General features: G+C 62.5%; 108 protein-coding genes, 1 pseudogene and 1 riboswitch. Of the genes and pseudogenes, 59 read left to right on the forward strand and 50 right to left on the reverse strand.

The features are described 5' to 3' along the window. Positions 1–295: 295 nt before the first annotated feature. Entirely contained in the window at positions 296–481 is a 186-nt protein-coding gene (locus NKH60_RS00005; RefSeq protein ID WP_352816954.1) for a hypothetical protein, read from the reverse strand. Further along, positions 478–747 carry a ribbon-helix-helix domain-containing protein gene (locus NKH60_RS00010; RefSeq protein WP_352831022.1) on the reverse strand — a complete coding sequence of 90 codons (270 nt, stop codon included), beginning with the start codon at positions 745–747 and terminating at the stop codon, positions 478–480. Before NKH60_RS00010 ends, NKH60_RS00005 begins: the two co-directional genes overlap by 4 nt. 198 nt (positions 748–945) lie before the next feature. Between NKH60_RS00010 and NKH60_RS00015 the strand changes: the two genes are divergently transcribed. The 5 genes from NKH60_RS00015 to NKH60_RS00035 all read left to right on the forward strand — a co-directional run bounded on the left by NKH60_RS00015 (position 946) and on the right by NKH60_RS00035 (position 5,879). Further along, a complete protein-coding gene (locus tag NKH60_RS00015; protein WP_023719977.1) occupies positions 946–1,230 on the forward strand; it encodes an acyl carrier protein in 285 nt (94 codons plus the stop codon). Between the two features lie 38 nt (positions 1,231–1,268). After that, the gene (locus NKH60_RS00020) at positions 1,269–2,456 is read left to right on the forward strand and encodes a beta-ketoacyl-ACP synthase (protein ID WP_352816959.1); all 1,188 of its coding nucleotides are present in this window, start codon (positions 1,269–1,271) and stop codon (positions 2,454–2,456) included. A 74-nt stretch (positions 2,457–2,530) separates the two neighbouring features. Then, the gene (locus NKH60_RS00025) at positions 2,531–3,820 is read left to right on the forward strand and encodes a beta-ketoacyl-ACP synthase (RefSeq protein ID WP_352816962.1); all 1,290 of its coding nucleotides are present in this window, start codon (positions 2,531–2,533) and stop codon (positions 3,818–3,820) included. A gap of 36 nt (positions 3,821–3,856) precedes the next feature. Next, positions 3,857–4,885 (forward strand): zinc-binding dehydrogenase, encoded by a 1,029-nt coding sequence (locus tag NKH60_RS00030; RefSeq protein ID WP_352831024.1) that lies wholly within the window; start codon positions 3,857–3,859, stop codon positions 4,883–4,885. A 1-nt stretch (position 4,886) separates the two neighbouring features. Beyond that, entirely contained in the window at positions 4,887–5,879 is a 993-nt protein-coding gene (locus NKH60_RS00035; protein WP_352831026.1) for a lipid A biosynthesis lauroyl acyltransferase, read from the forward strand. A 143-nt stretch (positions 5,880–6,022) separates the two neighbouring features. Here the strand turns inward: NKH60_RS00035 and NKH60_RS00040 are convergent, their stop codons facing one another. After that, entirely contained in the window at positions 6,023–6,451 is a 429-nt protein-coding gene (locus tag NKH60_RS00040; RefSeq protein WP_352831028.1) for a L,D-transpeptidase, read from the reverse strand. Positions 6,452–6,673: 222 nt separating this feature from the next. Here NKH60_RS00040 and NKH60_RS00045 point away from each other — a divergent pair, with 222 nt between their 5' ends. The 10 genes from NKH60_RS00045 to NKH60_RS00090 all read left to right on the forward strand — a co-directional run bounded on the left by NKH60_RS00045 (position 6,674) and on the right by NKH60_RS00090 (position 17,707). Further along, positions 6,674–7,963 carry an acetylornithine deacetylase/succinyl-diaminopimelate desuccinylase family protein gene (locus NKH60_RS00045; RefSeq protein ID WP_352831030.1) on the forward strand — a complete coding sequence of 430 codons (1,290 nt, stop codon included), beginning with the start codon at positions 6,674–6,676 and terminating at the stop codon, positions 7,961–7,963. Between the two features lie 130 nt (positions 7,964–8,093). Next, a complete protein-coding gene (locus tag NKH60_RS00050) occupies positions 8,094–9,572 on the forward strand; it encodes an ABC transporter substrate-binding protein (RefSeq protein ID WP_352831032.1) in 1,479 nt (492 codons plus the stop codon). A gap of 241 nt (positions 9,573–9,813) precedes the next feature. Further along, a complete protein-coding gene (locus NKH60_RS00055) occupies positions 9,814–10,761 on the forward strand; it encodes an ABC transporter permease (protein WP_352816973.1) in 948 nt (315 codons plus the stop codon). Further along, positions 10,758–11,627: an ABC transporter permease gene (locus NKH60_RS00060; RefSeq protein ID WP_352870810.1), complete on the forward strand. Its 870-nt coding sequence runs from the start codon at positions 10,758–10,760 to the stop codon at positions 11,625–11,627. The genes NKH60_RS00055 and NKH60_RS00060 overlap by 4 nt, the downstream gene beginning before the upstream one ends. Then, entirely contained in the window at positions 11,624–13,246 is a 1,623-nt protein-coding gene (locus NKH60_RS00065) for an ABC transporter ATP-binding protein (RefSeq protein WP_352831035.1), read from the forward strand. Before NKH60_RS00060 ends, NKH60_RS00065 begins: the two co-directional genes overlap by 4 nt. 151 nt (positions 13,247–13,397) lie before the next feature. After that, entirely contained in the window at positions 13,398–14,150 is a 753-nt protein-coding gene (locus tag NKH60_RS00070) for a CPBP family intramembrane glutamic endopeptidase (protein ID WP_352831037.1), read from the forward strand. Between the two features lie 325 nt (positions 14,151–14,475). Next, positions 14,476–14,781: a hypothetical protein gene (locus tag NKH60_RS00075; protein WP_352719647.1), complete on the forward strand. Its 306-nt coding sequence runs from the start codon at positions 14,476–14,478 to the stop codon at positions 14,779–14,781. A gap of 395 nt (positions 14,782–15,176) precedes the next feature. After that, on the forward strand, positions 15,177–16,220 hold the full coding sequence (locus NKH60_RS00080; protein WP_352831039.1) for an RHS repeat-associated core domain-containing protein: 1,044 nt from the start codon (positions 15,177–15,179) through the stop codon (positions 16,218–16,220). Positions 16,221–16,675: 455 nt separating this feature from the next. Then, positions 16,676–17,314 (forward strand): hypothetical protein, encoded by a 639-nt coding sequence (locus NKH60_RS00085; RefSeq protein ID WP_352831041.1) that lies wholly within the window; start codon positions 16,676–16,678, stop codon positions 17,312–17,314. 153 nt (positions 17,315–17,467) lie between these two features. Continuing rightward, on the forward strand, positions 17,468–17,707 hold the full coding sequence (locus tag NKH60_RS00090; RefSeq protein WP_352831043.1) for a hypothetical protein: 240 nt from the start codon (positions 17,468–17,470) through the stop codon (positions 17,705–17,707). Positions 17,708–17,797: 90 nt separating this feature from the next. Here NKH60_RS00090 and NKH60_RS00095 read toward each other — a convergent pair whose 3' ends face one another. Further along, on the reverse strand, positions 17,798–18,229 hold the full coding sequence (locus tag NKH60_RS00095; protein ID WP_352831045.1) for a TerB family tellurite resistance protein: 432 nt from the start codon (positions 18,227–18,229) through the stop codon (positions 17,798–17,800). Positions 18,230–18,382: 153 nt separating this feature from the next. Here NKH60_RS00095 and NKH60_RS00100 point away from each other — a divergent pair, with 153 nt between their 5' ends. The 3 genes from NKH60_RS00100 (at position 18,383) to NKH60_RS00110 (ending at position 19,985) form a co-directional block, all read left to right on the forward strand. Beyond that, positions 18,383–18,553, forward strand: coding sequence for a hypothetical protein (locus tag NKH60_RS00100; protein WP_352451984.1), 171 nt, complete (start codon positions 18,383–18,385; stop codon positions 18,551–18,553). A gap of 111 nt (positions 18,554–18,664) precedes the next feature. Next, the gene (locus NKH60_RS00105; RefSeq protein ID WP_352490695.1) at positions 18,665–19,492 is read left to right on the forward strand and encodes a helix-turn-helix domain-containing protein; all 828 of its coding nucleotides are present in this window, start codon (positions 18,665–18,667) and stop codon (positions 19,490–19,492) included. A gap of 73 nt (positions 19,493–19,565) precedes the next feature. Further along, entirely contained in the window at positions 19,566–19,985 is a 420-nt protein-coding gene (locus tag NKH60_RS00110; protein WP_352613989.1) for a VOC family protein, read from the forward strand. A gap of 52 nt (positions 19,986–20,037) precedes the next feature. Here the strand turns inward: NKH60_RS00110 and NKH60_RS00115 are convergent, their stop codons facing one another. Beyond that, positions 20,038–21,507, reverse strand: coding sequence for a cobyric acid synthase (locus NKH60_RS00115; protein WP_352870815.1), 1,470 nt, complete (start codon positions 21,505–21,507; stop codon positions 20,038–20,040). 1 nt (position 21,508) lies between these two features. Then, positions 21,509–22,123: a dimethylsulfonioproprionate lyase family protein gene (locus NKH60_RS00120; RefSeq protein ID WP_352539675.1), complete on the reverse strand. Its 615-nt coding sequence runs from the start codon at positions 22,121–22,123 to the stop codon at positions 21,509–21,511. 152 nt (positions 22,124–22,275) lie between these two features. Here NKH60_RS00120 and NKH60_RS00125 point away from each other — a divergent pair, with 152 nt between their 5' ends. Genes NKH60_RS00125 through mmsB form a run of 3 tightly spaced genes read left to right on the forward strand, consistent with a single transcriptional unit; the run spans position 22,276 to position 24,797 of the window. Next, positions 22,276–23,442, forward strand: a complete 1,167-nt coding sequence (locus tag NKH60_RS00125) for an isobutyryl-CoA dehydrogenase (RefSeq protein ID WP_352613986.1) — start codon at positions 22,276–22,278, stop codon at positions 23,440–23,442. Between the two features lie 58 nt (positions 23,443–23,500). Then, positions 23,501–23,869: a four helix bundle protein gene (locus NKH60_RS00130; protein WP_352613985.1), complete on the forward strand. Its 369-nt coding sequence runs from the start codon at positions 23,501–23,503 to the stop codon at positions 23,867–23,869. Between the two features lie 43 nt (positions 23,870–23,912). Continuing rightward, a complete protein-coding gene (gene mmsB, locus NKH60_RS00135) occupies positions 23,913–24,797 on the forward strand; it encodes a 3-hydroxyisobutyrate dehydrogenase (protein ID WP_352831047.1) in 885 nt (294 codons plus the stop codon). A gap of 406 nt (positions 24,798–25,203) precedes the next feature. On the opposite strand, the gene NKH60_RS00140 is transcribed toward mmsB, so the two are convergent. The 6 genes from NKH60_RS00140 to NKH60_RS00165 all read right to left on the reverse strand — a co-directional run bounded on the left by NKH60_RS00140 (position 25,204) and on the right by NKH60_RS00165 (position 32,213). Continuing rightward, the gene (locus NKH60_RS00140; RefSeq protein WP_352831049.1) at positions 25,204–26,028 is read right to left on the reverse strand and encodes a class I SAM-dependent methyltransferase; all 825 of its coding nucleotides are present in this window, start codon (positions 26,026–26,028) and stop codon (positions 25,204–25,206) included. 112 nt (positions 26,029–26,140) lie between these two features. Next, the gene (locus NKH60_RS00145) at positions 26,141–26,440 is read right to left on the reverse strand and encodes a hypothetical protein (protein WP_352831051.1); all 300 of its coding nucleotides are present in this window, start codon (positions 26,438–26,440) and stop codon (positions 26,141–26,143) included. A 19-nt stretch (positions 26,441–26,459) separates the two neighbouring features. Beyond that, entirely contained in the window at positions 26,460–26,768 is a 309-nt protein-coding gene (locus tag NKH60_RS00150) for a DUF6422 family protein (RefSeq protein ID WP_352831052.1), read from the reverse strand. Between the two features lie 485 nt (positions 26,769–27,253). Then, complete coding sequence (locus NKH60_RS00155; protein WP_352539670.1) at positions 27,254–28,633, reverse strand: aspartate aminotransferase family protein; 1,380 nt, start codon at positions 28,631–28,633, stop codon at positions 27,254–27,256. A 254-nt stretch (positions 28,634–28,887) separates the two neighbouring features. Continuing rightward, complete coding sequence (locus NKH60_RS00160; protein WP_352831053.1) at positions 28,888–30,957, reverse strand: prolyl oligopeptidase family serine peptidase; 2,070 nt, start codon at positions 30,955–30,957, stop codon at positions 28,888–28,890. Between the two features lie 95 nt (positions 30,958–31,052). Further along, positions 31,053–32,213, reverse strand: a complete 1,161-nt coding sequence (locus tag NKH60_RS00165) for an MFS transporter (protein ID WP_352870819.1) — start codon at positions 32,211–32,213, stop codon at positions 31,053–31,055. Between the two features lie 209 nt (positions 32,214–32,422). Here NKH60_RS00165 and NKH60_RS00170 point away from each other — a divergent pair, with 209 nt between their 5' ends. The 4 genes from NKH60_RS00170 to NKH60_RS00185 all read left to right on the forward strand — a co-directional run bounded on the left by NKH60_RS00170 (position 32,423) and on the right by NKH60_RS00185 (position 39,723). Continuing rightward, positions 32,423–34,000 (forward strand): trimethylamine methyltransferase family protein, encoded by a 1,578-nt coding sequence (locus NKH60_RS00170; protein ID WP_352470303.1) that lies wholly within the window; start codon positions 32,423–32,425, stop codon positions 33,998–34,000. 132 nt (positions 34,001–34,132) lie between these two features. Beyond that, positions 34,133–36,718, forward strand: coding sequence for a GcvT family protein (locus NKH60_RS00175; protein ID WP_352470302.1), 2,586 nt, complete (start codon positions 34,133–34,135; stop codon positions 36,716–36,718). A gap of 88 nt (positions 36,719–36,806) precedes the next feature. Continuing rightward, positions 36,807–38,384, forward strand: coding sequence for an ArnT family glycosyltransferase (locus tag NKH60_RS00180; RefSeq protein WP_352831057.1), 1,578 nt, complete (start codon positions 36,807–36,809; stop codon positions 38,382–38,384). 25 nt (positions 38,385–38,409) lie between these two features. Beyond that, complete coding sequence (locus NKH60_RS00185; RefSeq protein ID WP_352831278.1) at positions 38,410–39,723, forward strand: M24 family metallopeptidase; 1,314 nt, start codon at positions 38,410–38,412, stop codon at positions 39,721–39,723. Positions 39,724–39,832: 109 nt separating this feature from the next. Here NKH60_RS00185 and NKH60_RS00190 read toward each other — a convergent pair whose 3' ends face one another. Both NKH60_RS00190 and NKH60_RS00195 read right to left on the reverse strand, forming a co-directional pair. After that, positions 39,833–40,633, reverse strand: a complete 801-nt coding sequence (locus NKH60_RS00190; protein ID WP_352539667.1) for a phosphate/phosphite/phosphonate ABC transporter substrate-binding protein — start codon at positions 40,631–40,633, stop codon at positions 39,833–39,835. 83 nt (positions 40,634–40,716) lie between these two features. Further along, positions 40,717–41,727, reverse strand: a complete 1,011-nt coding sequence (locus NKH60_RS00195) for a fatty acid desaturase (protein ID WP_352539666.1) — start codon at positions 41,725–41,727, stop codon at positions 40,717–40,719. 228 nt (positions 41,728–41,955) lie between these two features. Between NKH60_RS00195 and NKH60_RS00200 the strand changes: the two genes are divergently transcribed. Both NKH60_RS00200 and bmt read left to right on the forward strand, forming a co-directional pair. Continuing rightward, positions 41,956–42,798, forward strand: a complete 843-nt coding sequence (locus NKH60_RS00200) for a helix-turn-helix domain-containing protein (RefSeq protein WP_352452091.1) — start codon at positions 41,956–41,958, stop codon at positions 42,796–42,798. An 88-nt stretch (positions 42,799–42,886) separates the two neighbouring features. Next, positions 42,887–43,903 carry a betaine--homocysteine S-methyltransferase gene (gene bmt / locus NKH60_RS00205; protein ID WP_352831061.1) on the forward strand — a complete coding sequence of 339 codons (1,017 nt, stop codon included), beginning with the start codon at positions 42,887–42,889 and terminating at the stop codon, positions 43,901–43,903. Between the two features lie 149 nt (positions 43,904–44,052). On the opposite strand, the gene NKH60_RS00210 is transcribed toward bmt, so the two are convergent. The 5 genes and pseudogenes from NKH60_RS00210 to NKH60_RS00230 all read right to left on the reverse strand — a co-directional run bounded on the left by NKH60_RS00210 (position 44,053) and on the right by NKH60_RS00230 (position 50,014). Beyond that, a complete protein-coding gene (locus NKH60_RS00210; protein WP_352831063.1) occupies positions 44,053–46,170 on the reverse strand; it encodes a vWA domain-containing protein in 2,118 nt (705 codons plus the stop codon). Positions 46,171–46,172: 2 nt separating this feature from the next. Beyond that, positions 46,173–46,733 carry an RNA polymerase sigma factor gene (locus NKH60_RS00215; RefSeq protein WP_352539663.1) on the reverse strand — a complete coding sequence of 187 codons (561 nt, stop codon included), beginning with the start codon at positions 46,731–46,733 and terminating at the stop codon, positions 46,173–46,175. 68 nt (positions 46,734–46,801) lie between these two features. Continuing rightward, positions 46,802–47,557 (reverse strand): annotated as a pseudogene (locus NKH60_RS00220) (dienelactone hydrolase family protein). A gap of 104 nt (positions 47,558–47,661) precedes the next feature. Further along, positions 47,662–48,291, reverse strand: coding sequence for a hypothetical protein (locus NKH60_RS00225; RefSeq protein ID WP_352539661.1), 630 nt, complete (start codon positions 48,289–48,291; stop codon positions 47,662–47,664). Positions 48,292–48,439: 148 nt separating this feature from the next. After that, the gene (locus NKH60_RS00230; protein ID WP_292654762.1) at positions 48,440–50,014 is read right to left on the reverse strand and encodes a trimethylamine methyltransferase family protein; all 1,575 of its coding nucleotides are present in this window, start codon (positions 50,012–50,014) and stop codon (positions 48,440–48,442) included. A gap of 308 nt (positions 50,015–50,322) precedes the next feature. On the opposite strand from NKH60_RS00230, the gene NKH60_RS00235 reads away from it, so the two are divergent. Continuing rightward, on the forward strand, positions 50,323–51,021 hold the full coding sequence (locus NKH60_RS00235; protein ID WP_023676506.1) for a cobalamin B12-binding domain-containing protein: 699 nt from the start codon (positions 50,323–50,325) through the stop codon (positions 51,019–51,021). Between the two features lie 81 nt (positions 51,022–51,102). On the opposite strand, the gene NKH60_RS00240 is transcribed toward NKH60_RS00235, so the two are convergent. Beyond that, a complete protein-coding gene (locus NKH60_RS00240) occupies positions 51,103–51,243 on the reverse strand; it encodes an entericidin A/B family lipoprotein (RefSeq protein WP_023676507.1) in 141 nt (46 codons plus the stop codon). A gap of 64 nt (positions 51,244–51,307) precedes the next feature. Here NKH60_RS00240 and NKH60_RS00245 point away from each other — a divergent pair, with 64 nt between their 5' ends. Next, on the forward strand, positions 51,308–51,937 hold the full coding sequence (locus tag NKH60_RS00245; protein ID WP_352539660.1) for a DUF1638 domain-containing protein: 630 nt from the start codon (positions 51,308–51,310) through the stop codon (positions 51,935–51,937). Between the two features lie 58 nt (positions 51,938–51,995). Here the strand turns inward: NKH60_RS00245 and NKH60_RS00250 are convergent, their stop codons facing one another. Then, positions 51,996–52,511: a hypothetical protein gene (locus tag NKH60_RS00250; protein WP_352539659.1), complete on the reverse strand. Its 516-nt coding sequence runs from the start codon at positions 52,509–52,511 to the stop codon at positions 51,996–51,998. Continuing rightward, on the reverse strand, positions 52,512–53,468 hold the full coding sequence (locus tag NKH60_RS00255; RefSeq protein ID WP_352539658.1) for an NAD-dependent epimerase/dehydratase family protein: 957 nt from the start codon (positions 53,466–53,468) through the stop codon (positions 52,512–52,514). Positions 53,469–53,589: 121 nt separating this feature from the next. Here NKH60_RS00255 and NKH60_RS00260 point away from each other — a divergent pair, with 121 nt between their 5' ends. The 10 genes from NKH60_RS00260 to NKH60_RS00305 all read left to right on the forward strand — a co-directional run bounded on the left by NKH60_RS00260 (position 53,590) and on the right by NKH60_RS00305 (position 63,081). Further along, positions 53,590–54,165, forward strand: coding sequence for a DUF4893 domain-containing protein (locus NKH60_RS00260; RefSeq protein WP_352470292.1), 576 nt, complete (start codon positions 53,590–53,592; stop codon positions 54,163–54,165). 78 nt (positions 54,166–54,243) lie between these two features. Beyond that, complete coding sequence (locus NKH60_RS00265; protein ID WP_352679962.1) at positions 54,244–55,026, forward strand: formyl transferase; 783 nt, start codon at positions 54,244–54,246, stop codon at positions 55,024–55,026. Positions 55,027–55,069: 43 nt separating this feature from the next. Then, entirely contained in the window at positions 55,070–55,981 is a 912-nt protein-coding gene (locus tag NKH60_RS00270) for a fatty acid desaturase (RefSeq protein WP_352679959.1), read from the forward strand. 234 nt (positions 55,982–56,215) lie between these two features. Next, a complete protein-coding gene (locus NKH60_RS00275; protein ID WP_352539655.1) occupies positions 56,216–56,518 on the forward strand; it encodes a virulence factor in 303 nt (100 codons plus the stop codon). Further along, entirely contained in the window at positions 56,511–57,134 is a 624-nt protein-coding gene (locus NKH60_RS00280; RefSeq protein ID WP_352454616.1) for a methylenetetrahydrofolate reductase C-terminal domain-containing protein, read from the forward strand. Before NKH60_RS00275 ends, NKH60_RS00280 begins: the two co-directional genes overlap by 8 nt. Then, positions 57,131–58,222, forward strand: coding sequence for a methylenetetrahydrofolate reductase (locus NKH60_RS00285; protein WP_023676515.1), 1,092 nt, complete (start codon positions 57,131–57,133; stop codon positions 58,220–58,222). The genes NKH60_RS00280 and NKH60_RS00285 overlap by 4 nt, the downstream gene beginning before the upstream one ends. 80 nt (positions 58,223–58,302) lie before the next feature. Beyond that, positions 58,303–59,277: a methyltetrahydrofolate cobalamin methyltransferase gene (locus NKH60_RS00290; protein WP_023676516.1), complete on the forward strand. Its 975-nt coding sequence runs from the start codon at positions 58,303–58,305 to the stop codon at positions 59,275–59,277. A gap of 113 nt (positions 59,278–59,390) precedes the next feature. Further along, positions 59,391–61,460 carry an ASKHA domain-containing protein gene (locus NKH60_RS00295; protein ID WP_023676517.1) on the forward strand — a complete coding sequence of 690 codons (2,070 nt, stop codon included), beginning with the start codon at positions 59,391–59,393 and terminating at the stop codon, positions 61,458–61,460. Between the two features lie 186 nt (positions 61,461–61,646). After that, positions 61,647–61,829: a hypothetical protein gene (locus tag NKH60_RS00300; RefSeq protein WP_352470285.1), complete on the forward strand. Its 183-nt coding sequence runs from the start codon at positions 61,647–61,649 to the stop codon at positions 61,827–61,829. 268 nt (positions 61,830–62,097) lie between these two features. Continuing rightward, entirely contained in the window at positions 62,098–63,081 is a 984-nt protein-coding gene (locus NKH60_RS00305; protein ID WP_352539654.1) for an alpha/beta hydrolase, read from the forward strand. 5 nt (positions 63,082–63,086) lie between these two features. Here the strand turns inward: NKH60_RS00305 and NKH60_RS00310 are convergent, their stop codons facing one another. Continuing rightward, positions 63,087–63,986 carry a LysR substrate-binding domain-containing protein gene (locus NKH60_RS00310; RefSeq protein ID WP_023676521.1) on the reverse strand — a complete coding sequence of 300 codons (900 nt, stop codon included), beginning with the start codon at positions 63,984–63,986 and terminating at the stop codon, positions 63,087–63,089. 229 nt (positions 63,987–64,215) lie between these two features. Between NKH60_RS00310 and NKH60_RS00315 the strand changes: the two genes are divergently transcribed. The 4 genes from NKH60_RS00315 (at position 64,216) to NKH60_RS00330 (ending at position 66,393) form a co-directional block, all read left to right on the forward strand. Continuing rightward, on the forward strand, positions 64,216–64,401 hold the full coding sequence (locus NKH60_RS00315) for a hypothetical protein (RefSeq protein ID WP_352452109.1): 186 nt from the start codon (positions 64,216–64,218) through the stop codon (positions 64,399–64,401). 335 nt (positions 64,402–64,736) lie between these two features. Further along, entirely contained in the window at positions 64,737–64,871 is a 135-nt protein-coding gene (locus NKH60_RS00320; RefSeq protein WP_013894968.1) for a hypothetical protein, read from the forward strand. 351 nt (positions 64,872–65,222) lie between these two features. Then, positions 65,223–66,161, forward strand: a complete 939-nt coding sequence (locus tag NKH60_RS00325; RefSeq protein ID WP_352501106.1) for a GlxA family transcriptional regulator — start codon at positions 65,223–65,225, stop codon at positions 66,159–66,161. A 58-nt stretch (positions 66,162–66,219) separates the two neighbouring features. Continuing rightward, positions 66,220–66,393 (forward strand): type II toxin -antitoxin system TacA 1-like antitoxin, encoded by a 174-nt coding sequence (locus NKH60_RS00330; protein ID WP_352500959.1) that lies wholly within the window; start codon positions 66,220–66,222, stop codon positions 66,391–66,393. Positions 66,394–66,403: 10 nt separating this feature from the next. Here the strand turns inward: NKH60_RS00330 and NKH60_RS00335 are convergent, their stop codons facing one another. The 8 genes from NKH60_RS00335 to NKH60_RS00370 form a co-directional block, all read right to left on the reverse strand. Continuing rightward, positions 66,404–67,186 carry an ABC transporter ATP-binding protein gene (locus NKH60_RS00335; RefSeq protein ID WP_352500960.1) on the reverse strand — a complete coding sequence of 261 codons (783 nt, stop codon included), beginning with the start codon at positions 67,184–67,186 and terminating at the stop codon, positions 66,404–66,406. After that, positions 67,183–67,959, reverse strand: a complete 777-nt coding sequence (locus NKH60_RS00340; RefSeq protein WP_352539653.1) for an ABC transporter permease — start codon at positions 67,957–67,959, stop codon at positions 67,183–67,185. The genes NKH60_RS00335 and NKH60_RS00340 overlap by 4 nt, the downstream gene beginning before the upstream one ends. 71 nt (positions 67,960–68,030) lie before the next feature. Continuing rightward, on the reverse strand, positions 68,031–68,981 hold the full coding sequence (locus tag NKH60_RS00345; protein ID WP_352452114.1) for an ABC transporter substrate-binding protein: 951 nt from the start codon (positions 68,979–68,981) through the stop codon (positions 68,031–68,033). Positions 68,982–69,095: 114 nt separating this feature from the next. Next, on the reverse strand, positions 69,096–69,944 hold the full coding sequence (locus tag NKH60_RS00350) for a DUF1194 domain-containing protein (protein ID WP_352831067.1): 849 nt from the start codon (positions 69,942–69,944) through the stop codon (positions 69,096–69,098). A 100-nt stretch (positions 69,945–70,044) separates the two neighbouring features. Further along, positions 70,045–70,869, reverse strand: coding sequence for a site-2 protease family protein (locus NKH60_RS00355; protein ID WP_352831069.1), 825 nt, complete (start codon positions 70,867–70,869; stop codon positions 70,045–70,047). 146 nt (positions 70,870–71,015) lie between these two features. After that, positions 71,016–73,577: a GcvT family protein gene (locus tag NKH60_RS00360; protein ID WP_352850040.1), complete on the reverse strand. Its 2,562-nt coding sequence runs from the start codon at positions 73,575–73,577 to the stop codon at positions 71,016–71,018. A gap of 267 nt (positions 73,578–73,844) precedes the next feature. Further along, positions 73,845–74,108 (reverse strand): hypothetical protein, encoded by a 264-nt coding sequence (locus NKH60_RS00365; protein ID WP_352452117.1) that lies wholly within the window; start codon positions 74,106–74,108, stop codon positions 73,845–73,847. Between the two features lie 156 nt (positions 74,109–74,264). Beyond that, the gene (locus tag NKH60_RS00370) at positions 74,265–76,754 is read right to left on the reverse strand and encodes a mechanosensitive ion channel family protein (protein WP_352831072.1); all 2,490 of its coding nucleotides are present in this window, start codon (positions 76,752–76,754) and stop codon (positions 74,265–74,267) included. A gap of 231 nt (positions 76,755–76,985) precedes the next feature. Here NKH60_RS00370 and NKH60_RS00375 point away from each other — a divergent pair, with 231 nt between their 5' ends. The 4 genes from NKH60_RS00375 to NKH60_RS00390 all read left to right on the forward strand — a co-directional run bounded on the left by NKH60_RS00375 (position 76,986) and on the right by NKH60_RS00390 (position 82,185). Beyond that, positions 76,986–78,245, forward strand: coding sequence for a sarcosine oxidase subunit beta (locus NKH60_RS00375; RefSeq protein WP_352831280.1), 1,260 nt, complete (start codon positions 76,986–76,988; stop codon positions 78,243–78,245). A gap of 70 nt (positions 78,246–78,315) precedes the next feature. After that, a complete protein-coding gene (locus NKH60_RS00380) occupies positions 78,316–78,612 on the forward strand; it encodes a sarcosine oxidase subunit delta (RefSeq protein ID WP_023676536.1) in 297 nt (98 codons plus the stop codon). Next, positions 78,609–81,605, forward strand: a complete 2,997-nt coding sequence (locus tag NKH60_RS00385) for a sarcosine oxidase subunit alpha (RefSeq protein WP_352831074.1) — start codon at positions 78,609–78,611, stop codon at positions 81,603–81,605. The genes NKH60_RS00380 and NKH60_RS00385 overlap by 4 nt, the downstream gene beginning before the upstream one ends. Beyond that, a complete protein-coding gene (locus tag NKH60_RS00390) occupies positions 81,598–82,185 on the forward strand; it encodes a sarcosine oxidase subunit gamma (protein WP_352452120.1) in 588 nt (195 codons plus the stop codon). The genes NKH60_RS00385 and NKH60_RS00390 overlap by 8 nt, the downstream gene beginning before the upstream one ends. Positions 82,186–82,204: 19 nt before the next feature. On the opposite strand, the gene NKH60_RS00395 is transcribed toward NKH60_RS00390, so the two are convergent. Further along, entirely contained in the window at positions 82,205–82,903 is a 699-nt protein-coding gene (locus NKH60_RS00395) for a nitroreductase (protein WP_352500967.1), read from the reverse strand. Between the two features lie 270 nt (positions 82,904–83,173). Here NKH60_RS00395 and NKH60_RS00400 point away from each other — a divergent pair, with 270 nt between their 5' ends. The 5 genes from NKH60_RS00400 (at position 83,174) to NKH60_RS00420 (ending at position 90,846) form a co-directional block, all read left to right on the forward strand. Then, positions 83,174–83,767 (forward strand): helix-turn-helix domain-containing protein, encoded by a 594-nt coding sequence (locus NKH60_RS00400; protein WP_352500968.1) that lies wholly within the window; start codon positions 83,174–83,176, stop codon positions 83,765–83,767. Between the two features lie 77 nt (positions 83,768–83,844). Beyond that, complete coding sequence (locus NKH60_RS00405; RefSeq protein ID WP_352870834.1) at positions 83,845–86,298, forward strand: GcvT family protein; 2,454 nt, start codon at positions 83,845–83,847, stop codon at positions 86,296–86,298. Continuing rightward, positions 86,295–87,194, forward strand: coding sequence for a homocysteine S-methyltransferase family protein (locus tag NKH60_RS00410; protein ID WP_352470270.1), 900 nt, complete (start codon positions 86,295–86,297; stop codon positions 87,192–87,194). Before NKH60_RS00405 ends, NKH60_RS00410 begins: the two co-directional genes overlap by 4 nt. Beyond that, positions 87,194–88,375, forward strand: coding sequence for a pyridoxal phosphate-dependent aminotransferase (locus NKH60_RS00415; protein WP_352831078.1), 1,182 nt, complete (start codon positions 87,194–87,196; stop codon positions 88,373–88,375). Before NKH60_RS00410 ends, NKH60_RS00415 begins: the two co-directional genes overlap by 1 nt. After that, complete coding sequence (locus NKH60_RS00420; protein WP_352870836.1) at positions 88,372–90,846, forward strand: GcvT family protein; 2,475 nt, start codon at positions 88,372–88,374, stop codon at positions 90,844–90,846. The genes NKH60_RS00415 and NKH60_RS00420 overlap by 4 nt, the downstream gene beginning before the upstream one ends. A 6-nt stretch (positions 90,847–90,852) precedes the next feature. Here NKH60_RS00420 and NKH60_RS00425 read toward each other — a convergent pair whose 3' ends face one another. The 6 genes from NKH60_RS00425 to NKH60_RS00450 all read right to left on the reverse strand — a co-directional run bounded on the left by NKH60_RS00425 (position 90,853) and on the right by NKH60_RS00450 (position 97,288). Next, positions 90,853–91,434 carry an NAD(P)H-dependent oxidoreductase gene (locus tag NKH60_RS00425; RefSeq protein ID WP_352831082.1) on the reverse strand — a complete coding sequence of 194 codons (582 nt, stop codon included), beginning with the start codon at positions 91,432–91,434 and terminating at the stop codon, positions 90,853–90,855. A gap of 225 nt (positions 91,435–91,659) precedes the next feature. Next, on the reverse strand, positions 91,660–93,060 hold the full coding sequence (locus NKH60_RS00430) for an FAD-binding oxidoreductase (RefSeq protein WP_502907722.1): 1,401 nt from the start codon (positions 93,058–93,060) through the stop codon (positions 91,660–91,662). Further along, entirely contained in the window at positions 93,057–94,358 is a 1,302-nt protein-coding gene (locus NKH60_RS00435; RefSeq protein WP_352831284.1) for a cytosine deaminase, read from the reverse strand. The genes NKH60_RS00430 and NKH60_RS00435 overlap by 4 nt, the downstream gene beginning before the upstream one ends. 241 nt (positions 94,359–94,599) lie before the next feature. Then, positions 94,600–95,451, reverse strand: a complete 852-nt coding sequence (locus NKH60_RS00440) for an ABC transporter permease (RefSeq protein ID WP_352681639.1) — start codon at positions 95,449–95,451, stop codon at positions 94,600–94,602. Continuing rightward, entirely contained in the window at positions 95,438–96,280 is an 843-nt protein-coding gene (locus tag NKH60_RS00445) for an ABC transporter ATP-binding protein (RefSeq protein ID WP_352850038.1), read from the reverse strand. Before NKH60_RS00445 ends, NKH60_RS00440 begins: the two co-directional genes overlap by 14 nt. A 3-nt stretch (positions 96,281–96,283) precedes the next feature. Continuing rightward, a complete protein-coding gene (locus NKH60_RS00450; protein WP_352470264.1) occupies positions 96,284–97,288 on the reverse strand; it encodes an ABC transporter substrate-binding protein in 1,005 nt (334 codons plus the stop codon). Positions 97,289–97,667: 379 nt separating this feature from the next. Here NKH60_RS00450 and NKH60_RS00455 point away from each other — a divergent pair, with 379 nt between their 5' ends. Then, positions 97,668–98,051, forward strand: coding sequence for a RidA family protein (locus NKH60_RS00455; RefSeq protein ID WP_352617542.1), 384 nt, complete (start codon positions 97,668–97,670; stop codon positions 98,049–98,051). Positions 98,052–98,107: 56 nt separating this feature from the next. Then, positions 98,108–98,911 carry a creatininase family protein gene (locus tag NKH60_RS00460; protein WP_352747869.1) on the forward strand — a complete coding sequence of 268 codons (804 nt, stop codon included), beginning with the start codon at positions 98,108–98,110 and terminating at the stop codon, positions 98,909–98,911. Positions 98,912–98,975: 64 nt separating this feature from the next. On the opposite strand, the gene NKH60_RS00465 is transcribed toward NKH60_RS00460, so the two are convergent. From NKH60_RS00465 to cobD, 3 genes are all read right to left on the reverse strand, one after another. Continuing rightward, positions 98,976–100,130 (reverse strand): serine hydrolase domain-containing protein, encoded by a 1,155-nt coding sequence (locus NKH60_RS00465; protein WP_352870840.1) that lies wholly within the window; start codon positions 100,128–100,130, stop codon positions 98,976–98,978. Between the two features lie 113 nt (positions 100,131–100,243). Then, positions 100,244–100,747 carry a tyrosine phosphatase family protein gene (locus NKH60_RS00470; protein WP_352539638.1) on the reverse strand — a complete coding sequence of 168 codons (504 nt, stop codon included), beginning with the start codon at positions 100,745–100,747 and terminating at the stop codon, positions 100,244–100,246. Further along, positions 100,744–101,802 carry a threonine-phosphate decarboxylase CobD gene (gene cobD / locus NKH60_RS00475; RefSeq protein ID WP_352539637.1) on the reverse strand — a complete coding sequence of 353 codons (1,059 nt, stop codon included), beginning with the start codon at positions 101,800–101,802 and terminating at the stop codon, positions 100,744–100,746. Before cobD ends, NKH60_RS00470 begins: the two co-directional genes overlap by 4 nt. Here cobD and cbiB point away from each other — a divergent pair. Then, the gene (gene cbiB / locus NKH60_RS00480) at positions 101,801–102,772 is read left to right on the forward strand and encodes an adenosylcobinamide-phosphate synthase CbiB (RefSeq protein WP_352539636.1); all 972 of its coding nucleotides are present in this window, start codon (positions 101,801–101,803) and stop codon (positions 102,770–102,772) included. The two genes, cobD and cbiB, sit on opposite strands and share 2 nt — an antisense overlap. On the opposite strand, the gene NKH60_RS00485 is transcribed toward cbiB, so the two are convergent. The 5 genes from NKH60_RS00485 to NKH60_RS00505 all read right to left on the reverse strand — a co-directional run bounded on the left by NKH60_RS00485 (position 102,703) and on the right by NKH60_RS00505 (position 105,721). After that, positions 102,703–103,113 (reverse strand): hypothetical protein, encoded by a 411-nt coding sequence (locus NKH60_RS00485; RefSeq protein ID WP_352831088.1) that lies wholly within the window; start codon positions 103,111–103,113, stop codon positions 102,703–102,705. The genes cbiB and NKH60_RS00485 overlap by 70 nt on opposite strands. Before the next feature lie 497 nt (positions 103,114–103,610). Then, positions 103,611–104,228, reverse strand: a complete 618-nt coding sequence (gene cobO, locus NKH60_RS00490) for a cob(I)yrinic acid a,c-diamide adenosyltransferase (RefSeq protein ID WP_352539635.1) — start codon at positions 104,226–104,228, stop codon at positions 103,611–103,613. A 1-nt stretch (position 104,229) separates the two neighbouring features. After that, positions 104,230–104,751, reverse strand: a complete 522-nt coding sequence (gene cobU, locus NKH60_RS00495; RefSeq protein ID WP_352870843.1) for a bifunctional adenosylcobinamide kinase/adenosylcobinamide-phosphate guanylyltransferase — start codon at positions 104,749–104,751, stop codon at positions 104,230–104,232. Next, positions 104,744–105,526: a CbtA family protein gene (locus NKH60_RS00500; protein ID WP_352539633.1), complete on the reverse strand. Its 783-nt coding sequence runs from the start codon at positions 105,524–105,526 to the stop codon at positions 104,744–104,746. Before NKH60_RS00500 ends, cobU begins: the two co-directional genes overlap by 8 nt. Positions 105,527–105,541: 15 nt before the next feature. Next, positions 105,542–105,721 carry a CbtB domain-containing protein gene (locus NKH60_RS00505; protein ID WP_023676561.1) on the reverse strand — a complete coding sequence of 60 codons (180 nt, stop codon included), beginning with the start codon at positions 105,719–105,721 and terminating at the stop codon, positions 105,542–105,544. Positions 105,722–105,757: 36 nt separating this feature from the next. Further along, positions 105,758–105,955: riboswitch (cobalamin riboswitch) on the reverse strand. 109 nt (positions 105,956–106,064) lie between these two features. Between NKH60_RS00505 and NKH60_RS00510 the strand changes: the two genes are divergently transcribed. The 3 genes from NKH60_RS00510 (at position 106,065) to NKH60_RS00520 (ending at position 108,212) form a co-directional block, all read left to right on the forward strand. Next, a complete protein-coding gene (locus NKH60_RS00510) occupies positions 106,065–106,472 on the forward strand; it encodes an SRPBCC family protein (protein WP_352539632.1) in 408 nt (135 codons plus the stop codon). A gap of 218 nt (positions 106,473–106,690) precedes the next feature. After that, entirely contained in the window at positions 106,691–107,689 is a 999-nt protein-coding gene (locus NKH60_RS00515) for a heparan-alpha-glucosaminide N-acetyltransferase (RefSeq protein WP_352539631.1), read from the forward strand. Positions 107,690–107,705: 16 nt separating this feature from the next. Continuing rightward, entirely contained in the window at positions 107,706–108,212 is a 507-nt protein-coding gene (locus NKH60_RS00520; RefSeq protein ID WP_352470249.1) for a methyltransferase family protein, read from the forward strand. Between the two features lie 18 nt (positions 108,213–108,230). Here NKH60_RS00520 and NKH60_RS00525 read toward each other — a convergent pair whose 3' ends face one another. The 4 genes from NKH60_RS00525 to NKH60_RS00540 form a co-directional block, all read right to left on the reverse strand. Further along, on the reverse strand, positions 108,231–108,617 hold the full coding sequence (locus NKH60_RS00525; protein ID WP_023676566.1) for a MerR family transcriptional regulator: 387 nt from the start codon (positions 108,615–108,617) through the stop codon (positions 108,231–108,233). 130 nt (positions 108,618–108,747) lie between these two features. Further along, positions 108,748–110,145 carry a magnesium transporter gene (gene mgtE, locus NKH60_RS00530; RefSeq protein ID WP_502894836.1) on the reverse strand — a complete coding sequence of 466 codons (1,398 nt, stop codon included), beginning with the start codon at positions 110,143–110,145 and terminating at the stop codon, positions 108,748–108,750. 352 nt (positions 110,146–110,497) lie between these two features. Next, on the reverse strand, positions 110,498–110,980 hold the full coding sequence (locus tag NKH60_RS00535; protein WP_352831091.1) for an SRPBCC family protein: 483 nt from the start codon (positions 110,978–110,980) through the stop codon (positions 110,498–110,500). Beyond that, positions 110,977–111,294, reverse strand: coding sequence for an ArsR/SmtB family transcription factor (locus NKH60_RS00540; RefSeq protein ID WP_352831093.1), 318 nt, complete (start codon positions 111,292–111,294; stop codon positions 110,977–110,979). Before NKH60_RS00540 ends, NKH60_RS00535 begins: the two co-directional genes overlap by 4 nt. Positions 111,295–111,639: 345 nt before the next feature. Between NKH60_RS00540 and NKH60_RS00545 the strand changes: the two genes are divergently transcribed. Then, a complete protein-coding gene (locus tag NKH60_RS00545; protein ID WP_352870937.1) occupies positions 111,640–112,551 on the forward strand; it encodes a phosphatase PAP2 family protein in 912 nt (303 codons plus the stop codon). The last annotated feature ends 23 nt before the right edge of the window (positions 112,552–112,574 follow it).

Here is a 112,574-nt window from a genome sequence, read left to right on the forward strand (position 1 = left end):
ACAAACGTCCGAGCCACTTAAGGCGAGGAGGTCGCGTCGACCTTAATCAAGACGCTTCGGTGCGAGTGGATCCACGGCTTCATCGCCGACTTCTTCAACACTATCCACCCTTAGTGGCAATTCGTTTAAGTTACTTGGCGTCAGATTTTCACCGCTACCAGCCAAGCGTCGACACGGAGCTTCCATCCCTCGATCATGTCCGCGAACGCGTCCTCTGTAAGTTCGGACAGATAGGATGCTCCTGCCGGGCTCCAAGGCCGTGAACGCATAGGTAATCGACGCCTCCGTGCCTCCGTTAGTGGTCGGTCGGCAGGCCACCTCGACAAATCCGAAACGCGAATCCGCGTAACGCGAACATAGCGGATGCGATACGCCAGCCGTCCACCCACAGGGTCTCTCCGATCGGCGTGAACAGCGGGAAGCCGCGGTCGATCGGCCCCGAAAGCACGATGCTGTGGCTGCGCTCAAGATGGCTCGTCATCCGCCCTCGCCGCCGGTTTCCGCCAGACCGTGGCTGTCCGCTGCGGCAAGCTCCATTTCGTAGATGCGCTTCAATTGGCCGATTGTTTCCAGGGTCGCCGCGGAGAACGGTGTCCGGCCTTCGAAAGCATGCAGCAGGATGCCCTCGATGAGGTCACCCAGGCTCATGTCGCGATGCTCAGCCAAGGCCTTGAGCACCTTCACCAATCGTTTTTCCAGGCGCACCCCGGTCTGCACGCGTTCTATGGTCATAGATCTTTGTACCATGGTACATTGGTACACCCAATGGTCAGAGATGGGGCGGTTTCGGCATATCGCCGGGGGTTACCAGCGACCCCTATTGCTCTGCCTGGGCAGCAATCCCATCTGCGCGCGGCGTATCAGGCCTTTTCCTGCCCGGAAAAACCGATTAGACAGCCCAAAACACATGCGGACAGATTCCGCCCGCAATCGAAGGAAAAGCCCTTGTCCACCACGTTCGACAAAGTCGCCAAGATCATCGCCGACACCAGCGAGATCGACATCGAGACGATCACGCCCGAAAGCCACACCATCGACGATCTCGGCATCGACAGCCTCGACTTCCTCGACATCGTCTTTGCCATCGACAAGGAATTCGGCATCAAGGTGCCGTTGGAAAAGTGGACGCAGGAAGTCAATGACGGCAAGGCTTCGACCGACGACTATTTCGTCATGAAGAACCTGTGCGCCAAGATCGACGCGCTCGTCGCCGCCAAGAACGCCACGTGAACACAGCGCCTGACGCGCCCGACCCACAACAGCCTCCCATGAACCCCCACGACGTCGTCATATCAGGCATCGGCCTTGTCTCGTCACTGGGCGAGGGTCCGGATGCGCATTGGCAAAAGCTCCTCCAGCCACGGCTTGAGCCGGTTCTGGAGGCCTCGCGCTTCTCGCCCTATACGGTCCATCCTCTGCCCGAGATCGACTGGAACCTGCAGATCGCCAAGCGTGGCGACCAGCGGCAGATGGAAACCTGGCAGAGGCTCGGCACCTATGCGGCCGGCCTTGCGCTCGACGATGCCGGCATCAAGGGTAATGACGAACTCTGCGCGACCATGGACATGGTGGTGGCCGCCGGCGGCGGCGAGCGCGACGAGGCGGTCGATGCGGCCATTCTCGCGGCATCGGAAAGCCGCAATGACCGCGACGTGCTGCTCAACGAGAAGCTGACCACCGAATTGCGTCCGACGCTGTTTCTGGCACAGCTTTCCAACCTGCTCGCCGGCAACATCTCGATCGTCCACAAGGTGACGGGGTCGTCGCGCACCTTCATGGGCGAGGAAGGTGCCGGCGTTGCCGCTGTCGAGACCGCGGCCGCGCGCATCCGCTCCGGCCAGTCGACGCATATACTGGTCGGCGGCGCTTTCCAGACCGAACATTCCGACATGCTGCTCGGCTATGAACTGGCCGGCTACCTGCATCGCGGTCCGTGGCGGCCGGTCTGGCAGAGGCAAGGTGCCGAAGGCGGCGGCGTGGTGACCGGATCCGGCGGCGCGTTTCTCGTCCTGGAGCAGCGCGAGCATGCGGAAAGCCGTGGCCGGAAGATCTATGCGGAACTCGGCCCGGTCCTGTCCGGTCGCGCCAGGCGCCGGCGGGACGAACTCGACGGCGAGATCGCCGTGCTGTTGAAGCAAGCCGCATTGCCGAATGGCGAGCTGCTCGCGATCTCCGGCGCTTCGGGCGCCCATGCCGCGACCGCCGCCGAGAAATCGGCGCTCGACGCCAATCCGGCGATCGCCGCACGCGGCTTTTCGACGCTGACTGGCCACATGAAGGAAGCGCAGTTCCCCTTTGCCGTGGCGCTGGCGGCGCTGGCTGTCGACCGCAAGGCCGCCTATCCTGTCTTCGACGCCACAGTCGAAAAACCGTTTGCCGGTGTCCCGAAGACCGTCCTTGCAACGGCGATCGGCTATCACCAATTCGAGGGCATGGCGCTGATCAAAGCCGCCTAGAGCATCGGACCGAAAAGTGTGGCGCGGTTTCGGGCGATCCGACGCTCCAAGAGAAACAGGTTTTTGGACAACAAATGGCCAATCTGAACGACCACATGGGCAGGCCCATCGTCGCCGTCACCGGCATCGGCGTGGTGACGTCGCTCGGTGTTGGCAAAACCGACAATTGGGCGGCACTTACCTCAGGCAAGTCCGGCATCCATCCGATCACCCGCTTCCCGGTCGATCATCTCAACACCCGCATCTCCGGCATGGTCGATTTCCTGCCGTCGAGTTCCAAGGGCGCCAGTCTCCTCACCTATGAGCTTGCCGAAACCGCCGCCCAGGAAGCGATGTCGGAGGCCGGCCTCGATGCCGGCGATTTCGGCGGACCGCTGTTCCTCGCTTCGCCGCCGGTCGAGCTCGACTGGAGCGAGCGCTTTTCGCTCTACAATTTCGACGCGCCCAATAATTCAGACAGGCACGACACCGGTGCCGAGAGGCTGCTGCGGGTAGCGCGCGGCCTCAGGGAACTCGACATCTTCGAGACCACCCAGTTCGGCTCGATTGCCGACCGGCTTGCCGACCGTTTCGGCACACGCGGCCTGCCGATCACGCTGTCGACAGCCTGCGCTTCGGGCGCCACCGCGATCCAGCTCGGCGTCGAGGCGATCCGCCGCGGCGAATGCGACAGGGCGCTGTCGATCGGCGCCGACGGCTCGGCGACCGCCGAGGCGCTGATCCGCTTCTCGCTTCTGTCGGCGCTCTCCACCCATAACGACATCCCCGAAAAGGCCTCAAAACCCTTCTCCAAGGATCGCGACGGCTTCGTGCTGGCCGAAGGTTCGGGCGCCCTTGTGCTGGAATCGCTGGAGGCAGCACTTGCCCGCGGCGCCACCGTTCTCGGCATATTGCGCGGCTGCGGCGAAAAGGCCGACGACTTCCATCGCACCCGCTCCAAGCCGGACGGTTCGCCGGCGATCGCGGCGGTGCGCGCCGCTCTTGCCGATGCCGGCCTGAGCGAGGACGGGATCGATTATGTCAACGCCCATGGCACCTCGACGCCCGAAAACGACAAGATGGAGCATTTGTCGCTGTCGACGGTATTCGGCGAGCGGATCTCGTCAATGCCGGTCTCGTCGAACAAGTCGATGATCGGCCATACCCTATCGGCTGCCGGTGCTGTCGAGGCCGCATTTTCGCTGATGACGATGCGCGAAAGCATCATTCCGCCGACCATCAACTACGACAATCCCGACCCGGCAATCGTGCTCGACGTGGTGCCGAACACCAAGCGCAACGCCGAGGTCGGCACCGTCCTGTCGAACTCCTTCGGCTTTGGCGGCCAGAACACCTGCCTTGTCATGGCGCGGGAACCGGTCTAAGCGACCTTTTTCAGCCAGACTGAACCGACAGGCACCATGCGCGCATTGCAACTTATCGAGGACCGCCGCCTTGAAACGGTGGACCTGCCGCCCCCGCCGCAACCTGCGCTCGGCGAGGTGACGCTGCGCATCAAGGCCGTGGCGCTGAACCACATCGACGTCTGGGGCTGGCGCGGCATGGCTTTTGCCAAGCGCAAGCTGCCGCTGGTCGTCGGCGCCGAGGCTTCCGGCGAGGTCGAGGCGGTCGGCCCCGGCGTTTCCAGCCTTGTGCCCGGGCAATTGGTGTCGATCTATGGCGCCCGCACCTGCGGTCTTTGCCGCGCCTGCCGCGAAGGCCGCGACAATCTCTGCGAGCATGTTTCGGGCGTGCACGGCTTCCATCTCGACGGCTTTGCGCAGGAAAAGATCAACCTGCCGGCGCGCCTTCTGGTCCCAGCTCCGCCCGGCGTGAGCGAAATCGGCGCGGCGGTGGCGCCTGTCACCTTCGGCACGGTCGAGCACATGCTGTTCGACAATGCCCGGCTGCAACCCGGCGAGACGATACTGGTCCATGCCGGCGGCTCCGGCATCGGCTCCGCCGCTATTCAGCTGGCCAAGAAGATGGGCTGCACGGTCATCACCACCGTCGGCTCGAACGACAAGATCGACAAGGCCAAGGCGCTCGGCGCCGACCACGTAATCAATTATCGCGACGACCGCTTCGAAGGCATCGTGCGCAAGCTGACCAAGAAGAAGGGCGTCGACGTGGTGTTCGAGCATGTCGGGACCGACACCTTTGCCGCCTCGATGCTGTGCCTGAAGCGCGGCGGCCGGCTGGTCACCTGCGGCTCGACCTCCGGCGTGTCGACACAGATCAATTTGATGCAGTTGTTCCAGCAGCAGTTGAAGCTGCTCGGCTCGTTCGGCTGCCGCATGGAAAATATGGCCGACGCCATGCAGAAGATGGCCGCGGGCCTGGTCGCGCCGGTGATCGACACCGAGGTCGGCTTCGACGGCATCGATGCGGCGCTGAAGCGCATGGAAGGCCGCGACGTCTTCGGCAAGATCATCCTGCGCGTCGGCTGAAATGATCGGCAACGCCTTCAGGAAGATCCGCAGGGACCTGGGATTCCGCTATGGCAGGCGGCTTCGCCAGTTCAACTACTGGCTGGTCGCGCGGGTCGCTATGATCATCATCTCCGCGCTGCGCCTGCTGCCGCCCGACAGCGCGCTCAATTTCGCCGACCGCGCTGCCCGCCGCATCGGCCCCTGGGTAGCGCGCCATCAGGTCGCCGTCGACAATCTGCGCAAGGCCTATCCGGAAAAGAGCGATGCCGAGATCGAGGCGATCGCTTCCGACATGTGGGGCAACATGGCCCGCCTGGCCGCCGAATACATCTTTCTCGATGCTTTGTTCGACTACGATCCCGCTGCGACGAAGCCAGTCCGTGTCGAGGTCAAGGGCGTGGAGCATTTCGTGCGCATTGCCGGCGAGGACAAGCCGCATATCGTCTTCACCGGGCATCTCGGGAATTTCGAGCTGCTGCCAGTGGCGGCGGCGACCTTCGGCATGAACATCACGGCGCTGTTTCGCCCGCCCAACAACCCTTATCTCGCCGATTACATCCTCTCGACCCGCCGCTCGAGCATGGGATCGCTGCTGCCGTCTTCGACCGGTGCCTCGTTTGCGCTTGCGGCCATCCTGGAGAAAGGCGGCAATATCGGCGTGCTGGTCGACCAAAAATTCACCGGCGGGCTCGAGACGACATTCTTCGGCCGCCCCTGCGAGAGCAACCGGGTTCTCGGCACCCTGGCGCGGCACTACGATTGCGATGTCTACCCGGCGCGCTGCGTACGCCTGCCGAACAACCGTTTCCGGCTCGAGATCGAGGACAAGCTCACCTTGCCGCGCACCGCCGGCGGCAGTGTCGACGTCCGCGCCACCACCCAGCTTCTCAACGACGTGGTCGAGCGCTGGGTGCGCGAAGACCCCGGCCAGTGGATGTGGTTCCACAAGCGCTGGGAGATCAGCGGCCGCAAAAAGCGTCGGCCAGCGACAATGCGCGACAAACCCGCCTGAGCGCACCATCTTTTTTGGGTGCAAGCCTTATTTTGTTCTTGCTTTGTGCCGGCAGCTATGCTACTAATTTCGGTATGGTGCTATTTGGCCCCAACGAACCCGCCGCTCCGGCGGGTTTTTTATTGCGGGCCGAGGAGCAGGCCCTAATTCGTCACGAGAATCCGCGTATTGCCGAAGCCGGCTTCGCGCACCATCGAATAGAACGCGGCGGCGTTGCTGGGGTGGAGGCGCACACAGCCATGCGATGCCGGGCGCCCCAATTGCCGGATCGCGCCGGTGCCGTGGATGGCATAGCCGCCGCGGAAGAACACCGAATAGGGCATTGGCGACATGTCGTATTTGCGCGAATACCACATCCGGGCCGTCCGCTGTGGCCGGTAACTGCCGCGCGGCGTGATGTAGCCCTTGCGGGCGGTGGAAACGCTCCACCGATAATACGAAAGCCCGTATCTTACCGTCATCGTCTGTGAGGATATGTCGATGTTCGCGACCAGGCTGGCCGCCCGGCTCTCGAACGACGAACCGAACAGCATCGCCATCAATGCCGCTGCCATGAGAACAGTGTTTTTCATGCAATCAAACCCCTTTGATGCCCCTTGCCTGCCTGCCGTCACGCTGTTCTCCAGCGTTTTGATGGCAAGCCAGCGAGCTAACACCTACTCCCTGACGATTTCACCAATCCAAAGCAGCGAATTTGAACGATTTCCCGCAATAGTTGCCGTAACGACACGCAATCGCCTGGCAATTCGCCATCGGGCTTGCAAAACCCCCTCATCCGCTGCTCAATTCGCCGAATGAACGAACCGAACGAACGGCTCCTCAAGGCTATCGATGACCGGGCCGATGATCTGGTTGCACTGACTGCGGATCTGATCCGCTTTCCGACCATCAATCCGCCCGGCGAAGCCTATCGGCCATGTGCCGAATATATCGGCGCGCGGCTGAAGAAGCGTGGTTTTGAGATCGAATTCATCCGTGCCGAGGGCACGCCTGGCGACACTGACCGTTACCCGCGCGTCAACGTCGTCGCCCGCTTCGATGGCCGGGCGCCGGGTGCTTGCGTGCACTTCAATTCGCACATCGACGTCGTCGAGCCCGGCGACGGCTGGAGCCTCGATCCGTTCGCCGGCATCGTCAGGGATGGCAAGGTCTATGGCCGCGGCGCATGCGACATGAAAGGCGGGCTTGCCGCCTCGATCATCGCCGCTGAAGCCTTCATGGAGGTGTTTCCCGATTTTCCCGGCGCCATCGAGATTTCGGGGACGGTCGACGAGGAGTCCGGCGGCTTTGGCGGCGTCGCGCATCTGGCCAAGCTCGGCTATTTCTCCAGGCCGAAGGTCGACCACGTCATCATTCCCGAGCCGCTCAACAAGGATCGCATCTGCCTTGGCCATCGCGGCGTCTGGTGGGCGGAGATCGAGACCAAGGGCGAGATCGCGCACGGCTCGATGCCGTTCCTCGGCGACAATGCGGTGCGCCATATGGGCGCCGTGCTGCGGGCCTTCGAGGATGAATTGTTTCCGGCGCTCGACAGCAAGATGACGCGCATGCCGGTCGTGCCCGAAGGCGCAAAACGCTCGACCATGAACATCAACTCGATCCATGGCGGCCAGACGGAGGATTTCCGGCCCGGCCTGCCCTCGCCCAACGTGCCCGATTCCTGCCGGCTGACCATCGACCGCCGCTTCCTGCTCGAAGAGGATCTCGCTGCGGTCAAGAGCGAGGTGACCGATATCCTCGAACGGCTGAAGCGCGAGCGCAAAAAGTTCGATTACGAAATCCGCGATCTGATGGAGGTGCTGCCGCTGATGACCGAGCGCGACGCGCCGGTGGTTAAGGCGGTCGCGCAAGGCATCATGGAGATATTCGACCGCGAACCGGATTACGTGATTTCGCCCGGCACCTACGACCAGAAGCACATCGCCCGTATCGGCCACATCTATGACTGCATCGCCTATGGCCCGGGCATCCTCGATCTCGCCCATCGGCCCGATGAATGGGTCGGCATTGCCGACATGCTGGACTCGGCAAAGGTGATGGCGATCGGCCTCGGCGTGCTGCTGAGGGGCGCCGGCCCGCCATGATCCGGCCATGGGCGGAAAAACATTCCTCCCGGCGTCGGCACACGGTACGAAACGCAATTTACTCGGGGGCGAATTCACGCTTCTATCCGCCCGGGTTTGAGCACGTGTTTTAGACATGGGGAGTTGCACGATGAAATTGTGGAAAACCATTCTGGCCGCCGCGGCGCTGGCGTTGGCCGCCGGGACCTCAGCGATGGCCGCGCGCACCGACCTGGTCATCGGCATTACGCTCGAACCCCCGCATCTCGACCCGACCGCGGGTGCCGCCGCGGCAATCGACGAGGTACTCTATGCCAATGTCTTCGAGGGCCTGACCCGCATCGGCCCGAACGGCGAGGTGCTGCCCGATCTCGCGCAAAGCTGGAGCATTTCCGACGACGGCAAGGTCTACACTTTCAAGCTGCATACAGGCGTGAAATTCCATGACGGCACCGACTTCAACGCCGACGACGTGAAATTCTCGCTCGACCGTGCCCGCGCCGACAATTCCGTCAACGCGCAAAAGGCCCTGTTTGCCGCCATCGACAAGGTCGAGGTCGTCGATCCCGCGACGGTGAAGGTCACGCTGAAGAACCCGCAAGGCTCGTTCCTCTACAATATGGGCTGGGGCGACGCGGTGATCGTGGCGCCTGAGACAGCCGACACCAACAAGGAAAAACCGATCGGCACCGGCCCGTTCAAGTTCCAGAACTGGGCCAAGGGCTCATCGATCACGCTGGTCAAGTCGGACAATTACTGGGGCGCCCCGGTGTTCCTCGACAAGGCCGAGTTCCGCATCATTCCGGATGCCGCCGCCGCCGTTCCGGCGCTGCTTTCCGGCGACGTTCAGGCCTTTCCGTTCTTCGACCCCGACAGCGTCGCCCAGGTCAAGGACGATCCGCGCTTCAAGGTGGTGATCGGCTCGACCGAGGGTGAAACCATCCTGTCGATCAACAACAAGAAGCCGCCCTTCGACAAGCTGCAGGTCAGGCAGGCGATTTCCTTTGCGCTCGATCGCAAGGCGATCATCGACGGCGCCTCGGCCGGCCTCGGCGTGCCGATCGGCTCGCACATGTCGCCCGCCAGCAAGGCCTATGTCGACTTGACCGGCCTCTATCCGCACAATGTGGAGAAGGCCAAGGAATTGCTGAAGGAAGCCGGCCTGGAGAATGGCTTCAAGGCGACGCTGAAGCTGCCGCCGCCCTCCTATGCGCGGCTTGGTGGCGAGATCATCGCCTCCGAGCTTCGCGAAATCGGCATCGATCTCGAGATTATCCCGGTCGAATGGGCGCAATGGCTGGACCAGGTCTTCACCAAGAAGGATTACGACCTGACCATCGTTTCCCACACCGAGCCCAATGACATCGATATCTATTCGCGCAAGGACTATTACTTCAACTATGACAATCCGGCCTTCGATAAGATCATCGACGAATTGAACCTTACCTCCGACGAGGCCAAGCGCACGACGCTGCTCGGCGAGGCGCAGAAGGTCCTGGCCGATGACGCCGTGGTCGGCTTCCTCTACGAATTGCCGAAGGTCGGCGTCTGGGACGCCAAACTGCAGGGCCTGTGGGAAAATGCCCCGATCCAGGCCAACGACCTGACCAAGGTGAAGTGGACGGATTGAGCGGGTCGCTGACAGAAGGGCGAAAGTTGCACTCCGTCCCACCCCCCTCTGCCCTGCCGGGCATCTCCCCCTCAAGGGGGGAGATTGAGCCCTCACCGCCGCTTTCGCTAACCACTAGCGTTGCAGGGACAGTGCCGGCGTGGAAACTGCCAATCTCCCCCCTTGAGGGGGAGATGTCCGGCAGGACAGAGGGGGGTGGGCGGGAACGCAAGCTTCGCCCAGTGCTTGCACCGGTCTCCTCATGACCGCCTACCTCCTCAAGCGCCTCGCCATCGCCGTCGTCACGCTGGTTCTGGCCTCGATGGTGGTCTTTGCCGTGCTGGAGATCATTCCCGGCGACCCGGCGCGGCTGATGCTTGGCCTGAACGCCAGCGCCGACCAGATCGAATTGCTGCGCAACCAGATGGGTCTCAACGCTCCCGTCGTGCTGCGCTATCTGCATTGGGCCGGCGGCTTGCTGAGCCTCGATTTCGGCCGTTCCTATACCTATTCGGTGCCGGTCATCGATCTGGTCCGTGAGCGTCTCGTCGTCTCGCTGCCGCTGGCGCTGATGGCGCTGGCGCTGTCCACAGTCATTGCCATCCCGGTCGGGCTGTTTTCCGCCAGCCGGCGCGGCCGGGCCGGCGACACGGTTGCGATGGGCGCCGCCCAGCTTGGCGTCGCCGTGCCCAATTTCTGGTTTGCGCTGATGCTGATCTATCTGTTCGCCGTCTGGCTGCGGCTGGTGCCGGGCGGCGGTTTTCCCGGCTGGGGCGCCGGCGTCTGGCCGGCGCTGAAGTCGCTGCTCCTGCCGGCGGTCGCCCTCGCTCTGCCGCAGGCGGCGATCCTCGCCCGGGTCACCCGCTCGGCGCTGATTGAAGTGCTGAATGAGGATTACATCCGCACCGCCCGCGCCAAGGGCCTGCCCTATCGTCTTGTCTTGTGGCGGCATGCGCTGCGCAACGCCTTGATCCCGGTGGTCACCATTCTAGGCCTGCAATTCGCCTTCCTGCTTGCCGGCACCATCATCATCGAGAACGTCTTCTATTTGCCCGGCCTCGGCCGGCTGGTGTTCCAGGCAATCAACCAGCGTGACCTGATCGTGGTCGAGAGCGTCGTCATGCTGCTGGTTGCCGCCGTCATCATCGTCAATTTCGTTGTCGATCTCTCCTATGCGGTGGTCGATCCGCGCCTGAGAGGCAGGCAATGACGCTGCACATCGACATCCCCGACGAGAACCTTGCCGGCATCCTGGCCAAGGCGTTTCGAAACCGTTCGTTCCTCGCCGGCTTCGTCGTCACCGCACTGGTGGCTGCGGTCGCGATCCTCTCCTTCGAGTGGACGCCTTACGACGTCACCAGGCTGGTCATTTCCGACAAGACCCAGGCGCCGTCGCTGGCGCACTGGTTCGGCACCGACCATTTCGGTCGCGACATCCTGTCGATGATCATGGTTGGCGCCCGCAACTCGATTGCCGTGGCGCTGGTGGCGGTCGGCATCGGCATGGGCGTCGGCGTGTCGCTCGGCGCCTTTGCCGCGGCGCGTGGCGGCATCGCCGACGACGTGCTGATGCGGCTGAACGACCTGGTCTTCGCCTTTCCGGCGCTGCTTTCGGCAATCATGATCACCGCCATCTTCGGGCCCGGCGCGTTCAACGCCATCATTGCCATCGGCATCTTCAACATCCCGGTGTTCGCGCGCGTCGCCCGCGCCGGCGCCCTGGCGATCTGGCCGCGCGAATTCATCCTCGCCGCCCGCGCCGCCGGCAAAAGCAGGACGCTGATCAGCATCGAACATGTGCTGCCCAACATCGCCACGCTGCTGCTGGTGCAAGGCACCATCCAGTTCGCGCTGGGCATACTGGCCGAAGCCGGGCTTTCCTATGTCGGGCTGGGTACGCAGCCGCCGATGCCGAGCTGGGGCCGCATGCTGTTCGACGCCCAGACCCGCATGGTGGTGGCGCCGTGGATGGCGATCTTTCCCGGGATGGCGATCGTCGTCACCGTGCTTGGCCTGAACCTGCTTGGCGACGGCATTGCCGACATTCTCGATCCGAAGTCGCGGCGGCAGCGATGAGCCTGCTCGAAATCGAGAAGCTGTCGCTGGCCATCGGCGGCACGCCCATCCTCAGGGACATCGAGCTGTCCGTGGCGCCCGGCGAAGTGATGGGGCTGGTCGGCGAATCCGGCTCCGGCAAGTCGATGACTGCGCTCACCGTGATGCAGCTCTTGCCCTGGGCGGCACGCGCCACGGGACGCGTTACCTTCGACGGCATCGACATCCTGGCGGCGAGCGAGGACCAGATGTGCGCGCTGCGCGGCGACGACATCGGCATGGTGTTCCAGGAGCCGATGACGGCGCTCAACCCGGTCAAGACCATCGGCGAGCAGGTCGCCGAGGGTATTCGCTGGCACACCAGGGCGCGCCGCGCTGACGCCGAGCAACGGGCGCGAAAAATGCTCGACCGGGTCGGCTTGCCGGCAGCGCAGTTCCCGCTGTCGCGTTATCCGCATGAGCTGTCCGGCGGCCAGCGCCAGCGCGTCGTCATCGCCATCGCCTGTGCGCTGAAGCCCAAGCTGCTGATCGCCGACGAGCCGACGACCGCGCTCGACGTGGAGCTGCAGGCGCAGATCCTCGACCTGCTGCGCGACCTGGTTGCGGAAAACCGCATGGGGCTGCTGCTTATCTCGCACGACCTCGCCGTGGTGACCGAGATGGCGGATCGCATCACCATCCTGCGCCATGGCGAGGTGATGGAAGCCGGCGACACGGCGCGCATTCTGTCCGGACAGCTTCATCCCTATACGCGCCAGCTGGCGCAGGCCTCGATGCATGTGCCCGCGCGCGCCAGAACGCATGAGGTCGGCCAAGGCAAGCCCCTGCTCGAGGTAATGAGCGTGACGCGCGACTATCCGGCACGGCGCATTTCGCTTTTCAAGCGAGGGGCTCCCATCCGCGCCGTCGACGATGTTTCCTTCTCGATGGCGCCCGGCCAGTCGGTGGCGCTGGTCGGGCGCTCCGGTTGCGGCAAGTCGACGCTTGCCCGCATGGTCCTGGCGCTGGACAGGCCGACATCAGGTACGATCCGCTTCCGCGGCGATACCCTCACCGGCAAGAGCGAGGCGGAGCTGAAACCGGCACGGCGCGACATGCAGGTCGTGTTCCAGGACCCCTATGGCTCGTTCGACCCACGCCAGAAGGTCGAGAGACTGGTGGCCGAGCCGCTGCATGTGCTGGAGAAGAAGCCGTCGCCCGCCGCGCGGCGCGAGATGGTGGCGTATGCGCTGCACGAGGTCGGCCTCTCACCAGGCGACATGGACAAGTATCCGCATGAGTTTTCGGGCGGCCAGCGCCAGCGCCTTTCGATCGCCCGCGCCATCATCACCCGGCCGAAACTGGTCGTCGCCGACGAGCCGGTCTCGGCGCTCGATGTCTCGATCCGCGCCCAGATCCTCGATCTGTTCGCCGACCTCAACCAGAAGCTCGGCATCGCCTATCTGTTCATCACCCATGATCTGACCGTCGCCCGCGCCATCACCGACGAGGTGATGGTCATGCATGACGGCAAGATCGTCGAGCGCGGCAGGACGAGCGAAGTACTCGACCACCCGCAGTCCGAGGCGGCCAAGGCGCTGGTCACTGCTGCTCCAGACCTGCACCGGGCGATTGCAAAACGGCTGCACGAACAGGGGTAAGCAGCCGGTTCGCAAAGCGAGTTCATCGTGCCGGTGGCACAATGAAAGGCCAGCGAACGCCGGGACGCTGCGGAGCAGCGGGGACCCGGCTGTGTCGCTTCGTGGCACGGCTTAACCTTATTCGTTTGGCGCACGGGCGGGAGAATGGCCATTGACAGCAAACGGTTATGAAAGGCGCGACGGGCCGGAGCCTGATCGGGTTCCTCCGCTGGGCCTGGGCGGCTCCGCTGCTCTGTTCGGCGCGGGTGCTCTGCTGCTGTTCCTGACAACGCGGGTAGCCGTCCCGGCATTCGTCTCCGCCACCGGGGCAGAGCCTGTGGTGATGTGGTTCCTGGCCGCAAGCATCGTCCTTTTTGGCCCCCTGCTTCTCACGGCTGCCCTGCTGTTGTATCGGGAACGGCGTTCAGGAAGGCCGGGGTGGTTGGGCGCGCGGCTATGGCTTCGCCCGATGAATGGCGGCGACTGGCTCTGGGCTGTTGGAGGGCTGGCGGCCGTCGGCGTGTTGACCGGCGGCATCGGCGCCGCGCTCCGGATGCTGCAAGACGGGATGAATTTTAATCCCTCGTTCATGGCTTTCGAGCCGCTCGGTCCCGGCCGATACTGGATTCTCGGCGCGTGGCTTCCGTTTTTTGTGCTGAACATCGTTGGGGAAGAGTTTGTCTGGCGGGGTTTCGCGCTACCGCGGCAAGAGATTGCCTTCGGCAGGCGGGCTTGGCTGGTCAACGGGATCCCGTGGTTGCTGTTCCACGCTGCCTTCCCCTGGCAAGTCCTGTTGACCCTTGTGCCGATCACATTGCTGCTGCCCTATGTCGTCCAGCGGCGTCGCAGCACATGGGCCGGGATGGTTATCCACGCCGGGTTCGGAGCGATGGGCTTCCTGGTCCTGGCGTTCGGGCTTGCATGAATGCCGCACGAAGTGAAGGGCTTGACGCCGAGCGGAGCAAAGCTGCCTGACCAAGGAAACGACGAATCTGAGAATGATGAACCCGACAAACCCGAGTGGGGCAAGTAACCCAAGGGATGCTAAGTATGGAGACGGGCAATACTTTACAGATATTGTACCAAAGACGAAAACTGGAGAGTTTCTATCACAGAAACTCGTTATTAATTCACGTCAGGCCGGATGGTCCTGTCACTACGGGGACGACGGCGACGTTGGCGGGTGTGTGGAGAGGCTTTGATTTTGGTGGGCGTGTTGACCTGTCGCCCGATCCTGTGGGGAGCGAAAGATGGTGACGATACTGAAGTGGATTGCCATCGCTGTACTTGGGCTGCTGGCATTGATGCATGCGGCACTGACTGCTTCACTGATCTGGCACATGTTCCGCTACGATGTACCCGGAGCTTGGATAGGGGAGCCCGAATTAGTCAGGCAATACCTGATTCCGCTGGCTTCCATTTTTGGTCTCTTGATACTGATGCGATACGCCAAGCCGACCGAAAGAAAGGCGTGCATCGCAGTTCTCGCTGCCGTTACTGTGTCCTTTGCGCTGTTTCTATTGTTGCATTTAACCGGTCGATTGACGATCAAATAGAGGGGACACTTGGGGCCCGCGCAGCGATTTTTGGCTGTTCTGCATGCTGATTTTTGCCTCTGATAGTGCTTCGCGCGGGTAGAATTTTGCGTTCGCGGCCTGTAAATTTTGTCATCGAATCCGGTTTGCGCGCACGAAATTTGGGCTCTCGCGGACAGTGGATTTTGCTCTTTCTCCGCTGCTTTTTTGTGTCGCTGTTTTGCTGCCCTGAGTGAACTTCCGTGCAGTCCTCAGTACACGGATCAAGTGGAGGGGGAACGGCAAGATAAAAGGACTGACGGCAGGTTGGGGTGGAAGTGGTTGAAGCGATTGGATCGGGGTAACGTCCACGCGGCTTGGATGAAAAGCGGTGACATCCATTAGCCGGCCTCTCGTCAAGGGCGCGCGGAACTTTTTTGGCGGCGTCAGCCGCCAATTTGCATCTTTTTTTCTTTCCCTTAGCGGCAGGTTTTGAACCGCACCCGTTTCTTCGCGCTTGGCTGCGAGAACGATCGCGCCACGACAAGGCCGACCGGCTGACGTCGAGCGACAATCTTGGCAACAACACGCTCGACGAGACGTTCATCTGTGCCGCCAACGACAATCTGACCTCGCGCACGCGCGTTGCAGGCACCTATGTTTACCCGGCGGCGACAGCGCCGCGTCCGCACGCGCCAACAGCGATCGGCGTCAAGACGCTCGCCTATGACGCCAACGGCAACATGACCTCCGACGGCACCAGGACGCTCGCCTGGGACGAGGCCAACCGCCTGAAGACGGTGACCCAGGCCGCCAGCACCGTCTCGCTGTTCTACGGTCCAGACGGGGCGCGAGCCAAAAAGACCTCATCCGTCGCCACCACGCTCTATCCCGACGCCTCCGTCGAGATCAATCCGGCGACACCCGGAGCAGAGACCTACACCCGCTATCCCCATCCCGACATCAAGGTGGTGGGCACGGTAAAAACCTTCCTGCACCGCGATCATTTAGCGTCTGTGCGCATGGTCACCGATGCAACAGGCGCCGTAGCCGAAGCCACTAACTACGCGACCTACGGAGAACGCCTCAACACCGGCTTCCAGACGCAGAAGAGCTACATCGGCGAACGCTTCGATCCCGAGACCGGACTGCTCTACCTCAATGCCAGATATATGGACCCGCTGCTGGGGCGGTTCATCTCACCGGATAATTGGGACCCGACGCTGGCGGGGGTTGGGACAAACCGGTATGCCTATGCCGGAAATGATCCGGTGAACCAGAGTGATGCGAATGGGCACTCCTATGGATCACAAGATCCTGGCGGCACGCCTGACAACATTAATGGAAAGGAAAGCACGAAGGAAAACGAACGCCAGAAAGCTGAAAAAGAAATAAGAGATAAGCTAAACGCTAATCCCGATGACAAAATTGGTCTACTCAATATCTATCCAGCTAACAGTAAGAAAGGCTTCAATTTGTAGCAACTTATGGTTCAAAGTTTGGCACCAAACATGTCAGTGGACAATTTAACACGACGACCACTTTTGATGATAATGTAATTGCGCCCGGTAAATACAATTTATCTGCCAGACCGCATATTACTCAAAAGACTGGATTTGCTGGAATAAAGCAGATGATTGGCTCCTTGTTAAGTGGTAATTCTAGCATGAACGTGAATAAGCATGAGGGGCAATACGAAATTGATAACACTGGTGATCCTGGCTGGACGTTGGAAGCTGATGGAACGTTAGTATCTGGGCGGACCATTCATCCGGGGAGGAGCCCCACGACTGGTGAAGGAGGGATGTCACTGGGTTGTTTGGTGGCAAACACTAAAGACTATAACTCGCTTATGAATGTAATCGGCCCGAACAAGGTGAGTAGTGCGAGTTTACAGGTAAATGATTTCCCAATTGGTCCGTGATGAGTTGACATCATGCATTTTAAAATAGCATTGCAAATTGCCGGATTTGTTGCAATTTGGTTTTTCGGAGGATCGACCCAGATGCAGGCCGGCGGTACTGTGCCATCAACTCCTGAGATACTGAACTGTTCCATTGGAATCTTTGCCGATAATTGGCCCTTCACTTGGCGAGGAGTTGAAGAGCAATGTATATCACGCGTAACCTCGCAAACTGCGAAGGAGTTTATAGACTGGGATACGAAAGCTGAAGAATTTAATGAGGATACTGGTGCACTTTACCTTTTTATATGGGCAAGATTGATTGATAAGAATCTTGCGACTCCATTGCAATTGGACGAGAGAACTAAAGATTTTGATCAAATAACTCGATCGCTTACGGACTCTTATGTTGGCATTTACGACGGTATTGAAAAGTTGCAGGAAGAATTGAAAATGTCTTTGGCCCAAACAGGGGGTGGGTATGCGAATTCGCTCTATGCGATAAGGCTTTTAGGTTTAGCCCCAATTGAGCACGCGCGGCCCACCATCTTGTTCCTGAAGAGTCTGGTTGATCTTGACACCAACACCATTAAGGTCACGGGACAATACGGGGAAGAGATTGTAGAAATGCAAGAGTTGTTGGATTATCGAGCCAGTGCACAAGGTCGTTAGTTGCCATTCACAGATCCTAATTATGACGCGGGTCATTACTTAGTGGCCGCTATTGTGCGGCAGGAATTGGAGAGAATTTCGCAATTTCGGTGCACTTTTATCGCGTTCGTCCGGCTATCATTGCACGTAGATTGACCACATGGCCCGCCTCGCATGCATAGCGGCGGCCGGCAATTACAATGTGGCCAGCTCACCACCTCCACCAACCCTGCCGCAACTCAAGGCAACAAGTATGACGGCTTTGGCAAGCTCGCCCGCCAGGACGTCACGCTGGGAACGCTGACCCACACCACGACCAGCGTGCGCGATGCCTCTGGCCAGACGCTGCGCACCCAGTATTTGCCGGTGCAGCTCGACTCGGCACGGCGGCCGCCCCGCTGCAATACACAGTGAACTCATGAGCGCCCAGAATGGCCTTGCCGAGAGCAGGAAGGGCTCTCACATTAATCTTGAATTACCATGACTCAGAAGTCAGCCGATGCCTCAGCCTTCCTGCTTCACCACATCGGCCGGGCTGATATCGAGCAGGTCGAGCGTGCGGCGCAACAGCTGCATTTCGCTCCCGGCGAGTTGCGAATCGGCCTTGGCGATTTCGGCCATGTGGCGGGCGAGCAGCTTGCGCCGTTCGACGTCGAGGTCGCGAAACTGCGCGATTGCCTGCGAGCTGTTGGTCTCGTAGCCGAAATCGTTGAGGTATTCGATGACACTGTCGACGCTGGTTTCGGGTATGCCGAAGGCGTCCCGGCAGATACGCCTGAAGGCGGTCATCTCGCTTTCGCTGACCGAACCGTCGGCCAGGATCATGCGGAACAGCATGAGCAGCTCCGCCGACAGCACAGGATCGTCCGCGACCTTGCGCACGCCGGGGTCGCCGTCGAAGATCGAGCGTATCTGGTCCAGCAATCCCATCGCCATCAGCCCCTTCCGATTCGTCGGGAAGGTAGCGCGGAATCGGCTTGGCGCAAACGGGGTGCGATGGTGGAAAAGCCGCCTGCGTGCACTCATTGGTGTGTGACCGCGCGACTGATAGTATGCCGTTGTACGAATCATGTTGAGGAGGGACCGAACATGAATCTCAGTGCGCCTACCCAGCTTATTTTCATTATATCCCTTGTTATCGCCATTATCGGCGTTCTCGCCGCGCTTGGCGTCCTTGCGTTCATCCCTTTGGCTGCTGTGTGGATTGTCGTCATCGCTTACATCGTGCTGGCCGCCGGCTGCCTGATGCGCGGCGCCTAAACACGTCCAGACAATTCAGAATCTCAGGCAACTCGGAGCGCCCGGCCAAAAGCCGGGCGCTTTTGATTCCGACGAATGGTCTGTTAAAGTCGCGTGGCGGAAGGAAAGCGCATGCCCGACAGCGAAGACGGCAGCCGCCACGAAAGCCCAGGCCTCGATCGGTTCGAGATGGTGCGGCGCGCGCCGAGCCATCGGCTTCAGGGCGTCGTCACCGACATGTGCGGCTTTCGCGAAACCATGCCAGGCCATTTCCGCGCCGTCGAATATGCCTCGCTGACCGTGCCGCTGGTCATCAGCTTTGCCGAACCCTTTGCCATTGGGCTCGGCCAGGACCCGGGCGACAATGACCGCTTCACCAGTTTTGCCTCCGGCCTTTATGCCGGGCCGGTAGTGATCGAATCCTGCGGCGGCACCTGCTGTGTGCAGATCAATTTCACCCCGCTCGGCGCTCGTCGCTTCTTCGGCCGGCCGATGAGCGAACTGACCGACCGCATGGTCGGCCTGGATGACGTGCTCGGCGTCGAAGGCATCGCGCTTCGCGAAAGGCTCGGCAATGCGCCGGATTGGAGCACACGCTTTGCCATCGCCGAAGCCTTCGTCGGTGATCGGTTGGCAACCGCGGACCGCACTCAGGCCGAAATGGTCTGGGTCTATGAGACGATCGTCTCGACGCGTGGGCGGATCCGCATCTCGACGCTGGCCGAAAAGCTTGGCTGGAGCCGCAAGCATCTTACCGGAAAATTTTCGGACGCTATCGGCACCGGCCCAAAAACGCTCTCGCGCATCGTCCGCTTCAATCATGCGCTTGGCCTGTCGAGACAGGCCAACAGCGCTTGGGCCGACATCGCCGCCGACTGCGGCTATGCCGACCAGGCGCATCTGGTACGCGAGTTTCGCGACCTGGCAGGCGTCGCGCCGACGGCGCTTGCCGCGAGGTAACATTTCTTCAAGACGCGCAACCGGCCGTCGCGCAGACTGGGTTGATCGACCAACCCGCTGAAGGAGATCAGCCATGCCGAACACCCCCGAACCACCGCTGCTTTATCCGGCGCTGCGCTACAGGAATGCCGGCAAGATGATCGACTGGCTGTGCGAGGCCTTCGGCTTCAGCGTTCGCGCCCGCTATGGCGAAGGCGACGTGGTGCACCACGCCGAACTCGCTTTCGGCTCTTCGATCGTCATGCTCGGCACGGCGCGCGACGACGCCTATGGCAAGATGGTCGGCGCGCCGGGTTCGGGTGGCGGCAAGTCGATCTACGTTGCGGTCGCTGACGCAGACGCGGCATACGCGCGAGCAAAGACCGCCGGCGCCGAGATTCTGGAAGAACTCACCGACCGCGACTATGGCAGCCGCGAATTCATCTGCCGCGATCCGGAAGGCAACGTCTGGTCGTTCGGCACCTACTGGCCGAAGGCTGACGAGAAAGCATGATCCCGAAAAGTGGAGACCGGTTTTCGGACAAGATCATGCTCAGGCAAAGTATCTAACGCGCCAGCCCAAAAATCGTGTCGCAGTCGAGGTGGGTTTCCAGTTCGGCTGCGATCTCGTCCAGTGCCCGTTCGACCTCGGCGCGGTAGTCGATGCCGCCGCCCTTGACGCCGAGGCTTTCGAGGAATTTCGCCCGGAAGGCGTCGGCGGAAAACAGCCCGTGCATATAGGTGCCCAGCACCTTGCCGTCGGCCGAGATAGCGCCGTCATCGATGCCGTTGATAACGGCGGACGGCCGCAGCGTGTCCGGACCGGTGGTGCGGCCGAGATGGATCTCGTAGCCCTCGAGCGGCAGATCGAATTGCACCGAGCGCGCGCTGACATTGCGCACCGTCTTTTCCGGCTCCATCACCGTTTCGACGTCGAGCAGGCCAAGCCCTTGCGTTTCTGTAACGCTGCCCTCGATGCCGTCGGGATCGCGCACGATATGACCAAGCATCTGGAAGCCGCCGCAAATGCCGACGATATGACCACCGCGTTTCCTATGCGCGGCAAGGTCGCGGTCCCAGCCGTTCTCGCGAAATTTCAGGAGATCGCCGATCGTCGACTTCGAGCCGGGAATGACCACCAGACCCGCATCTTCGGGCAAGCGCTCACCAGGCGGCACGAACACCACCTCAACCTGCGGTTCGGCCTTGAGCGGGTCGAGATCGTCGAAATTGGCGATGCGCGAGAGCACCGGCACGGCGATCTTCAGCGCTCGCTTCTCGCCGAACGCCAGTCGCTCGAGCACGACGGAATCTTCCGATGGCAGCCGCGCCGCCGCCTTCAGCCACGGCACGACGCCAAAACAGCGCCAGCCGGTGAATTTTTCGATCGCCTCGATGCCGTCTTCGAACAGCGAGACATCGCCGCGGAACTTGTTGATGAGGTAGCCGACGATCATGCGCCGGTCCTCCTCCGGCAGGATCAGATGGGTGCCGGCGACCGAGGCGATAACGCCGCCGCGATCGATATCGCCGACCAGGATCACCGGCACGCCGGCGCGCGTCGCAAAGCCCATATTGGCAATGTCGCGGCTCCTGAGATTGATCTCGGCCGGCGACCCGGCGCCCTCGACAATGACCAGATCGGCGCCCTCGCCGACCTTTGCCCAGGAGTCCAGCACCGCATCCATCAGCCGGCCCTTCAGCGCCTGGTAGTCGCGCGCCCGCGCCTCGCCGAACACCTTGCCCTGCACGACGACTTGAGCGCCGACATCGGTCTGCGGCTTGAGCAGCACCGGGTTCATGTGGACGGTCGGCGCTGCGCCGCAGGCGATCGCCTGCAGCCATTGGGCGCGGCCGATCTCGCCGCCGCCTGAATCGCCTGGAATATCGGCGACAGCGGCGTTGTTCGACATGTTCTGCGGCTTGAACGGCCGCACTTTCAAGCCGCGCTTCTTCGCCGCGCGGCACAGACCGGCGACGAGCACCGTCTTGCCGACATCCGAACCCGTGCCCTGCAGCATGATCGCCTTGGCCATATCAGTCCCTGCCCTGCGCAACGGTTGCGGTGATCGTCGACTTGGCCGCCAGTGGCCCGCCACGCCAGAGATAGAGCGCCAGCAGCGGCTCCTTGCCGGTGCGCATGGCGTGGTTGATGTCAGAGGCATGGTGGATCACTTCGCCCGCCGCTCGAAGGCGAAAACCGCCGTCGCCCATGCGCCATTCGGTGCCGCCGGTCAGCGGGATGTAGATCTCCTCCGCGACATGGTGGTGATCGGGGTAGACAATGTCGGGCCCAAGGATCAGCAGGCCGCCCGCGACCTCGTCATTGACGAAATGGCCGCGTGTGCCGAACACCTCCAGCCAGCCGTAATTGTCGATGAAAACCGTGCCGAAATCCGCCTCGCCATAGGTCTGGCCCCAGTGCAGATCGCCGCGACGCTCCGCAACCAGCCGCGCCAGCGACTTGGCCGCAGCGGGAGCGAGTTCGACGATCCGGCCGAGTTGGACGAGACAAGGCAGTGCATGCGGTTCGAGCGGCCGGCCCGGCATGTCCCAGTCGATTCGGGCCATGGCGTCGCGCACCAGCGCATCATCGAACGTCTGGAGATAGGCATGGAAGCATCCAAGCAGTTCGTCGAAAGTTGTCGTCACACTTTGCTCCAAAGCGCATTCGCACACAGCCGCTGCCCAGATGGTTGGATGGAGACGATCGGGTTGCGCGGCGGCATCATTGGTCTAGATTGGACGGCGCGCAAAGCCAAAAACGATCAGGCCAGCAGGCCGGAAACATCAGGGAGCACGTCATGGACGCCGCTGTCGATGCGAGCACCAGCCAGTTCGAACTCAACGAGGACCAGCGCGCCATCCAGGAGATGGCGCAAGCCTTCGCCGCCGACCGTGTGGCGCCGAACGCACTCGACTGGGATCGCAACAAGTATTTCCCCGCCGATGTGATCCGCGAGACAGGTCCGCTCGGCCTTGGCGGCATCTATGTCCGCGACGACGTCGGCGGCTCGGGGCTCGGCCGGCTCGACGCCGTGCTGATCTTCGAGGCGCTTTCGCGGGCCGATCCGGCGTTTTCCGCCTTCATCTCGATCCACAACATGGCGGCATCGATGATCGACCGCTTCGGCAGCGACGAGCAGCGCCGGCGTTTCCTGCCGAAGCTGACCTCGATGGAATGGCTGGCAAGCTACTGCCTGACCGAGCCCGGCTCGGGCTCCGATGCCGCGGCGCTGAAGACGCGTGCGGTCAAAAGCGGCGGCGACTATGTGCTGAACGGCGCCAAGCAGTTTATCTCCGGTGCCGGCGACAGCGACCTCTATGTCGTCATGGCGCGCACCGGCGCCGACGGGCCGAAAGGCATTTCCACCTTCGTCGTGCCGAACGATGCGCCCGGCCTTTCCTTCGGCGCCAACGAGCACAAGATGGGCTGGCACATGCAGTCGACGCGCCAGGTCGTCTTCGAGGACTGCAAGGTGCCGGCCGAAAACCTGCTGTCGGTCGAGGGCGCCGGCTTCGGCATCGCCATGGCCGGGTTGGACGGCGGCCGGTTGAACATCGCCGCCTGCTCGCTCGGCGGCGCGCAATCGGCACTCGACAAGGCGCTCGCCTACACCGCCGAGCGCAAGGCTTTCGGCTCGAGGATCAACCAGTTCCAGGCGCTGCAGTTCAAGCTTGCCGACATGGAGACCGAACTGCAGGCAGCGCGCGTCTTCCTCTATACCGCCGCCTCGAAGCTCGACCGCAACGCGCCGGAGGCCTCGAAATGGTCGGCGATGGCCAAGCGCTTCGTTACCGACGCCGGCTTCAATGTCGCCAACGACGCCCTGCAGCTGCACGGCGGCTATGGTTATCTGCACGATTACGGCATCGAGAAGCTGGTGCGCGACCTGCGTGTCCACCAGATACTCGAAGGCACCAACGAGATCATGCGCGTCATCATCGCTCGCGCGCTGATCGGACGGTAAGGCAGTAGGCAGTAGGCAGTAGGCAGTAGGCAGTAGGCAGTAGGCAGTAGGCAGAAAGATGACCGGCAAGATCAATTCGTACAAGGATCTTATCGTATGGCAGCAGGCGATGGATCTGGCCGTCACCACCTACTCCCTGACCAAGGCATGGCCAAAAGAGGAATTGTATGGGTTGACCAGCCAAATCCGCCGCTCAGCAACCTCTATTCCTGCAAACATCGCGGAAGGTTACGGCCGAGACAACAGAGGCTCCTATCAGCAATTTCTCAGGATTGCCCAGGGATCGCTGAAGGAGTTCGAGACACACCTCCAGATCGCCGAACGCATTGGCCTTGCTACGTATGATCAAGCTTATCACGTGCTTTTAGCGACCGAGGGCATCGGGAAAATGCTTCGCCAACTTATTAGCAAACTTGCGCCCGAATAGGTCGCTTACTGCCTACTGCCTACCCAAACCACGGAGCGCCATTATGACCACCATCGCCTTCATCGGCCTCGGCAATATGGGCAATCCGATGGCCTCCAACCTGGTCAAGGCCGGGTACGCCGTGCACGGCTTCGACCTGGTGCCGGAGAATCTCGTCATCGCCAGGGAACACGGCGTCGTCATCATGGCCAACGCCGTTGCGGCGGTGAAAGACGCCGATGCGGTCATCACCATGCTGCCAGCCGGTAAGCATGTTCTGTCGGTTTACGCAGACATAGTATCCAGGGCAAAAAAAGGCGCGCTGTTCATCGATTCCTCTACCATCGATGTCGAGTCGGCTCGAAAGGCCCATGCCATCGCCGCCAAGCACGGGTTGCTGTCGATCGACGCGCCGGTCTCCGGCGGCACGGGCGGTGCGGCGGCCGGCACGCTGACCTTCATGGCCGGCGGTTCGAAGGATGCCTTCGCCAAGGCCGAACCAATGCTCAAGCCGATGGCAGGCCGCATCGTTCATTGCGGCGACGACGGCGCCGGACAGGCGGCGAAGATCTGCAACAACATGATTTTGGGCATTTCGATGATCGGCGTTGCCGAGGCCTTCGTGCTGGCAGAAAAGCTCGGCCTGTCGCACCAGGCGCTGTTCGACGTCGCCTCGACCTCGTCCGGCCAGTGCTGGTCGCTGACCACCTATTGCCCGGTGCCCGGCCCGGTGCCGACATCGCCCGCCAACAATGGCTATAAGCCTGGCTTCGCGGCGGCACTGATGCTGAAGGACCTGAAACTGTCGCAGGAGGCCGCACAGAGCGTCGGTGCAGCAACGCCGCTCGGCGCCGAGGCAGCCCAGCTTTATGCGCTGTTCAACGCACAAGGGAATGCCGGCGCGGATTTTTCCGGCATCATTAATTTCCTCCGTGGTGACCCGGCGTAAGCTCCAGGTTCACAGGTTTTCGATCTGCCCAATGCGGAAAGCCGGCAAATTTAGGTTTGCTTAAGCTCTTGCTAACCCTGCAGTAACGATATGCGTTTAAAACGGATTGCGAGGCGGACATCCGCCCGGCGCTCCGGATCAGGTCTCGCGTACCGGAGCCCGTAAGTTTCGCCGTAAGTTTCGCAAGTGTATTGTTGGCGAAGCGCCATGCGTATCTGGCAAAGCCGCGTTCCGATGGAGCGCGGTTTTTGCGTTTCGCATTCTTCAAGGACAATGAGGCGATCGCCCTGGCGTGTCTCCAGATGATCGTCGGCGTCGTGGCTGCTGTCCTGAGCTACGTCGACCCACAGGTGGTCGCGCCCCAATCCCCCAGCGCGTCGGTGCCATGGCTCATCGGTCAGCTACGCTACTTGCGTGCGAGCACGACGTGGGCCTCTTGGGGGAACATCAGCTCCCCTTCAGTTGAATAGATTGCCAGCGAAAAATCTAGATCACCGGTGATCGCTGCGATGACTGCTTCCCGATGCCCGGCATCAATTCTGCTGACCAGCCCGGCCTGCGGAGTCGCTGCCAGCTGTAGTCGCACATATTCCCTAGACGAGGGAAATCGGATGTTTTGTGTCGTCGTGTGGATGGTCACCTGACGAAATCCCGCCTCGGCCACCAATCGGTAAAGCTCGTCCGCATCGGCGAGTGAATGCTCAGACCTTTTCGTTGCCGAAGCGCCTGGACCGAGGTGTCGATCCAAGGCATCCGCCAGCGCGTTCGCCGCAGGAGTGTGCTCAATAGCGCTGAAAACGTTTAAAGCCAGTCGGCCGTCAGGCACCAGAACCCGGAACATCTCACGGAGCGCACTAGATCGATCCGGAAAAAACTGCAGTCCGAGCTGGCAAAGAACCAGATCGAAGGCGGAGTCAGGGAACGGCATTTCGAGCGCGCTTCCCTCGTGCCAGTCGATACGCGCTCCAGCGCCTCTCGGGAGCGACCGAGCAACGGCGAGCATGCCCGTATTGATGTCGAGGCCGACGACCTGCCCACTTCCCATACGCTCGGCCGCCGAGCGTGCCACCACGCCGGTGCCGCAAGCTACGTCCAAAATCCGCTCACCAGATTGAGGCGCAGCACGATCCATCAGGTCCGCAGCCCACAGGGCTGTGATTGCCGGGACCAGGTAGCGCTCGTAGAGGTCCGCGGCGCTGCCTTCCAGCTGCCACTGCTCCTGCTGGGCCATAGTGTCCCTCCCGCACAACGATCTCGGGCAACGGGCCCGATCGGCGCTTCAGCAGCCATCATAAAGCGCGTGTCTGTCGACTAGCAACCGGGCAATGGAAACCGGCAGGGTGCTATTCTTCGCGTTCCGTATCACAACGGTCTTTGCACCATCCGCCCCAAGTAGAATCAAACTCGCATTCTACTGTGCACTCCACGCGCGGCATCTCGCCAATATTTACGAGGCCGACATCCACGAGTTTGTAGCGAGCGATCGCCTTTGGATATTTCCTGAAAACACCCTCAATTTCCGCCACGAAGTCCTTGTGCTCTTCTGGAGCCGGCCTTTTGAAAGGTGTTTTGGCGTCCTGCGCAAGAGATACAGTGATGACCGATTGCATAACCAAGGCTAGGATCAAAGAAATGGTGCGCATCAACTGTCTCCAATACGCCTTACGTGGAGAGATGTTTTGATGGTGGATGGCCGCAACTCCGGAACGGGGGGAAGGCCGTATCGAGGGTAGTCTGCGTCAAACATGGCCCACCATCGCCCGTGTAATCGTTGCACGGGCAGTTGCCGTGCGCCTCTATGTGCGCGTTGCAAGGGTTCCCGAACCCAAACCCATCATCAGGTAAAGTTACTCCCGCCCGCGCCAGTAGGGCCGCGGCTTCTTTCCGCGCGCTGATGATCAAGAACGCGGCCTTTTCCAGGGCTTCCGATTGTTCGCGCGTGAGACCCTCCCGAGACAGATATTTAAACATGTGTCACTCCCTCAGATTTGGATTCGCCAAATGCCTCAATTGGGAAAGCAAGCATGCTTCAATTTGCACACCGCTCGACTTGTTCGCTCTTCAACGTGGCGCTATTCGTTGCGACGTGGCGCTAAGGACAGCTAGTCGCCCATTTTGGTCTCCTTGAACGAATGATCCCTTGCTGAAGTTGATCAGGCGAAGTTGACAGGACCGGACTTACGGATGGCTTACGGAAGTCACGCTGATCGGCGGCAGGTGACAAGACGGGCGCCGTTCGCACGCTTGCCGCGCTCGGCATGGACGAGTTTTGCCAGCCGGGGAGTGAGGTAGGCTTGGCGCGCCAAAGCTGAATAGTCGGCAGTGCCTGGATGGGGCGCGTTTCCACCCGCAGCCGAATTCGAACTGACTTTGTCCACGTCCTCGATCATCTGCTCGGCGATCGACGCAGCGATCGCCGAGCGTCCGACTGCAGGACGCCCGGCGATAGTTCTACCTTACCCCTTGCGCAAATCCGCTTGCGCCAGATCGAGCGCCGTGGCGATGCGGTCGCAGGCCATGTCGATCGTCTCGCGCGTCCAGATCAGCGGCGGCGACAGGATCATCGTGTCGCCGGTAGCGCGCAGCATCATGCCCTGGACAATCGCGTGGTCGCGAACCATCACCGCCGCGCTGCCGGCAGGCAGGAAGCGCTCCTTGGTCACCTTGTCCTTGACGATCTCGATCGCCCCCATCAGCCCGAACGAGCGCACCTCGCCGACCAGATCGTGCCCACCGAGACGTTCCTGCAGCGCCCTGGCGAAGTAAGGCCCGGTGTCGTTCCTCACGCGCTCGACCAGGCCTTCGCGCTCGATGATCTCGAGGTTCTTCAGCGCCACCGCGCAGGCCACCGGATGCCCGGCATAGGTGTAGCCGTGATAGAATTCGCCGCCCTTCTCGACCAGCGTCGCCGCGATGCGGTCGCCGACCAGCAGCGCCGACAGCGGCTGATAGCCAGAGGTCAGCGCCTTGGCCGTGGTGATGGTGTCGGGCTCGACATCGAAGGCTTGTGCGGCGAACCACTCGCCAGTGCGGCCATATCCGGTGATGACCTCGTCCAGCATCAGCAGGACATCGTATTTGCGGCAGATGCGCTGCACCTCCGGCCAATAGCTCATCGGCGGGATCTTCACCCCGCCTGCCCCCATCACCGGCTCGCCGATGAAGGCGGCCACCTTGTCGGCGCCGGCTTCGAGGATGGCGTCCTCGACCGCTTTTGCCGCGCGCAGGCCGAAATCATGGTCGCTTTCGCCGGGCAGTGCGAGCTCATAGGCATAGGGCATCATCACATGGACGATGTTGGGCACGGCGCCTCCGAGCTGCTTGTGCATCAAATCCATGCCGCCGAGCGAGGCGCCGGCGATGGTCGAGCCGTGATAGCCCATCTTGCGTGAGATGATGCGGTTCTTCTCGGGCCTGCCTTCCAGCACCCAATAGTGACGGACCAGGCGCAGCGCCGTGTCGTTGGCCTCCGAACCGGACGAGCCGTAGAACACCTGGTTGATGTGCCTTGGCGCGATCTCCGCCAGCTTTCTCGACAGCAGAACCGGCGTCGGCGTCGAGCATTTGAAGAAAGAGTTGTAGTAGGGCAACTCCTTCATCTGGGCGTAGGCGGCGTCGGCAAGCTCGTCGCGGCCATAGCCGACATTGACGCACCACAGCCCAGCCATGCCGTCGAGGATTTCCGTCCCTTCGGCATCATAGATGAACGGCCCGTTGGCGTGGGTGATGATGCGCGAGCCGGTCTCGCGCATCTCTTTGTGGTCGGTGAACGGATGAAGGTGATGCGCGGCATCGATCTGCTGAAGCTGCTTCAGCGAATAATTCTGGTAGGTCATGTCTGGTCTTTCCTCTTGAACCAATCCGGCAGCTTTCGCGCCGGGGCGGATTCGTCAGAGGACAGCGGGCGGCGAATAGCCGATGCGAGCGCAGAGCCGCAACAGCTCGGCGCGTAGCGTGCGCGACGACGGCGTCACCGCCACCCCAAATGCGCAACCCGATTTCGCCAGCCGAGCCATGCATGTACCTTAGGCTGCCTCGAGCCCTCAGTTCAAGCCGTGCCGGTCAAGCGACGCCGGTCAATTGGTGCCAGTCAATTGGTGCCAGTCAGGGCCCGCTGCAGGAAGACGTACTTCATCGCCGCCTGTGCGGCCTGCGGCCGCCGGTCGCCGCGTCCACCATGGCCGCCTTCGGTCTCCTCGAAGAACAGCGTCTTGCCGTGGCCGGCCGCCTGCAGCCGTGCCGCCATCTTGCGGGCATGGCCGGGATGGACGCGATCGTCGGCGGTCGAGGTCGTCAGCAACACCGGCGGATAGGCTGCATCCGTGTCTACATGCTGGTAGGGCGAATAGGCGGCGAGCCAGGCTGCCTCTTCCGACTTCGCCGGATCGCCATACTCGGCCATCCATGACGCGCCGGGCGGCAGCTCGGTGTAACGCAGCATGTCGAGCAACGGCACGTCGATGATCACTGCACCGAACAATTCCGGGTGCTGGGTCAGCGAGACGCCGGTCAGCAAGCCACCATTCGATCCGCCCTGGATGCCCAGTGTGGCGGGCGTAGCGATGCCGCGTTTGATCAGATCTTGCGCGACGGCAGCGAAATCGTCGAAGGCATTCTGGCGATTGGCCTTGAGCGCTGCCTGGTGCCAGTTCGGGCCGAACTCGCCGCCGCCGCGGATGTTGGCCTGCACATAGGCATTGCCCTTCTCCAGCCACAGCCTGCCGCGCACGCCGGCATAGCCGGGCAGCAGCGGCACTTCGAAGCCGCCATAGCCGTAAAGCAATGTCGGCACGGGTCCATGCAAGTCGCGCTTCCTGACGACGAAGTACGGGATCATCGTGCCATCCTTCGAGCGTGCCTCGAACTGTTCGGAGAGCAGGGACGACGCGTCGAAACGCGCCGGCTGCGACTTCACCGTTGCCAGCCCCGCAGCGTTGTCGTCCGACCAGATGATCGAGCTCGGCGTCAGGAAATCGGTGAAGGAGAAGGAGACGCTGGAACCGAAATGCTCGGCATGGCTGATGCCGACATTGCCGTTTTCGGGCAACGCCACGGGCTTGAACTCCCAGTCGCTGTCGCTGCGCTTGCCGGCGACGACCTTGCCGCGCACATTGTCCATCAAATTGATGAACAGCCGGTCCTGCGTGCGGGCAATACCGGCGATCGAGACACGGTGCGCCGGCTCGAGCACGGTATCGAGGGATCTGAATAGCCCGGTTTCGATCCAGCGCTCGAAATCGAGTGAATAGAGTCCGTCGGGCTTACACAGAGTGCCGCCCGGCGCAGTCCACGGGGTACGCACGCCGAAGACGAGCTGGCCCTTGAACAGCGCTGTATCGGTGACGTCGTCCGGCAACGGGATGCGCCTGTTCTCGCCGGAAGGCAGCCGCAGGAAACTGTGCGAGGCGAAGAAGTCGATGGTTCGGGCGAGGAAGACATGACGCTTGTCGCCGTCGAATTCGACGGACCCGCCGGCGGCAAGATCCTGCTTCAGCGCCTCGAAGATCGGCATCGCCGCTTCCAGTGGCGTGCCGCGCCGCCAAAGCTTGACCACGCGCGGATAACCGGACTGGGTCTTGTCGTCCTCCTCGAAGGCGGCGGAAACGATAACCGTGTCCTCGTCCAGCCAGCTAAAGCTCGATTTCGAGGCGGGAGCGCGAAAGCCGCCATCGACGAACGATCTGCTTTCGATATCGAATTCGCGCATCTCGCTGGCATCGCCGCCATCCGGCGACAGGTTGAGCAGGCAGCGGCTGAAGTCGGGGTAGAGCCGGCTGGCGCCGCTGAACACCCATTTCACCCCCTCTTTCGCCGCCAGACTGTCGAAGTCGATGATCGTCTGCCATTCCGGCTTGTCGGTCTTGTAGGAGGCGACGGTGGTGCGCCGCCAGAGGCCGAGTACGTTCGTCCGGTCCTGCCAGAAATTATAGACGTAGCCGTTGATAGCGGCCCCGACGGCGATGTTATCCTCGGCTGTCATCAGGTCGAGCGCCGTCTCGAACGACATCTGATAGGACGGATCACCCTGCAGCTCCCCGACCGTAACTGCATTTTGGTGATGCACCCAGTCGAGCGCCTGCTTGCCCCTCCTGTCCTCAAGCCAGAGAAACGGGTCTTCGGCCGCCGAACCCGGCTGGCCCTTGGTATTCGATTTGCTCATGAGGTCTCCGGTTGAGTCGGGTGGCGACATGCCCAAGATCGACATGGGGCCGCTTACATTCAAGTCATTCGTCAGAAACGGCGGCTTTCTGGCATTCACACCATCCGTCTTCGAATGACCGTTACAACTGCCAGCGCCAGGCAAATGGCACCGAGCGTCATTGGCAGGCCGCCGGCGCCAACAACATCCATGGCGCTGCCCGCCAGCGGCGGCACGGCGATGCCGCCGACGCCCCACATCAGCGAGAAGGCGGCGTTGCCGGCGACCAGTGCCGAGCCGGTGAACCGCTCGCCGAGTTCAATGATCGACATCGTGTAAATGCCGTAGGAAACCGCGCCCCAGATGAAGACGCACGGCCAGATCAGCGGCGTCTTGATGAGAACCGGCAACAGAACGCATCCGAGCACCGTCATCGAAACACAGATGAACCGCACCAGCCGCGCTGTCAGTCGTTCCGCCAGCAGGCCGAGCGGCACCTGCATAGCGATGTTGCCGGCGATCATCACCGACAGCAGCGCCGACATGCGCGCTTCCGCAATGCCATAATGTGTTCCGTAGACCGGCAGCAAGGCGAGCACCGCCTGTTCGAAACCGGCGGCCACGACGACGGCCGATAACAACAGCCAAGCCTGCGGCACGAACCCCAGGACCGAAACCCGGTGCCCGCTCTCGTCGACCTTGGGCAGCCGTGCCAGCACCGAGGCGAGGCAGGCGCCGCAAAACAGGAATGCGGCAATGCCGACGACGAACGGTGGCCACCCCTCGGTGCCGACGGCAAGCAGGCACAGCGGCCCCGCCGCAAAGCCCGCCGAAATGATGGTCGAATAGATGCCCATGACGCGGCCGCGGCGTGTCGGCGGCGCCAGTGCGATCACCCAGACTTCGCTCAGCACGTAGAGCGGGTTGGTGACGGCGCCGATCAAAAAGCGCAGAGGAAACCACAGATAGACATTTTGCGTCCAGCCGATCAGCGCCAGCACCAGCGCGGAAAGTGCCGCGCAAGTAAGCGCGGTGCGCCCTGCCCCGAAACGCCCCGCCAGCGCCGGAACCAGCGGCGACGAGACGATGAAGCCGATCGGCGTCATTGCCGCCGACAGGCCGATCATGGCCGGCGAGACGCCCTGGCGCTGCAGGATGAAGCTCAACAGCGGATAGCTCAGCCCTTGCGCGATGGCGAACACCGAGACGGTGGCGATCACGCCGGTGATCGCCGCCCATTGCACTGTCTCGCCGCTGTCCTGTTCCGCCCGGTCCATGATGCAGGACTAGCGTTTCGCTTTCATCGCGGTAAGCACCGGCAACGAAAACCGCTTGCGCCAGCCGGAAGAGAATAAGAGCCTGACGATCCCTCCGGCTGCCCTTTAGGCATGTCGCTTCCCTCGTCCTAGTGGTCGCCGCCTCCGCAATGGCTGGCCGGCCGGCAGTCCATTATGCCGCCGCATTGCCGCAGCGTACGAGGACTATCATGACCGCCGCCATTCAGCCCGCCGAACCTGCATTGGCAAACGACCGCGCCCGTCGCGGCGGCCGCGCGGGAAAGCGTGCCGGCGGATCGGCGGCGTTCGAGCAGCCGCCGTTTCGGCAGTTGAAGAACCCGCTGGCGCCGACCCGGCTGGTTTCCGACGACGAGCTGGAATCTATCCACCTCGCCTCTCTGCGCGTGCTGCGGGAAATCGGCGTCGACGTGCTGCATGACGAAGCCCGGCGCATCATGAAGGCGCATGGCGCCGATGTACGCGAAGGCGGCGAGCGGGTGCGCTTCGACAGTGACATGATCCTGGAACTGGTTGCGCACTGCCCGCCGGAATTCACCATCCACGCCCGCAACCCGGCGCACAACGTGCGCTTCGGCGGCGATAATCTGATCATCTCGATGATGGCGTCGGCGCCCAATTGCTCCGACGTCGACCGCGGCCGCCGGCCGGGCAACCAGCAGGACTACCGCAACTTCCTCAAGCTTGCGCAGATGCACAACATATTGAACTGCACGGGCGGCTATCCGGTCGAGCCGATCGACATCCATCCGTCCGTCCGCCACCTTGAATGCATACGTGACCTCGCCACGCTGACCGACAAGATGTTCCACATCTATTCGCTCGGCAAGGAGCGCAACGTCGACGGCATCGAGATCACCAGGATCGCACGTGGCATCAGCCATGAGCAGTTGCTTGCGGAGCCGTCGGTATTCACCATCATCAACACCAATTCGCCGCTCAAGCTCGACGTGCCGATGATGGAAGGCATCATCCAGATGTCGAGCAAGGGCCAGGTGGTCATCGTGACGCCGTTCACCCTGTCCGGCGCTATGGCGCCGGTGACGATTGCCGGCGCGCTGGTGCAACAGAATGCCGAGGCGCTGTCCGGCATCGCCTTCGCGCAGATGGTGCGCAAGGGCGCGCCTGTCGGCTACGGCGGCTTCACCTCGAATGTGGACATGAAGTCCGGCGCGCCGGCCTTCGGCACGCCGGAATATATGAAGGCGCAGCTGGTCGGCGGGCAGCTCGCCCGCCGCTACAACATCCCCTACCGCACCTCCAACACCTGCGCAGCCAACACGGTCGACGCGCAGGCCGCCTATGAAAGTGTGTTCTCGCTGTGGGGCGCCATCCAGGGCGGCGGCAACCTGATGATGCATGCCGCCGGCTGGCTCGAAGGCGGCCTGCGCTGCTCCTATGAGAAGACCATCCTGGATATAGACCTGTTGCAGATGGTCGCAGAGTTCCTGACGCCGCTCGATCTTTCCGAGGAAGCACTCGGTTTCGACGCCATACAGTCCGTCGGCCCCGGCGGCCATTTCTTCGGCACCCAGCACACGCAGGACCGCTACAAGACCGCGTTCTATGCGCCTATTATCTCGGACTGGCGCAATTTCGAGAGTTGGGCGGAGGCCGGATCGCCGACGGCGCTCGAAAAGGCCAATCGCGTCTGGAAGGAACGGCTGGCCTCCTATGAAGAGCCTTACATGGATCCGGCAATCCGGGAGGAGCTCAACGCCTTCGTCGACAAGCGCCGGGCCGAAGGCGGCGCGCCGACCGATTTTTGATCATCTGATGAGTAGTCGACCCCCACTCCGTCTTGATGGCAGGCTGGCCCGAAACATCGCTGTATCCCATCTCCGCTTTGTTTTCGCGCCCCGCTCACTCGATTCAATCTCTTCAAAAACGGATCTATCTTCATGAAATCTCATGCAAAAGCGGTTGTCATCGGCGGCGGCGTCGTTGGCTGCTCGGTGCTCTATCATCTGGCCAAATCTGGCTGGACCGACATCATGCTGATCGAGCGTTCGGAGCTCACTTCCGGCTCGTCCTGGCATGCGGCGGGCGGCTTCCATACGCTGAACGGCGATCCCAACGTCGCCAAGCTGCAGGCCTATACGGTGCAGCTTTACAAGGAGATCGAGGAGATTTCCGGCCAATCCTGCTCGCTGCACCTGACCGGCGGCGTGATGATGGCCGACACGCCCGAGCGCATGGACTTCTTGCGGCTCGCCCACGCCAAGGGCCGCTATCTCGGCATGGACACCGAACTGATCACGCCGTCCGAAGCCAAGGCAATGTTCCCGCTGATGGACGAGACGAATTTCGTCGGCGCCATGTGGGATCCAGTCGAGGGCCATCTCGACCCTTCCGGCACCACCCATGCCTATGCCAAGGCCGCCAGGAAGCTAGGCGCCGAGATCGTACTGCGCAACCGCGTCGTGGAACTGACGCAGGAGGTCGACGGCACCTGGAACGTCGTCACTGAGCAAGGCACAGTCAAAGCCGAGCATGTGGTCAACTGCGGCGGCCTGTGGGCGCGCGAGATCGGTCGCATGGTCGGCGTCGAACTGCCAGTGCTGGCCATGGAGCATATGTATCTCCTGACCGAGCCGATGCCGGAGGTCGAGGAATTCAACAAGTCGACCGGCCGCGAGATGATTGGCGTGCTCGATTTCAAGGGCGAGATCTATACCCGCCAGGAGCGCAACGGCATCCTGCTCGGCACCTATGAAAAGGCCTGCAAGCCGTGGTCGCCGGTCAGCACGCCCTGGGATTTCGGCCACGAGCTGCTGCAGCCAGACATCGACCGCATCGCGCCGTCGCTCGAGATCGGCTTCAAGCATTTCCCCGGCATCGAAAAGGCCGGCATCAAGCAGATCATCAACGGCCCCTTCACCTTCGCGCTGGACGGCAACCCGCTGGTCGGCCCGGTGCAGGGCCTGACCAATTTCTGGTGCGCCTGCGCCGTCATGGCCGGCTTCAGCCAGGGCGGCGGCGTCGGCCTGGCGCTGTCGAACTGGATGGTCCATGGCGACCCCGGCTTCGACGTCTGGGGCATGGACGTTGCGCGCTTCGGCGAATGGGCAACGCTGCGCTATACCAACGCAAAGGTCCGCGAAAATTATTCGCGCCGTTTCTCCATCCGCTTTCCCAACGAGGAATTACCGGCGGCAAGACCAGCGCAGACGACCCCGCTTTACGACACCATGATCGCCAACAACGCCGTCATGGGCGACAGCTGGGGTCTCGAAACCCCGCTCTGGTTCGCGCCGAGAGGCTCGGAGCCGAAGGACGTTGTGTCCTTCCACCGCTCCAATGATTTCGGCCCGATCGGCGAGGAAGTGCGCGCCACCCGCGAGAAGGTCGGCGTCACCGAGATCGCCAACTTCGCCAAATACGAAGTCTCCGGACCAGGGGCCGAGGACTTCCTCAACCGTCTGATGACCAATCGCATGCCGAAGACCGGCCGCATCGTGCTGACGCCCATGCTGAACGAGTTCGGCCGGCTGATCGGGGACTTCACCATCGCCAAGGCGAGCCCAAGGGGTGGGGAAGAACGCTTCATGATATGGGGTTCTTCGGCAGCGCAAAAATACCACATGCGCTGGTTCGAGAAGCATCTGCCGAAGGACGGAAGCATCCGCATCCACCGCTTCGACCAGACGCTGGTCGGTCTCTCCATCGCCGGGCCGAAATCCCGCGACCTGCTGCAGAAACTGGTCGATGTCGACATCTCGACCACGGCCTTCCGCTTTATGGATTTCCGCGAAATGGCGGTCGGCGGCGCGCCCTGCATGGTCAATCGCATCACCTACACCGGCGACCTCGGCTACGAGATATGGATGGCGCCTGCCTACCAGCGCTTGGTCTACAAGGCGATCAAGGAGGCTGGCGAAGAGTTTGGGCTTGTCGATTTCGGCATGCGGGCTTTGCTCTCTATGCGCCTTGAAAAGAACTTCCCGACCTGGTTCCGCGAGCTACGTCCGATCTACGGACCGTTCGAAGGCTCGATGGACCGCTTCATCAAGCTGGAGAAGAACGACTTCATCGGCCGGGAAGCAGCGGCCAAGGAACAGGCAGAAGGGCCGAAACTGCGCCGTGTCTCCTTCATCGTCGATGCCGCGGATGCAGACGTCATGGGCGACGAGCCGATCTGGGCCAAGGTCGGCGGCAAGGATTACGGCACCGTGGAAAAGCCGCATGGCTATGGCGCGCCGCGCTTCGACGCGGGCGGCAAGGAAGTGCGCGGCTCGAACGCCGCCGAAGGCGCGTCTGCCGTGCGCGGCATTGTCGACGGCGACTGGCGCGTGGTCGGCTGGGTCACCTCCGGCGGCTATGCGCATTATGTCGAGAAGTCGATGGCGCAGGGATATGTACCGGCGGCGCTTGCCGAGAACGAGAGCGCCGGCCTGTTCGAGATCGAAATCCTCGGGCACCGGCGTCCCGCACGCGTCAATGTCGAACCGCCTTTCGACCCGAGCGGCGAAAAGATGAGGACGTAGGCGCAGCCAGCCGGTCGCATTGTGCGGAGCATACTCTTCATGCTAGCGCAGCCGGCAACACTCTGCTGGCAAGGGCGATGAGATTTCATTGAAGTACAATCTGAGATGGGCCGAGTGGCTGGCCGAGGGACGGATCGGCCCCTTCCCGGCGGCGATCGTCATGGTCGCGGCTTACTTTGCCTTGCAGACCATCATACTGTCCCTGTTGAGCTCTTGGGCGGGAACCGGCGTCGGCATCGATGATGCGGAGCAGCTGATCTATGTTCCGTATCTCTGGGCTGGATATGGCGGCTCGCAACCACCCCTGTACACCTGGATCAACTGGCTGGCCGCGCATGTTTTCGGCACCAGTATCTTCACGCTGAAGCTCGTCAAATACTCCGTGCTGTTCCTTGCCGCCTGCAGCGTGTTCGCCGCCATGCGGCGGTTCAGCTACACCAAAGCGACAGCGGCGGCGGCCATGTTCGGCCTGTTTACGATCCCGCAGATCGTCTGGGAATCGCAGCGCGCCTTGTCGCATTCCGTCGCCGTCGTCGGCTTCTGCTCGCTGCTCCTGCTGGCCATGGCCTATCTTCTCGAGCGGCGAAGCATGATCGCCTATGCGGCGTTTGGCCTGGCCACGGCGGCGGCAATTCTTGCCAAATATAATGATGTCTTCCTCGTGGTGGCCCTTGTTGCGGCCGTGCTGTCGCTGCGCGAATGGCGCAGCGCGATTCTCGATCCGAAGTTCGCCATCAGCATAGCGGTCGCGATATTGGTGCTGGCGCCAACCACCTATTGGAGCCTCATGCATCCCGCCGATTTATTGTCGAGAGGCGAGAAGTTCGGAATAGACGCGCAACAAGGGCGCGTGGCGGCGGCCTTTGTCGGCGCCGGCAAGTTTATCATGGGCACCTTCAATTTCGCGGTCTTGCCGGTGCTCGTTTCCGCCCTCACGTTCTGGCTGGCGAAGTTCCGTTTCTCCGAGCGGCACCCGAAAGGTCCGGCAAGGGAAATTCTGTTGTGGCGTACCTTGGCGCTCGGCTTGGCCATGCTTGCAGTACTTGTACTTGCCACCGGCGTGACGGTGGTCAAGGACCGCTGGCTGCTACCGGTCCTGTTCATGTTGCCGATGGCCATCGTCGCCACTATGGAACGGCTGGCGCCGCGCGGCAGGAATGCGCAGCTCCTGGTGATCGCGGCTGGAGCGATCATCGCCGTGCTGCTCGCGCCCGCCACCTGGTACGTCCAGATAAACGGGACCAGTGGCCTCTCGCGGATGATCCGCGTGGATTACCCCGCCCTCTATCGCCAACTGACTGCGGACGGACCGGTCAAAACCGCAATATCTGATGGTGCATGGGTCGGAAACCTGCGGTTGGTCGATGAAAACCTGGTCGCACTTGACCAGGAAGTGCCTAATTTCGAAACGCTGATGCAGGAGCCGGCCGTACTCGTCTGGCTTGACCGAGACGATCCGCGTCCGGTCATTTTGGAGCAGCTCAAAGCGGCCGGCTATGAGCCGGACGGCCAACCACGGCAAATGATGGTTCCGCTGTTGCGCGGCACCGGCAAGTCCGCCCGGGCCGGCGCCTATGTAAGATTGAAGAGAATGGCGGTGGGAGAAACCACCGCGCCCAAGGAAGGCGTTAGCGGAGGAGCCGAGGGTGGACAGGAACCCGACTGACCGGCCCCGTCATCACCGCAAGATCATGCCGTTCGAGCCGGACGGCTCGAACGATGTGCTGCACAAAAAATCGCGGCTGAAGGCCGCTGAACTCAACCAGCATGCGCTGGGCTATGGAGCGCTGGCGGAAGTCGAATGGCAGGCGGCGGGCATTGCTGCTCCTGACCTGCCCGCCATGCGCCGATATCGGCTCGAGCGCATCCGCGCCGAGCTGAAGCGCCGCGACTATGCGGGAGCCCTGCTCTACGATCCGGTCAATATCCGCTATACCACCGACGCAACCAACATGCAGCTCTGGGTCGCACACAATCGGACCAGGCATTGTTTCGTTGCCACCGATGGCCCGGTGGTGCTGTTCGACTATTTCTCCTGCGAGCACCTTTCCGATCATTCCGGCGTCGTCGACGAGGTGCGGCCGGCGGTGTCGTGGGCTTATCTGTACAGCGGCGAGCTGACCGGCCAAAAAGCCCGCCGCTGGGCAGCCGGCATCGCCGACCTGGTATTGGAACATGGCGGCGGCAATCGCCGCATCGCAGTCGACCACATCAATCCCGAGGGCATCGAAGAGCTCGCCCGCCTCGGCATCTCGACCGGCAATGGCGAGGCGGTGATGGAAAATGCGCGGCTGATCAAATCGCCCGACGAAATCCTTGCCATGCGCCGGGCGATCGCCGCTTGCGAGGCGGCAATGGGCGAGATGGAGAAGGCGTTGAGGCCTGGCATCTCCGAGAACGAATTGTGGGCCGAACTCCATCGCGGCAACATCGCGCGCGGCGGCGAATGGATCGAAACCCGGCTCCTGTCGTCGGGTCCGCGCACCAATCCATGGTTCCAGGAGTGTTCGTCGCGGACGATCAAGGCCGGCGAGCTCGTCGCTTTCGACACCGACCTGATCGGTCCTTACGGCTTCTGCGCCGACCTTTCGCGCACCTGGCTTTGCGGTGACGCGCCGCCGTCGCAGGAGCAGCGCGACCTGTTCCGCATCGCCGCCGACCAGATCGCCCACAACACGGAGCTGATGCGGCCGGGCATATCGTTCCGCGACCTCGTCGAGGGCTCGTCAGTGCCACCGGGAGACTGCTTCCCGGCCCGTTACGGGGTGCTCTATCACGGCGTCGGCCTTGCCGACGAATACCCGACTTTGCCGCATGCTGGCGACTGGACCGACGACACACCGGACGGAGTGCTCGAACCTGGCATGGTGCTGTGCGTCGAGAGCTATATCGGTCGGCTTGGCGGCTACGAAGGCGTCAAGATCGAAGAACAGATCCTGATCACTGAAACCGGCTACGAGAAGCTTTCGACCTACCCGCTCGACAATCGGCTGCTTGGCGGCTGAGCGATGCTAATGCATGTCGCGCAAAACTGTGCAGCGGCTTTGCGATAACGACATGCATAAAACAAGAATCTAAAGCGCGTCGCATGAGGCCGACCGAACGCGACGCGCTTTACGTGAGCGCCGCGATCGCCTCGCGCATCGCGGCGACGATCGTTTCCGGCGTCGTCCTGGCGGTGATGAACGGCAAGCCTTTGCGCCGCCTTGTCCAGCCGACGACCGTCACCTTCTGCGCCGCCGGCTCGAAACGCTGCGCCAGCGCCCAGCTCTCGCAATCGATCGCCGCGACGTCCGCCCTGCCCTCGGCAACGGCAACGATCGAAGCACGGTGCCCACAGCTTTCGCTCAGCCCGGAAAAGATATCCAAACTCTCGCCCAATGCTTGCAGGTCGCGGGCTGGCGCGATGATGCCCGACATGGAATCGAGGCTGTTGAAGGTGAAGCGCTTGCTGCGAAGCTGATCGAGCGGAATGACGGCACCGCCGTCGGCCGGCGCCCTTGCCGGCGGTGCCTCGCCCGCCCTCATGACGATGGCGCTCGAATAGAGTTCGCCCTGTCCACCCTTGAAGGCGTCGTAACGCGGCTGGCCGATGAGCTGGACACGCTGCGACAGGCCGAGTTCCATCGGTCCCCAGCAGGTTTGTGCAAAGAGCAGCGCCGGATGCAGCCAGAGCTGGTGAAAATCCAGTTCGTCCGGCGGCAATGTCGCCGGATCGGGCGCGATGGGTTTTCCCTGATCATCGCGAATACCGCCAGGTACGGGGGGCAAATCGCCGGTGCGGCGGATGATCGTCTCCGGCGCATCGATGCCTTTTTGCCTGAAAGCATCGCGCAGCCGCGCCCATTGCGCGTCGACATCGTCCCGCGCTTCCGGCCAGTCGTACATCGGCAAAGCCGCAATGAATTCGCTCATGCCGGGATTTGACCGTTATGCGGGGAAATTGACAAGGTCAGGAAAGCGTCGTCCGCGCGGCACCGCCTGCAACAACGCAAGAATCATTCTTTCGGCGGCTCGGCGGGTACCGGTGCGCTGCCAAGCCCATTGAGGCTGCGTGCCCTGACGCGCGGCTTGAATGCGCGTCCTGGTTCCGGCATGCGCCGCAGCACGGGATGGACGACCGGCTCCTTCGCCTTGAAGGCATAGGCCTTGAGCAGCGCGAAATAGTTCGGATAGGCGTAGCCATTGTTCATCCGCAGCCATTCGTCGCGGCGGTCGGCGAACAGCTTCGGCAGCCTGTACCAGGCCACCGTCGGGCTCTTGTGATGGACGAAATGCAGATTGTTGTTGAGGAACAGGAAGGACAGCGGCGAGCGCTCGACGATGATCGTGCGGCCTTCCGGATGTTCAGACCATTGGTGCTCGGCGTAGGTGCGGATCGAAATCAGCGACTGCCCAAGCCACACCGGCACCAGTATGTAGAGCCATAACGGCATGCCGAAGCCGAACTGCACGACAGGCAGCACCACGACGAGGCCGATCGCATGCAGCAGCCATGCCTTGCGGATGGACTTGTCGCCCGCGGCAACCTGCTTGGCGTCGTCGATGAAAAAGCCGATGCAGGAAAGCCACGGGCCTAGCACCAAACGCCCGATCATCGTGTTGTTGACCTTCAGCAGGAATTTCATCGCCGACGGCAGCTCCTCGTGCTGCCAGAGAGCCTTGTAATAGCTTTCGGGATCATCGAGCGGATCGGTCAGGCGCTCGTCTGCATGGTGGCGCAGATGAATGGTCTTGAACCGGCGAAACGGCCAGACAAGGCCAATCGGCAGGAACACAAAGGCTTCGTTGAGCCGCGCATTCCGGGTTGGGTGGCCGTGCAGGACCTCGTGCATCAGCGAGGATTGCAGCGCCGCAATCAGGGTCAGAAAGGCGAGTGCCAGCAGCGGGTAAGAGGGCCAGAGCAGGAAGCCGGTAGCGAGCCAGCCGCCGTAGCAGAGAAGTGCGAGAAATGCTGTCGGCCATTCGATGGCCATTGCGCCGTGTCGCCTGTTGCCCATGCTCGTCATGCTATCGACCACTGCCTTCCAGTCGCCGGAACCCGTTTGATTCCTGACAACATTGTGTCAGGAGCGTTGCGTCGGCGCAACGCGATAAAGCGCACAAACTGTTGCGATTGCGCATTTTCAGCTGCATATGTTATGTATTGTAAACAGCCAACAGGATTCATTTGCGCCTGAAGCCCGCGTTCGCGGCTTTAAGCGCAAATTTTTCCTCCTATTGAATGGGGTAGCGATTTGGATAAGCGCGACCTGTCGACGATCTTTCGCGAGCGCCTGAAAATGCTCTTGACAAGGTCCGATTTGAACCAGTCGGCCTTCGCCGCCGCGGTTGGCATCGACCGTTCGGCGCTGTCGCAGCTGCTCTCCGGCGCCTCGATCCGCCTTCCCCGCGCCGAAACGCTGCTCAACATCGCCGCCGAATTCAAAGTCTCGCTCGACTGGCTGCTCGGCCTCAGCCACGACGAGGGCGTCACCGGTGAAATCCGCGAGAGCCTTGAGATCGAGGAGGCGCCGGACGGCTTCGACCGCACGCTGCTGGCTCGCTGGCATGCCGAGGCGGCGGGAACGAAAATCCGCTACGTGCCGGCCGGCATTCCCGATCTTCTGCGCACCGAGGCGCTTGTCGACTACGAAGCCGTTATCGCCAACAAGAGTCGCGAGGCACAGGCCGGCGAAACGCAGTACCGCATCGACTACAACCGACGGCCCGAAACCGACATGGAAGTCTGTATGCCGCGCCACACGCTGGAGATCTTCGCGCGCGGGCTGGGCGTGTGGGACCGCTTTCCGGAGGCCGACCGCCACCAGCAGCTCCTGCACATGGCGACGCTGCTCGACGACCTCTATCCCACCTTCCGCCTGTTTCTCTATGACGGGCGGATGCGCTATTCGATCCCCTACACCATCTTCGGGCCCTATCGCGCCGCCATTTACGTCGGCGACATGTATCTGGTGCTGAACGCCACGCAGCCGATCCGCATCCTGACCAGCCATTTCGACAATCTGATCCGTGCCGCGGACGTCAACGCGCATGAAGCGGCCAGCTTCACACGAAAGCTGGCGGAGATGCGATTTTGACCGGTTGCTCTACGTGCCGACATTGACGCCACATAAAGAATTCTTTATATCCTTATCTCAGTTATTCTTCCGGGAAGGCGTATTTCACATGACCAATCCGATCGACGCTCTGCTTGCCGAAAAGGGCGTCCTGCTCGCCGATGGCGCCACCGGCACGAATCTGTTCGCCATGGGCCTTGAGGCCGGAGAGGCTCCCGAGCTCTTGAACGAGACCGCGCCCGACACCATCACCAGCCTGCACCAGAACTTTGTCGATGCCGGCGCCGACATCATCCTGACCAACTCTTTTGGCGGCACCCGCCATCGGCTCAAGCTGCACCACGCGCAGGACCGGGTCTATGCGCTGAACAAGCGCGCGGCCGAGATCGCAAGCGCCGTCGCCGGCAACGCCGGCCGCAAGGTGATCGTGGCCGGCTCCGTCGGCCCGACCGGCGAGCTGCTGGTGCCGCTCGGCGCCATGACCTATGACGAGGCGGTCGAAGCCTTTGCCGAGCAGATTGAGGGGCTGAAGGCCGGCGGCGCCGAAGTCGCCTGGATCGAAACCATGTCGGCGCCTGACGAAATCCGCGCCGCCGCCGAAGCCGCCATCCGCGTCGGCCTGCCCTATACCTATACCGGCTCCTTCGACACCGCCGGCCGCACCATGATGGGACTGCTGCCGAAGGACATCCACGGCGTCGTCGATGGCCTGTCGCAGACACCGCTCGGTGTCGGCGCCAATTGCGGTGTCGGCGCCTCCGACATTCTCGCGTCGCTGCTCGACATGACCGCGGCGAAGCCGGAAGCAACGGTGATCGTCAAGGGCAATTGCGGCATTCCCGAATTTCGCGGTGCCGAGATCTACTATTCCGGCACACCCGAGCTGATGGCCGACTATGTGCGCCTCGCCGTCGATGCCGGCGCCAAAATCGTCGGCGGCTGCTGCGGCACCTCGTTCCAGCACCTCGCCGCAATGCGCAAGGCGCTCGATGCGCACACCAAGTCGGATCGCCCGACCGTCGAGCAGATCGTCGAACGCATCGGCCCGATGCGCAACAAGCAGGCTACGGTCAATGTCGCCGAGACCAGCGAAGCCCGCCGCGAGCGGCGCCGCGGACGCGCCTGACCCTTTCGTCTGCGACATGGTCCGCGCGAAGCAGTGCGGCCGCGAAAAAAGGCCGGCAAGGTTTCCCTCGCCGGCCTGCCTCACCCGCCCGTAGGCCGGCTCCCCCTATCAGAACGATCCCATCTGAAAGAAACCGGCCGTCATTGCCACTACCGGTTACCGCCGAGCGCCGAGGCAAGGCGCACGAGCGAGAGGAACTCGGACCTGTACCCAAATGGGTCGGCTCCCCTGGCGGCGGTGGCAATCTGCATGATCTTGTCGTAGCCGAACTTCGCGGTAGCATCCTCGTCGCGCAGCTTCTGGCCGAAGGCAGCAACGGCAACAGAGAAACGCTGGTCGGTGCTGGCCTGATCGAACGACGCCACCTCGTTGGCTGACGTTACCGGCGTGGTGATCAGCTTCGAGGTGTCCTCGTTCGGCAGCTTGTAGCGGATCTTGACGAAAGCATATTCGTCGGCATTGGCGACACCGCCATTGTTCACCGAGGCCTGGCCGTAGCGCAGTTGGTCGATCTGTTCGCCGCCGCTGCCCTTAGGCGTGATCTCGTAGATCGCGGTGACTGAATGACCTGAGCCGATCTCGCCGGCATCGACCCGGTCATTGTTGAAATCCTCGCGGTTCAAGGCGCGGGTTTCGTAGCCAATCAGCCGGTACTCCGAGACCTTGTTCGGGTTGAACTCGACCTGGATCTTCACGTCCTTGGCGATGGTGAACAGTGTCGAGGAGGCATCCTCGACCAGCACCTTCTCGGCCTCCGCCAATGTATCGATGTAGGCAGCAGTGCCATTGCCGTTCTGGGCGATGGTCTGCATCATCTGGTCGTTCAGATTGTCGCGGCCGAAGCCGAACACCGACAGGAATACGCCTGTCTTGCGCTCCTTTTCGATCAGCCGCTTCAGGTCGTCGTCGTCGGTCTGGCCGACATTGAAGTCGCCATCGGTGGCGAGCATCACCCGATTGATGCCGTCCTTGACGAAGGATTTCTGCGCCAGCCTGTAGGCTTCCTTGATGCCGGCCTCGCCTGCCGTCGAGCCGCCGGATGTCAGATTGTCGATGGCAGCGAGGATCTTGTCCTTTTCCGAAGCCTTGGTGGGCTCCAGCACGGTACCGGCATCGCCCGCATAGGTGACGATCGAGACGGTGTCGTCAGGTCTCAGCTTGTTGACCAGCAGTCGGAAGGCCGACTGCAGGAGCGGAAGCTTGTCCTGCTCGTTCATCGACCCCGACACATCGATCAGGAAGACCAGATTGGCCCTGGGCTGCTCGGCCGGCTTCACGTCGAAACCCTTGATGGCGACATGCATCAGCCTGGTGTGCTCGTTCCACGGTGTCGGCATGACGCTGACGGTCGAGTTGAACGGCGTCGAGGCGGAGTCCGGGCCTTTCCAGTCATAGGGGAAGTAGTTGACCATCTCCTCGACGCGAACCGTGTCGGCCTGCGGGATAAAGCCTTCCTTGAGCGAGCGCCGGACGAAGGAATAGGAAGCGGTGTCGACATCGATCGAGAAGGTCGAGACCGGGTCTTCAAGCGCGGCATGCACCGGGTTGGTCTTGAAATTCTCGACGCGGTCGCGGTTTTCCTCTTGCGGCAGCATCTGGTCGGCCGGCGCAGCGGCGGGCTGCTGTGCCATCAGCTTGGGCTCGGCAACCGTGCCAGGCATCCGGCCGACCCGCGCGCCGCCATCGGCTGAAGGGGCCGCGGAGCTTGCGTCGCCGTTCAACGCAAGCTCGCTGCTCGGCTGCGGTTCGGGTGCATTGCGGCTGAGCACATCCTGCTGCGTCAGCCCGCCGACTGCGGTCGATTCCGCCTTCGGCGGCGATGTCGGCGCCACAAGCGCATCGCCGGTGTCGCGGCTTTCACTGTCGGCGTCCGCCTTCTTCTGCTTGTCCGCTTCGGCAACGACCGGCGGTTTGACGGTCGTCGGCTTGTCAGCCAGCGTTTCGGTGATCTTATCCCCGCCGAATTCGGGCCCGTCGAATTTGGATTCCCCCAGCATATAAATGGTAGCGTATCCGGCGATCGGCAGGGCAACGAGCCCGGCAATGGCCGGCGTGGCGAAGAGTTTCTTTTGCATGATTTCGCTCCAGAGCCTTTGTGCTCGCTCTGTGAGACGAAGCCCGCTCACCGATCCTTGGGCGCCCGGCAAAGTTTTTTCTTCCATGTCATAGGCGCGCAGCGCGGCCTGGAGGGCACGCGCCTTTGCGTCCGCGTCCGGCGCCGGTGCTGCGATGTCGCGCAGTCTGTTCAGTTCGTTGTCGTCGACCATGGTCACACTTCCCCGGCTGAACGCATCAGCGTCTTCAGCCGTTTCTTCGCTTCATGGATGTGCCAGGAAACCGTTGTCTCCGAGATCGCCATCGCCTCGGCGGCGGCGGCGTGGCTCAGCCCTTCGCCATAAACCAGCAGCACCGCATCGCGCTGCTTGTCCGGCAGCTTGCGCACCGCTGCCCAGAGCGGCTCGGCCGGGTCTTCCGGCTCAGACGAGATTTCCCCCGAAATCAGCGCATAGGCGCCATAGGCCTCGGTCTTGACCGTCTCGCGGGCGGTCTTGCGCATCATGTCGCGCGCCGCATTCAGCGTCATGATGTAGAGCCACGTCGTGAAGGCACCGCTGCCGTGATAGTCGCGGATCGCCCGCCCGAGCCGGACGCAGACTTCCTGGGCGATGTCCTCGGCGTCGGCCTTTTTCCCGCACCAACGATAGGCGGCGCGATAGACGAAACCATAGTGCCTTTCGAGCAACTTGCCGAAAGCACCCCGGTCTCCGCCCTTCGCCCGTCCGATCAGTTCGGCGTCGGAGGCTTCGCTTTCGTCCAGCATCATCGCCATCATTTGCCTGTTGGACGAAGGCTAATGGCGGTTCCTTGGGGTGATGGAAAGAATTTTTTGGCGGGCGGTCACGTCGTAATGGTTGGCGTGACTTGGCCGAGCGTCTCCGCAAACAGCGTCGTCAGCCGCTTCCAGTGGCGTTCGGCGCCGGCTGCATCGAAGGCACTATGGTCCGGCATGCACCAGCCATGCGCCATGCCGGCATAGTTCTCTATGACATGATCGACCTTGGCGGCGCGCAGTGTTTCGGCGAGCCGCGCCGATTGCTCCGGCGGAAAGCTGCGGTCGACACCGGCAGTGCCGATTTAGACCCTTGCCTTGAGTGAGGCGGCCTTCCGGTGCGGACTGTCGGCGGCGTCACCGGCCAGATTGCCACCGTGGAAACTGGCAGCAGCGGCGATGCGGTCGGAATAGGTGGCCGCCGCGTTCAGCGCCCGCGCTCCGCCCATGCAGTAGCCGACAATGCCGACCGGCCCGGTCAGGCCTTGGGCAGCGAGCGCATCGAGGAACGCGCCGCTGTCGCGGATCGTCATCTCCTGGGTCGTGCCGCCGACGAGACCTGTGATTGCGGCCTTGCTCCTCTCGTCACTGAACGCAGTCTTGGCTTCGAAAGGGCCGTAGGGCGCGTTGCGGTAAAAAAGGTCCGGCACCAGCACCGCATAGCCTTCGTCGGTAAGCCTTTCCGCCATCTGGTCGAGCGCCGGTCGCGGGCCAAAAGCGTCCATGTAGAGGATGATCGCTGCCTTGGCTGGGGCTGCCGAGCGGAACAGCCCGGCTTTGGCCACGCCGTCACTCGTCTTGATCTGGATCGCTTGCTTGGCCATCGCCCGCTCCGTTGACATGTCGTGCGATAGATATCCGCGCTGACCGTCGCCGCAAGCTGTAATGAGGCGATCTGCTTCAAGATTTCGTGCGGCATTCGGCGACGCTACAGACGCGCGAATGCTGCCATGTGAAAGGCCTGAACCTCGGCCGGATAGCGATAATCGGTACCGTAAGGACAGGCGTTGCGATCAAGGCAGCCGCCGGTCCGGCAGGGCGCGCCGTTTTGCCCGCGCACATGGGCCAGACAGGTTTCATGTGCAAAACCATTCGCAGAATAAGCCTCGACCGGACAGGATTTCAGGCAAGGTTTTTCCAAACATGTATCGCAAAGGTGAACCACCTCGTGGGGTTGTTGGAGCGCAATCTCATTTTCGAACAGCAGCGCGCCGCGATAGGCGTGCCAGAGCCCGTATTGCGGATGCATGAGGATGCCGAGCGGCGACGGCCGCAAGCCCTCCGCCCGCACCGCCCATTGCTGGAACGGCAGATACGGTCTGTCGGACGGTGACACGGCGCGCGCCCCGAATTTTCCGGCCACCGCGCCGATCACTTCGCGAGACCATCTGTCGAGCGGATCGTCGATCGGCTGTGACTGTTTCTCCAACCAGCGCAGGAAGTGCGGCCAAGGTGCGGCACCCGCCTGCCCCACCAGCAGAACGGATCTGGCGGCAGCGCCGGAGAGACCGGAGGGTTTTTCTTCAGCACCTGCAAAATTGAAGCCGCCGCGAAGCATAAGGCCATGGACGGAAAGTGCCGCCGCGATTGTTTGAGTCATGCCGCGCTCGGGATCATCCCTTCTTGTCCGGGTCGGAGAAGGCGCTCCGCCAGACTTCCTTGTGGATGATGTTGGCGACTTTAGCCCCGCCTGATTCGGGCTCCTTTCAGGTGAAGGCGTCGGCCATCGACGCCTTCTTCCTGGCGATGAAGTCCTTCAGCCCGTCGTCGATGCCCGGGTCGAGATACGGCGCCTCGTAGCTCTCCAGCCAGCGGCGGGCGAGCTCGTTGGCGCGCTGCGGCGCGGTTTTTTCGCCTTCGGCCAGCCATTGCTCGTAGGAATTGTTATCGGCGATGTTGGAGCGGTAGAACGCGGTCTGGAAATTGGCCTGGGTGTGATCGCAGCCGAGATAGTGGCTGCCTGGGCCGACCTGGCGGATGGCGTCCATCGCCTGGCCGTTTTCCGACAGGTCGACACCCTCAGAGAACTTCTGCGTCATGCCGAGCTGGTCGATATCCATCATGAACTTTTCGTAGCAGGAGGCGAGACCGCCCTCGAGCCAGCCGGCCGAATGCAGCACGAAGTTGGTGCCGGCGAGGATCGTCGAGTTCAGCGTGTTGGCGCTCTCGTAGGCGGCCTGCGCATCGGGGATTTTTGAAGCACAGAGCGAACCGCCGGTGCGAAACGGCAGGCCGAGCCGACGGGCAAGCTGTGCGGCGCCATACGAGACCAGCGACGGCTCCGGCGTGCCGAAGGTCGGCGCGCCCGACTGCATCGAGATCGACGAGGCGAAGGTGCCGAACAGCACCGGCGCACCCGGCCGGATCAGCTGGGTGAACGACGCTCCCGCCAGAACCTCGGCTAAAACCTGGGTCAGCGTGCCGGCGACCGTCACCGGGCTCATCGCACCGGCAAGGATGAACGGCGTGACGATACAGGCCTGATTGTGGCGCGAATAGACCTTCAGCGCTCCCAGCATGGTCTCGTCGAAGACCATCGGCGAGTTGGCGTTGATCAGGCTGGTCAGCACCGTGTTGTTCTCGACGAAATCGTCACCGAACACGATCTTGGCCATCGCCACCGTATCTTCCGCGCGCTCGGGCGCGGTCACCGAGCCCATGAACGGCTTGTCCGAATATTTGATATGGCTGTAGACCATGTCGAGATGCCGTTTGTTGACCGGCACGTCGACCGGCTCGCAAACCGTGCCGCCCGAATGGTGGATCGACGGCGCCATATAGGCGAGTTTCACGAAATTCCGGAAATCCTCGATCGTCGCATAGCGCCTGACGCCGTCGAGATCGCGCACGAAGGGCGGTCCATAGACCGGCGCGAACACTGTCGCGTTGCCGCCGATCTGCACCGAGCGCTCGCCGTTGCGGGCGTGCTGGGTATAGACGGACGGAGCGGTCTTCAACAGCGAGCGGCAGAGGCCCTTGGGGAAATGCACCCGCTCGCCCTTGACGTCGGCGCCCGCCTCTTTCCAAAGCTGCAGCGCCTCGGCGTCGTCGCGGAAGATGATGCCGATCTCCTCCAGCACCGTATCGGTGTTCTTTTCGATCAGCGCCAGCCCTTCCTCGTCCAGCACTTCATAGACGTTGATCTTGCGCTTGATATAGGTGAGCTGTGTGCCGGGGCCGCCGCCCGAACGCGCGGCCCGTCGGGCTGCGGCGCCACCGCTGGCAGCGCGCCCGCGCCGTGCGTTTGACGCTTCCTGATCGACCGGCGCGTTCTCACTCATAATCGTTCTTCCCTGGCTTTCGTTCTGGCCTGATTTACTCCGGCCGGGCTGTTGTACCGGCCTGAAATCCGTTTGCGGCCGCATATTGCGGTCTCTGGCCGGATCGTAGCCATGCACCCTATTCGAAACGGCCCGCCAGCGCCAACGCCTGTCGCAAAATCGACAAGAATTCCAAGAGATTTACGGTCGCTTTCGTTTTGCGGGAAGTCGCAAATCAGCTATGGACAACCGGCCCGTGCGGGTTAGGTATTGACGCGATATTTTTAAGCTGCCGCGATAGTTGTAGCCGGCAAGGAGCCTGAGAAAAAATGGCCGACGACGAGATCATCCTTTCGGAACTCTCCGACGACGAGTTGGTGCAGCAGATGCACGACGATCTTTATGACGGGTTGAAGGAAGAAATCGAGGAAGGCACCAATATCCTTCTCGAGCGCGGCTGGGCGCCTTACAAGGTGTTGACCGAGGCTCTGGTCGAGGGCATGCGTATCGTCGGCGAGGATTTCCGCGACGGCATCCTGTTCGTTCCCGAAGTGCTGCTGTCGGCCAACGCGATGAAGGCCGGCATGTTCATCCTGCGTCCGCTGCTTGTCGCCACAGGCGCGCCGAAGCAGGGCAAGATGGTGATCGGCACCGTCAAGGGCGACATCCACGACATCGGCAAGAACCTGGTCGGCATGATGATGGAAGGCGCCGGCTTCGATGTCATCGACCTCGGCATCAACAATGCGGTCGAAAAATATCTCGATGCCATCGAAAAGCACCAGCCCGACATCATCGGCATGTCGGCCCTGCTGACGACGACCATGCCTTACATGAAGGTCGTCATCGATACGATGAAGGAAAAAGGCATTCGCGACGACTATGTCGTACTGGTCGGCGGCGCACCGCTCAACGAGGAATTCGGCAAAGCCGTCGGCGCCGACGCCTATTGCCGCGACGCCGCGGTGGCAGTCGAGACCGCCAAGGACTTCATGAAGCGCAAGCACAACGTCCGCGCTTCGGCCTGAGCCAATAAGTCCGGCACGAACAAGAAAAGCCGCGCCTTGCAGTGCGGCTTTTTTATTCCCAAATGTTGAGAGCCGTGCGGATCAGGGTTTCTTGACGGTATCGTCAACTGCCTTCGCAGTGGATTTGATATCCTTACCGACGCCGCGCACCGTGTTGGCGCAGGCCGAAACAGCCAAGGCGCAGGCGAGAATAGCGATTGGCGCGACGCGGAACAATTTCATGAATGGTGTCTCCCTCAGCATATAAATTCGCTGGACAGCAACGAAGATCGATTAGACTGGTTCCATGACTACCGCGCGAAAACAACAATCCGATCAAGGCGACAGGCTGCTCGTCATCGCCTGCGGGATGATCGCGCGCGAAGTTTTGGCGGTCAAGGAGCAGCTCGGGCTCGACCATCTCGACCTGACCTGCCTGCCGGCGGAGTTCCATTTCTATCCGGACCGCATCGCGCCGGCCATGGACAAGGCTATCGAGAAGGCCAAGACCGACGGCTACAGACACATCTTCGTCGGCTATGCCGATTGCGGCACGGGTGGCCTGCTCGATCGGATCTGCGAGAAGCATGGCGTCGAGCGCATGGCCGGGCCGCATTGCTTTGCTTTCTACCAGGGCATGGATGCCTATGCGAAGGTCGCCGATGACGACATGATGTCGTTCTACATGACCGACTTCCTCTGCCGGCAATTCGATGCCTTCTTCATGAAGCCGCTCGGCCTCGACAAGCACCCGGAGCTGATCAAGGACTATTTCGGCAACTACGAGAAGCTGATCTATATCGCTCAGACCAACGACCCGGAACTCGACAAGGTCGCCGAAAAGGCGGCGAAAATGCTCGGCCTCGCCTATGAGCGCCGCTCGACCGGCTATGGTGACCTGACGAAGGAACTGGCCAGCGCCTCAGCACATTCGTAAAAGAAATAGCGTCCTCTAAGCGTTTGCCGGAGGCTGCCGTTCATTTTCGCCCACCGATTCACCGATCCGATATGACATCGATAATGCGCCCGGTTTCAAGGCGGATCGGTCCCCGCGCGGTTGGATCTTTAAGCAATATTTCGGCAAGCATTGCATCGACATTGTCAAAATTACTTTGCAGAATTGACGGATCACTTAGCTCCCAATACGCCCCTTCATCGACGACATTGAGACTGGAGAACAAGCGAGTAATTTCGCGAAGAAAGCTGATGATCTCGATATGAGCGCCTGCACCTGAAAACTGAGTTTTACAGTGTTGTTGAACGAAGAGGTGCTTGTCGAACTCAAGCCGCAGCGGTTCCGAATTGGGATGCGGTTGAAGCTCTATTCCAAACACAGGGCCAATATAGTCCACGTTTCGTTCATCAATGACTCGATTGAGCGTCTTCTCGCGCTCATCGATCTCGCGCACCGGCCAGTCTCGCGCAATGGCGAACGCCTTGGCTTCGTGCAGCAAAGCAGCATATTGCTCGTGACCCCGTAACTGTCCTTCAAAGTAGATTGTTACTCCCAACTACCTCTCCCAGTGACGCGCATTCCTGACGAATACCCGCGCTCTTATTCCGCCACAAGCCGGGCGAGCACATCGGCAAAGCTCGTCTTGCAGATGAAACCCAGCCGCTTCCTGCGCCCGCGACGCATCATAGACCCGGTCGATCGACGAAAACATCGTCCAGCCTTTCTTCGCGTAGAGCGCCGGATAATCCGGAAAATAGCGCGCCACGACCGACGGCGCGTCGGCGATCAAGGCCGCGCAATCTTCGGGCTGGAAAGGCGTCGGTGCCGAGATGATGAAAGTGTCGAAGCCCAATTGCGGCGCTTTCTCCAGGGCAGCGATGTGGGCGTCGGCTGCGTCCTCCACCGTCAGCCGGCGGAACAACAGCTCATTGGCCTTGGTGTTGGCATCCGACTGTTCGATCACGTGCGCCATGTCGTCCGCCTCGGGAAAAAACCGGGCGGTGCGCAACACGATCACCGGCAGGCCGAACTGCAAATGATAGAGCCGGCAGAGCTGTTCGGCTGAAAGCTTGGTGACGCCGTAGATGTTGCGCGGTTCAGGCGACATGTCTTCCGTCAGCCATGCCGCCTTGCGCGTCCCGCCGGTGAAGCCGGCGCGAATGGTTTGGGAAATCATCAGCGACGTCGTCGACGTGAACACGAAACGCTGAACGCCGAATGCTGCCGCCGCGTCGAGCAGGTTGAGCGTGCCGCGCACATTCGTCTCGACGAAATCCTCGTTGCGATAACGTTCGATGTCAGGCTTGTGCAGCGCGCCGCTATGGATGATGGCCTCGACGCGGTTCCCCTCGACCGCCCTCATGACCAGGTCGCGATCGGCCACTGAGCCGACGATCGGCGTTTCCGAAGACGGAACGGGATCGAGGCCGGTGACGTCATGGCCAAGAGCCCGCAGGCGCGGCGCCAAGGCGCTGCCCAGCCAACCGGACGATCCCGTCAGCAAGATCCGCATTCTTTCCACCTCGTTTCTGCTGTCGATGCTCAGGCACGGATGACAGAACGCGGCGAAACATTAAGGTATGCGCCAGACAAGAAAACAGCCTGCTCCAGCCATCAAAAAGGAAACGCCACCGATGATCGCTCGCCTCATGTTTGCCGCAGCAACTGTCCTCTGCTTGACCATGCCCGCGTTCGCCGATGGCGAGGTGCAGACGCTGATAACGGCTGCCGACAAGGCGCGGCTCAACAAATATGGCGAGACGCGCAAGGCAGCGCTTGACGAGGCGAAGGCCGGCGATCCCGCCGAGGTCAAGCAGCTCGACGCTTTGCTGGCAAAGCCGCTGGTTCCCTTCTCTGACAGGGACCTGACCGGCAAATGGCAATGCCGCACCATCAAGGCCGGCGGATTGAGCCCGCTCGTCATCTATGGCTGGTTCAAATGCGAGGTGAGCGACGACGGTTCTGGCTGGAGACTGGAAAAGATCACCGGCTCGCAACGCACCAAGGGCCGCTTCTTCGACGATGGCGAGAAACGCGCGATCTATCTCGGTTCCTTCCACGTCAACGACGATCCGGCAAAGCCCTACGGCAGCGGCCCGGAAAGCGATCAGGTCGGCTATGCCTTCCGCAACAGCGCCAGTGAATGGCGCATCGAGTTCCCGGCGCCCTATTACGAATCGAAGCTCGATATCCTCGAATTCAAGCGCTGAGCCCGATCACCAGGGGTTAACCCGGTCAGCCTAGCATTCGCGCGCAAAGAACAGGTTCTTTGCGGGGAGTCGCAGAGCATGGCACTGTCGAAAACAAACCAACGGCCGATCGTCGTCGTCACCGAAGGCGGCCCGCATATCTGGGCGATCGTCAACGCCCTCGCCGATCAACTCGGCCCGGTCAGCGTCATCCTCGAAGCTCCTGAATCCAAAAAGCAATTGCTCCTCGCGCGGGCGCGGCGGCAAGGCTGGACCTCGGCCATCGGTCAACTCGGCACGATGGTGCTGACGCGCCTCGGCAAGCGCTTCTTCGCCGGCCACGCAGCACGGCTTGCCGCCGGGCAGAAGCTGCAAACCGAACCGAAGCCTGGGCAAAAGATCATTTATGTCTCGTCGGCCAACGCGCCGGAGTGCCTGCAGGCGATTGCGGAAATCCAGCCGGGTGTGGTGCTGCTCGCCGGCTGCCGCTTGCTGTCGCGGCAGACGCTGGCGAAAATCCCTTGCCCGGTCCTCAACTACCATGCCGGCATCGCCCCGAAATATCGTGGCATGAACGGCGGTTACTGGGCGCTGGCTTCAGGCGATGCGGAGAACTTCGGCACCACCGTGCATCTGGTCGACGCCGGCGTCGACACTGGCGGCGTGCTGCGGCAGACGCGTGGCAAACCGCAGCCCGGCGACACAGTTTCGAGCTACGCGTTGCGGCAGGCGGCCTTCTCGCGCGACATCTGCGTCGAAGCGGTCAGGGATGCGCTGGCCGGCAAGCTCGGCACGGTGGATCCCGGCCTACCTTCGACACAATGGTATCATCCGACGATATGGTTTTATCTCTGGACGGGGATAAGGAACGGCGTCTGGTGACGCGCCGATTTACCGGACAGCCACCCGCCACTAACATTGCATCATGAGCGACATCGACCACCGCACCATCATTGCCGGCCTTTCGGTCGAGGACCGTCGCGACCTCACCGCCAGGGTTGACCGGCCAGGCATTGTCCGGCTGGCGGTCCATGCCGGGCTGGTTATCCTGCTAGGCGCGCTGATCGCCGCTCGCATCCCGTTCTGGCCCGCGCTCGTCTTGCCGCAGGGAATCCTGATCGTCTTCTTCTTCACGCCGTTGCACGAGACCATCCATGAAACTGCGTTCAGAACGGCGCGGCTCAATCGCACCATCGCCGCCGTGGCCGGCTTCCTTATCCTGCTGCCGCCGGCATGGTTCCGCTATTTCCATTTCGCCCATCACCGCCATACGCACGACCCGGACAACGACCCCGAACTGATGGCCCCGAAGCCGGAGACCATCAGCCAATATCTGCGCTATCTGTCAGGCGGCCCCTATTGGATCGCCATGGGCCGTGTGATCGCAACCAATGCGGCGGGCCGCAACCGCGACGGCTTTGTGCCGGAAAAGCGCCGCGGCAAGGTGGTTGCCGAAGCACGGCAGTTCCTGATCGGCTATGCGGCATTGCTGGCCGCATCGCTCGCCGCGCAGTCGGCGCTGCTGTTGTGGGTCTGGATCGTGCCGGTGCTGGTCGGACAGCCGTTTTTGCGTGCCTACCTGCTGGCCGAGCACGCGTTGTGCCCACATGTCGCCAACATGCTCGAGAACACCCGCACCACCTTCACCACAAGGCTGGTGCGCTTCGTGGCTTGGAATATGCCGTACCATTCCGAGCACCATTCCTATCCGGCCGTTCCCTTCCACCGCCTGCCGCGCTTCCATGACATCGTCGCGGAGCATTTACGCACGACCGAACGAGGTTACGTGCGCTTCCACAGGAAGCTGGTCGGCAGCTACGATGGCCGCGCCGGCTGACCAGTGCTGGAAGAAACTCCGCTTTCAACCGCGGCCGTCGATTGCGTCGCTTTTGAAGGCCCCCGCGTCGTCCCATAACAAGCAGCCCAACAGCGCTTCCGGCAATGCTCGAAACCACTGCATTGGCCAAAAGATCGGAATCGATCTTCGGAGAGCACGATGCAGCGGAGTTAAGTGGTAGAGCATCGTTTGTGAGTCGATTGGACGCACGGCGCTCTGCAGGAGCAGGAATTCATGGCCGATCTGATCGTCGTCTACTGGCGCGACATCCCCGCCCAGGTCATCGTCAAAAAGGGCCGGCAGAACGCCAAGCGCGAACTGCCGCTGCGCTTCACCGAGGCGATCGACATGTGCGCCATGCGCACCGGCGCCGGCGGCACCGACGACTATCTTGCCGAATGGCGCAAGGCAGAACCCATTCCGGTCAGTGACGATCTTGAAGCCGAGGCCGAGAAGGCTCTTCAGGAACTTGATGCGAAATACGACCGTGAGCGGCTGGTCGCTCTGGTCAAGGCGGGCGGCAAAGAAAATGTCTGATCCCCAATCAATGCCGGCGACGACGGCTCAAGCCGGCGTGACCCAGGCGACCATCGTCAAGAAGGCGGCGCCGAAATCCGACTACAAGCCGGCCGACGTGTCGCCGCAGCGGCGTGTGCAGCGCTCTTTCGCGGTGCGCCTTTGGTCTGTGCGGCATTCGCGGCTGCTCGAATGGTTCTACGGCAAATTCGCCGACATGTTCCTGCTCCTCCATCCGCTGTGGAAGGGCATCGGCTACAGCCGTGTCGAAGGGCCTGTGAAATTCGTCGAAAAGCGCGTCAAGGGATTCATGTTCGACTGCCGCATGTGCGGCCAGTGCATTCTTTCTTCGACCGGCATGTCGTGCCCAATGAACTGCCCCAAGCAATTGCGCAACGGCCCTTGCGGCGGTGTCCGCGCCAACGGCAATTGCGAGGTCGAGCCTGACATGCCTTGCGTCTGGGTCAAAGCCTGGGAAGGCTCGCGGAACATGGTGCATGGCGACAAGATTTTGGAAGTGCAGAAGCCGGTGGATCAGTCCTTGCGCGAAACTTCCGCCTGGCTGCGGGTCACCGCGCAGGCCGCGGCCGCCCGCAATGCGGCCCGGAATACTACGAAGACCGGAGCATCGGCATGATCGGCCGTCAGCCAGACGAGAATCCGGCCGGCATCCATTTGCCGCTCGATCCCCTGCCCGGCCACACCTCGCGTGGCCGGCTGGAACGCGTCCTCAGGCGCGGCGAGTTCGCAGTGACGACCGAGCTCAATCCGCCCGACAGCGCCGATCCGGAAGACGTCTACAACCGCGCCAGGATTTTCGACGGCTGGGTCGACGCCATCAATGCCGTCGACGCTTCCGGCGCCAACTGCCACATGTCGTCGGTCGGCATCTGCGCGCTGCTGACCCGCATGGGCTATGCCCCGATCATGCAGATCGCCTGCCGCGACCGGAACCGCATCGCCATCCAGGGCGACGTGCTTGGGGGTGCTGCGATGGGCGTCGCCAACATGCTGTGCCTGACCGGCGACGGCGTGCAGGCCGGCGACCAGCCCGGCGCCAAGCCGGTGTTCGATCTCGACTGCATGTCGCTGCTCGAAACCTGCCGCGTTATGCGCGATAACGGCAAATTCCTGTCCGGCCGCAAACTCACGACCCCGCCGCAGCTTTTCCTTGGCGCGGCGATCAACCCGTTTGCGCCGCCGATCGATTTCCGGCCCTATCGGCTGGGCAAGAAGATCGCCGCCGGGGCACAGTTCGTGCAGAGCCAGTACTGCTTCGACGTACCGATGTTCCGCACCTACATGCAGAAGGTCCGCGATCTCGGCTATACCGAGAAATGTTTCATCCTGTGCGGCGTCGGGCCGCTGGCCTCGGCCAAGACGGCCAAATGGATCCGCTCCAACGTACCGGGCATTCACATTCCCGATCAGATCGTCAAGCGCCTGGAAGGCGCTCAGGATCAGAAGAAGGAAGGCAAGCAGCTCTGCATCGACATCATCAATGAGGTGAAGGAAATTCCCGGTGTGTCCGGCGTCCATGTGATGGCCTATCGCCAGGAAGAATACGTCGCTGAGATCGTCGACGAATCTGGCGTGCTGAAGGGTCGCCGGCCGTGGAAACGCGAAATCCGCCGCGACGACCAGCTCGTTGCCGACCGGCTCGACCACATACTGCATGACGACCTCACCGAAACCCAGGTCGACATGGTCAAGACCGCGCATTGACAGCGCGAATCGTCAGCATTCGCTTGATCAGAAACAGATAACGATATAAAGAACTCTTTATATCACGATGGAGAGATTTCATGACCCGCACTATCGTCGCCTCGGCGACACGAGAAATCATCATCGGCTTCGATCAGCCCTTCTGCGTGATCGGCGAGCGCATCAATCCGACCGGCCGCAAAAAGCTGGCCGCCGAAATGATCGCCGGCAATTTTGAGACCGTCATCAAGGATGCGCTGGAGCAGGCCGCCTGTGGGGCGACCATGCTCGACGTCAATGCCGGCGTCACTGCAGTCGATCCCAACGCCACCGAGCCGGCGCTGCTGGTGCAGACGCTGGAGATCGTGCAAGGCCTGGTCGACCTGCCGTTGTCGATCGACTCCTCCGTGACTGCGGCAATCGAAGCGGCGCTGAAGGTCGCCAAGGGCCGGCCGCTGGTCAATTCTGTCACCGGCGAGGAGGAAAAGCTCGAAGCCATCCTGCCGTTGATCAAGAAATACAACGTTCCTGTCGTGGCCATTTCCAACGACGAGACCGGTATTTCGATGGACCCCGATGTGCGCTTCGCCGTCGCCAAGAAGATCGTTCAGCGCTGTGCCGACTTCGGCATTCCGGCGCATGATGTGGTCGTCGACCCCCTGGTCATGCCGATCGGCGCGCTGGGCGATGCCGGCCGCCAGGTATTTGCCCTGCTACGCCGGCTGCGCGAGGAGCTCAAGGTCAACACCACCTGCGGCCTCTCCAACATCTCGTTCGGCCTGCCGCACCGTCATGGCATCAACGCCGCCTTCATCCCGATGGTGATCGGCGCCGGCATGACCTCGGCGATCATGAACCCGGTGCGGCCGCAGGAAATGGAAGCGGTGCGTGGCGCCAACGTGCTGAACGGCACCGACGAGAACTGCACCAATTGGATCAGGACCTACAAGGACTACAAGCCTGCTGAAGGCGGCCAAGCCGTTGCCGCCCGGACGCAGGTCAACGCGCCGGGCGATGGCAATGGCAATGGCGGACGCAGGCGCGGCGGCCGCGAAGCGCGTATGGCCCGGGGTTGAGCCAGGTCTTGGCCGACACGATATGGGGCCTAGGACTGGGGAGGAACCGAGACATAGCGGCATCGCTGCCGTAGCCAAGACCCGAGCTGCGTAGAAAGTAAAGTCTGGAACGTATGAACTCTCCCGTCAACATCACCGATCCGCTCGTGCTGTTCATGCCGTCGGGCAAGCGCGGCCGGTTTCCGGTCGGCACGCCGGTTCTGGACGCCGCGCGCCAACTCGGTGTCTATGTCGAGAGCGTGTGCGGCGGGCGTGCCACTTGCGGGCGTTGCCAGATCGAGGTGCAGGAAGGCAATTTCGCCAAGCACAAGATCGTTTCCTCCAACGATCACCTCTCGCCCAAGGGCGCCAAGGAAGAGCGCTACGAGCGCGTACGCGGCCTGCCCGAGCGCCGCCGGCTGTCCTGCTCGGCGCAGATTCTCGGCGATCTCGTCGTCGACGTGCCGCAGGACACCGTCATCAACGCGCAGACCATTCGCAAGGACGCCGACACCAGGGTCATCGCCCGCGATGCGGCAATCCGCATGTGCTATGTCGAGATCGAAGAACCCGACATGCACAAGCCGCTCGGCGACCTCGACCGTCTGAAGATCGCGCTGATGAAGGACTGGGGCCTCAAGAGCCTCGATTTCGATTTCCATCTGTTGCCGCAGGTGCAAGGCATTTTGCGCAAAGGCAACTGGACCGCGACCGCCGCCATCCACAAGGACACCGACAGCGAGACCGCACGGGTCATCGCTTTGTGGCCCGGCCTCAAGAACGAGGCGTACGGACTTGCCTGCGATATCGGCTCGACCACGATCGCCATGCATCTGGTGTCGTTGCTGTCGGGCCGCGTCGCCGCCTCGTCGGGCACATCCAATCCGCAGATCCGCTTCGGCGAGGATCTGATGAGCCGTGTCTCGTACGTGATGATGAACCCGGACGGCCGCGAAGGCATGACGGTCGCCGTGCGCGAGGCCATTTCGGGGCTTGTGGACAAGGTCTGCACCGAAGGCAACGTCCAGCGCAACGACATCCTGGATTCCGTGTTCGTCGGCAATCCGATCATGCACCATCTGTTCCTCGGCATCGATCCGACCGAGCTCGGCGGCGCCCCCTTCGCGCTAGCCGTCTCCGGCGCCGTGCACATCAAGGCATCGGATATCGGTTTGAAGCTCAACCAGGGCGCCAGGCTCTATATGCTTCCTTGCATTGCCGGCCATGTCGGCGCGGACGCTGCCGCAGTGACGCTGTCGGAAGGGCCGCACCGCCAGGACGAGATGATGCTGATCGTCGATGTCGGCACCAATGCCGAGATCGTGCTCGGCAATCGCCAGCGGGTCGTGGCGGCCTCATCGCCAACTGGCCCGGCCTTCGAAGGTGCGGAAATCTCCGGTGGCCAGCGCGCCGCACCGGGTGCCATCGAGCGCGTCCGCATCGATCCTGAAACGCTGGAACCGAAATACCGCGTCATCGGCTCGGAACTCTGGTCCGACGAGCCGGGCTTCCTCGACAGTGTGCAGGCGACCGGCGTCACCGGTATTTGCGGCTCCGGCATCATCGAGGTGGTCGCCGAGATGTATCTCGCCGGCATCATCTCCGAGGACGGCGTCGTCGATGGATCGCTGAGCGGCCACTCGCCCCGCGTCGTCGCCAATGGCCGCACCTTCTCCTATGTGCTGAAGGAAGGCGAGCCCAAGATCACCATCACCCAGACTGATGTGCGCGCTATCCAGCTAGCCAAGGCCGCCCTTTATGCCGGCACCAAGCTTTTGATGGAAAAACAGCACACCGATCATGTCGACCGCATCCACTTCGCCGGCGCATTCGGCTCGTTCATCGACCCGAAATACGCAATGGTGCTGGGCCTGATTCCGGATTGCGACCTCGACAAGGTCTCGGCCGTTGGCAATGCGGCCGGCGCCGGCGCCCGCATGGCGCTGTTGAACCGTGGCTATCGCCGCGAGATCGAGGAAACCGTTAGCAAGATCGAGAAGATCGAGACGGCGCTGGAGCCGAAATTCCAGGAACATTTCGTTTATGCCATGGCGCTCCCGAACAAGATCGACCCGTTTCCCAAGCTGTCGGCGGCGGTGAAACTGCCGCCGCGCAAGACGGTGAGCGAAGACGGCATTGCCGGCGACGCTGCCCCGCGGCGGCGTTCGCGCGAAGGCCATGCCGCGCGGCGCGGGCGGGGATGACTCGCCTCCGCCAGGCTGTCAGACCTTCCATTTTCATTTGTATGCAAATGTTTCCAGATCGCGCCGATCTGGAAACGAAATCGCGTTTTCGTGAAATCCGCCAGATACATAGGCGGAGCATTTAACCGGCATCGAACGGCCGGCGGAAACAGTTTTCGGCCACCGCAACGCTCCAAGGAGATCAAGATGTCGATGTTCGAAAGCTTCGGCCGCTATGGTGCGGCCTTCAAGAAAACACGCGAAGCGCGCAAGTCGCTGCGCATCCTCAACAGCTTGCCGCCTGAGATCCAAAAGGACATTGGCTGGCCGGTGTCGCCGCGTTCGAGCGAAAGGCAGCTTTCGGTCGGATGGGGCACGCAGCGCGGATGAAATTCATCGACAAATGCAAGCTGCTCGGTATTCGCCGGAGCCGCAATGCGGCTCCGGCTGCACCCAACAATTGGCTGCGCGCCGCGTTGCTGCCGCGGCGTTGAGCTGCACCGGTAGGCCAGAGACTTCATGGCCGGACGCTTTGTCGACAGCTGGGATCAAACGACCGTGTTGAGATTGCATCAATCTTGACTTTTTTGGTGGCGACACAATCTTCGAAATAGTCGGGGGTTCTCTTAGTCGGCTCAGCCGAAGTCCGTGTATCTGCATGCCCAGTCTCAAAAGCCACGTCGTGTCGTTCGTCCTCAGGTACAGCCGCAAGAAGGCGTTTTCCAGCCCCGAGAACCTGCAGCGCTGGATCGCCTATGCGCGCAGGACGGAAAACCATCAGCCGCCTGCGTCGCTGTGGTCACGCCTGGAGATCACAACCCGCACGATCAACGGCTTTCCCGTCTACGAGATCGCTCCCCAGGCTGGTGAGCGGAGGCGGATTCTCTACCTGCACGGCGGCGCTTACGTCTTTGAAATCACACCCTATCATTGGCGGCTGATCGCCGACATGGCCGACCGCCTCGGGTTCGGTATCACCGTGCCGATCTATCCCATTGCTCCCGAACACGATTTTCACGCCATGTTCGGCATGGTCGGCGCCGTCTACCGCCAGATGTTCGGCGAAACCAGGGCGAATGATATCATCTTCATGGGCGATTCCGCCGGCGGAAACATGGCCGTCGTGCTGACCATGATGGCTGCGCAAGACGGCCTGCCCTTGCCATCACGCCACGTGCTGATTTCGCCCGGTCTCGACGTGTCGCTCGCCAACCCAGAAATGTATGAGGCCGAACGCAACGATCCGTGGCTGGGCATTGCCGGCGGCCGCGAGGCGATCCGGCTTTACAGCGCCGGCATCGATCCCACCGACTGGCGCATCAGCCCGGTTTACGGCGACCTGTCGGTGCTGCCCAAAACGCTGCTGCTGACCGGTTCACGCGATCTGCTCACCCCCGACAATCTGATTTTCGCGGAAAAGGCACGCGCGGCCGGCGTCGAAATTGAGGTCGTCCACGAGCAAGGCATGTTCCATGTCTGGCCGTTGATCGACATGCCGGAGGCGCGTCGCGCGCGGGACAGCATAGTGGCCTTCTTGACCAACGAAACTGACAGTTATCATGCCAAGGCAGGAGAGTTGTCGCTGCAAAGGGCAGACCGCGACGGAACGCCTCGCGATCTGGTTGCGCCGCTCAGGTCGTAGTTGGCTCAGAACTTCCCAGTTTCCCTGAACATCTCAAACGTCGCGCGGATATGGTCGGCGACTGCCTTCACTGGAGCGCTGGCGTCCGGCGTCACCACCATGGCCAGATTGTAGGTGCCGATGTCAGGCATGCCGTCCTTCGGGCACAGCTCGACCATATCGCTGCCGAGGAACGATTTCGGCAGCGGCGCGACTGCAAGATCCGCCATGATCGCGGCGCGCTGGCCGGCCGTGTGTGCGCTCATATAGGCGATACGGTAGTTGCGGCCCTCGCGGCCAAGCGCCTCCAATGCCCCTGCCCGCCAGGCACAGCCCTCTTCCCACAATGAGACCGGCAGCGGCTCACGCAGATGCGCGCAACCGCCCTTGGCACCGGCCCAGACGATCGGCTCGGTGAGCAGCACTTCGGCGCCGATCGCGCTGGTCTTGTACGAGTTGGTGAGCAACGTGATGTCGAGCGCCCGGTCGTCCATGCGCCGGCGCAGATTGACGCTCTGGTCGATGGTGACGTCGACCGCGATAGATGGATGCGATTGTGCGAACCGCTTCAGCACATGCGGCAGCACACGTTCGCCGTAATCGTCCGGCGAGCCGAGCCGCACCACGCCGACAATGTCTGGAATGATGAACTTCGACACCACCTCGCGATTGATCGACAGCAGCCGGCGCGCATAGCCGAGCAGCATCTCGCCATCGGTGGTCAGCGTCACCGAACGGGCGTCGCGCGCGAACACCGAGCGGCCGAGAATGTCCTCCAGCTTCTTGATCTGCATCGAGACGGCCGACGGCGTGCGGAAGACCGCATTGGCCGCAGTGGTGAAGCTGCCGGTCTCGGCGATTGCGACGAAAGTGCGCAGAACATCGAGATCGAGCAGCGGCAGCGGATGATTGAGTGGGGCGTTCATGGCAAGCGGCCTTCAATTTTTCTGATGCAAACCATCATTCCATTTCGTTTGATTGAACATCAGTTTGGGAGGATAGTCAACTCGGTCGGAGGCAGGACGCATCGAAGTGGTCCCGAAACAACCATGACACGGACCTGCAATCGACACGAAATGAAGCTGAAACAAAGCCGGTGTACCGCCTGACGCTGCAAGCGCCGGGACGACCCGGCCCAACGCGAAGGAGAATGAGATGTCTATCCTGTCATCCATCGGTCGGATCGCGACCGAGTTCAGCGAGGCCCGTGCCCGCTACCAGACGGAACGCGCCATCCGCGCGCTGCCGATTGAACTGCAGAAGGATATCGGCTGGCCCGAAGCTGCCGATGCCAAGGCCGGCACTCGCCATGGTGTGGGATCGTGGGCTGGAGCAAAGTAAACCGTGTGTATCAACAGCTGAAGGCCTGCCGCGCAGATCAGCCCGGCAGGCCTTTTTGTTTGTACTCCAATGATTTTCCCGAGCCATGTCGCCGTCGCATGCCGCATATGAGCAAGTCGCATAGCAGCCCGCACTGGCAATCAACGCATTGTAAATAATCGAAAATCCTGGGCAGAATGCCCAAATTTGTCGCATTCCGTGTCGCTTTTCATATCAAGTGCTTCGCTTTTGCGATTTAGTTTCCCCTCACGTAAGCCTATATCATCATCAACAAACGAGCTGCCCCACTCCATCAAGCGAAGGCGACCCGTCTGAGCAACCGAATGGAGATGATCATGAAGCTTTTTGCCCGCCTCTTTGCCCGTCGCGAAATGAACCTGACGACCGCGCTCGAGCGCCAGCGCCTGGCCAACACCATGCCTGGCCAGACCGGTGCCATGGCTGCCGCGCGCCTCGGCTTCGTCGCCTGAGACGCGGCAATCCCGGCGGAAGCAGCCTAGCGCTGCTTCGAAGTCGATCCAGCGCCGCTTCGGTTTTGCCGAGGCGGCGTTTTTCGTGTGCGCAGACTGCGTAGGCTCGTTTGGTCGATCCGGCGGCATGTTGCGTCCTTCGCCGCATAGCGATCGCCCATTTGCGACCCGTGTCGCAAATAAAGTCGCTCCGTTGCCATCTAGCCAATTGACAGGAAACGTCTTTCCTGATGTCGCTGTGCTAATCGCGACATCCTGTTCGCGCCATTGCAGCGTGAGGATCTACCCGTGAACGTCGTAAAGCACCCGATCCGGCGATCGTTCGTATTCTTCCTGGTCCCCGATTTCACCATGATCGCCTTCGCGACGGCGCTCGACCCGTTGCGTTCGGCCAACCGCATGCTCGGCTATGAAGCCTATCGCTGGCGGCTCGCCAGCATCGACGGCAAGCCGGTGCGCGCCTCGAACGGCGTCGAATGCGCCGTCAACACCTCGCTGGAGGAAGAGCGCAAGAAAATGTCCGGACCGGACCGGCCGAACATGGCCATCGTCTGCAGCGGCATCAATGTCGAGCGCTACCAGAACAAATCGGCCTTTGCCTGGTTGCGCGAGGAGTACAATCGCGGCGTTGCCGTCGGCGGCCTGTGCACCGGCGCGCATATCCTGGCCGCCGCAGGCCTGCTGTCCAACAAGCGCTGCGCCATCCATTGGGAGAACCTGCCGGGCTTTTCCGAGGCGTTCCCCAAGGCCAATGTCTTCGCCGACCTCTTCGAGATCGACCAGAACATCTACACCTGCGCCGGCGGCACCGCCGCGCTCGACATGATGCTGAAGCTGATCGGCGACGATTTCGACGAAAGCCTCGTCAACCGCGTCTGCGAGCAGGTGCTGACTGATCGCGTGCGCAGCCCGACCGACCGCCAGCGCCTGCCGCTGCGCGCCCGCCTTGGCGTGCAGAATTCCAAGGTTCTGGCTATTATCGAGCTGATGGAAGCCAATCTCTCCGAGCCGCTCTCGCTGATCGAGGTCGCTGATCATGTCGACCTGTCGCGCCGGCAGATTGAGCGCCTGTTCCGCACCGAGATGGGGCGCTCCCCTGCCCGTTACTATCTGGAGATCCGCCTCGACCGCGCCCGGCACCTGCTGATCCAGTCGTCGTTGCCGGTGGTCGAAGTGGCGGTCGCCTGCGGCTTTGTTTCCGCCTCGCATTTCTCCAAATGCTATCGCGAGTTGTACGCCCGCTCGCCGCAACAGGAACGCGTCGATCGCAAGCAATTGCTGGCGGCTTGATCTGGCAAATCAGCAGAGGACCGGCGAAGTGTGATATTCCCGCATCGAGAGATGTCGCATGACCACGAGTTCGAGCCTATCCCAAAAACCGGCCGACCCGCACAGCTTCCGCCTCGATGCAGAAAAATGGGCCGCGTTCATGGCGGCACTGGACGCCCCTACGCGCGACCTTCCACGTCTAAAGCGCCTGTTGAGCGAACCGAGCATCTTTTCCGGTCGCGGTCGAGTGTAGGTTGCGGCGACTATACCTGCGCCGTGCGCATAGCCTCGACGCGGATGTCTTCCGTCAGCCGCGCTTTCAGCGCCGAGAATTCCGGGCTGGTCTTCAGCGTGTAGTGGCGCGGATGCGGCAGGTCGACGGCAACGTCCGATTTGATGCGGCCCGGCCGTGCCGTCATCACGACCACGCGCGACGCCATGAAGATCGCCTCCTCGATGTCGTGGGTGACGAACAGCACCGTTTTTTGCCGGCGCTCCCAGATGCCGAGAAGCAGTTCCTGCATCAGCCCGCGGGTCTGGTTGTCAAGCGCGCCGAACGGCTCGTCGAGCAGCAGGATCTCCGGATCGTTGGCCAGTGCCCGGGCAATCGCGGTGCGCTGCTGCATGCCGCCGGAAAGCTGCTTCGGCCAATGGTTTTCAAAACCTCTCAGCCCGACGAGATCGACGTAAGAAGCGACGATCTCGCTGCGCTCGTGCTCGGCCATTCCACGTTCGCGCAGGCCGAAGGCGATGTTCTCGGCGACCGTCAGCCACGGAAACAGCGTATAGGACTGGAAAACCATGCCGCGGTCTGGACCGGGCCGGTCCACCACCCTGCCGTCGAGCAGAACACGTCCCCCACTCGGCGCTTCGAGGCCGGCGACGATCCTGAGCAGCGTCGACTTTCCACAGCCGGATGGCCCCAGGATCGTGATGAAGTCGTTGGCGGCGACCGCCAGATCGATCGGCATCAGCGCCTTGACCGGCTGTCCACCGCCGACACCGGCGAAGGTGCGCGAGACGCCTTCGATGAGCAGCTTGCTCACGCCAGGCTCCATGGAAACAGCCAACGGTTGAGCGCCTTGAAGGCGAAATCGGACAACAGCCCGATCAGGCCGATGACGATGATGCCGAAGATGATCTGCCCTGTCGCCAGCCGCGACTGGCTGTTGATGATCATGTAGCCGATGCCCGACGACGAGCCGATCAGCTCGGCGACGATGACATAGGTCCAGGCCCAGCCGAGCACCAGCCGCAGGGTCTCGGCAATCTCCGGCGCATTGGCCGGCATGATCACGCGCCGCACGATGCCGTTGTCGGACGAGCCAAGCGTGTAGGCCGCCTCGACCAGGTCGCGCCGTGTGCCGCCGACCTTGACCGCGATGATCAGGATGATCTGGAACACCGAGCCGACGAAGATCACCAGCAGTTTTTCGAGCTCGCCAACGCCCGCCCACAGGATGAGCAGCGGGATGAAGGCCGATGCCGGCAGATAGCGGGCGAAGGAGACGAACGGCTCCAGGAACGCCTCCACGGGCTTCCAGGCACCCATCAAGATGCCGAGCGGCACGGCAACGATGGCCGCCATCAGGAACCCGCCGAAGACGCGCCAGATGGTGATAAGGATGTCGAGCCAGAAGCGGTCCTCGACCAGCAGCCGCCAGCCGTCTCTCACCATCGACAGCGGATCGGCAAGGAAAATGCGATTGACGTGGCCGCCAAGCGTGATCCACGCCCAGAACGCCACGAACAGCACGAAGAACGAAATGCCGAGCACGGTTCGAATGCCCGGCGAGACCGGATGCAAGGGGCGCGGCATCTTCGACCGTCCTCTGATCTGAATGAAAAAGCGGCGGCGCACGCGCCGCCGCCGGGCGACAATCCTGGCGGTTAGTCGGCGACGGCGCTGGTGTCGGCCAACGTCGAGACGTCAGGAGCTTCCTTGATCAAACCCATCTGCAGCAGAAGCTCGCCAGCGGTCTTGGAAAAGTCCTGGAATTCCTTGGTGAAGAACTGCTTGTTTTCAGCCTTGTCGGCCCATTTCAGGTATTTGGCCGACTCTTCGAATTCCTTGGCCGACTGCTTCACGTCGGCACCCATCGTCTCATAGGATTTCGCCGGATCGCTCTTGATCAGGTCGAGTGCCTCGAAATAGCTGTCGGCAAGCGCCTTGCCCGCATCCGGATTGGCCTTGAGGAACTCCGGCGTGCAGCCGACCGTATCGAGCACCATCGGATAGTCGAGAGTGGTGACAAGGATATGGCCCTGGTCGGACTTTTCGCGCACCGCCGAGATGAACGGCTCATAGGTGACCGCCGCATCGTTCTGGCCGGCGAGAAACGCCTGCGCCGCCGCATCCGGCTCCAGGTTGACGACCGTCACGTCCTTGGTCGACATGCCGTTCTTGTTGAGCACCCAGGCCAGCATGAAATAGGGCGAGGTGCCCGGCGCCGAAGACGCGACCGACTTACCTTTGAGATCGGCGACGGTCTTGATGTCGTTGCGGGCGACGATGCCGTCGGCGCCGTAGGATTTGTCGAGCTGGAATATCTGCTTGGTCGTCACGCCATTGGCGTTCCAGACCAGCCAGGTCTCGACCGTGGTGGCGGCGCATTGCAGGTCGCCGCTGGCGATGGCGAGCGGCCGGCTGGCTTGCGGCACCTTCTTCAAGGTGACGTCGAGGCCGTGCTTTTCGAAGATGCCGGCCTGCTTGGCGAGCGTCAGCGGCGCAAAGCCGGTCCACCCACTGATGCCGATGCTGACCGATGTGGCGGCCATCGCCGGCGCGGACAATCCGACGGCAAGCGTCAAGCTTGCGGCAAGAATTCCGATCCTGTTCATGTCGGTTCCCCTTTAATGTGTTCGGATGCGGAATTGTGTCACAGACGCCCGCAGGCTTGTCAATGAAGCAGATGCTGCACTGCGGTATGTCACCATCGACAGCAAACTCCGCCATCAGCGGCTGTCGTACATCCAGCTGCGGTCGCGCCACATTTTTTCGCCGACTAGGCAGTCGGTGACGGGGATGTCCTGTGCCAGCACCAATGGCGGATGCGCCGCCTCTTCCGCCGCTCGCTGCGGCGAGGCCGGACCGGCAAGCTCCAGCACCAGCTTGCGACGGATGGCCTCCGGAAACTGCGTCCAGTCATTGACCGGGATCATGAAGGAGCCCGGCCCGCCGATGACGCAGTCGCTGTAGTAGCGGTCGAGATTGTTGACATCGTAAGCGCTGCTGAACCCGCCCCTGGTCATCAGCGGCAGGCCGTTGACGGTGATGCCTTGCTTGATCACGGCGTCGCGGGTGATATCGACAGGTGCGCCCTGGTTGTTGGGGCCGTCACCCGAAATGTCGATCACCCGCTTCACGCCCTGGAAGCCGCTTTCAGCAAAGAGATCGCTGGCGAATTCCAGCGCGCCGGAGATCGAGGTGCGCCTGGCACTGGCCGGCGGATGAGCGGAAAGCTGCGCTGCCAGCCGCTCGGCGTCGGCACGATTGGCGATCACCGTCCACGGCACCACGACCTGCTGCCAGGTCGCGCCAGCCCATTCGACATAGGTGACGGCAATCTTGCCATGAGCGCCTTCGCCGATTGCCTGCAGGACATCGTCATGCGTCAGCGCCGCCGCATAGCCATGACGCTGGATTTCGAGCTCGCCCGGCGACATGGACAGCGAAACGTCGACTGCCAGCACCAGTTCGACGTCGACCGGCTCGGCGGCGCGGGAGTTTGCAGTCAGCCATAGCACCGACGCCAGCGCGGCGGCACCCGAGACGAGATGTCTTGCACGGGCAAAACCAGACATGCCGCACGGTAAGCGAAAATCGCCGATCGACAAAGAGAAAAGCCCGGTGGAGAGCCGGGCTCATCCGGTCACATTTTTGCGAACCGCCGGAAAACGAATTTCATTTGTGGATGCGGCGCCCGCCCCGTCCCCGCCATTCCACGGCCTTCTCGACATCCGTCTCGGAGGATGGGTCCGGCTTCGGTTTTCTAGCACCGACCCCGCGCGCTGCCGTCCAGTTCGGCTTGAATGACGGCGGAAGCCACAACAGAATACCTGCAACCGCGGCAGGCAAGATGATCGCAAAACGCAGAATTGAAAGTACGATGCCGCAGATGCCGACGATCTGCGCGGCCCGGCGGACGCCGAAGCGTCTCAGGAACAAATGTCTTGCAATCACGCCGCCATCCAGATCGTAGGCGGGCAGGATGTTGAGAATGATAAGTGACACGTTCAATAATGCGCCAATCCAAAGCGTCCATTCCAGAGGACCGGCCGACCTTGACGGCAGCCACCCGAATGGCCTTTCGGGCGCAACTGGGATGAGTTCTCCAAAAACCAGATAATAGGCCGCATCGAAAAACGCGGCGAGCGCGACGTTCGCCAGGGGACCCGCTATCGCAATCCGCGCCCAGGCAGGCGATGGCGCTGCGGCGCGTTTGAAACGCGTGAGCCCGCCGAAGAGATATAATTCTATCCTGTCGGTGGCGACGCCTTGTCGGCGTCCGATCCAGGCGTGTGCCAGTTCGTGCAGAAATATCGACGCAAACAGAAGCGCTGCAAAGATAGAGGTATGGATCAGTGCATCCTTGGGTCGGCTCGCCCACTCGTTCAGGAAGGGCAGCACAATGGGAATTGCGAAGGTCCAGCTGACGCGAACCGGGATATTCCGGTTCAGTTGAAACACAAGCGTATCGTTTTTTCTGTCCCAGCCGATCCGCCGCAAAGGCACCCCCTAATCGCAGCGCGACGGTAAGCGAGAATCATCGCTCCACAAAGCGAAAAGCCCGACGATGAATCGGGCTTCCGCATTCAGGGTCCTGCTGGCACTGCTCGGCTTGCCTGTGTGGAGAACCGGCAGGCAAGCAACGCTTAGCTGCGCGGATTGAGGTTCTCCGGGTCGTAGAGCGGCCTGTAGCCGACGGCGGCCACTTCGACCGGGTACTTCTCGCCGAAATATTCGACGCTCAGCTTGCGGCCCTCCTGGCAATACGCCCAGGGCAGGTAGGCGAGCGCGATGTTCTTGCCGAGGGTCGGACCATAGGCCACCGAGGTCGTGAAGGAGCGGCGGCCGAGCTCATCGACGAGCGTCTCACCGGTTTGCGGGTCCATCACCGGCATCGTGCCGACCGGATAGCGGAGAACGCCATTGGAATCGGTATTGTCGGTCATGATAAGCGTGCAAAGCATGGCCGGCTGATGCGCCCGGGTGCGATATTCCAGATGCTTTGCCTTGCCACAGAAATCGGCCTCCTTGACTTTCGGACGGGCAAGGTCGGCTTCCAGCAGATTGTATTCGGTCAACAGGTCCGCATTCTGCAGGCGCAGGCTCTTCTCCATGCGGCGGCTGTTGGCATAGGTCTCGACGCCAAAGGCCATCACGCCGGTCGACCGCAGCGCGTCCCAGACAGCTAGGCCGTCGTCGTAGCGCATGTGCAGTTCCCAGCCTTGCTCGCCGACATAGGAGATGCGGAAGGCGGTCACGTCCTTGCCGGCGATCCTGACGGGCTTGATCGCGGCAAAGGGAAAATTCTCCGGCGTCAGCCCATCGGGGTTTTCCACGCACTTGCTCAATGTCGCCCGCGCGTTCGGACCCCAGATGCCGACGGTCACATATCTCTCGGTCACATCGGTGACGCTAACGTCGAAGCCTTTGTCCTCTGCCGTCCGGCGCATGTACTGGAAGTCGCGCGGCCCGGCATCGGCGCCGTCGATGACGCGGCAGCGGCCGGCCATGCGGATGACGGTCAGGTCGGCGCGCACCATGCCTTCCTCGTCGAGGAAATGGGTATAGATGCCCTTGCCTATATTGCCGTCACCGCCGATTTTTGCCGCGCACAGCCATTCCATCAGCGCGACATGGTCCGGGCCTTCCACGTCGTACATGGCGAAATGCGACAGGTTGACGATGCCGCAATCCTCGCTCATCGCGAGATGCTCGGCGTTCGAGACGCGCCAGAAGTGGCGGTTATCCCATTCGTTTTGGCGCACCGGCACCCGGTTGCCGTATTTCTCGAGCAGATGCTCGTTGGCGGCGTAGCCATGGGCGCGCTCCCAGCCGCCGAGTTCCATGAAATAGCCGCCGAGTTCCTTCTCGCGCTCCCAGAAGGGCGAGCGGCGGACATTGCGAGCCTTGGAGAAGGGCTCGCGTGGATGGACCGCTGGGTTGTAGACCTTCATAGCGGTTTCGGTGCAGCGATCCCAGATGAACTGTTCTTTCGTCTGGTGCGGATAGAAACGCGAATAGTCGATGGCGTGGTGGTCGATCGCCGTGCGGCCGTCCGTCATCCAGTCGGCGATGAGCTTGCCCATGCCGGGGCCGTCCTTGACCCAAACCGCCACCGCATACCAGAGGCCCCTGACCTTCTGGCTTTCGCCCATCGAGGGGCCGCCGTCCGCCGTCACCTGCAATAGGCCGTTGAAGGAATGGCTCTCATTGTAGCCCAGCTCGCCCAGGATCGGCGTCAGTTCCATGGCGCGCTCGAGCGGCGCCAGGATCTGCTCCATGTCGAGATCGCGTTGCGACGGCGAAAGCCGCGCCTCGTTTTTCTCGAGAATATCGCGCGGATGGCAGAGTCGCGGATTGGTCTCTTCGTAATAACCCCATTCGATCTGCCCGCCTTCGGCGGTCTTGGGGTCGCCGGTATCGCGCATGTAAGCTGAGTTGCCCTGGTCGCGCAGCAGCGGCCAGCCGATCTCCTTGCCGGTGCCGGCGAACTCGGTGTATGGCCCGAAGAAGGTAAGCGGATGGTCGATCGGCATGACCGGCAGGTCCTCGCCCGCCATTTCCGCGATCAGCCGTCCCCAGATGCCGGTGCAGACCACGACATAGTCGGCCTCGATGGTGCCGCGGTCGGTCACCACGCCCTTGATGCGGCCGTTCTCGATGACGAGCGACCTGGCCGACGTATTGGCAAACGCCCTGAGTTTGCCGGAAGCTTCCGCCTGATCGACAAGCTTGCCGGCGACGGTCTGCGAGCGCGGGATGACGAGGCCGGCGTCGGGATCCCACAGGCCGCCCTGTACCATCTGTTCTTCGATCAGCGGGAATTTTTCCTTGATCTCGGCGGGATCGATCAGGCGGGCGCGTGTGCCGAAGGCCTTCGCCGAGGCGATCTTGCGCTTGATCTCCGCCATGCGGGCGTCGTCGCCGACGCGGGCGACCTCGAGGCCGCCGATGCGCGCGTAGTGACCCATTTTTTCGTAGAAATCGATGGAATAGAGCGTCGTCCAGCACGACAGGAAATCATGGCTGGTCGTGTAGCAGAAGTCGGAAGCGTGCGCCGTCGAGCCGATATCCGTCGGGATGCCCGATTTGTCGATGCCGACAATATCGTCCCATCCGCGCTCGATCAGGTGATGGGCGACCGATGCGCCGACGATGCCGCCCAGCCCGACGATGACGACCTTCGTCTTTTCCGGAAACCCTGCCATTGCCCGCGACTCCAAGATGCTATGCGAGCAGACTATAGGGCGGCGCGGCGCCGCGCTTGCAGCCTGTTTGCGACATCGCCAAAAAAGCCCGCGCCACCAGCCCGTCGAATGCAGTTAGACCTAAGCCTTCGCCCTGCTCGGTACGAAGGCACTGCTAGAGCCCGTCCTGCGCAGCTTCGAAGAAAAATGCATACCTTCATCGCCGATTACCGGAAGCAAATAAAAGGCCGGGCGTTTGCCCGGCCTTCAAAAATCATGGCGTCGACTTTACTTGATGCGCGCGACGCCGCCCGAGATCTCGATCGTCTCCGAACCGGTCAGCGCCTCGAGGTCGCCATTCGGCAAGGTAACAAAACAGCCGCTCGGGCAAAATTCCACGGTTTCGCCAGCGGCCAGCGCCAGCTCGGTCTTGCCGCCGCCTTCCGTCACGATCAGCGTGCGGGTCTCGGCGTCCTTGTTGACCGCGCTGGCGGCATGGGCCGAACCGCCCACGGCCAGAAAAGCGACGGCGGCGACGAGAGACTTCCACATTTTGCAGTATCGGTGTTGCCACCGCCTCTGTTGCATTTCGCAAGGCATTCTCGCCGTTTGCAGGTGAGCTTATATGTAATGCAAGCTGAACGGCAACTGAATGCCGCATTCATGCCGCAATTGGTTTCCGAAGGCTTGAAGGCAAGCTCCAAACAGCTAGTCAGGATCGGGCTTCCGTACCTTGCGTCCCGACTTGGCGAGACGTTTCGCCTCGACCGCCGCTAGGGCTTTTGCTTGTTCCCGCTCGGCGAATTCGACTTCGATCTTGTCGTCGTCGATCGGCCACGCCTCGTGCTTTTTGGTCTCGACGACGGCGCGCGGTGTCGACGGAATTTCGATATGCTGGTCGGCGAACACATCGAAGATGGCAAAGCGGATGTCGTTCTGGACGATATTGCCACTAAGAACGTCTGCCAGGAATACGCGGATCTCGAATTCGAGCGCGGCCGGGCCGAAATTGGAAAACAGCACAAAGGGTTCCGGGTTCTTCAGCACCAGCGGATGGCTGCGTGCGATCTCCAACAGGACGCCATGCACGTGCTTGACGTCGCTGCCATAGGCAACGCCGACCTTGATGTCGACGCGGCCGAGCTTGTTGCGGTGCGTCCAGTTGCCGACCGCATTGTTGATCAGGTTTGAATTGGGCAGGATCACCGATTGCCGTTGGAACGTCTCGATCTCGGTGGCGCGCACGCTGATCTTCTTGACCGTGCCGCTGATGTCGCCGGCGACGATCCAGTCGCCGACCTTGAACGGCCGCTCGGCCAACAGGATCAGGCCCGACACGAAATTCGAGACGACATTCTGCAAGCCGAAACCGATGCCGAGGGACAGGGCGCCGGCGACCAGCGCGAGATTGGAGAGGTCGATACCGGCCGCCGAGATGCCGACCAGTGCCGCGACCGCGACACCGGCATAACCGACCGCCAGCCGGATCGAATTGCGCACGCCGGTGTCGACCCGGCCGCGCGCCATCACCGAGCCGTCGAGCCAGCCCTGGAACCAGCGCGTCAGGAAATAGCCAATGATGAAGACGACGACGCCGGTGAGAATGCCGGTGACCGAGATCGTCACCGAGCCGACGGTGAGGCCGGTCGCCAGCTTGTAGGCCCAGGCCTGGATGTCGCCGGGCTGGAAGCCCCACATCAACAGGATCAGCGGCAGGAACACCAGCACAATCATGATGTTGATGGCGGCGCTGACGACAAGCCCGAGCTGGTCGAGGGCGGCATCTTCGTAGCTTGAATTGGCCGCTAGCCAGCGCCCGATCGAAGTTTTGGCGAAACCACCTTCCTCGCCGATCGCTCGCGCCGACAGGAAGCCGATATAGGCGGTGACCAGGATGGTGCCGGTGACCACGACCTGCAGCGAGACGAAAATTGCAAGGCCGATATAGCCAAGCAGTGCCGATGCGATGGTGAATAGGCCTAGCGCGACGGCGGTGTAGCGCAGCCACGCCGGCCACGGGCGCCAGCTTCCGTCGGGGGCCTTGAACGGCTTCAGCAGGCCCATAAGGATCAGGATGATGCCGACGACGATGGTGGCGATGAAGCTTCTGGCGATGGTCAGCGACAGTGGCGAGCCCATCTTGTCGTTGACGACAGACAGGAAGTTGTTGCTGCCGATGACGACAGCCATGGCGGTCGTCAGCCGCACCAGCCAACGCGCCGGGCCGGTTTCGACCGGGATCAAACGCCAGTTCGGCAGTCGGGGCTCGAGCGCTGCGTTGGTCAGGCGGTTGACGCAGAACACCACCGCGATAACGGCAACCAGCGAATTCAGGAAGATCCCGATGTCACCGCGTAAAACATTGTAATAATCGAAGAAGAAGATCGTCGAGACAAGGAAGGCGCCGACCGCCAGCGTCGGCAGCAACGTCGACCAGAACGCCACCGACAGGCGGCTGAGATAGGAGGGGTCCTCGACGGAGGGATCCGCTTCGAAGACGCGGCCGAACAGGCGTCGGCCGCCGATAAAAAGCACTGCAGCGAATGCGAGCGCCATCAAAGTCGCGGCAAGAATGGCCTGGAACTTGAACTTGAAGGCGAAGCTCAGCCAGGATGACACCGCCTTATAGAAGCCGGAAAACTCAGCGTTGGCGTCGGAAAAGACTTCGGGGCTAAGCGCATCGGACAGCACGTAGCGTTTGGTAAGCACATTGCGGAACAGCTCGCTGCGCATGTTGCCGATCTTCTCGATCAGCCCACTGATGCGGATCGACAGGTTCTGCGCGCTGGCAATGACGGCGTTAATCTCGGCTTTTTCGGAAGCCAGCGCCTGGCGTTCACCGGTCACGATGTCGGGCTCGGCCGGCTGGCCCGCGGCCGGCGGAGGTCCCAGCGTCTCGATCCGATCGTTGATATCGCCGAGACGCGAGCGGAACGCCAGCGCGCTGGTGAGCGCCGCCCGCGACAGATCCTCCAATTGCAGGCGGATTTCCACGAGGGTGGCATCGTCTTGGCCATCCTGCTGTATCTTCTTCTCGAGACCGTCGGTTTTGGCCGTCAGGCTCTGGATGACCTTCTGCTGGTCGGCGATCAACCCGGCGGCGCCCTGCCCGAGTGCCTGCGCCATAGTAACGAGCGACGGCGGCGCCGAGACAACAAGTGCAGCGATCAGGACCAGGCGGAGTAAACGAAAGAACATGATTTTTCTGGCGACTCGCGGACGGCAGCGGCAGTTTTGAAGCACGTCCTTGATAAAGACGCTCATATCACGGGGCAAGTCATGCCAGGCGGCTCGTTTTCGAAGTCCGCCAATCGAAGTCGGCCAATCCAGTCGAAGTCGGGGAGTCGAAAAGCGATGGCGCAATCTTGGCTTTGCGTTGGCGGCCTGCTCTATAGTCTGCCGCAAAGCCTGAAATGGATGACAATAAGAATGGCGGAATATTCGGCCTTTTCGCTTCTCAAGAACGCGCTGACCGGAAACAAGGACTGGAGGCCGGCCTGGCGCAAGCCCGACCCGAAGGCGTCCTACGACGTGATCGTCATCGGCGGCGGCGGCCATGGCCTGTCGACCGCCTACTACCTAGCCAAGGAGCACGGCATCACCAATGTCGCGGTGCTGGAGAAGGGCTGGCTCGGTTCCGGCAATGTCGGCCGCAACACCACGGCGGTCCGTTCCAACTATCTCCTGCCGGCCAACACGCGCTTTTACGAGCATTCGATGAAGCTGTGGGAGAACCTGGCCCATGACCTCAACTACAACGTCATGTTCTCGCAGCGCGGCTGCCTGAACCTCGCCCACACACCTGCTCAGTTCGACGACTATGCCCGGCGCGGAAACGCCATGCGCCATCTCGGCGTTGACGCCGAACTGATGACCACGGCCGAAATCGCGCGCCTGGTGCCGGCGCTCGACGTCTCCGCCACCGCGCGTTTCCCGATCGTCGGTGGCCTGATGCAGCGGCGCGCCGGCACCGCCCGCCACGACGCCGTCGCCTGGGGCTATGCGCGCGGCGCAGATCGCCGCGGCGTCGACATCATCGAAAATTGCGAGGTCACCGGCTTCCTGCGCGACGGCGACCGCATCATCGGCGTCACGACAACGCGCGGCGAAATCCGCGCAAAAAAGGTAGCGGTCGCGGTTGCCGGCAGCACCGGGCGGGTCATGCGGCTTGCCGGCATCGAGACGATGCCGATCGAGAGCCACGTGCTGCAGGCCTTCGTCACGGAATCGCTAAAACCGTTCATCGATACGGTCCTGACCTTCGGCATGGGCCATTTTTATATGTCGCAATCTGACAAGGGCGGGCTTGTCTATGGCGGCGATCTCGACGGCTACAACAGCTACGCCCAACGCGGCAGCCTGCCTATCGTCGATGAGGTGATGAGCGAGATGCTGGCGCTGTTCCCTGGGCTGGCCCGTGTCCGCATGCTGCGCTCATGGGGCGGCGTCTGCGACATGTCGATGGACGGCTCGCCAATCATCACCACCGGTCCGCTGCCGGGCATGTATCTCAACTGCGGCTGGTGCTATGGCGGCTTCAAGGCGACGCCGGCTTCCGGCTGGTGCTTTGCCTGGACCATTGCCAAGGACGAGCCGCACGGTCTCAACGCGGCCTTCACGCTCGACCGCTTCTACCGTGGCCTGGTGATCGACGACAAGGGCCAGGGCGCCACGCCCCGGCTGCATTAGGCCATGATCCCGAAAAGTGGAAACCGGTTTTCGGACAAGATCATGGTCAAACGAGAAGTTTAAGAGATCCATGCTCATCACCTGCCCCTATTGCGGCCCGCGCGACGTGATCGAATTCACCTATCAGGGCGACGGCAACCGCCAGCGCCCACAGCCCGCCTCGCAGAACCTCGACGCCTGGAACGCCTATGTCTACGACCGGCTTAACCCGGCCGGCGACCACAATGAGATCTGGCAGCATTCCGGCGGCTGCCGCGCCCATCTCAGGGTCGTGCGCAATACGCTAACGCACGAGATCTCCAGCACCGCGTTCGCGCGCGGCGACCACAACTCGGTTGCGCGGCACCGGGCCGAGGACAAGCCATGAGCCCGCGCCGTACCGAGGCCGGCGGCCGCATCGACCGGCTGCGGACCATCCGTTTCACCTTCGACGGCGCGCCTTATACCGGCCATGCCGGCGACACGCTGGCTTCGGCGCTGCTGGCCAACGGCGTCACCCTGTTTGGGCGTTCGTTCAAATATCACCGCCCGCGCGGCGTGCTGACCGCCGGCGTCGAGGAACCGAACGCGCTGGTCACAGTGTTGAGGGGCGAGGTTCGCGAGCCGAACATCCCCGCCACAATGGTCGAAATTTATGACGGGCTGGCCGCAGTCAGCCAGAACCGCTTCCCTTCGCTTGCCTGGGACGTCAGTGCCGTGAACCAGCTCGGCGGCAAGCTTTTGTCGGCCGGCTTCTACTACAAAACCTTCATGGGACCGGTGATCGGTCCGCTGAAGGGCACTCGCTTCTGGATGTTCTGTGAGCATTTCATCCGCCGTGCCGCCGGCCTGGGCAAGGCAGGCACGGCTCCCGATACGGCGCGCTACGAACGTATGAACGCGTTTTGCGATGTGCTGGTGGTCGGCTCCGGCCCGGCGGGGCTGATGGCCGCCAGGGCGGCTGCCGATCAGGGTGCACGCGTCATCCTGGCCGAGCTCGAGCCGCATTTCGGCGGCTCGGCCAATTGGTCGCGCGAGACGATCGATGGCATGCCGGCCGCCGACTGGGCAGCGCGCGCCGCCGGTCAGCTTGAAGGCCGTGATAATATCCGCCTTTTGCCGCGCACTACTGTCTGGGGTTATTATGACGGCAACACGCTTGCCGCGCTCGAACGTGTCACCGACCACAAGGAAAAGGCCGGCAAGGGCGAGCCGCGCCATCGCTATTGGACGATCCGCGCCAAGTCGGTGGTGCTGGCCACCGGCTCCCTGGAGCGTCCGCTGGTCTTTCCGGGCAACGATCGGCCAGGCGTGATGCTGGCGCATGCTGCCGAGCGTTTTGCCAATGAATATGGCGTGCTGCCGGGCGACAGGGTCGCGCTGTTCACCAACAATGACAGCGCCTATCGCTCCGCGCTTGCGCTGAAGAAGGCCGGCGCCGTCGTCGTCGCCATCGTCGACGTGCGCCCAGAACTTTCGAGCGAAATGCGCAAGCTGGCCGGCGAAGCGGAGGCCGAGATCCTTTCTGGCCACGCGGTAATCGCCACCGAGGGCGGCAAGGCGCTTTCCGGCTTCAAGGTGCAGCGCTTCGACATGGTCAACGGCGCGCTTTCCGGCGAAGCGCGCAGCATCCACGCCGATTGCCTGCTGATGTCGGGCGGATGGTCGCCGACCATTCATCTGGCCAGCCAGGCCGGCGCGAGAGCGGAATGGAACGAAGCATTGCAAGCGTTCCTGCCGCCCAAGCCGACGACGCGGCAATGGATCGGCGCCGGCGCCTTCACCGGCAGTTTCTCCACCGCCGAGGCGATCGCCGAAGGCCGCGCCGCCGGCCTTTCCGCAGCGGGCGCAACCGCCACGCCGGCGGCCTTGCCTGCCGTCGAGGCAGCACCTGGCGATCCCGATCCGGCGCCGGTGCTCGAGATCAAGGCCAAGGGAAAGAGTTTCGTCGACTTCCAGCATGACGTGACGGCGGATGACGTGCGGCTGGCGCATCGCGAAGGCTTCGTCTCGGTCGAGCATCTGAAGCGCTACACCACGCTCGGCATGGCAACCGACCAGGGCAAGAGCTCCAACATACCCGGCCTCGCCATCATGGCCGAGGCGCTCGGCAAGCCGATCCCAGAGGTCGGCACGACGCGCTTTCGCCCGCCCTTTTCGGCGGTATCGATCGGCTCGCTAGCCGCCGAACGCTTCGGCGATCTGAAGCCCGAGCGGCTGACGCCGATGCATGACTGGCACGTCGCCAACGGCGCCACCATGTATTCGGCCGGCCTGTGGTATCGGCCGATGATCTACGGCCATCCCGGCGAGACGATCGAGCAGGCCTATGTGCGCGAAGCGAGAGCCACGCGCGAGAGCGCCGGCATCGTCGATGTCTCGACACTGGGCAAGATCGCGGTGCAAGGCCCCGACGCGGCGGAATTCCTCGACCGCGTCTACACCAACGTGTTTTCGACGCTGGCCGTCGGCAAGGCGCGTTATGGGCTGATGCTGCGCGAGGACGGTCTCGCCTTTGACGACGGCACCACATGGCGGCTCGGCGAGCAGGATTTCCTGATGACCACCACCACCGCCAATGCCGGCAAGGTGATGCAGCATCTGGAATATTTCCTCGACGTGATCTGGCCGGAGCTGAAAGTCCACGTCGCCTCGGTCACCGACCAATGGGCCGGTGCCGCCATCGGTGGGCCGAAGGCAAGGCAGCTACTGGCTGCTTGCGTCAGCGGCACCGCCGTCGACAATGCCGCCCTGCCCTTCATGGGCATCGTCCACGGCGAAATCGCCGGCGTGCCGGTGATGATCTGCCGGCTGTCCTTCTCCGGCGAAATGGCCTTCGAGGTCTATTCCGGCGCCGGCTACGGCACCCATGTCTGGGAGGCGCTGATCGAAGCCGGCAAGCCGTTCGGGCTGGTGACCTACGGGCTGGAGGCGCTGGGCACCATGCGCATCGAGAAAGGCCACGTCACCGGTGCCGAGATCGACGGCCGTACCACGGCACGCGACCTGCATCTCGACTGGATGCTGTCGAAGAAGAAGTCGTTCATCGGCTCGGCGATGATGGATCGCGAGGGGCTGATCGCACCCGACCGCCTGGAACTCGTCGGTATTGTTTCGCTCGACAACCAGCCGCTCAATGGCGGCGCACACATCGTCGAGGAGCTTGACGAAGCCAATCCGCACGGCTCGCTTGGCCATATCACCGCCTGCTGCTATTCGCCGGCGCTCGGCAAATATATCGCGCTTGCCCTGGTCAAGGGCGGCAAGGCGCGGCGCGGCTCGCGTGCCTACGTTTCCGACCCGCTGCGCAACCGGTTCGGGCCGGTCGAGATCGTCTCCAACCATTTCTTCGATCCGGACGGGAGCCGCATGCATGGTTGAGCGCCAATCACCGCTTGAGCCGGTGCTGCATCCGGGCTCGCATGGCAATTTCGAGCACGGTGTCGAAATCATCCTCTCCGAAACCAGGCCGGGTTCGATCCTGCAGCTCGCCGCCTGGCCTGGCGAGGAGAAGACGTTGATGGCCGGCATCCATGCGGTCACCGGCTTGGCTTTGCCCGACGGCGCCGGTGGCGGTGTGACGAACGGCGCCAGGTCGGTGTTCGGCTTTGCGCCGGGAAAGTTCACTGTGGTCGATGAAGCCGAGGGATTGGCGCCGGCCTTTGCCGATGTCGTCACTTCGGCCATCGGTACGGTGACCGACCTTTCGCACGGCCGCACCGCGATCCGTATCGCCGGGCCGAAGGCCGAGTGGGTGCTGGCGAAATTCTTCGCAATCGACTTCGCGCTGCCGGCCTTCCCGATCGGCGCCGGCCGCTCGACCATGCATCACGACATCTTCGCGCAAATCCAGCGCACCGGCGCCGATCAGTTCGACATCTATGTGTTCCGCTCGTTTGCCCGCTCGTTCTGGAAAGCGCTCTGCCATGCGAGCGAGGAAGTCGGCTACGAAGTGCAGTAGAGCCGGACGGCGCTTCACGTCACTCCGCGAACGTCACCCACTCTTCCAGCGGCGCGCGGTCGGTGCGGAAGGCATTTTCGGGCTTGGACGTATCCTCATGGCCGAGCGCCATGCCGCAGACGACGATCTCCTCGTCGGGAATGTTGAGCACCGGCCTGATCTGCCGGTGATAGGGCGCGAAGGCGGCTTGCGGACAGGTGTGCAGGCCCCTGCCCCGCGCGGCGACCATGATGTTTTGCAGGAACATGCCGTAGTCGATCCACGACCCCTTGTTCAGCCGCCGGTCGACGGTGAAGATCATGCCGACCGGGGCGTCGAAGAAGACGAAGTTGCGGTCGTGCTGCGCACGCATCCTGTCGACCTCGCGCCGGCCGATGCCGAGCACGCCGTAGAGGCCGAAGCCGTTGGCCCGCCGTCGCGTCAGATAGGGTTCGAAGAACTGGTCGGGATAGTAGCGGTACTCGTCCCACTCGGCCTTTTCGGCGCGGATGCCCGAGCTGAGGATGGCGTCGGTGATGCGCTGCTTGACCTCGCCCTTGGTCACATAGACCTTCCAGGGTTGCATATTGGTGCCTGAGGGCGCGCGCGCGGAAACGGCGAGAATATCGCGGATGGTCTCGTCGTCGACCATATCGGGCAAGAAGGCGCGTACCGACCGCCGCGAGGTGATCGCGTCATCGACGATCGCCGCCGCAATCCGGGAGTTGTTTTCCAGCATGGGCCGTCCTTTTGCGTATGATCCCGAACCCGATTTTCCGGAAGGATCATGCGCCGACTAGAAGTGATGGAGCATCCTTGCGCGTCTTTTTGAACGCCCGATAGCCTACCCGCCTCGACCGGACGCCCCACTCGCCGCTCGTGCGCCGAGCCTTTGCCCGAACCGTCAAAATGGCGCAAGTAAATCTTGTGATTTCGTGAAAATCCTCTTGATTTTTTCATGAACCCGCCATCAAATGAAATTTGCTGGGAATTTTTCACCAAGACAGGGATGGCTTTGCCCTCAACCGCCGCCAGATCGGAACAGGACAGCGGCGAACGGCTGCTGGCCGGCGACATTCGCGCGTTGCGCAAGGCGCGCGGCCTGACGCTTGCCGAAATCGCACTGAAGCTCGGCCGTTCCGTCGGCTGGGTCAGCCAGGTCGAGCGCGGTCTGTCGGTCCCGTCGCTCGGCGATCTCAGGGCCTTCGCCGAATTGTTCGGCGTGCCGGTCAGCCTGTTCTTCAGCCATGACGTACCTGTCGAGACCGAGCGCGGCGTGGTCGTGCGCGCCGGCAACCGGCGCACGCTTGGCACAAGCGATTCCGGCCTGGTGGAGGAGCTTCTGTCGCCCGATCTCGGCGGTAGCTTCGAGATGCTGCGTTCGGTCTTCGCCCCGGGTGCCGAGCTGCAGACCGAGTCGCGCCGGCCGACCGAGGAAGCCGGCTACGTCGCTTCCGGCAGTTTCGACATCGAAATTGCCGGCGTCTGGCACCGGCTTGGCGAAGGCGATTCCTTTCGCTTCGACGGCAAGCCGTTCCGCTGGCGCAATCCTGGAGCGGAACCGGCTGTGGTGATCTGGGTGGTTTCGCCGCCCGTCTATTGAACGAATGCATGTCGCCCAAAAGTGCGTGGCGGTTTTGGGACAACGACATGCATCAAAACAAATAGTCGGAGAAGAACATGGCCGGTTTGCCGACCACGGCACGCGTGGTGATCATCGGAGGCGGTGCCGTCGGCGCCTCCTCGCTCTATCATCTCGCCAAAGCGGGCTGGACCGACTGCGTGCTTCTGGAGAAGAACGAGCTGACTTCCGGCTCGACCTGGCATGCCGCCGGCAACGTGCCGACTTTCTCCTCGTCATGGTCGCTGATGAACCTGCAGCGATATTCGACCGAACTCTATCGCCGGCTGGCCGACGAGGTCGGCTATCCCATGAACTACCACGTCACCGGTTCCCTGCGTCTTGCCCATACGATCGAGCGCATGCAGGAATTCCAGCGCGCCAAGGGCATGGGCCGCTACCAGGGCATGGATATCGACGTGGTCGGGCTCGACGAGATCAAGCGCCGTTACCCCTTCATCGAGACGCATGAGCTGAAAGGCGCGCTCTACGATCCGAATGATGGCGATATCGACCCCGCGCAACTGACCCAAGCAATGGCCAAGGGCGCGCGCGACATGGGCGCGAAGATCATCCGCTTCTGTCCGGTCACCGGCGTGAGCCGAGACAATCACGAGTGGGTGGTCGAGACGGCGCAAGGCGAGATCCGCTGCGAGATCGTCGTCAACGCCGCCGGCTACCGCGCCGCCGAGGTCGGCAGGATGTTCGGCCGCGAGGTGCCAATGATGGTGATGAGCCATCAATATATCCTGTTCGAGGAAATCCCCGAACTGGCGGCGTGGTCGAAGGAACAGGGCAAGAAGCTGCCGCTGCTGCGCGACGTCGATACGTCCTATTATCTGCGCCAGGAAAAGAACGGCATGAACCTCGGCCCCTATGAGCGCAATTGCCGCGCCCACTGGGTCGGCCACAACGACCCGATGCCCGACGACTTTTCGTTCCAGCTGTTTCCCGACGATCTCGACCGGCTGGAACATTACCTGGCCGATGCTGTCGCCCGCGTGCCGATCCTCGGCACCGCCGGCCTGTCCAAGGTCATCAACGGGCCGATCCCCTATGCGCCGGACGGCAACCCTCTGATCGGGCCGATGCCCGGCGTGCCCAACGCCTTCGAGGCCTGCGTCTTTACCTTCGGCATCGCCCAGGGCGGCGGCGCCGGCAAGGTGCTGGCCGAATGGGTGACCGAGGGCCAGACCGAATGGGACATGTGGTCGTGCGATCCGCGCCGTTTCACCGCCTTTGCCTCGGCCCCGGATTATTGCGTCGCCAAGGGCATGGAGATCTACGGCAACGAATATGCCATCCAGTTCCCGCGCCATGCCTGGCCGGCCAGGCGCGACCGCAAGCTGTCGCCGCTCCACGACCGCATCAAGGCACTCGGCGCTCGGTTCGACGCTTATAATGGCTGGGAACGCGCCACCTGGTATGCCAAGCCAGGCGACGACATCTCCGAAGAATCCACGCTGACCTTCCGCCGCGACGGGCCGTGGCAGCATCGTGTGCGCGAGGAATGCATCGCCGTCCGCGATGCCGCCGGCATTCTGGACCTGCCGGGGTTTTCCCGTTTCAATCTCGATGGTCCGGGTGCCGCCGAATGGCTGAGCCTCCAGGTGACAGGCCTGGTGCCGAAACCCGGCCGCATCGGCCTCGTCTATTTTGCCGACGACAAGGGCCGCATCGTCACCGAAATGTCGGTGGTCCGCCACGACGAGAACCTGATGACGCTGATCACCGCCGCGGTGGCTCAGTGGCATGATTTCGAATGGCTGAAATCGCGCATCCCGAAGGACGCCACTTTCAAGCTGGTCGACCGGACGGAGGAATACTCCACCCAGATCCTCGCCGGCCCCAACTCGCGAAAAATCCTCGCCGAACTCTGCGCGGCCGACCTCACCCTGCCCTGGCTGACGCATCAGGAAACCAGTATCGCCGGACGTTGGGCAAAGCTGGTGCGCGTGTCCTTCGCGGGTGAGCTCGGCTGGGAAGTCCACAGCAAGGTCGACGATACCGCAGCCATCTTCGACGCCCTCTGGGCAGCTGGCCAGAAGCACGGCCTGAAACCGTTCGGCATGTACGCGCTGGATTCGCTGCGGCTCGAAAAAGGTTACCGCACCTGGAAGGGTGACCTGTCGACCGACTATTCGATCCTGCAGGGCGGGCTGGAGCGCTTCGTCAGATGGGACAAGCCCGACTTCCGAGGCAAGGCGGCGCTGCAGAACGAGAAGCAGCAGGGCGTAAAGAAACGCTTCGTCACGCTGGTCGTCGAAAACCCCGGCGACTGCGATGCGCCCACCATGTCGACGCTGTGGCATGACGGCCGGATCGTCGGCGAGACGACATCCGGCGGCTGGGGTCATCGCATCGACAGGTCGATCGCGCTCGGCATGCTGCGCGCCGACCTCACCGAGCCGGGAACCGCGGTCGAGATCGAGATCTTCGGCGAACGTTTTCGGGCGGTCGTGCAGAGGGATGAGCCGTTATGGGATCCAAAGAACGAGAGGCTCAGAGCATGAAGACTGTTATCCTCACCGATGGCGGCATGGGCCAGGAGCTGGTCCGCCGTAGCAGTTCCGAGCCGACGCCGCTGTGGTCGGCCAGGGTGCTGATCGACGAACCGGATCTGGTGCGCGACCTGCATGCGGAATTCATCCGCGCCGGCGCCCGCGTCATCACCATCAACACCTATTCAGCCACGCCGGAACGGCTGGCACGCGAAGGCGCGCAAGAGCTGTTCAAGCCCCTGCAGAAGCGCGGCATCGAACTGGCAAGGCAAGCCCGCGACCAGGCTGGCGACGCGGCGATCGCCGGCTGCCTGTCGCCGCTGTTCGGCAGCTATGCGCCGGCGCTGACGATATCCTTCCAGGATACGCTCGACATCTATCGCCGTATCGTTGCCGAGCAGGCGGGCGGCGTCGATCTGTTTCTGTGCGAAACCATGGCGTCGGCCGAAGAGGCGCGCGCCGCCGTCACCGCGGCGTCGGAAAGCGGCAAGCCCGTATGGGTGTCGTGGACGCTTGCCGACCACGGCACGCCGCGCCTGCGCAGCGGCGAAGCCATTGCGGCGGCGGCGGGCGCTCTTGCCGGCCTGCCCGTCGCGGCCCGGCTGATCAATTGCTGCCGGCCCGAAGCGATCGCTGCAGCGCTGCCCGAACTGATCGCTCTCGGCGGTCCGGTCGGCGCTTATGCCAACGGCTTCACCTCGATTGAGGCGCTCAAGCATGGCGGTACGGTGGAAGTGCTGCACGCCCGCCACGACCTCGATCCGGATGCCTATGCCGGCCAGGCGGTCGATTGGGTCGAGGCCGGCGCCGGCATTGTCGGCGGCTGCTGCGAAGTCGGACCGGCCCACATCGCCGCGCTGCGCGACCGGCTCGAACAGGCCGGTTATGAAATTTCGGGAGCAGCATAATGCCCAAGCCATCTTCGCGCATTTCCGGCATCGTGCCTTCGGGCAAGGATGGCTGGGAGGTTCATTCCGCTGCCTGGGCGCGCAAGCAGGCCGGCGAGGACATCATCATGCTGTCGGTCGGCGACCATGATTTCGACACGCCGAGCGAGACGATCGAAGCCTGCGTGACGGCGGTTCGCGCCAGCAATCACCACTACACGCCGCTTGCCGGCGTTCCACGCCTGCGCAAGGCGATGGCGGCGGCCTCGACGCGGTGCACCGGGGTTGCGACCAGCCCCAACCAGGTCATCGCCACTCCGGGCGGGCAGGCCGCGCTTTACGCGGCCATTCAAGCGGTTCTCGACCAGGGCGACCATGCCATCGTCGTCGCGCCCTATTACGCCACCTATCCCAACACCTTCAGTGCGGCGGGCGCCGAGTTCAGCGTCGTCGAGACCCCCGCCGAGGATGGCTTTCAGCCGCGCGCCGCCGACATCCGCGCCGCCCTCCGGCCGAACACCCGCGCCATCCTGATCAACACGCCGAACAATCCCACGGGCGCCGTCTATTCGCGCGAGCGCCTGGAAGAGCTGGCGCAGATCTGCCGCGAACATGACCTCTGGCTGCTGTCGGACGAGGTCTACTGGACGCTGGGCGGCGGCGAGCACGTCTCACCACGCTCGCTGCCCGGCATGGCGGAACGCACGCTGGTCATCAATTCGATGTCCAAGAGCCACGGCATGACCGGCTGGCGCATGGGCTGGCTGACCGGGCCGGAATCGATGGTCTCGCTGTTGACCGACCTCAATCTGGTGATGACCTACGGCCTGCCGGCCTTCATCAGCCTCGCCTGCGCCGAGGCGCTCGAAAATGGCTACGGCGTCAAGGAAATCGCCGAGCGCTACGCCGCGAGGCGCACCGTCGTCCTCGATGCCATGCGCGGCATGAACAACATCACCGTGCGCGGCTCCGAAGGCGGCATGTACGTCATGCTCGACATATCGGCGATCGAGCCGGACGACGAAAAATTCGCCTGGGCCTTCCTCGACCAGGAAAATGTCGGCGTCATGCCCGGCTCGAGCTTCGGCGAGGCCGCCGCCGGCCACATCCGCTTCAGCCTCTGCCAGCCTGAGCCGGTACTGATGGAGGCTGCCACGCGCCTGCGCCGCTTTGCCTCCAGCTATGGTCGCGAGGCCGCATGAACGCCTCGCCCACCAAAACCATTCCGACCAAGGTCATTCCTCCCAAAGCGAGGGCGGTCATCATCGGTGGCGGCGTCTCCGGCTGCTCGGTCGCCTATCATCTGGCCAAGCTCGGCTGGACCGATATCGTGCTGCTCGAGCGCAAGCAGCTGACGTCGGGCACGACATGGCACGCCGCCGGCCTGATCGGCCAGCTGCGCGGCTCGCAGAACATGACGCGGCTGGCGAAATACTCGGCCGACCTCTACGTCAAGCTGGAGGCCGAGACCGATGTCGGCACCGGCATGCGCCAGGTCGGCTCGATCACGGTGGCGCTGACCGAGGAGCGCAAGCACGAGATCTATCGGCAGGCATCTCTCGCCCGCGCCTTCGATATCGATGTTCGCGAGATTTCGCCCAACGAAGTCAAGCAGATGTACCCGCATCTCAATGTTTCCGATGTGGTCGGCGCCGTGCATCTGCCGCTCGACGGCCAGTGCGACCCGGCCAATATCGCCATGGCGTTGGCCAAGGGCGCGCGCCAGCGCGGGGCGACGATCGTCGAGAACGTCAAGGTGACCAAGGTGCATACCAGGGCCGGCCGCGTCACCGGCGTTTCCTGGGTGCAGGGCGACGAGCAAGGCCTGATCGAGGCCGATATCGTCGTCAACTGCGCCGGCATGTGGGCACGCGAACTTGGCGCCCGGAACGGCGTCACCATCCCGTTGCACGCCTGCGAACATTTCTATCTCGTCACGGAACCGATCCCCGGCCTTTCCCGCTTGCCGGTGCTGCGCGTGCCGGACGAGTGCGCCTACTACAAGGAAGATGTCGGCAAGATGATGCTCGGCGCGTTCGAGCCGGTGGCCAAGCCCTGGGGCATGAACGGCATAAGCGAGGATTTCTGCTTCGACCAGTTGCCGCAGGACATGGACCATTTCGAGCCGATCCTGGAAATGGGCGTCAACCGCATGCCGATGCTGGCCACCGCCGGCATCCACACCTTCTTCAACGGCCCCGAGAGTTTTACCCCCGACGACCGCTATTATCTCGGCGAGGCGCCGGAGCTTTCCGGCTACTGGATGGCGACCGGCTACAATTCGATCGGCATCGTCTCCTCCGGCGGCGCCGGCATGGCGCTGGCGCAATGGATCAATGACGGCGAGGCGCCCTTCGACCTCTGGGAGGTCGACATCCGCCGCGCCCAGCCGTTCCAGAAGAACCGCCGCTATCTCAAGGAGCGCGTCTCCGAAACGCTCGGCCTGCTCTATGCCGATCATTTTCCGTACCGGCAGATGGCAACCTCGCGAAACGTCCGCCGCTCGCCGCTGCACGAACATCTGAAGGCGCGCGGCGCGGTGTTCGGCGAGGTCGCCGGCTGGGAGCGCGCCAACTGGTTTGCGCGGGAGGGCCAGGAGCGCGAATACCGCTATTCCTGGAAACGGCAGAACTGGTTCGACAACCAGCGCGAGGAGCATCTGGCGGTCCGAAACGGCGTCGGCCTGTTCGACATGACCTCGTTCGGCAAGATCCGCGTCGAGGGCCGCGACGCCTGCGCCTTCCTGCAAAGGCTCTGCGCCAACGACATGGACGTGACGCCGGGCAAGATCGTCTACACCCAGATGCTCAACCAGCGCGGCGGCATCGAGAGCGACCTCACCGTCTCGCGATTGTCCGAAACAGCCTTCTTGCTCGTCGTGCCCGGCGCCACGCTGCAGCGCGACCTGGCCTGGCTGCGAAAACACCTTGCCGACGAGTTCGTCGTCATCACCGATGTGACCGCTGCCGAAGCCGTGCTTTGCCTGATGGGCCCGGATTCGAGGAAGCTGATCCAAAAGGTCAGCCCCAACGATTTCTCCAACGGGAACAATCCGTTCGGCACGTTTCAGGAGATCGAAATCGGCATGGGCCTGGCCCGCGCCCACCGCGTCACCTATGTCGGCGAGCTCGGCTGGGAGCTTTATGTCTCGACCGACCAGGCCGCCCACGTCTTCGAGGCGATACAAGAAGCCGGCGCCGACGTCGGCCTGAAGCTATGCGGCCTGCACACACTGGATTCCTGCCGCATCGAAAAGGCGTTCAGGCATTTCGGCCACGACATCACCGACGAGGACAATGTGCTGGAGGCCGGGCTGGGTTTCGCGGTGAAGACCGCCAAGGGAGACTTCCTCGGCCGCGATGCGGTGCTGAAGAAGAAAGAAACCGGCTTGTCACGCCGGCTGGTGCAGTTCCGCCTGAACGACACCGAGCCGCTGCTCTTCCACAATGAGGCGATCCTGCGCGACGGCAAGATCGTCGGTCCGATCACCTCGGGCAATTACGGCCATCATCTCGGCGGCGCGATCGGGCTTGGTTACGTGCCGTGCCAGGGCGAGAGCGAGGCGGATGTCCTGTCGTCGTCCTACGAGATCGAGATCGCCGGCGAGCGCTTTGCCGCCGAGGCCTCGCTCAAGCCGATGTACGATCCGAAGGCGGAACGGGTGCGGATGTAGCGCACCTCAGAACGCGTCGATCCTGGCCGCGACTTTCGCCACGAACCTCGTCCGACTGCCCTCTGTCGACAGGTTCATCGAGTAATGCGCAAGGTAGGAAACCGACCCGCCGGGCTTGATCGTCGCACGCAGCACCCGCTTGACCAGCTTGCGCGGCGGGTCACCCATCAGCATGGCTCGGAACCGGCTGCCGCCATAGGTCGTGACCGCGACCACCTTGCGGATGTTGTGCAATGACGGCTGCACCTTGCCGTCGACCAGCTTGAACGACACGCCGGGCAGGAAGACGCGATCGAAAAAGCCTTTCAGAATGGCCGGATAGCCGAAGTTCCACACCGGAAACGACAGCACCAGCGCCTCGGCCCGCAGAAGGCGCTCGACATAGGCTGACGCCGGATCGCCGTCGCTGCGTTCGTCGTGATAGGACATCCGTTCGGCGTGCGTCAGCCTGGGATCGAAACCCTCGGCATAGAGATCACAGTCGTCGACCACATGGCCGGCCGCTTTCAGCCGCTCGACGATCGTCCGGTGCAGATCGGCGTTGAAGCTGGTCTCCACCGGATGAGCGTAGAGGACGAGGACGTTCACAGGAGAACATCTCGCAAGTCGGCACCAAGCACCCCCCTCTGCCCTGCCGGCCATCTCCCCCTCAAGTGGGGAGATCGGCTGTCAGTATCGCTTTCGCCAGTTGACGACGTTGGAAGATGGTCGAGACGATGGAACTGCCAAATTCCCCCCTTGAGGGGGAGATGCCAAGTGGTGGCAAAGAGGGCAGGCCAGAGGGGGGTACAGCGCCACACGCCCGTCATCGTCTCAACCCGCCTTCTCCAGCCCCTTGAACAGGAACGACTTGCCCGAGCGATAGTCGTAATCCGGGTTTTCCCAGGCGATCATCTTGCCCGGATTGAGCAGCCCTTGCGGGTCGGTTTCGCGCTTGAAGGCGAGCTGCACCTCGTCGGTGCGCTTCATGCCGCCTTCTTCCAGCGTGTAGCGGTGCGGGTTGAAGATCCAGCAGCCATTGTCCTCGTGGATGCGGATGATCTCGTCGAGCCGCTCCGCCGTGGTGAAGCGCACCAGCGGCAGCCCTGCGATGCCGATGGCGCCGTCGAAGCGGATGAATTCGAGATGCGCCGGCACCTCGTCGCCGAAGCGGTCGACCATCGCCTTGACGTGGCCGAGGTGGTCCGGCGACGGGTAGCGGGTCTGCAGGTAGGTGATCGTCGGATCGACCCGGATGGCACGCAGCGTCGTGTGGTTCCAGGTCAGCTCATAGGCCGGCGGCAGCCCTTTGAGATCGGCCTCCTTGTCGGCGCGGAAGACGATCTCGCCCTTGCTGCGCGCCGTGAAGGCGAGGAAGGCATCCATCGCATGCGGTGCGATCATCAGGACGACGATGCTTTGGCCGCGCCGGAAAAACCGCTGGTGGCGCTTGAAGTAATCGTAGGGGATCGGTGCTGCGATCGGCGTGATCAGTTTTGCCAGTATGCCGTCCTGGATGGCGAGGTCGTTGCCGAAGCCGGCCGCATCCATGAAATCGTCGAAGCCGACGATGACGTCGATCCAGTCATAGCTGGCGGTCAGCGGCATCTCGACTTCGGTGATGATGCCGTTGGTGCCGTAGGCGTGCATGACCTTCAGAACGTCCTCGCCGGTGAGCTCCATGACACGCGGCTCAGCCTCCATCGTCACGGTCCTCAGCCGGATGACGTTGCCGAGGTCGCGCAGTCCGCCCCAGCGGATCGAGCCGATGCCGCCGGAGCCGCCGGCGACGAAGCCGCCGATCGATGCGGTATTGTAGGTCGACGGCGACATGCGGAGCTCCTGGCCGGAATGCGCCCGCGTCGCTCTGTCGATGTCGGCGAGCACGGCGCCGGGGCCGGTGACGACACGGCCCGGCGCGATCATCTTGACCGCGTTCATCTCGGCGAGATTGAGCACGACGCCGCCGGACAGCGGCATCGCCTGCCCGTAATTGCCGGTGCCGCTGCCGCGCGGCGTCACCGGGACGCCGTGCCGGTGGCAGGCGGCGAGAATGCGGACGACCTCGTCTTCGGTTTTCGGCGTCACGATCAGGTCGCCGGTGACGTGCTCGAGCTGCTGCTTCAGCACCGGGCTGTACCAGTAGAAATCGCGGCTCTTCTGCTGGACGATCGCCGGATGGTCGTCGATCTTCAAACCGTCCAGGTCGCGCTTGAGCGCCGCAATATCCATCATTCCACCATCAGATCATCGAGTTCGGCATAATCGGGCAGCTGGCGCTCGATCGCCCGGCCGTCGCGCACGACGATGCGATCCGATTCGGGCCGTGACAGCAATTCCGTCCAGCTCCGCCCCTTGAAGACGACGAAATCGGCCGGCGCTCCGGCGGCAAGCGTGCCAACACCATCGAGCCGCATCACCTTGGCCGGCGTCGAAGTCACCGCTTGCGGCCAGTCGGCGACGGGATGGTCTAGATGCAGGATGCGCGTCGCCATGCGATAGACCTCCAGCATGTCGAGATCGCCATAGGCATAGAACGGGTCGCGCGTGTTGTCGGAAGCGACCGCGACGGCAATGCCGCGCGCCTTCATCTCGTGCAGCAGCGTCACCCCGCGCCAGCGCGGCGTTGTCCTGTCGCCTCGCCGGTCCTGCAGATAGAGATTGCACATCGGCAGCGACACCACCGCCAGGCCGGCCTTGGCGACCTTGTCCAGGGTGTCGAGCACGTCGAGGTCGGGCTGGCGCGCCAGCGAGCAGCAATGGCCGACCAGGATGTTCCCGTCAAAACCGTTCCAAAGGGCTGCTTCGGCGATTTTCTTCAGCGAGATCGCCGCGATATCGTCGGTCTCGTCGGCGTGGAAATCGAGGTCGAGGCCGTGCTTGATCGCCTGCGCGAACACCTGGTCGAGCAATTCTTCGAGATCCGGCACCATGTAGGTAACGACGCCGAGCACGCCCTTGGCGGCAGCCACCCGTTTGGCCAGCCTCTCGAACCATTTCCTGTCGCGCACGCCCTCGATGCCGAGCAGGCAGGCCGCCTGCAGCTCGATGCGGCCGCGCCATTTCTCCCGCATCGTCTCGAACACCGGCCAGGAGATCTCTTCCTGCGGCGCGACGCTGTCGAGATGCGTGCGCAGCGCCCTGGTGCCGTGCGCGTAGGCGCAGCGCAGCGAAAAATCCATGCGGCGGGCAACGTCGTCGGCGCTCCAGCGCGCCGCCCGGTCAGCGCCGGTCGCATTCAGCGCGCCCATGAAGGTGCCGTCCGGGTTGGGCTTTCGGGGCCAGATATGGCCCTTGTCGATATGGGTGTGGCAGTCGACAAAGCACGGCAGCACGATGCGGCCGCCGAGATCGATGGCGTCCGCCGGTGCTGCCGATCGCCGATGCGCCGCAATGCTGGAAATCCTGCCGTCGGCGACCGCGATATCTGCGAGTGCAAAACCGTCGGCGTCGGAAGGAGCGGCAAGACCGGGCGTCAGGGAGGCGTGAAGCCGGACCTTGGAGAGGACGAATTGGCCGGATTTGGGGATCATCGCAGAGGTCATCGCTGCCCCTCATCCGGCTGCCGCCACCTTCTCCCCGTATAGAGACGGGGAGAAGGGGCTGACCGCGACCGCGGCGCACTTTCAGCAACGCTGGTGATGGGCGAGATCGTCGAGGAAGGCGTCCTTCTCCCCGTCACTATACGGGGAGAAGTGCCCGGCAGGGCGATGAGGGGCAGCGCTGACGCCGGGATGGGCGACAGGCAGCTTTTGCCTACAAAACACGGCACCATCACCGCTCCTGCCTCAGCGCGCTCTCGTGCCAGCGCCGCAAAATGAGATGCGAAATCAGCGACAGCACCAGGAAGATCAGGATGCCGGTGAGCGAGATCAGGATCAGCGCCGCGAACAGTCTTGGTGCGTTGAGCCGGTAGCCGGCCTCGATGATGCGCGAGGCTAGGCCGGACGACTGGCCGGTGGCGCCGGCGACGAACTCTGCCACCACCGCGCCGATCAGCGACAGGCCGCCGGCGATCTTCAGCCCGCCGAGGAAATAAGGCATCGCCGCCGGCAGCCGCAGATAGCGCAATTGCTGCCAGCGGGTCGCACCGTTGAGCTTGAACATGTCGCGCAGATTGCGGTCGACGGAATTGAGGCCGAGCGTGGTGTTGGAGAGGATCGGGAAGAAGGCGACGATCCAGGCGCAAAGCAAAAGCTTCGTCGTCTGGTTGTCGACATAGATATTGATCAGCGGAAAGATCGCGACGATCGGCGTCACCTGCAGCACGATGGCGAACGGAAAGAACGACATCTCCACCCATTTCGACTGAGCGAACAGCACTGCCAGCCCGACACCGCCGACCACGGCGAGAAGCAGGCTCAAGAAGGTTATCCTGAGTGTCACCAGCAGCGAGGAGAACAGCAGCCCGGCATCGTCGTGCAGCGTTTGCAGCACCACGCCGGGACGCGGCAGTATGTATTTCGGGATGTCGTTCCAGACACAGATGCGGTCCCACAGCCAGATGGCCAGGATCATGATCGCCAGCGGCAGCAGCCATCTGCCGATGCGCTCGAAGCGCTCCTGGCGGACGCGGCGCGCCTCCTCCGGGTCGAGCGCCAGGACTGGTTCTTCAAAGGCCGTCATGATGCGGTCCGGCAGTTGAGTTGATGGCGCCGATCAGCACGTCGGATGCCTGGCGGCAGAGCGCGGCATAGTCGGGCGAGGTGCGAAACGCCTCGTCGCGCGGATAGGATGCATCGACGGCAAGCTCGGCAAACACCCGGCCCGGCCGCGCCGCCATGACGACGATGCGGTTGGAGAGGAATACGCTTTCGAAGACGCTGTGGGTGACGAAAACGACGGTAAAACGCTCATCCTGCCATAGCTCGAGAAGGTCGTTGTTGAGCTTGAAGCGGGTGATCTCGTCGAGTGCGGCGAACGGCTCGTCCATCAACAGAATGCGCGGCTTGGTCACCATGGCGCGGGCGATCGAGACGCGCATCTTCATGCCGCCCGACAGTTCGCGCGGCACGGCCTTCTCGAAGCCGGTCAGGTGAACCCGCGCCAGCATCTCCATCACCGCCGGCGCCGCCTTGGCACGCGACACGCCCTTCAGCCGCAGCGGCAGCCAGACATTGTCGAAGACGTCGGCCCAGGGCAGCAGCGTCGGTTCCTGGAAGACGAAGCCGATATTTGAACGGTCGCCGATATTCGAACGCTCGAGGGCACCGCTGCCGCGCCAGTCGAGCACGCCCGAGGTCGGCGTCGACAGGCCGGCAATCAGCCGCAGCGCCGTCGACTTGCCGCAGCCCGACGGCCCGAGCAGGCTGAGGAAATCGCCTTCCCGGATCGTCAGCTCGACATTGCTGAGCGCGGTGACGCCGTTGGAAAACACCTTGCCGACACCGCGCAGCGCCAACAGCGTCGGCCCTGGTATGCTTCCTGGCTGTTGCGCCACTTTCTCCAGCTTCACGGCCTACTTCTTCAGGTCGAGCCCGACGCTCTTGTTGACGAAGGCCAGCGTGTAGGCCTTCTTGATGTCGATGCCCGCCGGCGTGACCTTGGCCTTGATCATCTTGTCGTAGAAACTCTGGATGCGCGCATCGGTCATGGCGCCGATGCCGAGCTTTTCGCTGTCGCCGGAATCGACCACGCCGAACTTCTTCAGCTGCTCGATCGAGAAGGCGATCTGCTCATCCGTCATGTCCGGATTTTCCTTTTTGATCATCTCGTTGGCGGCCTTGTTGTCACCGTAGAGATAATTGTACCAGCCCTTGGCCGAGCCATCGACGAAGCACTGGACCACCTCGGGACGCTTGTCGATCGTCTCCTGCATGGTCTCGACCGTCGTTGCATATGTGTCCCAGCCATAGTCGGCCAGCAGGAACTGGTTCGGCGTGAAACCGCCCTGCTTCTGGACGGCGAATGGCTCCGAGGTGACGTAACCCTGCTGGATCGACTTCTTGTTGGCGATGAACGGCGCCGGGTTGAAGGTGTAGGGCACGCGCTTGGCGGCATCGAAGCCGAGGTCGGTGACCATCCACTGGAAGAAGGTCTGCGCACCTTCGTCGCCAAGGATGTACTGGTCGGCGTTCTTCAGGTCTTCCCATTTATCCAGCCCCTGCCCGGGATGGGACATGATGACCTGCGGGTCCTTCTGGAAGTCGGCCGCCACGACGCGCATCGGTATGCCTTGCTGCACGGCATCGAAGGCCGACAGCAGATTGCCGCCCATGTAAAAATCGATCTTGCCGGCCAGCAGCAGCGGCCGGCCGCTGACCTGTGGGCCGCCCTGCATGATCGTCACGTCGATGCCGCAGGCGGCATAGGTGCCGTCCACCACAGCCTGGTAGTAACCCCCGTGCTCCGGCTCGGCCAGCCAGTTGGTGCCGAAGGTGACTTTTTCGTTCGCTGCCGCGGCAAGCGTGCCTGCGCCAAGCAGCACGATCACGCCCGCCGAAATCTTGAGTTTTCCGTACATCCACACCACCCTTTGTTCGCTCCGGCGCGTCACGCGTCGGGCTCGACACCATTGTTTCAAGAAGCAAGACACATGCCACCGGCGCGTTGCGCCGGGACCGCCCGCTTGTGCAATGCCCGCCTGAGCAATGGCGGCGCGAAGGCCGGACGGGTCATGCTGTACGAAAGGCATCGTGCCTATTTTTTGATCGCCTGTCCACAATCGCCCTCGTGACATGCACCGCCATCTTGATGCCCGCATCGCTCCGGCCTTAGAGCGACGTGCGTCCACTTGGACGCACAAAGTACGCTCTAAAACTTTGAATCTTCGCATCGTGCTTTCCGAAAATCGATCCCGATTTTCGGGCCGATGCGATAGGCTGCCGTGAACGGAGATTGCCATGTTCAAATTTCTCACGCCGAAGTCGATCAAGCCGCCCTTCGCCCGCTACAGCCATGGTGTCGAACTGCCGCCCGGCAAGCGGCTGGTGCTGTGTTCGGGCCAGGTCGCAATCACCCCGGACGACCAGATCCCCGAGGAGGCCGGCGCACAGGCCGAGCTCTGTTTCCGGAACATATCGGCGATTCTCGGCGAGGCCGGGCTCGGCCTGTCCGACATCGTCCGCATCAACACCTACGTCACCGACCGCGCCTTCCTGCGGCCCTATATGGAGGTTCGCGACCGGCTGTTCGCCAGCCCGGCGCCGGCCTCGACGCTGATGATCGTGTCCGGTTTTGCCCGGCCGGAATTCAAGGTCGAGATCGAGGTGATTGCGGCGGGATGATCGACAGCCGATCGTTCCCGCGTTAGGTCTGGGCTTGTCGGTTCAAGAGGCATGACATGACCACTGCAAAAAAACGCGTATGGTGGGGTGACTACCGGACCACCGAATACGCGACCGTCGATCCTGAGACGACCATTGCCGTTCTGCCGCTGGCAGCGATCGAACAACACGGGCCGCATCTGCCGGTTTCGACCGACACCTCGATCATGAACGGCATGCTGGAAACGGTGATCGCGCGCCTGCCCGGCGATCTCGACATCCGCATCCTGCCGGTCCAGGCGGTAGGCAAGTCGAACGAGCATTTGCATGCGCCGGGCACCCTCACCCTGCCGGCGACGACCTTGGTCGAGGCGTGGACCGAACTTGGCCTGTCGGTCGCGCGTTCCGGCGTCCGAAAACTGATTGTCGTGAACTCGCATGGCGGCAATGAGGAGATCATGGGCATCGTCACCCGCGAATTGCGCGTGCGGGCAAAGATGCTGGCGGTAAAGACCAGCTGGCAGCGTTTTGGCCGGCCGGCCGGCATGTACACCGAGCTCGAGGACCGCCACGGCATTCATGGCGGCGACGTCGAGACCTCGCTGATGCTGCACTTCCGGCCCGACCTCGTCGACATGGGGAAGGCCGACAATTTCGTGTCCAAGGTCGCCCGCGCCGAAAAGGAATTTGCGCTGCTGCGCCACACTGGAACACACGCCTTCGCCTGGATCGCCAGCGACCTCAACCCGAATGGCGTGGTCGGCGACGCCAGCATTGCAACCGCCGAAAAAGGCCGGCTCACCGCCGAGCATCAGGCCGACGGTTTCATCGGCCTGCTGAGGGACGTGGGCAAGGCAAAGCTGGCGGATTGGTTGGCGTAGGTGTTTGATCCCACCAGATCAGGCCTCGCTCACGAGGGGCGATTCCATTCGCGCGCGAGGATCCTCACTTCACGTCTTGAAGCGGCGACACCGTGTAGATTTCGTCCAGTATCTTCACCATCAAGGTGTTGGCGGTCGCCTGGCCGTCGAGCGCGAGAGTCAGGTTGGTCCATATGACCAGGGTGACATCATTGGCCGGATCGTAGCCCATGAAGGACTGGTAACCGGGCATCTCGCCTTCGTGATAGTAGATTTCGTTAGGCCCGAAAGTCAGCGTTAGGATGCCATAGCCATATTTTTGCATGGCGGGTTCGCCCGGCTCCGGCGCCTCAGGGCTTGCAAGCCACTGCCGCTGGAAGTCGGCATTGAAGAGCTTGCCCCCGACCAGCGCGCGCATCCAGGTCGCGAGGTCATCCGCGGTGGAGATGACTCCGCCAGCCGCAAAGTAGGCGGACGGGTTCTGCCATGTGTCGTCGTTGGGCTTGAGCGTTCCCGCCCTGGCCGCAGCCTGGAGGTCGTCCGGATAGGGCGCATCAGCCAGGGCGTACGAAGTACTGCCGTAGAGATAGCCGCTTGAGTATGGCTCGGGGATGGCGTTCGACGTGCTCGGCGGCAACGCGGTGTTCTTCATGCCGAGCGGCCCGAACAGGCGGTCCCGGAAGATGGTCGAGAGCGGCTTGCCGTCGATCTTCTCGGCAACAAGGCCGAGCAGATAGTAGTTGGTGTTGTTGTACTCGAATCCGGCACCCGGCGCGAAGTCCGGCGGCCGTTTGAACGCCATGCCGAGTACTTCATCGGCGGTCCATACCCTGTAAGGATACTTGTCCAGGCTTTCGGCAAGTTCCGGCGCATTGGTGAAGTTAGGGAGGCCGCTCCGCATTGTTATGAGCTGCCGAATGGTTATCTCGTCGCCGTTGGGAACGCGCTGGACGTATTTCGAGATCAGATCGGCGAAGCTCAGTTTCCCTTCCTGCACCAGTTGCACGATGACAGCGGCGGTCATCGTCTTGGTGTTCGAGGCCGCACGGAAGTGGGTATCGGCGCGCGGCGGGTTCGTGGCACCCAGTTCAGTCGTACCGTAGCCGAAGATGAGGTTGCCCCGCGGAGTCTTGAGCAAAACCATGGCACCGGGCAGCATAAGTTCCTTGGCCAAACCCTCGACAGTGGCTTGGAGCGCTGCCAGGTCGATCGACTTGAGAGCCGGCATGGACGCGGCCATGGCGCTGCCTGTCGCGCAGACCACGCCAACAACGATGGCCAAAATTCTCCCGATCATCATTCGCCCCTTGGCCGTGTGTTAGAACTCCTGCGCATTTTCCTGGATTTTTAGGCTCAGATTTTCAATTCGAACGGCGTGCCTTCGAAAGCATCCGCGCCGCGCCCGATCGCCTGGATCGCTTCGATCATCCGGCCCCTGCGATCGAGCAGTGTGTCGGCGATCGCGATCAGCCGCGGATTGGGCGTCGCCGTGGGCGACAGCCTGCGCAGAGTCTCGGCCAACTCGACCTCGTCGCGCTTCGGCGCCAAGGCTGCCGCGATGATATAGGCCGAGGCGGTCGAGCGGCTGATGCCGGCATAGCAATGCACCACCAGCGGCCGCGAGCGATCCCATTGGCGTGCGAAATCGAGCAGGTTCAAGACATGCTCCTCGCCCGGCATGGTCATGCCCTCCTGCGCCACCGCAATGTCATGCATGACCAGATGCAGATGGTTTTCCCTGGTGATCGAGGCCGGTCGCATCACCTCCGTTCCGGCAGCGAGCAGCGAAAGAAGCCGCCCGGCCCCGGTCTTCGTTACCGTTTCCTCGACTTTGGACAGCGAGCAGACGTGGATCATTGGGTAGTTTCTCCCTTGGCATCATCGTCGCGCCGCGAGGCCCAGCCGGCAAGTGCGGATTCGAGCCGCCGCCATTCTTCATCGGCTCCCGGCAGGCCGGCGCGCAGCACATCCGGACGATCGGCGAAATGCCGAAGCAGGATGCCGCGCTGGCCGAGCACCGAAAACAGGCCGGCGGCGCCCGCCAGCCTGATATAGCGGAACAACGCGGTGCCACCGGCGACAGGCACGCCGAAGCGGCCGAACAGCGTATCGAGCCGCGCGGCATCCTCGGCCAGACGGCGCCGCATCCCGGCCTGCCAGCCGGTATCGGCAAGCGCCCTTATGCCATATTCGAGCGCCGGCCCGGCAACCGCCCATGGCCCGAATTGCGCCTCCAGCCGCTCGACCGTCAGCGCATCGGCCAGTGCAAAGCCAAGCCGCAGGCCGGCCAGGCCGAAGAACTTGCCGAACGAACGCAGCACGACGATGCCGCCCTGGTCGACGTCGCCGGCCAGGCTTTCGCTGCGCGGGCCGACATCCATGAAGGCCTCGTCGACCACCAGCAGCCCACCTCTGGCGCGCAATATCCCGGCAAGTCGAAGCAATCTTTCGCGCTCGACGACGCGCCCGTCCGGGTTGTTGGGATTGACGACGACGGCAAGGTCGGCCGCCGCCAGGGCTTCGAAATCATGGACTTCAGCCGCCGCATGGCCGGCGATCGCCGCTGCCCGCCGATGCTCGGCATAAGTCGGCCCGAGCACCAGCGCCGTGCCCGGGCTGACCAGGGAAGCGACGCGCGGCAACAGGATCTGCGTGCCGGGCGCCGCTGCGACATTCGTCGCCGACGGGGCGCCATAGGCGCTTGCCGCGCGTTCAGCCAAGTCGCGGCTGCGCGCTGTTTCCGGCAATCGCGACAGGGCGGTGGCGGGCAAATCGAAAAGCGGGTAGGAGTGCGGATTGATCCCGGTCGAGAGGTCGACGAAAGGCAGCGGCGCGTGAGGGAAAAGCGCCCTCGCCCGGCCAAGGCTTCCGCCGTGGTCAACTGCCGCCGTCACTCCATCAAGAGACTTCATGCCGATCCTGATCACTTTCCTGTCGCTGGCCATCGAACTTGTACTCGGCTACCCGGCCCGGCTCTTCGATGCCATTGGCCATCCCGTCACCTGGTTCGGCAGGCTGATATCCTTTCTCGACCGCAGGCTCAACCGCGCCACTGATTCCGACGCCGACCGTCGCCGCTGGGGCGTCGTCGCGCTGCTGGTGATCGTGCTGGTGCCGGCCGCCCTCGCCCTCTGGCTCGAAACCTTGCTTTGGAGCATTCCCCTCGGCTGGTTGGTCACCGCAATCCTGGCGACGTCGCTGCTGTCGCAGAAGAGCCTGGCCGAGCATGTCGAAGCGGTCGCCGACGCACTCGACAGCGGCGGACTGGATATAGGCCGCATTGCCGTCTCGCGGATCGTCGGTCGCGACCCGGAAAAGCTCGACAGGGCCGCTGTCTGCCGCGCCGCGATCGAAAGCCTGGCCGAGAATTTCTCCGACGGTGTCGTCGCTCCGGCCTTCTGGCTCGGTATCGGCGGGCTCGCCGGCGGCGTCGCCTACAAGGCCGCCAACACCGCCGATTCGATGATCGGCCATCGCACCCCGCGCCACGAAGCCTTCGGCTGGGCGGCGGCGCGCTTCGACGATTGGATCAATCTGCCGGCGTCGCGGCTGACGGCGCTGCTGATCGTACTCGCCGCTTTTCTGGTCAAGGGCGCCAACGCCAAGGGCGCCTGGCACGCCGTGCGGCGCGATGCGAAAAAACACCGCTCGCCCAACGCCGGCTGGCCGGAAGCAGCGATGGCCGGCGCGCTCGGCCTGGCGCTCGCCGGCCGCCGTTCCTATGACGGCGTCATGGTCGAAGACGCATTGATGGGCGAAGGCGGCCGGCGCGATGATGTCGAGAGCACCGACATCCGACGGGCGCTGAAACTCTACCGCGTCGCCGACTTACTGCTGATCGCGCTGTTCGGCGTGGTCGCGGTGATCGTCATCGCCGCGTGAACGTCCGAATGGGTCGGCAAACCCGACCTACCAGGTAACACGGACTTCCTTTGCGCTCGGATCGGCTTCCACGCCAAACCTTTGATCGCGTACCCACCGGCAGCTACGGGAGAAGATTTCAATAAGGGTTCGACTACGACAAAAAGTCGTTCAGCGTTTGGCCCATACATGTAAAGGATGCATTCGCCTTCACCAAACAAGTCACCGTCAAACTCGCCGACCGATGCATCCTCGATAGCTTTCTCTAGCCGATCCTCGAGCGCATAAATGGATTCGCGTTCGTCAGCGGCACCAAACTGACCATCATTGAGAATAAGATAGACGATTACCGCCTGGTCCACGAACAATCTCCAGCTTCGCAAGCGACCAGAACTCTATCCCTGAGATCCGGCGGCACTGAAACTCTACCGGATCGCCGATTTTCTGCTGATCGCACTGTTTGGGGTAATCTCGACGGTCGTAATTCTGTTGTGATCTTCGCCCGATCTCAGGCGAAACAAAAACCGCCAAGCGACGGGTCGTTGGAGCCCAATTAGCACCATAGCCAAATTAGTAGCATAGCTGCCGGCACAAAGCAAGAACAAAATAAGGCTACGCCTCAAATAATCGCGTCAGGTCGGCGCCGCCCCTCACCCTTACCATTCCAGGGGCGAGCCGCTTCGTGCGGCTTTCCCTTCTCCCCTTGTGGGAGAAGGTGGCCGCGAAGCGGCCGGATGAGGGGTGTTCCAGCTTGGCACCAACAGCGCCCCGGCCAGCACCTCTCAACCGTCTTTGCGCTGCGCGCCAATCCACCTTCTCCCACAAGGGGAGAAGGAAGAAGAGGCGCCAGCAACACCCCTCAGAACTCGATCCCCTGCTGCGCCTTCACGCCGGCGGAGAAGTGGTGCTTGGTCACGCCCATCTCGGTGACCAGATCGGCCGCCTCGACCAATACCGGTTTGGCGTTGCGGCCGGTGACGACGACATGCAGGCCTTCGCGACGCGCCTTCAGCGCCGCGACCACCTTTTCGAGATCGAGGTAGTCGTAGCGCAGCGCGATGTTCAGCTCGTCGAGCACCACGAGGCTGATCGACGGCTCGGCCATCAGCTCCAGCGCTTTCGCCCAGGCAGCCTCGGCCGCCGCGATGTCGCGCTTCAGGTCCTGTGTCTCCCAGGTAAAGCCTTCGCCCATGGCGTGCCAGACGACACGGTCGCCGAAGGCGGCAAAGGCGTCTTTCTCGCCGGTGTGCCATTTGCCCTTGATGAACTGAACGACGCCGACGCGCTTGCCATAGCCGAGCATCCTGAGCGCCAGCCCAAAGGCGGCCGTGGTCTTGCCCTTGCCCGGTCCGGTGTTGACGATCAGCAGCCCCTTCTTGACCGTCTTGGCCGCGACCTCGGCGTCCTGCACCGCCTTGCGCTTGGCCATCTTGGCGCGGTGGCGTTCCTCGTCCTTGGGATCGATAGTATCAGCCATGTCATTTCACCTTGAGCGGCAGCCCCGCCACCATCAAAAGCACGGTGCCGGCAACAGCCGCGACGTCCTGGTTCAGCCGGCCGGCGGCGTCGCGAAACCGTCTTGCCAGCGCATTGTCCGGCACGATGCCCTGGCCGACCTCGTTGGACACCACGAACCACGGCCCACGCGGCCGCGACAGCACATCGGCCAGCCTCCGGCATTCGGCCTCGACATCATGGTCGGCCAGCATATGGTTGGTCAGCCACAGCGTCAGGCAATCGATCAGCACCGGCTGGCCGTCAGGCAGCGCTCCGATCGCGCCGGCAAGGTCGAGCGGCGCATCGATGGTCGTCCAGCCGGCGCCGCGGCGCGAGCGGTGCAGCGCGATGCGCTGGCGCATCTCGTCGTCATAGGCTTGCGCCGTGGCGATATAGCTCCAAGGCGGCGGGCCGACCGTCACCAGGCTCTCGGCATGCGCGCACTTGGCGGGGCGCGCACCGCCGATGACCAGGGTAAGTGCCCCGGCAGCGCGGTCAGGCAAAGCTGTCGCGCAGGCTGGTCGCCGTGCCCGTGAAGCGTCCGCGCACCACGCCGACGACCGCGCCGAGCACCAGCCAGAACACCAGGTTGGTCAGCGTCACCGCCACCACGAACTGGTGGTGCAGGCCTTCCGGGATCGCCGTCTCGAAGCTATCGGGCTGCGGCGCGCCGACAATATGCGGCGCCACGATCAACGCTACGGCAAGGATCGCCAGCGGCAACGATCTGCGGAAGGCGATAAGGCCGAGCCCGGCGGCGGTCGCCACCACTGTTGCCCACCACCAGATCTGGCGTTGGACAAGGTCGGCCGCCGGCATCGCCGGCAGTTCCGGCGGCAGGCCGAGGCCCGGCGCCAGCGTGAACACGGCAAAGCCGGCAAGCCCCCAGAACAGGCCCTGGCGCCAGTTGCCGATGCCGCCGGCGAATTCCGAAACCGCGATCAGGACCAGCGCAAAGCCGATGCCGGTGACGATATTGGCAACGACGCTGAAGCCGAAGCGCTCGAAACCGTCGGCCGGCGCCCAGCCTTCGTCTTCCGCCGGAGCCATTGCTTCAGCCGGTGCCGGCGCGGCGCTGCTCATAGCCGTCGTGCCCGCGGCGTTTTCGGCCGGTGCCGCAGGTGCCGCGGCATGGTCATGGCCGCCGCCGGCCTGTTCGTAGACTTCCGCCTTCAGGATGAGCGGCACCGTGGCATAGGCTTGCATGCAGGCGAGAGCCACGCCGGCCACAAGCCCTGCGATCGCCGCGATGAACACGACGTTGCGAAACAGTGTCATGATGTCAGCCCCTTGTCAGTGGCAGGGAAAGCCCATCGAATGGCGATAGTCGTGCGCGGCATTGTGGACCGCATCGATATGCGAGAAGCCGACAAAGCCCATGACGAAAATGCCGAGGAATGCAGCAAGCGCCAGCTGCATGAGACGCGACTGCGAGGAGGCGGAAGCGCCGAGCGAAACGGAAGCGGTATTCATGTCTTGTCCTTTCGCCCTCCACCCGAGGGCATAGAAGTCAGTTTCCTGTCGCCGGCAGGTCTCCTGGCTCGCGGATCAGCGCCCTTCCCCACCTTCCCGAAGGCGAACCTTCAGTGGCATATGGAGAGGACTACCGCACACAGTTGCGGGGGCAGCCACGGCATTGGGCAAACAATTTCGCCCGCACCGCATTCCCTCTTGGTTCCAAACGGAACCGACGACATCAGCGACTATAGGCAGAATCGCCGCGCCCGGCAAACCAAATTCCGCCGGATCGTGTGGCGAATGCGCCGCCTCGCCAAGTTCGCAGACCGGCGCCGCGATTGACAATTTTCGCAGCCGGGTGTCGGCTGGCGGATGGGGAGGAAGCCGGCATGCAACCCAGCCCGAACAAGCGATTCCCTACAACGGCCTGACGCGGCCCGAGCCGACGCTGCCGTCAAACAGCCTATTGGGACATCGCAGCCTATCAGCGCGATCTCGAGGCCATCTGGTATCGCAACTGGCTGCTCGTCTGCCGCGACGCGAAGCGCTCGCCGATCCGGCCGCCGATATCGACAACATCGTCGCGTTCGGTACCCAGGTGCTGGAGGAGGATGCTGATATCTGCGAGGTCAACCAGATGGGCCTGCGCTCGATGCGCCACAAGGCCGGCGTGCTGATGCCCGAGGAATACGACTTGCACCGCTTCCACAACTGGGTGCGCGAGCGCCATGCGGCGCTCGCACATCAAAGCGATTTGGGCAGATAACGCCAGGTGACGAAGCCGCAGGCCACCGCCAGCAGCCCGAGCGTCGCGAAAACCGCGCCCAGGCCGAAGAACGCCAGCACGCCGGCCAAAGGCTTTCCGGCTGTGGCCTAAAGCAGCCCTGATGCCGACCGGCGCCAACACGACGCAAGGTCCTGCTTCTTTTGACGGTGGCAACCGTGATAGTCGTCTTGCCGGGGCTGAATCAAGACAGCGAGACCATGAGCATCGACACGCCGACCGCAGCCGTTCAGGATCAACCGAAGTCGAAGCGCATCGCCGTTATCGACATTGCACGCGGCATCGCTTTGCTTGCCATGGCGAGCTATCATTTCACCTGGGACGTCGAATTCTTCGGCTACACCGATCCCGGCCTCACCGCCTTCGGCTGGTGGAAAATCTACGCGCGCTGCATCGCCTCGAGCTTCCTGTTCCTGGTCGGCATCAGCCTCTATCTCGCCCATGGCAAAAAAATCCGCTGGACCGGCTTCTGGAAGCGCTTCGCCATGGTTGCCGGGGCAGCGCTCGCAATATCGCTGGTCACCCGCATCGCCACGCCCGACGGCTTCATCTTCTTCGGCATATTGCATGAGATCGCGCTCGCCAGCCTGCTCGGCCTGGCGTTCCTGCGCCTGCCGGCGCTGCTGACGCTGCTTGTCGCCGTATTCGTCGTCGCTGCGCCTTTCTACCTGCGATCCGAAACGTTCGATCATCCGGCTTTGTGGTGGGTCGGCCTGTCGGCGACCAACCCGCGCTCCAACGACTACGTGCCGCTGCTGCCCTGGTTCGGCGCCGTACTTGCCGGCATCGCGGTTACCAAGCTCGCCGCCACCTCCGGCGCGCTGACGCGGCTGTCGGCATTGGCGCCCGGCCGCTGGGCAAATCCGCTGGTCTTCATCGGCCGGCACAGCCTTGCTTTCTATCTGATCCATCAGCCGGTGCTGATCGGCTCGGTCTGGCTGTTTTCGCAATTCATGCCGGCGCAGGCCGAAACCAGGGAGGTGCGTTTTCTGAAATCCTGCCAGATATCCTGCGAGCAGGCACGCGACACCGAGTTCTGCTCCAGCTATTGTGCCTGCATGCTGGACACTCTCCAGGGCGAAGCCTCGCTTGACCGGCTCTACAGCGACGACCAGTCCCCAGAGTGGAAGGCGCATATTGGCGAGCTCGCCGGCACCTGCACCGCCCAAACCGAGGCGGCGGAACCGGGAACGCGCTAATCGAGGGAGGACAATAATGAGCGACAGTCACCCGAAACCCATGCAGCAAAATCCTGGGCAGCCGAAGCTGGGGCACATCCCATGGCCGCCGCTGATCTATATCGCTGCCATCATCGTCAGCGTCGCGCTAGGGCTGTTCTATCCGCTGCCGTGGATCGGCGATCTTCTCGGCGACATCCTGTTCGCCGCCGGCCTTGTGGGGTTGGTGGCGGTTGCCGCGCTCTGGTTCACGGCAATCCGCACCATGATCCGCGCCAAGACGACGCTCAACCCGAACGGCGTGCCTGACCATCTGGTGACCACCGGACCCTTCGCCGTCAGCCGCAACCCGATCTACCTCGCCAACACGCTGCTGCTGGTCAGCCTCGCCTTTGTCACTGGGATCGCCTGGTTCCTGCCGCTGGCAGTCATCGCGGCGTTCCTGACGCAGAAGCTGACGATCGAGAGCGAGGAGAAGGTGCTGACGGCCAAATTCGGCAAGAAATACCGGGACTACGCCAAAAGGGTGCGGCGCTGGATTTGAGCCGAGGCTGACACCGGCTTAGGTGGTGACGCCGAGCTCCACCAGCCGCTCGACGCAGGATTCCTCGGCCTGGTCGAGCTCTGCCAGGGTCTCTTCGAGGTCGCGGCGTTTCTGGCGAAGATCCTCGCGCTTTTCCTCGATGCGCTTGATCATCAGTTTGAGCTGGCCTACCTCGCCGGGCGGCTCCCTGTACATCTGGATGATCTCGCGGATCTCGTTGATCGAGAAGCCGAGTCTTTTTCCCCGCATGATCTGGCGGATGAGATGCCGGTCCGACGGACGGAACAGCCGCGTGCGGCCGCGTCTTACCGGCTGCACCAGCCCTTCGTCCTCATAGAAGCGCAACGTCCGCGTCGACACGTCGAATTCGCGGGTCAGCTCCGTGATCGAATAATATTCCCGCATCGTCACTCCAATGCCCCGGCCACGCCGCGAGTTCCAACTGGCCGGCGCCGAGGCGCGTACCAGAATCGGCGGGCAAGGCACCTTTCAAAGCCTCGCATGGCATTTACGTAAAAGTCAATTGAGGTGACGTTCAGCGCACGCCGAACCACCATGTGGCGAGCCCGAGAAAGGCAAAGAAACCGACGACATCGGTGACCGTGGTGACGAAAACCGCCGAAGCCACAGCCGGATCGATCTTGAAGCGGTCGAGCAGCAGCGGGATAAGGATGCCCGCCAGAGCCGCCACGAACATATTGATGATCATCGCAGCCGCAATGATGCCGCCGAGATTGCGATCGTGGAACCAGGCAGCAGCGACGAGGCCGATCAGGATGGCAAAGATGATGCCGTTGATGAAGCCCACCCCGATTTCGCGGCGGATGATGCGGCCGGCATTGTAGATGTCGAGGTCCCTGGTCGCCAGCGCCCGCACCGTGACCGTCATGGTCTGCGAGCCGGCATTGCCGCCCATGCCGGCGACGATCGGCATCAGCACCGCCAGCGCCACGATATGCTCGATGGTGCGGTCGAACAGGCCGATCACCGAGGCCGCCAGGAAAGCCGTCAAAAGATTGACCAGCAGCCAGGGTACGCGCGAGCGCGAGGTCGAAAAGATGCTGTCCGAGAGTTCTTCGTCGCCGACGCCGCCCATGCGCAGCAGATCTTCCTCGGCCTCCTGCTGGATGACGTCGACGACGTCGTCGATGGTCAGCACGCCGACCAGCCGCTCGTTCTCGTCGACGACGGCGGCGGACAGAAGATCGTATTGTTCGAATTCGCGTGCCGCCTCCTCCTGGTCCATGGTGGCCGGGATGGCATGCCTGGTCTCATGCATGACCTCTTCGACCTTGACCGAGCGCTTGGTACGCAGGATCTGGTCGAGGTCGATGGCGCCGAGCAGCTTAAAGCTCGGATCGATGACGAAGATCTGGCTGAAACGGTCGGGAAGATTGTTGTCCTCGCGCATGTAGTCGATGGTCTGGCCGATCGTCCAGAACGGCGGCACCGCGACGAACTCCGTTTGCATGCGGCGGCCGGCGGTCTCTTCGGGATAGTCAAGCGAACGCCGCAGCCTGATCCGCTCGGTGAACGGCAGCCGCGACAGGATCTCGTCCTGGTCCTCCTGGTCGAGATCCTCGAGAATGTAAACGGCGTCGTCGGAATCGAGCTCCTGCACCGCCTGGGCGATCTGCGCATTGGGCAGACTGTCGACGATGTCGCGGCGGATCGCCTCGTCAACCTCGGTCAGCGCGGAAAAATCGAAATCCTTGCCCAGCAATTCGACCAGCGCGCGTCGCTGTTCCGGGTGCAGGGCCTCGAGCAGGTGGCCGAGTTCCGACTGGTGCAGATCGTCGACTTCGCGCTTCAGCGTCAGCGTATCGCGATCGGCGATCGCGGCACCGATCTGGGCGAGGAACGACGACAGGATGACGCCGTCCTCGTCATAGATGTCGGCGCGGCGCTCCTCGGCCGCCCTGGCGCCGGTCATCTGTTCGTCCTGGCCTTCCACCAGCGCCTCCCGCCATCGGATTTCCGGATAAGGTGCCTGTCAGGTCTAGACCATGATCCTGACAATCGGAATCGATTTTGCGAAAGGACCATGCACAACGACAAATTGCTACAGCGCCGTTCGCGCGTCCAAACGACGCGGCGCATACCGGATGGTAGGAGGAGAGGACGTTCTACAAACCTGCGGCGCTGCAAACCTTTGCGCCGGCAGGTAAAGGGCAGCGTATCTCCCCCGCCCCGGTCAACCAGATGGGCAGATCGACACTGATTCAAAAACGGCGAGGCCGACGGTGCGACGGCCTCGCTGGATATTGGACTTAACGGCTTCCCGATCAGGCGGCGTGGCCCTTGGCCTCAGCCGCATAGCGGTCCAGGAGACCGCTCCAGCCACCCTCCGATTCGAAGGCCTCGCGCATCGCCTCTGCGGTTTCGCCCATGTTCTCCAGAAGCCTGTGCTCGAGTTCCACGCGCGTCGCGTTCTCGCCGAGCGCGACAAAGCGGATCTCGACTTCGGTCAGCAATGCCGGATTGTAGCGCCAGCCGGCTCCAATGCGCCAGGCGAGCGTCAGCCTCGATGGCGGATCCCAGGCGAGAACCTCGCCCCAATCGCATTGTGACCCATCCTCGCCGATCTCGTACCAGCGGCCGCCGGCTTTCGGTTCGATCACCGCGGTCGTCAGGGCGGATTTGCCGATCGAGTGCGAAGCCGGCCACCAGCGCCCGAATCCTGTGGTGAACACATCGAATGCCTTGTCGAGCGGCACCTCCACCGTCACCGACTTCCTGACCGGCGCGGGCTTGATCATGGTCGTCATTTCCTGTTCTCCTTGCTGTTGTCGACTTCCCGTTTGAAGGCGTCGAGCGCATCGCCCCACATGCGGTCAAGCCAGGCGCGCATCTCGCCGAGCCCATGCGGGTCGAGATGATAGATGTTGCTGGCACCTTTCGGCTCTGCGCGGACCAGCCGGGCTTCCTTCAAGACCTTGAGGTGCTGCGATACCGCCGGCTGCGAGACCGGAAGCACTCGCGTCAGATCGATGACCGAGCGTGGCCGATCGGCGATGAGCTCGAACACCTTTCGGCGCGTCGGATCGGACAAGGCCACCATTCCTGCATAATCATAAATCATGACTTATGATAAGCTAAAACTTATGATATGTCAACTGAGGGAGCGGTGGACCGTGTTCAAGCAACCGGCCGGCTCGGCCCCGAGGCTCCGGGGCAATTCCTTGACTCGGGGGCATGGACAGCGATGCGGATGCAAGACTGCTCAGGGAATCGATCCACCGCATGCGGGCCGGCCGGCAAATGTCGACCACCGGTGAAAAGTAAACCTGGCGGCAAGGTTTTTACCTTACCGGTGTATGTGTCTCTCCGGCGAAACGTTAAGAACAGGTAAATTGGTTTGGCCCTAACCACGGAAGCCTCTCGCTACAGGCCCTCCGCCATATGGCAATTGCGCCTCTCCTTGTTCATGGCGACATACGTTTTAGGCGCATCTGCACTATATCCAGAAGTATTCTATACGTCAGCCTTAATCTATTCTCACAAATTTCTTGTTGGCATTCCGGTGTTGTTTATCGGTGGCGTCTGCTGTGCCGCGCTAGTCCATGGCCGGCGGCAACCGGTTCGCTACGCACTGGATTTGGTTCAAGGGCGCTGGCGCGGTTGCCTGCTGGTGCTGCTGTTCTTCTTTGCCAGCTTGACCGCGTTCTCTACCTACAAGATCGCCATCCCGTCCGTCGTCCCTTACTATGCCGACAACTGGTTGGCCGACGCTGATGAATGGCTGCACGGGATGCCGCCATGGGAGATCGTCCATAAGCTCGACAGCAACAATTGGTCGTTCGTCGTCTTCAACAGTTATGAAGTCATTTGGTTTTACCAGTGGTTCGGCGCCATCCTTTTCGTGTCGCTCTGGTCGGACGAGATTGCCCGCATCCGCTATCTCTGCGCAGCAGCGCTGACGTTGTCCGTCCTCGGAACGGTCTTGGCCCTGGCGCTGGCATCGGTCGGACCGGTTTACTACCACCACTTTGTCGGCGTGGATCGCTTCCACGGATTGAATGCGGCCCTGGACAGGCTGGACCATAGTTACATGGTGCGGGAACCCGCGGCATATCTCCTGATGGCTTACCAAAGCGGCCGGCCAAGTCTTGGCGGCGGCATCTCGGCCATGCCAAGCATGCATGTCGCCTTTGCCGCATTGAACGCCTATTTGCTGTCATCGATCAATCGCTGGCTTGGCGTTCTGGGTTGGACCTTTGCAGCCCTGATCCTGTACGGATCGGTGTTCACTGGCTGGCACTATGCCGTGGACGGCTACGCATCGATCGTTGTTGTGTCGGTGATCTGGTGGGCGACCGGACGCCTGGTGCGCGAATAGTTATGTGCGCTTGTCGATAGATG

Source organism: Mesorhizobium sp. M1006, from assembly GCF_040318825.1.
Classification (GTDB): Bacteria; Pseudomonadota; Alphaproteobacteria; order Rhizobiales; family Rhizobiaceae; genus Mesorhizobium.

Excerpts from the sequence above, each read along its gene's own strand:
- NKH60_RS00390 (WP_352452120.1), top strand. The coding sequence starts at position 81,598 with ATGGTTGAGCGCCAATCACCGCTTGAGCCGGTGCTGCATCCGGGCTCG.
- NKH60_RS00375 (WP_352831280.1), top strand. The coding sequence starts at position 76,986 with ATGGCGGAATATTCGGCCTTTTCGCTTCTCAAGAACGCGCTGACCGGA.
- NKH60_RS00540 (WP_352831093.1), bottom strand. The coding sequence starts at position 111,294 with ATGATTTATGATTATGCAGGAATGGTGGCCTTGTCCGATCCGACGCGC.
- NKH60_RS00210 (WP_352831063.1), bottom strand. The coding sequence starts at position 46,170 with ATGGTCGACGACAACGAACTGAACAGACTGCGCGACATCGCAGCACCG.
- NKH60_RS00500 (WP_352539633.1), bottom strand. The coding sequence starts at position 105,526 with ATGACACTGTTTCGCAACGTCGTGTTCATCGCGGCGATCGCAGGGCTT.
- NKH60_RS00270 (WP_352679959.1), top strand. The coding sequence starts at position 55,070 with ATGAGCGACATCGACCACCGCACCATCATTGCCGGCCTTTCGGTCGAG.
- NKH60_RS00295 (WP_023676517.1), top strand. The coding sequence starts at position 59,391 with ATGAACTCTCCCGTCAACATCACCGATCCGCTCGTGCTGTTCATGCCG.
- NKH60_RS00130 (WP_352613985.1), top strand. The coding sequence starts at position 23,501 with ATGACCGGCAAGATCAATTCGTACAAGGATCTTATCGTATGGCAGCAG.
- NKH60_RS00380 (WP_023676536.1), top strand. The coding sequence starts at position 78,316 with ATGCTCATCACCTGCCCCTATTGCGGCCCGCGCGACGTGATCGAATTC.
- NKH60_RS00045 (WP_352831030.1), top strand. The coding sequence starts at position 6,674 with ATGAACGAACCGAACGAACGGCTCCTCAAGGCTATCGATGACCGGGCC.
- NKH60_RS00430 (WP_502907722.1), bottom strand. The coding sequence starts at position 93,060 with ATGATGGATATTGCGGCGCTCAAGCGCGACCTGGACGGTTTGAAGATC.
- NKH60_RS00340 (WP_352539653.1), bottom strand. The coding sequence starts at position 67,959 with ATGCCGCGCCCCTTGCATCCGGTCTCGCCGGGCATTCGAACCGTGCTC.
- NKH60_RS00160 (WP_352831053.1), bottom strand. The coding sequence starts at position 30,957 with ATGAGCAAATCGAATACCAAGGGCCAGCCGGGTTCGGCGGCCGAAGAC.
- cobD (WP_352539637.1), bottom strand. The coding sequence starts at position 101,802 with ATGAAGTCTCTTGATGGAGTGACGGCGGCAGTTGACCACGGCGGAAGC.
- NKH60_RS00230 (WP_292654762.1), bottom strand. The coding sequence starts at position 50,014 with ATGAGTGAGAACGCGCCGGTCGATCAGGAAGCGTCAAACGCACGGCGC.
- NKH60_RS00325 (WP_352501106.1), top strand. The coding sequence starts at position 65,223 with ATGATCGCCTTCGCGACGGCGCTCGACCCGTTGCGTTCGGCCAACCGC.
- NKH60_RS00165 (WP_352870819.1), bottom strand. The coding sequence starts at position 32,213 with ATGGACCGGGCGGAACAGGACAGCGGCGAGACAGTGCAATGGGCGGCG.
- mmsB (WP_352831047.1), top strand. The coding sequence starts at position 23,913 with ATGACCACCATCGCCTTCATCGGCCTCGGCAATATGGGCAATCCGATG.
- NKH60_RS00115 (WP_352870815.1), bottom strand. The coding sequence starts at position 21,507 with ATGGCCAAGGCGATCATGCTGCAGGGCACGGGTTCGGATGTCGGCAAG.
- NKH60_RS00110 (WP_352613989.1), top strand. The coding sequence starts at position 19,566 with ATGCCGAACACCCCCGAACCACCGCTGCTTTATCCGGCGCTGCGCTAC.
- NKH60_RS00095 (WP_352831045.1), bottom strand. The coding sequence starts at position 18,229 with ATGGCGATGGGATTGCTGGACCAGATACGCTCGATCTTCGACGGCGAC.
- NKH60_RS00010 (WP_352831022.1), bottom strand. The coding sequence starts at position 747 with ATGGTACAAAGATCTATGACCATAGAACGCGTGCAGACCGGGGTGCGC.
- NKH60_RS00105 (WP_352490695.1), top strand. The coding sequence starts at position 18,665 with ATGCCCGACAGCGAAGACGGCAGCCGCCACGAAAGCCCAGGCCTCGAT.
- cbiB (WP_352539636.1), top strand. The coding sequence starts at position 101,801 with ATGCCGATCCTGATCACTTTCCTGTCGCTGGCCATCGAACTTGTACTC.
- NKH60_RS00525 (WP_023676566.1), bottom strand. The coding sequence starts at position 108,617 with ATGCGGGAATATTATTCGATCACGGAGCTGACCCGCGAATTCGACGTG.
- NKH60_RS00360 (WP_352850040.1), bottom strand. The coding sequence starts at position 73,577 with ATGGCAGGGTTTCCGGAAAAGACGAAGGTCGTCATCGTCGGGCTGGGC.
- NKH60_RS00385 (WP_352831074.1), top strand. The coding sequence starts at position 78,609 with ATGAGCCCGCGCCGTACCGAGGCCGGCGGCCGCATCGACCGGCTGCGG.
- NKH60_RS00505 (WP_023676561.1), bottom strand. The coding sequence starts at position 105,721 with ATGAATACCGCTTCCGTTTCGCTCGGCGCTTCCGCCTCCTCGCAGTCG.
- NKH60_RS00195 (WP_352539666.1), bottom strand. The coding sequence starts at position 41,727 with ATGACGAGCATGGGCAACAGGCGACACGGCGCAATGGCCATCGAATGG.
- NKH60_RS00190 (WP_352539667.1), bottom strand. The coding sequence starts at position 40,633 with ATGAGCGAATTCATTGCGGCTTTGCCGATGTACGACTGGCCGGAAGCG.
- NKH60_RS00415 (WP_352831078.1), top strand. The coding sequence starts at position 87,194 with ATGCCCAAGCCATCTTCGCGCATTTCCGGCATCGTGCCTTCGGGCAAG.
- NKH60_RS00285 (WP_023676515.1), top strand. The coding sequence starts at position 57,131 with ATGATCGGCCGTCAGCCAGACGAGAATCCGGCCGGCATCCATTTGCCG.
- NKH60_RS00365 (WP_352452117.1), bottom strand. The coding sequence starts at position 74,108 with ATGTGGAAGTCTCTCGTCGCCGCCGTCGCTTTTCTGGCCGTGGGCGGT.
- NKH60_RS00400 (WP_352500968.1), top strand. The coding sequence starts at position 83,174 with ATGGCTTTGCCCTCAACCGCCGCCAGATCGGAACAGGACAGCGGCGAA.
- NKH60_RS00350 (WP_352831067.1), bottom strand. The coding sequence starts at position 69,944 with ATGTCTGGTTTTGCCCGTGCAAGACATCTCGTCTCGGGTGCCGCCGCG.
- NKH60_RS00060 (WP_352870810.1), top strand. The coding sequence starts at position 10,758 with ATGACGCTGCACATCGACATCCCCGACGAGAACCTTGCCGGCATCCTG.
- NKH60_RS00395 (WP_352500967.1), bottom strand. The coding sequence starts at position 82,903 with ATGCTGGAAAACAACTCCCGGATTGCGGCGGCGATCGTCGATGACGCG.
- NKH60_RS00320 (WP_013894968.1), top strand. The coding sequence starts at position 64,737 with ATGAAGCTTTTTGCCCGCCTCTTTGCCCGTCGCGAAATGAACCTGACG.
- NKH60_RS00275 (WP_352539655.1), top strand. The coding sequence starts at position 56,216 with ATGGCCGATCTGATCGTCGTCTACTGGCGCGACATCCCCGCCCAGGTC.
- NKH60_RS00280 (WP_352454616.1), top strand. The coding sequence starts at position 56,511 with ATGTCTGATCCCCAATCAATGCCGGCGACGACGGCTCAAGCCGGCGTG.
- NKH60_RS00520 (WP_352470249.1), top strand. The coding sequence starts at position 107,706 with ATGAGCGACAGTCACCCGAAACCCATGCAGCAAAATCCTGGGCAGCCG.
- NKH60_RS00030 (WP_352831024.1), top strand. The coding sequence starts at position 3,857 with ATGCGCGCATTGCAACTTATCGAGGACCGCCGCCTTGAAACGGTGGAC.
- NKH60_RS00150 (WP_352831052.1), bottom strand. The coding sequence starts at position 26,768 with ATGTTTAAATATCTGTCTCGGGAGGGTCTCACGCGCGAACAATCGGAA.
- NKH60_RS00170 (WP_352470303.1), top strand. The coding sequence starts at position 32,423 with ATGACCGCCGCCATTCAGCCCGCCGAACCTGCATTGGCAAACGACCGC.
- NKH60_RS00020 (WP_352816959.1), top strand. The coding sequence starts at position 1,269 with ATGAACCCCCACGACGTCGTCATATCAGGCATCGGCCTTGTCTCGTCA.
- NKH60_RS00315 (WP_352452109.1), top strand. The coding sequence starts at position 64,216 with ATGTCTATCCTGTCATCCATCGGTCGGATCGCGACCGAGTTCAGCGAG.
- NKH60_RS00255 (WP_352539658.1), bottom strand. The coding sequence starts at position 53,468 with ATGCGGATCTTGCTGACGGGATCGTCCGGTTGGCTGGGCAGCGCCTTG.
- NKH60_RS00435 (WP_352831284.1), bottom strand. The coding sequence starts at position 94,358 with ATGATCCCCAAATCCGGCCAATTCGTCCTCTCCAAGGTCCGGCTTCAC.
- NKH60_RS00370 (WP_352831072.1), bottom strand. The coding sequence starts at position 76,754 with ATGTTCTTTCGTTTACTCCGCCTGGTCCTGATCGCTGCACTTGTTGTC.
- NKH60_RS00310 (WP_023676521.1), bottom strand. The coding sequence starts at position 63,986 with ATGAACGCCCCACTCAATCATCCGCTGCCGCTGCTCGATCTCGATGTT.
- bmt (WP_352831061.1), top strand. The coding sequence starts at position 42,887 with ATGACCAATCCGATCGACGCTCTGCTTGCCGAAAAGGGCGTCCTGCTC.
- NKH60_RS00040 (WP_352831028.1), bottom strand. The coding sequence starts at position 6,451 with ATGAAAAACACTGTTCTCATGGCAGCGGCATTGATGGCGATGCTGTTC.
- NKH60_RS00175 (WP_352470302.1), top strand. The coding sequence starts at position 34,133 with ATGAAATCTCATGCAAAAGCGGTTGTCATCGGCGGCGGCGTCGTTGGC.
- cobO (WP_352539635.1), bottom strand. The coding sequence starts at position 104,228 with ATGGCTGATACTATCGATCCCAAGGACGAGGAACGCCACCGCGCCAAG.
- NKH60_RS00140 (WP_352831049.1), bottom strand. The coding sequence starts at position 26,028 with ATGGCCCAGCAGGAGCAGTGGCAGCTGGAAGGCAGCGCCGCGGACCTC.
- NKH60_RS00330 (WP_352500959.1), top strand. The coding sequence starts at position 66,220 with ATGACCACGAGTTCGAGCCTATCCCAAAAACCGGCCGACCCGCACAGC.
- NKH60_RS00240 (WP_023676507.1), bottom strand. The coding sequence starts at position 51,243 with ATGAAATTGTTCCGCGTCGCGCCAATCGCTATTCTCGCCTGCGCCTTG.
- NKH60_RS00235 (WP_023676506.1), top strand. The coding sequence starts at position 50,323 with ATGGCCGACGACGAGATCATCCTTTCGGAACTCTCCGACGACGAGTTG.
- NKH60_RS00515 (WP_352539631.1), top strand. The coding sequence starts at position 106,691 with ATGAGCATCGACACGCCGACCGCAGCCGTTCAGGATCAACCGAAGTCG.
- NKH60_RS00470 (WP_352539638.1), bottom strand. The coding sequence starts at position 100,747 with ATGATCCACGTCTGCTCGCTGTCCAAAGTCGAGGAAACGGTAACGAAG.
- NKH60_RS00050 (WP_352831032.1), top strand. The coding sequence starts at position 8,094 with ATGAAATTGTGGAAAACCATTCTGGCCGCCGCGGCGCTGGCGTTGGCC.
- NKH60_RS00055 (WP_352816973.1), top strand. The coding sequence starts at position 9,814 with ATGACCGCCTACCTCCTCAAGCGCCTCGCCATCGCCGTCGTCACGCTG.
- NKH60_RS00185 (WP_352831278.1), top strand. The coding sequence starts at position 38,410 with ATGCCGTTCGAGCCGGACGGCTCGAACGATGTGCTGCACAAAAAATCG.
- NKH60_RS00100 (WP_352451984.1), top strand. The coding sequence starts at position 18,383 with ATGAATCTCAGTGCGCCTACCCAGCTTATTTTCATTATATCCCTTGTT.
- NKH60_RS00035 (WP_352831026.1), top strand. The coding sequence starts at position 4,887 with ATGATCGGCAACGCCTTCAGGAAGATCCGCAGGGACCTGGGATTCCGC.
- NKH60_RS00260 (WP_352470292.1), top strand. The coding sequence starts at position 53,590 with ATGATCGCTCGCCTCATGTTTGCCGCAGCAACTGTCCTCTGCTTGACC.
- NKH60_RS00145 (WP_352831051.1), bottom strand. The coding sequence starts at position 26,440 with ATGCGCACCATTTCTTTGATCCTAGCCTTGGTTATGCAATCGGTCATC.
- NKH60_RS00545 (WP_352870937.1), top strand. The coding sequence starts at position 111,640 with ATGGCGACATACGTTTTAGGCGCATCTGCACTATATCCAGAAGTATTC.
- NKH60_RS00125 (WP_352613986.1), top strand. The coding sequence starts at position 22,276 with ATGGACGCCGCTGTCGATGCGAGCACCAGCCAGTTCGAACTCAACGAG.
- mgtE (WP_502894836.1), bottom strand. The coding sequence starts at position 110,145 with ATGACCGGCGCCAGGGCGGCCGAGGAGCGCCGCGCCGACATCTATGAC.
- NKH60_RS00455 (WP_352617542.1), top strand. The coding sequence starts at position 97,668 with ATGTTCAAATTTCTCACGCCGAAGTCGATCAAGCCGCCCTTCGCCCGC.
- NKH60_RS00290 (WP_023676516.1), top strand. The coding sequence starts at position 58,303 with ATGACCCGCACTATCGTCGCCTCGGCGACACGAGAAATCATCATCGGC.
- NKH60_RS00450 (WP_352470264.1), bottom strand. The coding sequence starts at position 97,288 with ATGTACGGAAAACTCAAGATTTCGGCGGGCGTGATCGTGCTGCTTGGC.
- NKH60_RS00215 (WP_352539663.1), bottom strand. The coding sequence starts at position 46,733 with ATGGCGATGATGCTGGACGAAAGCGAAGCCTCCGACGCCGAACTGATC.
- NKH60_RS00460 (WP_352747869.1), top strand. The coding sequence starts at position 98,108 with ATGACCACTGCAAAAAAACGCGTATGGTGGGGTGACTACCGGACCACC.
- NKH60_RS00465 (WP_352870840.1), bottom strand. The coding sequence starts at position 100,130 with ATGGCCGCGTCCATGCCGGCTCTCAAGTCGATCGACCTGGCAGCGCTC.
- NKH60_RS00085 (WP_352831041.1), top strand. The coding sequence starts at position 16,676 with ATGCATTTTAAAATAGCATTGCAAATTGCCGGATTTGTTGCAATTTGG.
- NKH60_RS00420 (WP_352870836.1), top strand. The coding sequence starts at position 88,372 with ATGAACGCCTCGCCCACCAAAACCATTCCGACCAAGGTCATTCCTCCC.
- NKH60_RS00090 (WP_352831043.1), top strand. The coding sequence starts at position 17,468 with ATGCATAGCGGCGGCCGGCAATTACAATGTGGCCAGCTCACCACCTCC.
- NKH60_RS00245 (WP_352539660.1), top strand. The coding sequence starts at position 51,308 with ATGACTACCGCGCGAAAACAACAATCCGATCAAGGCGACAGGCTGCTC.
- NKH60_RS00345 (WP_352452114.1), bottom strand. The coding sequence starts at position 68,981 with ATGAACAGGATCGGAATTCTTGCCGCAAGCTTGACGCTTGCCGTCGGA.
- NKH60_RS00535 (WP_352831091.1), bottom strand. The coding sequence starts at position 110,980 with ATGACGACCATGATCAAGCCCGCGCCGGTCAGGAAGTCGGTGACGGTG.
- NKH60_RS00005 (WP_352816954.1), bottom strand. The coding sequence starts at position 481 with ATGACGAGCCATCTTGAGCGCAGCCACAGCATCGTGCTTTCGGGGCCG.
- NKH60_RS00300 (WP_352470285.1), top strand. The coding sequence starts at position 61,647 with ATGTCGATGTTCGAAAGCTTCGGCCGCTATGGTGCGGCCTTCAAGAAA.
- NKH60_RS00065 (WP_352831035.1), top strand. The coding sequence starts at position 11,624 with ATGAGCCTGCTCGAAATCGAGAAGCTGTCGCTGGCCATCGGCGGCACG.
- NKH60_RS00075 (WP_352719647.1), top strand. The coding sequence starts at position 14,476 with ATGGTGACGATACTGAAGTGGATTGCCATCGCTGTACTTGGGCTGCTG.
- NKH60_RS00410 (WP_352470270.1), top strand. The coding sequence starts at position 86,295 with ATGAAGACTGTTATCCTCACCGATGGCGGCATGGGCCAGGAGCTGGTC.
- NKH60_RS00225 (WP_352539661.1), bottom strand. The coding sequence starts at position 48,291 with ATGCTTCGCGGCGGCTTCAATTTTGCAGGTGCTGAAGAAAAACCCTCC.
- NKH60_RS00155 (WP_352539670.1), bottom strand. The coding sequence starts at position 28,633 with ATGACCTACCAGAATTATTCGCTGAAGCAGCTTCAGCAGATCGATGCC.
- NKH60_RS00440 (WP_352681639.1), bottom strand. The coding sequence starts at position 95,451 with ATGACGGCCTTTGAAGAACCAGTCCTGGCGCTCGACCCGGAGGAGGCG.
- NKH60_RS00305 (WP_352539654.1), top strand. The coding sequence starts at position 62,098 with ATGCCCAGTCTCAAAAGCCACGTCGTGTCGTTCGTCCTCAGGTACAGC.
- NKH60_RS00265 (WP_352679962.1), top strand. The coding sequence starts at position 54,244 with ATGGCACTGTCGAAAACAAACCAACGGCCGATCGTCGTCGTCACCGAA.
- NKH60_RS00405 (WP_352870834.1), top strand. The coding sequence starts at position 83,845 with ATGGCCGGTTTGCCGACCACGGCACGCGTGGTGATCATCGGAGGCGGT.
- NKH60_RS00025 (WP_352816962.1), top strand. The coding sequence starts at position 2,531 with ATGGCCAATCTGAACGACCACATGGGCAGGCCCATCGTCGCCGTCACC.